This window comes from Mucilaginibacter litoreus, from assembly GCF_042676805.1.
In the GTDB taxonomy this organism is placed as follows: Bacteria; Bacteroidota; Bacteroidia; order Sphingobacteriales; family Sphingobacteriaceae; genus Mucilaginibacter; species Mucilaginibacter litoreus.
In genome coordinates this window covers 228,222-343,564 of record NZ_JBHTHZ010000003.1, presented here as the reverse complement: position 1 = coordinate 343,564, position 115,343 = coordinate 228,222, and the positions used below count along the sequence as shown (strand labels likewise).

Genomic DNA, 115,343 nt, shown 5'->3' with positions numbered 1-115,343 from the left:
AGCTGATCTCGTTATGTGAAGATGTCAATATTAAAGTCGAAGATTGGTCTACCATAAGAATACTCTGTAAACAATGCAGTGAGAGTTTGCCGCATAAAGAACATGATAATTATCTACAGGAAATCAATTCAAACAGTCGATATATATATTGGCTTTGCTAGCATAAATAAAAGTGAAATTGAAGCAGCACTTGAAACCTGGAGTACTATAAAACATTGGGTAGTTATACAAAATTAGTATTAGAACTTGAGTAATCTAGAATCATATCCAAATCTGAAACCTAATGAGGTAACGCTATCCAGAGCGGAATTTAATACCGGTATAGTACTGGATGAAAACGAAGTAAGGGCGGTGTCTAAAAGGCAGAAAGTTTTTACAGTTTGCAAAAATGAAGTTGAAAGAATAAGATTAGCTGTATCTATCGTAACTGCGAAACCTGAAATAGAATGTTGGATAAGCAATGCTGAAAAGACCTCACTACATTATATAAACCGAGATAGCGTAAAAGATTATAAACGAAAGTTATAGACTAACTCAGATGAAGATACTGAAACATACGGGAGTAGTGCCTTTAGCTAGTTTAGTCTGGGCATTCTTGATTTTTAACGGTTGCACTCATCGTTCAAAACAAATCAAATTTAACAGGGAGCAATGGGATGATGGAGATATAGAAATTTACCCTTATCGTGATGCTATGCTTAATGATCTTTTGACCAGTTATCATTTAAAAGGAATGAATTATAGGCAAATGACTAAATTATTGGGAGAGCCGAGCCGTTGGGAGGATGTCAATATTGATAGTCCGTATTACACAATCAATACAGATTACGGCCATGATATTGATCCTGTTTATACTAAAACATTGACTATCTATTTAAATAAGAATTCAATAATTACAAATTACAAGGTGAAGGAATGGCGGAAGAAAGATTAAATCAGCTTTAGAAATATTACAAATGGATTGGCGCTACAATACGATATGGTTTGAGCAAATCGAATCGAACAACTATTTCAACCACGATTTCAAGAACGAGAAAACGATTGATAAGGGTTTTACAAAGGTAGAATATGCAATATTATGGCATTTAAAAAGCGGAGTTGATGCTTTTCAAAATCTGCCGTCATCTGATAAACTGCTTTATCTTGAACTTAACTGTGCCAATGCCAAAGACCTGAAAGGAGTAACTAGATTTAAAAATCTTAAACGGCTTGAACTTCATTACTGTACGAAATTGGAAGAAGATACAGGGATAGCCCAATTAAGTGATAGCCTTCAATATCTTCATATTAATCAATCGAAGAAATTTAAGTTCACCGATGAATTACTGAGCCTTACCAACTTAAGAGTATTGTGTTTAAACACATGTAGCCCAATTGACAGCCTATCTTTTCTAAGCAATTTTCCTAATCTGATAGATTTTAGATTTATAGATACTAATATCCTCGATGGCGATTTAAATCCGTTAATTGAGCATCCAACAATTAGAACTGTGGGATTTTTAAACAAACGACATTACAATATAAAGGACAGTCAACTCAAGAATGAACTGCTTCTTAAATCGAACACTGAATATAGATATTTTGCTAACAAAGGAGAATATCGAACAACACGTTATGATTATTAAATAATTATCAACAAGACTTCTCATCCATGAATCTATTTAAACGATTATTCAAGCAAAGCAGTTCACAACCCGAGGATCAATATATTGTTACGGTAACAGAAGAAACTATAAGCGTTTATCATCCAAAATGGTCAAATGAATCGGTTAATTGGAAGGAAGTACATACTATATTATTAGTTAACACTAATGAGGGGCCTTGGTTGCCTGACGTCTGGTTAACGCTAATTGACAACAATGGAAAATGCATGATTCCACAGGGAGCAAAAGGATTTCAGCAGGTTTATGATATTGTCTCTAAATATGATGGATTTAATTTTGAAAATGCAATTAAGTCCATGAGTTGTACTGATAACTCTCAGTTTCTGCTGTGGACAAATAAGGAGCAACTCAAATGAAGAAGATATGTAATTGGCTTTGGATTGCTTTTGGCTTCGGCATCATTTTGTGTGCTATTTATAAGATTGCACTAAACTCTTTCACAGATCATTTTCTTGGAGATCATCCGGTTCAAACTAAAGCCATGATTATCAATGAAAAGAATTACATGGGCAATCAACCTGTTAAGCCAGAATTCTCTTATTCTTATTTATTCGAAGTCAATGGTGTAAAATACAAAGGCAACGCTCATAATAATTCGTTGAATATCGGGGACACCGTTTATGTCATTTATAACCGTGAACACCCTGCTATCAATAAACCTTTAAATCCGACACAATAATGCACCCACATAACCCCAAGCGAAAGAAAATCAGAGGATGGAAGCGTCGTATCCGGCAAGTGGAACGTTGGGGTGAACGTATTGAACAACCTTATCTTAGTCATTTACTATCAGACAGAGGTCGCCATACCTATGAGCGGTGTTATCTGTCTCCCTTTTATAGATTAGATAAACGTCAACCCCCATTGTGGTTTTATAAAATCATTATTGCGCAGTTTATTAAAGCCTTTCAATCATGGGAAGCGGTGTTTAAAGAGATAGGTCAGCCTCATGATCTGCAATTATGGCTTTATGACCCTGCTTATATTAGCTCCGAAATTATCTGCTATAAGATGCAGCAAGCTGGAGATGTAAAGCGCTTTAGCTGGGAATCTGATTTTACAAAACCATTTCCCTATGAAAAGTTTAGTTCGCCTGGATATGACCTCACGCAATTCGATTGGATTCTTTCAGATGATGCTTATGTTCATTTTGAAGACGATTTGGATTATGCAGAATTCACTGAAGCTGACTTGTTTGCTGATGGATATATAAGGAAAGTGCAAGATGATGGGAATGTTTACTTCACCAAACGGATAGGTGATATTTGGATAGGCAGACGAAAAGGAATATTAGATAACAATGTAAATGTTATTAAACAAGGATATTATCCCCCGCCACGATGATTAAAAGTCTATCTCGCTTTAGTCTGTTTGTTCTGTTATTAACCGGATGTGGTTATAAATCAGACCACAATGATACCAAACTTATTGACTTTGGGTATTTCACCATTAATGTTCCTAAAGAATGGGAGCAAATTAAGCTTAGAGGCGAGGACTCTTATGTAGGGGAGATCAAAATTGACTCTGATAAAGTAGTTTACTTCGATTTAGGCTGGTACTCCAATTCTCTAAATGAGGACGATGATCAGGAAGATTATATGATTGAAAAAGGAAATATCTATTTAAGAGATACTCCCAAGGTTGTTAAAGGCAAGCAAGTTTATAACTATAAATACCTTGATACCGCTACAGAGACAAACCTTCAAAAAGTAAGGCAAAATAAAGTCGACCGGATAAATATCGATGGGTATAAAACTAAATTAGTCTTATCTAAACAGACAAGCAACGGAGTAACCGGGGTATACATCGACAGTTTATGGAAAGCTGGTGATAGTAAAGATAGGTTTATGATGAGTGCGTATCGATTAACAGAAGTGCAACGCGCTGAATTGCTAGAGGCGTTTAAATCGCTAAAGTTTTATCAAGCTCCTAAACGTAAATGAGTCTCAAATTATAACAATATTCGTATTGGTGGTTTGTGTGACCATTCTTTCAATAGCTCAGATCAATTTCAGATTCGTTCGGGAATTTTTTCCTCTGCCCAGACTCATCACATTACCGCATAAACAACCGAAGCTCAAAACAGGAAAACTGTCAAGGGCCGCGGAGATTAGCCGCGGTTTATTATACCCTTGACTATTTTCCTATGTCGCTAACTTTGTGATTGCGGTGTTGTGTTTTTTTTTAAGGTGCGGCTGGAAGACAGGCGTGTATGAGGAACGAGTACTTGCCTTTGTGCGGCAGCGAGGCTGGCTGCGAAATGAAACCCAGCGCGTAACGCGTGGTGCCATCCAGCAACCTGCCACAACTGCATGGCCTGTCCATTATAATTACATTACTTATTTGCCTTCAACTTTTCCAGCTTTTGCTTAGCCTCCTTTTGATCCTTTTCCGCCTGCGCTGCTACCGCTTCAGCAGCAATGATCGCCTGCTGTTTGGCGATTGCTTTTTAGCCTTGTCAATAAAGCCCTTGGGGTCTTCCGTTAACTTCGTTTCAATTGTCTTCGCTACCTCAGGATACAGGGGCCCTAACCAGCCAGAAATTATAAGCTTCACGATTTAAGCGGTCATTTTGATGAAAGAAATATAATGCTGTGCCGACTGATCCGGCTGTTATTATAAAACAAGCTAAAAGGCCAATAATCAAATTTTTTGACCAGGCACCTAAATGATGACTGTTTTTCACGCGAATAACTTTCGGTACTGTTGCTACAACATCTTTTAATTCATCCAACTGCTGTTGTATTTTTTGATCGTCATACCGCTTATTAGCCGTTTCAATTCGTACCGCAATTGTTTCCAATGTGCTCCGGTATTCTTCCTTAAAGCTTTTTAGGAACCCGGCCATACTGGTTTCGATCACACTGATCCTGCGGCAAAACTCTGGATCAGTTCTTCCATAATATTTACCTTCTCTTCTAATTCTTGGTTTTGCATAACAACTCATTTTAAGGTTAATCCTAATTTTTAATTTATTTACCTGCTTATACCCTGTGATTGGGAATGCTCCGTTTCGTGCTTCTTCCGTTTTCTGCGGGCGATATCTGCGTCACTCATTGGATCAGGTGGCCCGGCGACAAATTGTGGTTTCAGCAATACTTCCAATATCCCTTTACCTACACTGGGATTATGGATGTATTCCGCCTGAACGCTCTGTCGGATTGATTCACGCAGTTGGTTAGCAACAAAAGGTTGATTTGCTTCCCTTGCCGCATGATACTGCTGTACCTGCTGGTTGCGGTTTAAAGTCGCATCTATGCGGGCAAAGCTTAAACTCCGGTCAATCGCGGAACCTTTCATTTTGATATTGTCTTTTGCAAAGGATATGCCCTGTACTTCATTGGTACCGCTGCGGAATTTATAAGCAATGGTAATTCCCTGTCTGGCAAGCTGGGCTTCAAGCTGTTTCCAAGTCGTTGCTGTTTTCATGCCTGCTTTAATAGCATCATACAATTCATACCGGGTCTTTTCTTTGCCTTTTAGTACCTGGCGGTTCACTAGATCTTTTCCTTCACCTATATGATAGCCGTACTTCCGGGTGATCTCCTTACAGGCTTTGACATTTTTAGCGAAGTTATTTTTATCGCTAATCGTTTTGCCGTTATTATCTACCCGGTTGTAGACCAAGTGAAGATGTGGATGAGCGCGGTCGCTGTGGCGAAAGATTACATACTGTGTATCTCGGACACCTACTTTTTCCATATACTCTTTCGCCCGCTCCACCATGATGTCATCACTTAATTTGCGCAAGTCTTCTTTGCTCCAGTTGAGTACCAGGTGTCCAACTGCTTTCCCCAACTCAGGCCACATTTTCCGTTGCAGGTTAAAGTCCTGAATGATAGCAGCTGCGTTCTGCATTCGTACGCCCTCGACAGATAATATTTTAGATTCCGGCTTATTCACCACATAGCGAATACAGCCGCCAAAGCTTCTCCCGGTGATCGGCTTACCCATCATGGCTGCTAAGTTTTATAATTAATTCTTCTACTTGTTTGAGTATAGTCTGGATTTCATAGCAAGTGTAAACAGACCTTTTATATGTGACAGGTGGGTAAGCTGGTTGAGGTTGTTAGCTATCCCCGCCAGCATCCTGAACCAGCTGGTTTCCTCTACGGTAAAACGTGGAAACACCTTGGTACTTTTAGCGGCCTTTCGAAACCACTCACTGGGTTTCAGCCCGGCATTTTTAGCTCTACCCTCGATCAAAATCCTTTCTGTGAGGGTTAGGCGTACCATTAAAAAGTCACTCCGTTTGATCGTCTTTTTTGGTCTGCCGGGTGTCCGCACTTTTGTTATTGTTTTATTTTCAGTGGTTGCAGTCATGTGTTCATATCGTTTTTTAATGCTTTAAAAACCGACCAACGGGAGCGAGTTCCGAATTAGCCCAGCGGGGTGGGTTCGGGTTTTTGTGTAGCAAAAACATTAACTCGCTCCTCACAATTCGAAAAATGGTCCGGTCATATATCCAACTATCTACATATATGTCGCATACGGCAAAGCTGTGTCCGCAGCCACGTTCCCAAATTGGCTTAGCGCCCAATTCCCCTGCTTATTTCATTCGGCGCTTTGCGCCGGATCTGCGGTTGCAAAGAAGCTTGTTTTTGTGCAGCCAGATATTCTTTAATGTCGTTAAAGCCTTTGTAAAAACCTGATGCATCGGTGAACCCGATACCCGCCGGCTGCAACTTTTCCGCAGCTGTGATCCCGGCTTTGTCATGGTTGAGCATCAGGAAAACTTCCGGGTAGTTCTTCAAAATGGGCACCGCTCTTTCGGCCAGCGCAACGGAATTCAGGATGATAAAATCCGACTGAGATTGACGTTCCTTCAGTTGCAAGAGAGAAAGGAAATCCGTAAAGCCCTCCAACACAATGGCGGCTTTATGACCGTCATCAATAACGGTGATGTCCTTAGGAGACGATGCCCCTTTGAACCAATTATTCCTTAGTTCGTAACCGCCCGAACGGTTGGCAAAGCCAATAGCGAAATAAGCTTTGTTGCCGATGGTAAAGCTGACCTCTTTACAATATTGGTTTGCGATTGCCGGATCAATCCCGCGCGATTCCAGGTAAGTGATCAGGGTCGGGTGACTAAGCGTTTTCACGCCGGTAATAATCACCGGGTTCTCGGGCTGGGAATCTGTCTTTAGTGCCGTTTGTTGATGAAAAGAGAAACTATGATCGCCATATTCAAACGCTCCAGAAACTCCTCTACCGAACAATTGTGCATGCGTATTCCCAGGTCAATTAAATTACCGCCAGTACCTTCGCCAAAATCCATCCAGGCATTCAGCTTAACACTAACTTTGAATGAAGCGGTCTTTTCTCACGCAGTGGTGATAAGTACCAGTAGTTATGATCTTTGATCCTTTGCGGGTGAATGCTGCATTGCTCCAGGTAATCTACAATAGAAAGTTCTTTTGCTGTTTTACAGTTATATCGTGTCATGTTGTAAAATCTAAAGGGTTGTAATTAAATGATGCAGGTGCCAAACCATACGGAAGGGCTACCCTTACTTTTATGATGAATGATGAGCTATCCCAGTAACTATTTATAAATAAATTATTTATACCCTCATCATCGCCTCATCATAGTTTTCTGCTTTGATGAGTTTGCTCATCGTGCTCATCATTGCTCATCGTGCCTCATCAAACGATGATGAGCGTGTAATGCGCTGACAAACAATTTGATAAATATGAACTTAGCCCGACTCATCAAACTTTTGCCTGCGCCACTCTTCCGTAATGGTATAATACCTGCCTGTTTTTGCGACTGTTACCAATTCGTTGAGGTTATTATAGCAATAGGTCGAATAGCTTAAACTGTTCGGCACCGGCACAAGGCCCCATTCCTGTTGCATCAGCTGCGATACATCTTGCCGTGTCAGGCGCGGCATACTCTTTTTAAGCAGGTCCAGAATGTCCTTATTGGTAAAGCACATTTTTTGGCCGGGGTTATGCTCCTGGATTTCCTTGAGTAATAACAGCAGTTCTGTTTCAAGCCGGTTACGGTATTGCGCATCACGCGTAATAAAGCATCTGTTCGGATCTGCTGCTCAGAAAACCACATCCGGGTATTACCAACCGGCACCTATAAAGGCCGCTCCAATAAATGGAAAAGGAATGCAGGAATTTCGTCGGTCATTTGTTCCAGAAGCCGAACATTCTCTTTTTCAAATACCGGTACTTTTCTTACCCAATACCGCGTCTCCGTCGGTTCGATAACAATAAAATTGTACTCGTTATTGGAACACAGGATGAACTTGCCAAAGAATTCCGTCTCCCGCTTATCCTTGCTTCTGGCTTCCACCTTGGATACTTTAGCGGTGCTCAGGTTCTTGATCTTTTCCGAATCCTCCTTCTTGTCCAGCAGTACTTCCTCCACGGCAATGATCAGCGTATTCATCCAGTCGGAATTGAACTGTGAGCGAAAATCATGATTCCCGTTGAAAGTCATGTTATTGCCGAAGATGACTTTTAGCAGGTCCAGGAAAGTTGTTTACCTGTTTTGCGTTCCTTGGATACCAGGCAAAGAATAGGCAGCTTGATCACCGGCCTTATATACAGCAGGGCAATGTAATCCAGCCCCAGCTCATACTGCTCGCCAAAGATGTGATGCAAAAAGCCCAAAATGGTTTCGCAGGAACCTGCTCCGGTTTGGATTCCAAAGGATCGTTAGCTGCTTCATCCCAAGCTTGACGAAATAGTTGAACAGCCTGCTCAGGATTGCCAGTTGCTTCCATATACATACCTTGCATACAAAGCTGTATAATGCTATTATTTTGGTTAAATTTCATAGTTATTCTCTCAGGGAATATCAATTTATACTCTAAAATAAAAAGCAGCAACTGTAAAGCGTCAGGATTTACAGTATAATTTTTCAGACGCACTATGGCATTAATTGATGCGTTATAGTTACAACAGATCAGCCGGGACGCCTACAAAGTAACGGCCAAAGAGCATAACTTAAATACTAAATTTATTAGTAAAATCTTTAGCTTTTTGCTATTTATTTCTCAACTTTACTTACATGAGAGAAGTAAAGGCTTGGCTGAAACGGCAAAGGATACAGACGAGGTATTAAGGATTGTTAAAAATACTGAAGGCAGGGTTATGGCTTTTGCACTTTTCAGAGCGTATGATATAGGCGCTCCATCACTTGGAAGGATTCTTTTTGATGAGAATGGCTATTGGATTTATGACGGGGAAGATCTGTCAATAAACGAGCAGGAACAGATGGCAGGATTTATACTAAAGACTTTTTATAATCCAGGTAATGTTATTGAAGCTCCGTGAGCCGTTTGATTTACCCGTAACTTTCCATGGAAGAAGCTTAAATTAAAAACGCGTTTTTGAGAGCCGGAGATTAAGCGTAAAATCACTGTATTGATTGGTTAGCATACTTGTTGTTTAAACAGTACTGAGAAGGCGGCTAAGGTATTAATAATATGGTATACACTTATACATTGGCTAATGGCATCAATCTTGCAAAATGATTCAAAAAGACAGAGCATCCTTTAGCTATGAATGAAATGCAACCTCCCAAAGCCAGCGCCAGCGACCATTTAGCCAATGAACGCACCTTTCTGGCCTGGATACGCACAAGCATCGCTCTTATGGGTTTTGGGTTTGTAGTGGTCAAGTTCTCTTTGTTTGTTAAACAACTATCATTAGCAGTAACAGGCCAAGTTGCACCGACACCTGTCAAAGGCTTTTCGGGTGTTATAGGCATGTGTCTTGTTGCAATAGGTGCACTTACCGCCTTGATCGGGTACCTGCGTTACAAACGGATCGAAAAACAGCTGCTTAACGCACATTTTTATCCTCAATCAAGGCTTTTACTGGTGCTCACGGGTAGTGTGGTTATTGGCAGCTTCCTGTTACTTTATTACTTGCTTCCAAACCTGTGATCCGCCAAAGGGCTACATCAGAAAGTTAATTATAGGGTTATTCTACAAATTACTAAAATCAGATAAGGGAGAAGAATCAAACCGACTCCAAGTATCGGGTACTGCGCAGAAGACAAATCAGATCTTTTGCAACATTTGCGTTACATCGCGGATTCAAGCAGAACTCTTGTCATTTTTGTGGTGTGAATAGGCGTAAACTAATAAGGCTCATGATGATCATAGCAGCTTGTTTGCTTGTTGCAAAACCATTTATAGGGTTTTCGCGATGTTCACGCCTGCTGATTAAAAATGAACCTCTTACAATTCTTATAAAAAGTTTTTCCAAATATCGTCTTGACCAGTTAGAAGATACAGAGTTTTGTAAGGATGTATCAGGAGAACTTTATCCTCAACCCCTTTTGCCGCTAATTATTGGCATTGCGGGTTTTTTCGGCTTGCTTTATTTAAATTTTAAAGAACTAAAGATACAAACGCAGGCTTTCATCAAAGGATCAAATCGGCAAATAATCACCACTGAGCCAACGTATATTGCCCTACACCGGCTAATCATTTGAATATGAATTGAAACACTGCATATCGCAGTAATGCCCTCGTCATTGTCTGGGTAACAAAATAGTTTCATCATTCATATAAATTTACAATGTTCATAATAAAAAAATGCTGGCTGATGGCTTTATTGCTATTGCCAAACATTAGTAACGCGCAGAATCAAAAAAGCGTGAGCCTAAACTTTTTGCTTGAAAAGGTTGCCGCAAATGCTCCCGCACTAACAGCTGATGCAGCTGCCATACAAATCAAACAGGCGCAGGCCAGCGAAGTAAGAAGCAATTGGCTGCCTTCACTTAAATTAAACTACCAGGCTGATGTAGGCACCAACAATAATACGGCGGGACCCTATTTCGGCTTCGGCATAGTACCATCGAATTCTCGTGGCGTTCGCACGGAAAGCAATACGTCGGCCACACTAACCAACTTGGGCATTGCTGCGCTTGATTGGGAAATTTACAACTTTGGCGCCTATGGCGCCGCCAACAAAGCCGCTGCTGCTGATATTGACGTAGAACAAAAGCAATTTGAGCAATCAAAGTATTCCGTTACGGCAGCAACCATAGATGATTACCTGCAATTAGGACTTTTGCAGGGCCTGATAACTATCCAAACACGAAATATTGAACGGACTAAAGAAATCAGGCGATCAATACAAGCGCTTGCACGTAGCGGAATACGCGCAGGTGTAGACACCAGCATTGCCGAGGCCGAAATATCAAAAGCGCGGTTAACCTATATCGATCTGACTAATCAGGCACAGCAATTACAGATCAGGCTTGCTGCTTTAAGCGGCCTGCCACCCTCGGATATCGTAGCAGATACCACGACACAGCAGACTTTAGCCAGGAATGCTGCCGAATTCAGTCTGTTCAATGCCGACACGTTGAATCATCCAGTAATTAATTACTATACATCCGTATACAACAGCAGCCTGCGACGCGAAGACCTGATAAAAAAAAGTTATGCGCCTAAAATATTGCTGGAAGCCGCGGCCTGGGGCCGTGGCTCAAGTATTACCGGCGATGACCGTTACAAGCCACTTAACGCCGGTTGGGGTTTTGACAGAGGTAATTACCTTGTAGGGGTTGGTATCAGCTATAACTTATTTGACGTTAACAAAAGGCGGTTACGGTTAAACACGCAAAAGGCGGCAAGTTATTATGCACAGAAAAGGTTGAACGAACAAAAGGCGGTTATCTCCGCAGGCAGCAGGCAGGCAGATGCTAACATTGCATCTGCGTTAGCCCGGTTACAGGAGATACCCAAACAACTCACTGCTGCTAATGCTGCCTATCGTCAAAAATTTGCTTTATACAAGAACGGGCTCACCGATATTATTGAGCTGAATGCCGCTATGAACCTGCTCTATCGTGCCGAAACCGATTACAATTCGGCCAAATACAGCTACTGCAGGGCTTTATTTCAAAAAGCTGTGATTGAAAACCAGGTAAGTGCCATCTTAAATCTTTTAAAATAATAAGTATAAAAATATGTCAATGGTTACATCAGCACTTAAGCGGCCGGTTACCACGGTAATTATCGTGGTGAGCCTGCTGATATTTTCGGTGCTAAGTGCAATAAAAATCCCAATAGATATTTTCCCTCAGCTGAACATGCCGACAATGTATGTCATAGAATCATACGGAGGGATGTCGCCCCAGCAGATGGAAGGTTTCTTTTCTACCCGCATGCAGGACCAATTCCTGTACGTAAACGGTATAAAAAGTATCACCAGTAAAAACATACAAGGTTTAACGCTGCTTAAACTCAGCTTTTATGAAGGCACCGACATGTCCGAAGCCTCTGCCCAGGTGGCTTTGCAGGTAAACCGGGTAATGAAATTTTTCCCGCCAGGTGCATTGCCGCCACAAGTACTGCGTTTTGACGCTTCCTCATTACCGGTTGGCCAATTAGTGCTGGCTTCAAAAACAAGAAGCCTGAAAGAAATATATGATTTGGCCACCACACGGGTCAGGCCAACATTCTCTTCAGTTGCCGGCCTTTCGGCACCACCACCTTTCGGTGCTAACTCACGTTCGGTTATCATTAATGTCGATCCGAATAAGCTACGCAGTTATTCCTTAACACCCGATGAAGTTGTAGCCGCCATGGCCAAATACAACGTGATGTCGCCATCCGGTAATCTGCGGATGAACAATACCATGTTTGTGACCACCATGAACACGCTTATTAAAAACGTGGAAGATTTTGGCAACATCCCTGTAGTGACTAAAAATGGCACACCGGTATTTATCAAAGATGTGGCCCGTGTTACAGATGGTGCAGACGTAACCGTAAGTTATGCATTAATCAACGGCAAGCGTTCAGTGTACATTCCGGTAGTAAAAACTGCGGATGCCTCTACCTGGTCGGTAGTGCAGGCACTCAAAGCTAAACTGCCGGATATACAAAGTTTATTACCCGAAGATGTAAAGGTATCTTATGAGTTCGATCAATCAATTTTCGTTATAAACGCAGTAAAAAGTTTGATGACAGAGGGTGGGCTCGGTGCTATACTTACCGGCTTAATGGTGCTCCTCTTCCTGCGCGACTGGCGTAGTAGTTTGATTGTAGTGATCACCATACCGGTATCTATACTTATAGGTGTTATGCTACTGGGTATGTTTCACCAAACCATTAATATCATGACGTTGAGCGGCCTGGCGTTAGCTATTGGTATCCTGGTAGACCAGGCGACGGTGACAATAGAGAACATTCACCAACACCTGGAAATGGGGAAATCAAAACGGCTGGCCATATATGATGGCTGTGAGGAAATATCTTTTCCGTTGTTACTTATTCTGCTTTGTATCCTGGCAGTATTTGCGCCATCATTTATGATGAATGGTGTGCCAAAGGCCATGTTCCTGCCGCTTTCATTATCTATAGGTTTAACCATGATCGTATCTTACATCATTGCCCAAACCTTAGTGCCGATACTAAGCAACTGGATGATAAAAGCGGAACAGTATCAGCATTACCATCACGAAGAAGTACATGCACACGCTGGTGAAGGACTGGATTATGCAGAGCGTGAACAGATTAATGCACATACCAGAGAAGAACAGAAACATCCGGAAAAGAATGATGTGTTCGAACGCGTTAAAATGCGCTTCATGCACATCATTAGTAAATGGATGCCGCGAAAGAAAGCCATTGTTCCGCTGTATTTGGTAGCGGTTTTGATACTGGCTGGCGTCTGTTATGCAGTGATAGGTAAAGATATGATGCCGAAGTTAAACAACGGGCAGTTCCAGATCAGGATAAAAGAACCGGATGGCACCCGCCTTGAGCGCACAGAAGCTAAATTTAAGCAGGTACTAAGCATTATTGATAGTACATCAAACCATCACGTGGCCATCAGTTCGGGCTTTGTGGGCCTGATACCGAGTAGCTACGGCGTGAGTAACCTTTACGTGTTCAATACCGGTACACATGAGGCCGTGATACAAGTTAATCTGGATGAAGATTACCATGTAAATATGGATGACTTTAAAGAAGCGCTGCGCAAAAATATCACCTACTCGCTGCCCGAAATGCGCATCACCTTTGAACCGATAGACATGACAGAGAAAATCATGAGCCAGGGTGCATCAACACCTATTGAGGTGATAGTTGCAGGTAAAGATATAAGCCAGATACGGGCTTACAGCACCAAACTGCTTGATAAGTTAAAGCGGGTAAATTACCTGCGCGATGTACAGATCAACCAGCCGTTGCACTTTCCTGTTATCTCCATAAAGCTCGATCGTTTGAAAATAGCCCAAATGGGGTTAAACATCACAGAAATTGCCCGTTCAGTTACTGCCAGCACATCATCAAGCCGTTTTACCGAGAAAAACCAATGGTTGGACGAAAAAGCCGCCAACACCTACCAGGTGCAGGTGCAGGTGCCCGAGTTTGTAATGAACACTATGGATGAGCTGCGCGAAATACCGCTGGTACGCGGGCAAAGCAGCCCGGTTTTAGGGGATGTAGCCGAGTTTAAAACCAACTACGTTCCGGGCGAGTATGACCGCCGCGGGCCTCGCCGCTACTTAACCGTAAGCGCCAACATCAATCATAAGGATTTAGGTACCGCAACCAGTGTTGTGCAAAAAGCCATTGATGAAATGGGTACCCCGCCTAAAGGCGTGGTGGTACGTATGGAAGGGATGTCCAATCTTTTAACTGAAACGTTAACAAGTTTGCAAAATGGATTACTGTTTGCCGTATTGGTGATCTTCCTGTTGCTTGCTGCAAACTATCAATCGCTTAAATTATCGCTTACGGTACTGTCAACAGTACCTGCGGTGATACTTGGGTCCCTGCTGATGCTGCTTTTAACCGGCTCAACGCTTAACCTGCAATCTTATATGGGCATGATCATGTCTACAGGGGTATCAGTAGCCAATGCAATCCTGATTGTAACCAATGCAGAAAAACTAAGGTTAGATTACCGGGATGCTACACGCGCCTCTATTACCAGTGCGTCTATCCGTTTAAGGCCGATATTGATGACCAGTTTTGCCATGATCGCCGGGATGATCCCCATGGCGTCAGGCCTGGGTGAGGCAGGCGAACAGTCTGCACCGCTTGGCCGTGCAGTTATCGGTGGGCTGATAGCATCTACTATCGCAGCCTTGTTTATCCTTCCGCTGGTATTTGCCTGGGTGCAAAATAAAACTACTTATACTTCGCCATCGCTTATGCCTGACGAAATTCCAAACACAATTCAAATTAACGAACCACAATACAATGAAATATAAGATAATACAATTAGCTGTCATTGCAACTCTGGCAGCCGGATGCGGCGGTGCACAAAAGCCGGTTGACATTACCAAAGCCGAAAGTAAAGAAGACAGTAACACAAGCAAATTTGAAACAGGCACAGTTGTAGAAAAACCTCTATCAAGCTATGTGCGCCTACCCGGGCAATTGAAGCCTTTTAACGAGGTAAATATTTTTGCTAAAATAAACAGCTTTGTTAAAAAAATTTACGTTGATCGTGGCTCCGTAGTTCATAAAGGACAGCTTATGGCCGTTTTGGAAGCGCCGGAAATGGTATCACAGTTACAGGCTGCAAACGCCCGCTACCTCCAGGCACAGGAGAGTGCCAGTGCCAGCAGGGTAAAATACCGCCGGCTAAAAGAAGCTTCAAAAGAAGCAGGCGCGGTTTCACCGTTGGACCTGGATAACGCCCTGGCTAAAATGAAAGCTGATGAGGCGGTTGCCCTTTCAGAAAAATCAAACGTCACCTCAATGAAAGATGTGCAGGATTACCTCAACATCCGCGCACCATTTGCTGGCACTATTGTACAACGTAACGTATCGGCCGGCGCGCTGGTTGGCCCCGGAAAGGCCGGCGACCAACCCATGCTGATTTTGCAGGATAACCAAAAGCTGCGTTTAGAGGTGATGATACCGGAGAATTATGTAGATAAGGTAGACCTTAAACAAAAAGTAAGTTTTGTTTTCAATGCCATTCCGGGTAAGCAAAACAGCGCCTATATCAGCAGATCTGCAGATGCATTGGGTGCGATGCGTTCTGAAGCTATTGAGATAGACGTGCAGAATAAAAACGGCATATTAAAACCGGGCATGTACAGTGAGGTGAAGGTTCCGTTACGCTCTGGTGCAAAATCGTTACTGGTACCAAGCAGCGCCATTGTACAATCAACTGAAAGGCAATATGTAGTGCGTGTGAAAGATGGCAAAGCCGTTTTCTCTGATATTAAAGAAGGCATCAGCACAGGCGACTCCACAGAGGTGTTTGGCAACGTTAAAGCCGGTGAAAAAGTGATTCTGCATGCGGGTGACGAGCTAAAAGAAGGCACACCGATTAAGTAAAACAAATTCGCATGGCTGTAATTTAATGGCCATGCGATTTAAATTGATCGCCGTGTTAAACTTTTCAAAGGGTTCAGAGCTACCAGCCCTTATCATGCAATTCTCGCAAGGTATCTGCCCAAACTTCCGTTGATTAGTAAGTTCAAAATAATGTTACTCATCCACACCCAAATAGACATGCGATAACTTGCAATTTAATTATTCATACTCCGCTTCTTCTTGATATATAACTCCTGAACTAAAACCATGACTATAAGTACTAAAGGGGTGGCCAGAATGATCCCAAGGTAGCCCGTCAGCGAACCTACGATCAACTGCCCTGCAATGATCATAGCGGGGGGAATACTGACCAACTTGTTTTGAACCAAGGGGGTAATGAAATTACTTTCAATCACCTGTATAAGGATATAGAGTCCAACAATAAGTAATGCGGTGTCAGTGCCCTGCGAAAGGCCGATCAGAACGGCTGGCACCATTGCCATTATGGGGCCGAAATTAGGAATGAAGTTGAGTACCCCTGCTATAAGCGCCAATGCAAATATCATGGGCACCCCTACAATAGCCAGGCTAATTGCGGTGAGTACAGCAACTACAGCCATAGCGAAGATTTTGCCCTTCAGCCAGTTCTTTAACTTATTACCCAATTTATCTAAAATGTCTTCTGCAGCGGTCTCGCTATCTGCAGGCACCAGCGCGATGATCCCTTTTTTATAAATTCCGGGAGATGCTGTAAAAAATATCCCGAGAAACAGGATCACATAGAGGTCACCAAGGACGCCGAAGGTAGAGCTGAAAAATTGCCGAGCAGGGCCGGCTACCTTTTTAGCGTTGTCGCCCGAAAATTGCTCCAATACCTTTCGCCCTACGGCCGACTCATTTAGCCGTCCTTTAGCCTCTTCCACCATTGACGGGAAATTTGAGCTGAGCTGTTCTACCTGCGACTGTACTTTGCTACCCACAAGAAACATGAGGGCAAGCAGCAGGAGGAAACTCCCGGCAATGGAGATGGTCATGCTCCATCGTTGCCCAAGCTTAGTTTTTCTTTCGATCAAATCTGCAAGTCCATGGAAATACAAGGCAATAAGCGATGCCGCAAGCATCATCATAAACACATTAAACGTAGCTCTTACAAGCAATAGCACAACCACAAGCAGGGCGGTTAGGCCCAGCTTCTTTCCGAATGATGATGGTACTTGCTTATTGTCCTGATTCTGTTGTGTGTTTTTCATAATCATCTTAACCTTTCATTTATCAACAACTCCACCGGTTGTGCTGTACGATGAATAGAAATTTACTGATTTCACCACGGGCGATGAGCATAAGTTAATGAAAAGCCCAAAACGGCAGGAATATTGATTTTTGGATGCAGACCGCGAGTAACTGCTATTTATACAACAAGCCCGAATAATAATTGTTCAATAAAGATTAATTTACAACCTGCAGACTATGGAAAAGATATTTTTTGACAACTGGGATAGTATTAGCAGAACGCTTATTATCGGGGCAATTGCTTACCTGGCTTTGATATTTATGCTCAGGATATCAGGAAAGCGAACACTTTCACAAATGAAAGAATTCGATTTTATTGTGACAGTGGCTCTTGGTTCTACACTGGCTACTGTTTTGCTGAGTAAAGATGTTACGCTGGCTTCGGGCGTGGCTGCGTTAGCATTGCTGATTTCTCTTCAATACATTTTGGCCTACTGCTCAGTCAGATCACAGCGTTTCTCAAAATTGATCAGTTCCGAACCGACTTTAATTTTCTATAAAGGCGACTTTTTAACTAAAGCGCTAAAAAAAGAAAGAGTAACCGAGGCGGAAGTTCGTTCGGTGCTGAGGAGCCAGCAGGTTGTTGATCTTAGTGAGGTGCAAGCCGTTGTTATGGAGTCAAACGGCCAGTTCAGCGTTGTAAAGAATGGTTCAATTGATGATCCTACATCCCCATTATTCCAGGTTAAACGCATTACTGATCAGATTCGCTGAATGCAATAAACTATAGGTACTATTGAAAAGCTGAAACCAAAGCCGTTTATTTTCCTTTATATAATAGTTAAGTGCGTGTTGATTGCGGGCTTTTACAATAAAACAAAATATATGGATACGACTGACACTTCAACACAAACCCTTACAGCTAACAATGGCAACAAGCGCCCGGTATTGATTACGATCATGATCGCCCTGGTTTTGATAGGAGCGTTATGGGTATGGAAATCGATCGAGATCAAAAATCTCAAAGAAAAGGCGGCTACCGAAAACCAGGCGCTAAAAAAAGCAGCCGACGAAAAAATAATGCAGGTGCATAACGACCATCTTAAGTTGTTGGCCAAGCCCTTTGTATGGGCGTTAAGAACCGAGATGCTGCAAGGCAATCTTAATCAGGTAAACTTGTATATGAGCGATCTGGTGAAGGAACGAAATATCCAACGGATAGTGATAGCTAATACTAAAGGCACCATCGTCGCATCTACTAATAAGAAAGACGAAGGGCAACCGTTTTCAACAGTTGGCAAAGCGGTCGCAACTGCTACAGATGAAACCAGTGTTGAATCTGAAGGCCATGTATTGACGATGACCAGCCCCATAATGGGATTTAATAACCGGCTCGGAACATTGCTGATCAGGTATGCAGTTCCTGCCACTGCGCTAAACTAAGAGGACTGTGATCGGCTATCGCAACACAGGGCCGTTTGCGGGTGGTATCCCTATTGCCGCCGGGAGGTATGCATATGCAAAAAATTACACTAAAAAATACCTGGGAATTATTTAAAGATACGGGGAAAGGTTTTGTAGATAATAAAGTGACTAAGCTAAGCGCTTCACTGGCATACTATACTATTTTTTCGCTGGGCCCTATGCTGATGGTTATTATTTTCCTGTCTAATCTGCTATGGCGGGAGCAGGCGATGGAAGGATTAATTTATGGTCAGATTAAAGACCTTGTTGGCAATAATGCAGCACTTCAGATACAGGAGATTATCAAGAACGCTGCGATAAGCGGAAACAATACCTTTGCAGCCATAGTTGGCTTTGTTACCCTGCTAATAGGTGCAACAACCGTTTTTGCCGAGATACAGGATTCCATTAATGCCATTTGGCGACTGAAGGTAAAAACTGACAGAGGTTGGCTGATGCTGCTTAAAAACCGCCTGTTATCATTTTCGCTTGTGGTCAGCATGGCTTTTTTATTACTGGTCTCCCTGATCATAAATGGACTCCTCGAGGGGTTCATGGACAAGTTAAACGGTCTGTTTCCACACGCAGCGGTTGTTTTGATATATATCGTCAACCTGGTGATTTCATTGATAATTACCGCATCACTTTTCGCTATCATTTTTAAGTTACTACCGGACGCAGTGATCAGATGGAAAGATGTAATTGTTGGCGCCCTGTTCACGGCATCTTTATTTATGCTTGGCCGCTTTGCCATTGCGTTTTATATCGGGAACAGCCATCCGGGTAGCGCATACGGCACCGCGGGTTCTATTATCGTCCTGTTGCTTTGGATCTATTTTTCTGCTATCATTTTGTATTTCGGTGCCGTATTCACAAAATGCTATGCAATCAGGTTCGGTGGAGAGATCACGCCTGATCAATACGCGGTAACCACACGCGTTTCACTGGTAGAAAGCGAAAAACGCACGCTGCAGGAAAATGAACAAAGCGATGACGGTGCAGGCGGTGATTGATCTTTGCTTGGCCTTCAAGAGCTCAGATCAGGCAGTACTAAAGCTGGCAGGGGTATATAGCTATTGTGGTTAGTTATTCTTCTCATCACTTTCTGATCGGTATTGCGGGGGTATGGTAACGGTATTTCCGTCTCGCAGCGCTTTGTAATGCGGCGACATAATTTCCACACCCGCCTTGTTAAAATGATCTTGGATGTTAGCATGTAATGATGAATATATAGCGGCCTGTTTATTAGGCAGCCGTGTGTAAGCATTAACGTTGTAACTTACATAATAATCATCAAGGCTTGTTTGTAACACGTATGGAGAAGGCTCTTTTTCTATCATAGCAGTATCCAGCGCTGCAGCAATGAGTAACTCATGCACCTGTTGCCATGGCACATCGTAGCCAATGGTAACCGTGGTATTGATGATAAGGCCGCCGGTTAATGCTTCGCTGCTGTAATTGGTGGTATGATTGCTCATTACAGCAGAATTAGGAATAGAAACAATTTCGTTGTGGATAGTGCGTACGCGTGTAACTAATATAGTTTTTTCTACCACATCGCCGGTCACTTCCCCAATTTTTACCCGGTCGCCAATTTTAAATGCCCGCATATAGGTAAGCACCAGGCCGGCAACAACATTGCTGAGCGCACCTGCTGAACCGAATGTGAATAAGACACCCATAAAAACGGAAACACCTTTGAAAATCGGAGAATTTGATCCAGGCAAATAAGGGAAAAGTACAATGAGCATAAAGGCCAGCACCAGGATGCGAATGATCTGATAAGTAGGGTTTGCCCAGTCCGCATAAAATCCGGGAATATTTAACTGGCCCCTTTCAATCTCTGTTTTGATATAGCGCAGCAACCGGATCACATAACGGAATACGACAACAAGGACAATGATAGTTATCAGGTTTGGAATGTAGTTCCATATAGCAAGCATAATCTTGCGTAGCGGGCTTAGGATGTAATCCAGCAGCCGGCTGGAAAGATCACGCGTAAACGGAAATATGCCGAATAAAACGGGCAATGCCAGGTATAAAATAAGGAGGACGACTAACCATTTCAGCAAAGTAAGCGCAGCGTTAATTACACCCAGTTGCTGGGTAGCATTAAACACTTCATAGTTTTTTATTTTAAATCCCTTAATTTGAGACCCTTGTGCAGATGCCACTTTACGTAAGAGCCACTTAAACAATTTATTTATTCCGTAAATGATTAACCCTACTACACCGATGACTAATAAAGCGAGAAGCGTTTCCTTGAGAATAGTTTGCCAACTGGTTTGTTCCTGATACCTTGCTACCGCATTTTTAATTATAGATTTCAGTTGATTGGCAAGCTGATTGCGGCCGGTGTTCTGCCACAACGCATCCTGGTCAGATATGGACATCAGCAAGGTACTCTCATACATGATATCTGTAGTCACTTCGCTCTGGCTCAGCTGTAAAGAATCTTTCTGAAAATTATATGATGAACCAAGGGCTTTTAGCCGGGAACTGATGGCCGCTGCACGATCTTGAGCGGTGAAACTCCCCTGTCTTACAAAAACATAGAACAGTGTATCCTGCATCAGGGTAACCGGAAAACCTTTAACAAATTTCCTGAGCGAGTCTACTTCGTGTTTCTGGCGTATTAATCGCATAGAGTCGCGTTGACGAAGTTGAGTAAGCTGATCAATCAATGCTGCCTTCCTGATGTTATCAACACTGCTTAATTGAGCTACCCGGCTCTCAAGTTCAGCTCTTTTCATCGAATCAGACAGGCGTTCAGCGGCCAGTTGGTTTACCCGGATAAGCTGCTTATCCAGCTTGGCATTATGTAAGGAATCCTCCTGCTGTTTCAGGCTGTCCTGCTGTGCAAAAATTGGCTTAGCCGCCAAACACATCAGCATCATCAGTACCAGGTAAAATTTACTCATTAGTGTAAATGTAAAATTTATCGATAAATATTTGGCAGCAATTCTCAAATCCTATAAAGCGTCGGGGTCGTAAATACGGAAAGAGAGCAGACGTTAAACTCTTATAGGAAAACATTATGCCCTTTTCATTCCTTATTTAATTAGCCTATTTATAATTATGGATATTGACAAAGCATATAAACTGATTAGCCAAAAAATAGTTACCTGGTTGCATGATCTGATAAGGTTGCTTCCCAACTTTGTGCTTGCTGCCGTAGTTCTGGCAATCGGCATCTTTATAGCAGGGCAGATCCGAAAGGTAGCAGCTAAAGTTGTAAAAAGGTTTTCGAGCCATACATCGCTCAATAACCTGTTAACCTCCATAATTTACATCCTCTTTATAGGGATCACACTTTTTACCGTGCTATCCATCCTGCAGCTGGACAAAGCGGTTACCTCTATTCTGGCCGGAGCAGGTATCGTAGGCTTAGCCCTCGCTTTTGCATTTCAGGACATGGCGGCAAACTTTATCTCAGGTATCTTTATTTCCTTTCGTAGTCCTTTCAAAACAGGGGATATCGTCAAGATCAGTGATTATATGGGCAAGGTGGAAGAAGTAAATTTAAGAGATACCGTACTGCGCACATTTCAGGGGCAGATGGTCATTGTCCCGAATAAGAACGTTTTTCAAAATCCGATCGAAAACTTCTCTATGCTGGGTAAAAGACGGTTCGACTTATCTGTTGGAATTTCTTACGGCGACGACCTCGAGCATGTAAAAGCGGTCACGCTTAACGCAGTGAAAAATTTGCCCGGGCTTTGCCCCGAAAATGAAACAACCATGTTTTTTCAGGAATTTGGTGACAGCTCTATCAATTTCATCATCCGGTTATGGGTTGATTCCCCCGAACAGCCAGCTTTTTTGCAGGTTGGAAGTGACGCTATTATGCGCATCAAAAAAGCTTATGACGAGCAAGATATCATGATACCGTTCCCCATCAGAACATTGGATTTCGGCATCAAAGGAGGTGTATCGCTGAGCGAAATGAGTCAGGTTTTAAAATAAATTTGGTTTTCCGGTCGTTTTTTTGTATATTAAGCTTACTTCAGCGGGTTGTTCCTCAACAGCCGGATTGTTAAACCATTAATTTATTGTTATGAAAACCAACATCAAAAATATTTTGATCCCTATAGATTTTTCCGAAACTTCACTGAACGCACTAAACACGTCTATACAGATGGCGAAGCGACATGGTGCAGCCCTGCACCTGTTATACGTACAGGACATCACGAACTATAACCCGGAATTGGGACAACTCGTTACTATTGATCCCATGGTGGATGAAGCCTTTGAAAAGGAAAAATATCTTCTTGAACAAACTGCCAGTTCCATTTCATTGGAACACCTGGTAATTTGTCACCTCCATTTTGCAAAAGGTATTCTCCATACGGTTATTGCGCAGTATGCAACTGAATTATCGGCCGATATCCTGGTGATCGGCACAGATCCGGGTATTAGTAAGAAGTCTTATCTGGAGGATAGCCTGGTATATAAGGTGCTGAAAAAAACAACATGCCATGTGCTTACTGTACCAGCTCGGAAAGAAATCAATCACTTCCGGCAGATCATATTTCCGGTATTGAGCGATGAGAAACCACTGGCAAAGTTGCAACTGGCACGTAGCATCATCGAAAAAAACAATGCTGCTGTGTATGTTGTTGGAATTGTCAAGAAACATGAGCTGAACATCCTGAAACCCTTGAGGGAACTATCGGACCGTATCCGAATGAGGCTGAACCGATTTGCCGGTAAGGCGACTAAAGGATCAATTTACTCTGTTAGCCCTGCAAAGGATATCAACGCGATCTCCAGGAAAGAAAATGCGCAGTTAATTGTAATTGAAGGCAGAACAAAAAGAACTTTGAAGGAATTCTTCTTCGGAAATTTTACACAGCGAATGATCCGCAACACCCGGGCAGCGGTACTGATGGTGAAACCTGATGTAAATACTAATCATAAAGGTTCGGCTCAAAATGCGCCTGTACGATCACTTCAGTTACAATATTAAGGGAAGTATATGACGTTTACACCTGCAAAAACATTTAAGTTTTTCATTATCTCTTTAGGGGCGCTACTGGCGACAACCAAGGTTTTCGCACAATCGGTTCCTGCGAGGGAACAGATCTGTGGAAAATGGGAGAATGAAGATAAATCCTTACGCATACAGATCTTTATGCAGAACAACGACTTTTTAGCCAAAATCATTTGGTTCAGTGACACGGAAGGGAAACCAATGAGCTACTGGAAGGACAAGCGGAACCCCGATCCGGCATTACGCAACAGAACGATATTGGGGATGAACATACTAAGCGGCCTAAAATACGACGCTAAAAAGAATACCTGGGAAGACGGAAAAGTTTATGACTCCAGGCATGGGAAAACCTGGAACGCTTCAGCGAAGATCACTCCTAAGGGGCTGTTAAAAGTACGGGGATACTGGCATTTTAAATGGATAGGAAAGACGATAACCTTTCACAGGATCCCGTAATAACCCGGGCTGTCATTAAGTTGCAGTTTAAAAAAGATTTGAATCAAGGAAACCTGCTTATTCTTTGCATTGTATCCCCATGGTTAATATTAAAGTTTTTAAATAGTATAATTAGGCACCTAATGACAAGTTTACCAGCACCTTGGATCCGTCAGGCATCACACAAGCTATTCGCACAGTGCCACGTACGGCGCTCATTAGTGCAATATTGAGTTCATAGGGTGTGTTGGTTTGTCGGCCATTGATGCTTACGATGATTGAACCGGGGAGTATACCGATCTGCTCAAAAAAGCCTCCCCTCAATGTAGCGGTTACCATCATACCTGAATTCACCTGGTATCGTTGTTTCAGCCGATCGTCCAACGGTGCAAATTTTGCGCCCAGTTTATTATAAATATCTTCAATAGATGGCCGGCTCCCGTCTGCCAAATCCTCATTAGCCTGTGCTTTGAGGGTAACGGTTGTATTGCCCTGTTTTCCATTACGCTGAAAGGTTATTGGTACCTTGTCATTGGGATGGTGGCGGGCAATGCGTTCAGAAAGTTCAACAGATGAGTTCACTATATTTGAATCAATGCTTTTAATGATATCGCCTTCCTGCAACCCCGCAGCCGCAGCAGCACTGCCCGGCTGAACACCAGTGATATAAACCCCTTTAACCTTACCCGGATCGATGCCGCGCTGTCTTAGCACCTGTTCCTCGGTAGAGGGCGAAGGGAAGCTTACACCCAATAGTCCACGTTTAACAGCTCCAAACTGCCTCAGATCATTCACAATTTTTTTTACCAGGTTAACCGGAATAGCAAAACCATAGCCTGCATAACTGCCGGTTTGAGAAGCTATCGCAGCATTGATACCGATTAGTTCCCCATTTGTATTGATGAGCGCACCACCACTGTTACCCGGATTTATTGCAGCATCTGTTTGTATAAATGCCTCTACTGCAGAACCGCTATTTTGTCCTTCAGACTCGCGTTCCTTATTTCCTATAATCCCTATGCTTCTTTCTTTCGCACTCACAATGCCTGCCGTTACGGTGGTGTTTAATGAAAAGGGGTAGCCTATGGCCAGTACCCATTGCCCCACCCGCACATCATCGGAATTGCCGAACCTTGCAGCACTTAAGCCGGACGCTTCAATCTTGATGAGCGCCAGATCAGTGTTCGGATCACGACCAATCAATTTGGCTGCAAAGGTCCGCTTATCGGTTAGCACAACCTTAATAGCAGAAGCATCTTCTACAACATGGTTGTTGGTTACAATAAAACCGTCTTCACTGATCAGGACACCAGAGCCGGAAGCCATGGCTACCCGCTGCGATGGTGGATATCCGGTATTTGTATGACCGGCTGTTAATTGTACTTTGATGTGTACCACCTGTGGCGTCGATCTTTCTGCTGCTTGGGTAAAGTCAGGGTAATCAATCGCGGCGTCATCGTTTTCAGTGCGGAATGATGCGAAATGCACCGGTGATTTGGCGTTGCGCCCTGCTCGGCGCTGCAAACTATTATCTTCCATCAACTTTACAGTCGCAAAGCTAACACCTGCTGCAATCACAACCGTAAGTGCAATTATTCCTAATATTTTCATACTATTAATTACTTCAGTGGTAAGAACTACTTGGGGTGGTACATAAAGGCAACCGACCAGTTTTCAAATTGTTTTTCTACGATCTGAAACCGACTGTATTACTTATCTTCTCTGGCATCAGTTAACCGAATATGAAAACTGTTTAACAAATTTGCATGCTGACCATTACGATCCAATTGTTTGAGTTGATGAAGCATGTGTAGCAGCGCATCCCGGATATAGCGGTCATCTTTGCCATAAGCCCATATAGGAAACATACAATCTTCAAACAACTCCTTAAATGTCGGCACCAATTGTCTGATAAGAATATCCTCTTGCTCATTTCTAATCACATCAGACAGGCAGTTATGTAGGCGATAGGCAAATAAATCAGTTAATGCGTTGATGCTTAAAACAGCGGTGGCCGGATCATTTATGCCTGGGCTGAGGGCCTTGATGGCTACTTCCGACAATTGCCTGAAACCATATTCTGGGTTTTGATCGATCGGCTGACCGCTAAAAAAATCTACGCTGAGATAAATGTCTTTCCTTAATTCGTCAGTTAATTCTGCGTTACCGTATACGTTTATAAAATCTGTACCTTTAACAAGGTAAGTGCCTTTGGATGGGAGGATATGGAAACGCAACTTTCGGCTTTCTGCCAGATCGCTTAACTTTTCTTTATTGAAGCCCTGGTAGTAACCAGATTCGTTTGCCGGCAGTGTAATAAAATGCCCTTGGCTATCTTTTGTTGAGGCTGAAGTTTCAGGACAAAAGTGTTTTTTCATCGCCGCGAGTGTCTGCTGTTGCACCCTACTTATTACTGTCTCGAATTTTACAGTTTGGGTTACATAATCTAAAAAGTAGATAAACAAGAAAATGTCGACAATAGTTAACAGGATAAGGAGGTAAATACTAATAGCCGGCACATAAATACCACTGCTGATATCACGTATGGTGCTGAGCAAAAAAAGCGAATAAACGATTGTGCCGATATAAAAACCCAGCACAATTTGCTGAAAACGGTTCTCGATCATGCTACTCAGTATACGGTTGCTCATTTGTGATGCTGCCTGGTTAAGCACGATCATGACCATAGAAAAGCTAAAAACTGTTAAAGAGATAATGCCTCCGGCAACTGTAGTAAGGATAGATCGGGCGGTACTTGCATCTTTCAGGCTAAGCCAGCTTAATTGCTGTTTGAACTGTTTGCCTGCATCTGAAAAGTCTACCTGCAGCATGAATATAGACAGCAGGAGAAAAAAAACGGCTATAATAGCCGGATAGAAAGCGATGCTGCTTACTACTTTTGTGTAATGTTTGCGCACCCACTTCAACAATGTTTTCATAATATCTCGTCTTATACTACAGATCAAACAAATGTGAAGCCAGCTTTTCTAAGGCTATAGAAGTCTTGCCCTGAAATTTAAGTTAACCAATTTATCTACCTATGAAATTAAGCAGGTAATAAAAACACACCCAGGTTGATAAGCTTTAACCGGTACTCCCTCTGTCCGATGCAATAGCTTACGCTATCTTGTCCGGTGTCTATTCAGGTAAATCCTCCAACAGCTTTTCGTCCAATGCGGACGGATCGCCAACCTGTATGCAAACCATGGCTTAATGCCTGCTTATTCCTTTTAATAATTACTTGCAGAAAATGTCATGCAGAATATACTGCATTTGTTTAACGAAAATGAATTTTACACGGCTAAAAAGAAGCCCAATATTTATCATCTAAATTTAACGGGCAGACAACCGCTTACCCGCATTTCGCAGCAGGAGTGTACCCGTTGTTCCTGCAATTAAAGATGCGATCAAAATTCCATATTTAGCCTGCTCTACCATCTTTGAATCACTGAAAGCTAATGACGAAACAAATAAGGACATGGTAAAGCCAATACCTGCCAAAGCAGAAATGCCAATGATGTGGCGCCAGGTTGCGCGCTCGGGCAATTCTGCAAGTTTAGATTTAACAAGCAGCCAGGTAAACAACAATACACCAGTGAATTTGCCAATTACTAAACCAACTGTCACACCAATGCTTACAGGGTTGGCCAGATTTTTCAAGAAGTCACCTTCTATAATAATACCCGAATTGGCAAGGGCAAAAACCGGCATAATAACAAAAGCTACCCAGGGGTGCAGGGCCGATTCAATTTTTTGGAGTGGCGTTTGGGCTGCAATGCTCAGGCTCTTAATGTTTTCTATGATATCGTGTTGCTTTGGTGTAGTCAGGGTGCTACAGTTAGGTATCTCCTGGTCAAATTCATCAGAAAGCTCACGTAATTTTAAAGAATAGCGCCTTTCATCAATTTTTCTGTGCGCAGGGATAGTAAATGCCACAAGTACTCCCGCTATGGTGGCATGAACCCCCGAAAGCAAAAACCCGATCCACACCCCGAACCCTATAATGAGATAAAATGCGGTATGCCTTATGCCGATAGCATTACCAATGACCAGTACAAGCAGGAAAATACCACCTATCATTAGTGGTGTAAATTGAAGCTGGGTGCTGTAAAAGACAGCGATAACCAACACGGCGCCAAGGTCGTCGGCTACAGCAAGGGCTGAAAGAAAGACCTTGACAGAGGTTGGAATATGCTTGCCTGCCATTGATAATAAAGCCAGTGCAAATGCAATATCAGTCGCCATCGGTATGCCCCAGCCATGTGCACCATCTTTTCCGTAATTAACCAGGCTATAAATCGCTGCAGGCATCAGCATCCCTCCAAGTGCAGCAGCCATTGGCAATGCCGCTTTTTTTACAGACGATAGCTCACCTGCTATAAATTCGCGTTTAAGCTCAAGGCCAATCACAAAAAAGAAAATAGCCATAAGGCCGTCGTTTATCCACAAATGCAGGGGGTGCCTTAGTACATTGGAATCGAACCCTATACCAAATTCAATTTCCCATATATGATGATAGGCATCTTTAAAAGGAGAATTCACCCAAATGATGGCAAGCAGCACACCAATAAATAACACTATTCCACTGGTATATTCCAAATGGATAAACTTACTGACTGGTTTGATGATATGGTCTATCGGTGATTTCTTCATGTTTAGCTAATGGTAAAGGTATTAAAAATTCAAACTGCGTTACTTCGTGTTTGAAGTTGTTATTTACAGCTACTTGATTAAAAAATTATCGGCAGCCTTATTGCACAACCAGCTTTATATTAGTTTTATATCTTACCTGCAGCCATTGTTCAAGCTTAACCCGGTCCACCGGCCTGATGGTTGAACGAAAATTAGCTAATGCTACGTTTAAAGTATCAGGTTTAGGGTTACCTGCGGAATATAGCACCATAGAATTGATTCCAAATGAACGTATTGCAGGATAAAGAACCTTTAATTCTGCTAATACGCTGCTGTCGGCAACCGCCGGTACTGAAGCACGGTCTTCCACCGTATCAATGCGTTGTTGCTGGCTGAATACATCTTCAAGGATGCTGGCTTTTATTTGAGAAAAGTCAATTTCCTGCTTGGCATTAAGGCCCTGTCTGATGTTCAGCTTGACGCCCCTTAACTTGTAATCGTTGAGATGCAACCGCAAGGAATCCATCTCCTGCCGGCTAAGCTCATTACCGATAAGGAGAAGGTCGATCTCCTTATCGTTATGGCTATATTTGTAAGACTTTGACACCACCTGCGTATTATGAAAGTGAAACTGTTCATCTACAAACTTTCTGGCGCTGGTTTCAAAAATGCTCTTATCTACAATACGGTAAGCCATCACAACACTGGGAATAATCGTGATCAGCACAACAATTACCATATAGCGGGTAACCTTCTTTTCAATTCCAGGGTCTTCAAAATGCTTTCGCTTCATTTTTATATAGCGGGCAATCAGGAAAGTAGCTATCGCAATGAATACACTGTTGATAAAGTACAGGTATAGGGCACCCAATGCATACATCCAGTTACCGGTTGCCAAGCCAAAGCCGGTGGTACATAAGGGTGGCATCAGGGCGGTGGCAATGGCTACTCCTGGGATAACATTGCTGCGCTGGTTGCGGGATGCCGCGACCATACCGGCCAGGCCGCCAAAAAAGGCGATAAAAACGTCCCAGATAGATGGTGAGGTGCGTGCCAGCAATTCGGACTGTGCTTCATGCAATGGCGTTATATAAAAATATAGTGTCGAGGTCAGTATACCGAACAGCGTAGCCACCAGGAGGTTTTTACCGCCTTTTTTAACCAGTTCCAGATCATTAATACCAATGCCGAGCCCCACGCCCATCACCGGCCCCATGATCGGCGAGATCAGCATCGCACCTATGATGACCGCTGTGGAATTGACGTTCAGGCCAATAGAGGCAATAAATATAGCAAAGATCAACGCCCACAGATTGGCGCCTTTAAAATCAACATTTTTTTTAATGGAGTCAATAATAACCGGCTCCTCAGCCTTATCTTCCAACAGGCTGAAACGGTGTTCAATGAAATTTTTTACCGCTTTTGTGACTTCTCCCATATCCGTGTTTTTACCTTTGCAGCCGTGCCGCCAGCTTACCAATGGTCAATCCCTGTACCAAAATAGAAAAAACAACGATCACATAAGTAATCAGGACGAATTCATCCCGGTACATGTCATTGCTTAAGGAAAGTGCCAATGCCACAGAAATGCCCCCTCGTAAACCTCCCCATGTTAATATGGTCACCGCATGCGGCTCAAACTTCACCCTGCGCCTTAACAGGCTGACCGGCACGGCAACGGACAGAAACCGCGCAAGTAAAACGATCAGAATAGCTATTGCGCCTATAATTAGTATTGTTGAATTGATTTTTATGACCAGTACTTCAAGCCCTATCAGCAAGAAAAGGATTGCATTCAATATTTCATCGATCAGTTCCCAGAATTTACCCAGGTAATCGCGTGTGATATCAGACATGCCTTCAGATTTCGATTTGTTCCCGGTAATGATCCCCGCAACCACCATTGCAAGAGGACCTGAAACATGCAGGTGCCCTGCGGCATAATAGCCACCCATAACAATAGCCAGCGTGATCAGCACTTCTACTTTATATTCATCAATAGAGCGCAGTGCCAAAAAGCCGATATAGCCAACCAGCGCACCAAACACCAGGCCGCCTAAGGCTTCCTGTAAAAAAAGCTTGGATACATCAAGAAAAGAAATGTCCGCACCGCCCGAACGCGCGATCTCCGCTATTGTAATAAAGATCACCACGGCAACGCCATCGTTGAAAAGGGATTCACCGGATATCTTGAGCTCCAGCGACTCGGGGATACGTGCTGCCTTTAATAAGCCAAGTACAGCTATAGGGTCTGTAGGCGATATCAGCGAACCAAAAAGCAGGCAATATATAAATGGAATATGAAGCCCAAACCAGTCGGATAAGAGCCACATCAGGCTGCCAACAATGAAAGTGGATAGTAAAATGCCAACTGTGGCCAGCACCAGCACAGGCAATGCCTGTTCGCGCAGCTTCTGCGCGTTAATATGGATAGCACCGGCAAAAAGCAGGAAGCTTAGCATAAAGTTCATCAGTACTTCCTGAAAGTCAATAGATGAAACCAGCTGAACAGCCTTCTCTGATAACAGCGAATGCGAACTACCCAGCGTGGCCAGCAAAAGAGAGGCGGCCAATGACAGGATCATGATACCGATTGTTGGTGGCCATTTGATGTATCGATAGTTAATGTAAGCGAAAACAGCGGCCAGCACGATGGTAATGGTCAGTATTTCGTTAATGTTCATGATATAGTTAGTTTGAACGGACAATATAGGACTTTCCTGCCAAGGGTATAAAAAGAATGGCGGTACAATGTACCCCGGATGATTGCCTGTAAGAATTGCGTGTTGGAAACACTCTTGGCAGGCGGTAGTTTCTGGTCTTGCAGGTTGGCCGTAGTCAGCATATATTTATTTACCTGTTACATTATTAACCGCACGCCGCCCAACTCAGACAAGTGATAAGGAAACGTGTTTCCGGGCGAACCGATGAACATAAAGTTTTTGGGAATATTCCATTCTTTAGAAAGTTTATCGATGATCTCAGGGCCAAACCTTCCTTCTATCTCCACAAAATCGATATCAATATCGGGATAGGCCCGGTCTAAAACTTCTATATCCTTTTTTAAATTATCATTGTTGCTTTCCGGGTTTGCGATATGCACAATCTTAAGCCGCTTGGTGCTCTCGTTTTCTTCCACATAGATCATCACCCGGTTCAGGATAGCCACGTTATCACCCCTTGTAAAAAACACCAGTCCTTGCGAATTGATCTTAACCAGGGCCCTGTATGGCCGTATAGTTTCGATAATGATTTTTCGTAAAGGTTTACTTGTAAAATTGATGGCATAAATGAGCCAACGAATGATCCTGCCACGGTTCAACATTATCAATATAAATAATACCGCAGGAATCAAGTATTGGATGAATACATAAAATGAGGGCAGGTTAAGCCGCATATTGCCCAGGAATGCGGCAATTATGAAACCAACAGCCAGCACGACTGATAAGACTGTTGCCCTTTCGGGCCGAGGTAGTTTTTCGCGCTTGGCCTTTAGCAGCAGGTTACCTAAACCGAACAATCCCATTACAGTTAAAAAGGAAAAGGTATATACACCCGCAAGATTTGCCAGATCGCCTTTTGTAACCAAAAGGATAGAAAGGCACAATATGAAAAATCCAATTACGATGCGGTAATTGACACCTCTCCTATTCTTAGCCAGAAAAAAATTGGGAAGTATCCTATCAAGCGTCATTCGCTCGGCGAGCCCGGTTACCCCTACATATGAGGTCAGCACAGCGCCACTTAATACCAGTACAGCGTCTACAGATATGATATAACTAAGCCAATTGCCACCGGCTTTTTCCCCCATAAAAGACAGGAGCGATTCCTGATGATCGCCGATCTCAACCATCGGTAGTACGGCCAAAGCAAGCAATGCTATAACCGGATTAAAGAAACTAACTACCCCCCACATGTTACGGAGCGTTTTTGGAAACACTCCGGGTTTTTGTTCTTCTACAAAATTGGCTGAACTTTCGAAACCTGAAATACCCAGCATTGCTGCCGAAAAACCAAGGAACAAGGCAGTAATTACACTACCTGACCGGACAGGCATTCGCCAGTTTGCCATGAATATCTCTGTTCCGTGATGCAGTACATACCAGCCCCCGGCCAAAACGAGGAGCAACAGGGAGGTAATATGCATGATGAAAATAATAACCGCAACAAATGCTGATTCACCTATGCCAATAATGGTCAGCATCATAAAGATCAGCAGCAGCAATATGGTTGCAGGAATAAGAGGGAGGTTATGCGCTATGTCATGAAAGTAAAACATGGCCTCATAAGCTGAGATGACAGCTGTTGCCATATAGGATAAAATGGTAAGGCAGGCAGCAAATGAGGCGGTACGTTTTGAGGCCGTATTTAAAAGCACATTATATGCCCCCCCGTTCAGCGGCATGGCGCCTACCACCTCTCCGTAGATCTTTCTGAAAAGAAACAGAACTGTTGCTACAATCAAAAGTGATATCCAGGCATACTGGCCCGCGTAGCTAATAGTAATAGCAGATACATAAAGGCAGGAAGAGCTGATATCATTGCCGGATATAGCAGTTGCCTGGAGTTCATTTAATTTGTGCAGTGTAACGTTTTTACCACTCATCGTCTTTTTGTTGCTGATTGGCTGACAACCTTACAAGGTATAAACCTACTAATTGTTTGATGCGTGCTTTTAAGAATGGCAACACATTGTATCAAAATAATTATTTACTCATGGCCCGGTTTAACAATACATTGCGTCATCATAAATTTTCTCAGACAACTCTAATTGATCAAAACAGGTCTTTTATTACATCCCTTTATACAGCAAACTAAAATTAAGCTGCAGAAAGCTTAGACAGTAAAAATGCTGTCAAAAAGCCTACAACAGTAATCACGCCAATTACGTTATGCCCTTTTTCAAATGCTTCAGGTATCATAGTATCTGATAACATTGTAAGGATGGCTCCCGCAGCAATGGCGATGGTAGCCGCCATTATAGCGGGCGAAAGATGACTGAATACCGTGTAACCGGCTATAGAAGCCAATCCGGTCAGGATCGCAATTCCTCCCCATATTCCAAAAACAAACAATTTGGAGCGGCCGGCATTACGCATACCTGCCGAACTGGACAAGCCTTCCGGAATATTTGAAACAAAGATCGCAATAACAGTGGCTATACTTACTGCACCTCCCTGGATCATGCTGATCCCGATAGCTATAGCCTCCGGAATCCCATCCAGTAATGCACCCAGTGCAATGGCCAATCCGCTTCCGCCCTGATCACTCTCGGATGGCTGCTGATCTTCAGAACGTTTTCGATGCTTTGCCCCATACAAGGAAAGCAGATAGTTAGCTCCGGCATAAATTAAAGCGCCGGCCAAAAAGCCCGTTGCTGTTGCTGTAAAACCACCTTGCTGGTAAGCCTCATCCATCAATTCGAACGATAAGGCAGAGATGAGTACACCAGCACCAAAGCCCATGATAATGGCTACCGTTTTTTGCGATATCTTTAAAAAATAACCGGCCAATGCACCCACAACCAGGGCTGAGCCTGATACCACTCCCCACAAGCCTGCGATCATCCATTTATTCATTACTTTACAACACCTGATGCAGCGGGTAGTTTACGAAAAGTGGTTTTAGTGGATGTTCGCGCAACAAAATGTTTACATATGCATAGCACCCTGTCTTTTTCCCAAAAAAAAGTAGATCAATGAAGCAGGCATAAAAACAATATTGAGTATCGTTTTGTAATTCCAGGCAAAAACCTGGTGCGCCTGAACGCTTACCTGGTTATGATTTTTGGGGATCCAACCTACGATGCTAAAGCCAAGGTCTACCAGTAAAGCCGAAAATATAATACTTACACTCAGTAACAATAGCAATACCAGCATGGGTTTATTACCAAAATAGCTGCGGTATACCGCCAGCATGGGTATAGTTACCAAATCAGCTAATATATAAGCGATCACACCGCCGAATGATATGCCACCATGCCACAAAGCCGCCGCCATCACAATATTGCCTACCGAGCATACAAAACTGATAATGGCAACTATAATGCCAACCAATATATTTAAGATCAGAACTATAAAATGAGGCAGGGTATGATTATCGGTTAAAAATAAAGCATTCCAAAAATCCCGGGGCACTACCACCATGATAACAGAAGCGATAACAACCCCGATCAAAACATCTTTGCCCACCATGATCACATCCATATAGAAATGACTACTGGCAAGGAGCATTTTTTCTTTAAATCCTTTGTGCGTTTGGGACTCCCTGGCGTCGTGTTGATGCATATCCTTATGGTTGGGGTCATGCAGGTGCATGTGTCCCGCGTGCATGGTGTGCTCATCTTCCGCCTGGTGCAAATGCGCGTTTGCGCCCTCTTTTAATTTTGCAGGATAAAAACGCGAGATCAATATAGCGGAAATTACAATGAACAGCAGACCGCCAAATACTTCGCCGCCAAAAAATGGCCAGCCAAGTACACTAACAATCACAATAAATATTTCGAAAACCAGATTAGTACTGGCTACCATGAAAGCAACAGCATTTGACCAGGTAGCTCCCTTGATCAACAATGTCCTCGCCATTGAAGCCGCAGCGTATGAACAGGAGGAGGATATTGCGCCAAAGAACGATGATAGTACCAGGGCCTTGGTGCTGTTATTTCCCAGCCGCGAGCTAATTGCACTTGTAGGTATGAAAGCTCTTATAACAGATGAAAGCATAAAGCCAAAGGCCAGCCCCCAGTAGATCTCCCAAATCATGGATACCAGTTCAATTCCTATCTGTTTCAATTGATTCATAGTTGAAAATTTTGCAGTTAATTCCTGAAGCAGTCCAATCAATATAATGTTCAGTTTCTTTATTAACTGATCATCTTAAAATGGTGATTTTTTGTTTATATCATGACCTCTGCAACCAAGAGATGATCTTTTTAGCGATATCATCTGGTGAAAGAATGTAATCGGGGTGATCATTAGCGATCAGCCCACTTGGCATTAACGGGAAAGCTGCCGTTTCAGGGTCCTGAACGATAATTAAGCCATTTTGATCTTCGATGTTTTTAGCACCTTTTATACCATCATGCCCCGCACCCGATAAAATGACTCCCAGGCTCCTTTCTTTTGCATCTGCAGCAAGTGATTCAAAAAACACATCGATTGTTTTATTGATTTTATCATCAGGATTTCTTTCTCTGACGTGAAGGAACCCGTCTTTGAGCACCATCTCTTTACCAACCGACAATACATATATGCGGCCACATTCCACGTATTCAATGGTTGACACCGGTATAACCTTAAGGTCGGTTTTTTTTGCAAGAATTTGGTCCAGGTTACTGTTATTATTGATAGGCAAGTGCGAAAGAATAACCAATGCTCCTTTAAAGTCTGCAGGTAGCTTAGTTACAATCTCCAACAATGGCGTTAGCCCACCGGCCGATAAGCCAATTCCAACAACATCAAAAGTATAATTATGGGTCATAGTATGCATAATCCTCTATACATAACTATAAGCGCCTAACATAGTTTCAGGAGTTTTTCAATGATATTATCATTTTAAGGCATTTGTCACCTCATTTGGCTTTAATAGGGTCAATTTCATCCAAACTGGTGTATAAGGGTTGCCATTTTTATCAACGTTTACTGCCGTAATTTTGTCTATAAGGTCCATACCCTTTACAATTTCACCAAACACAGTATAGTGCTGGTCAAGGAAAGGTGTACCACCTGAGTTCATGTATACCTCTCGTTGTGGCTTACTGAATTTTACTTTATATTTTACCTCAATGGTATCCAATTGTGCGCTCGTCCAGGTTTTTCCGTCAACAATATAAAACTGGGTAGTAAAAGATGATTCGGTTGGATTCGGGTCCCGGCCCATAGCCACAGCTCCGCGTTTATGGTATAAAGCCGTATTAAACTCCGGCGCAAGCCATTTTTGTTCAGGCTTAAGCACATGCGGCTTTTCATACAGCGAATCCTGGTCGCCGCCCTGTATCACAAAGTTCTTAAGTATTCGGTTAAAAGTTGTTTGATTAAAATATCCGCTTTTAACAAGCTTTATAAAGTTGTCGCGATGCACAGGTGTTTCGTCATACAACTTGATTATGCACCAGCCTTGCGGAGTCTCAATTTTTACATACTGATTATGCGGTTGAGAAAATGCGTTTGATTGTAGGAACAACACACCAGCGATTATTAAACAAAGTATATTTTTCATCAGGAAAATTAAAATGTTATCTGCTAATAATAAAGATACTTTAATTAATATTACGAAGTACTCATAACCCATAACAAAACATATATATTCGAATACTTAAACCCTCATGCATGAAAAGAAAATTACTTATTGTTACAGTTTTAGTTACCATATGCCGTTTCTCAGCCTTAGCACAGGATAAACGCACATCCGTTTATGGCGTTGAAAGAAGAACAAACTCATTTGAAATTGGAGCGGAATATTTGATGGGGCAAGGAGATTTTGGAAAGATTTATAAAAATGGATTTGGCGGCGCTATCAGGTACCGTTTTGCAATCACAGAATTTAAAAGCTTACTTGCCAGTATTGGATATACCAATTTTAACGGCAAAGTTATTTTGCCTGGAAATCCGGAAGTTGATGTTTCCGCAGGTTTTATACCAGTAAAAATTGGAATGAAATTCCGCTTCCTCAAACAGGTATATTTTGCATGGGAGTTGGGCCCTACAATAGCATTAGGTGTAAATGGCACCGATAAAATTAACCCTTATGTAGCTGCGGATTACAAAATCAATGGTGTTCTGTTTAATTTTGCACCAACATTAGGAGTTCAGATACCTACCACAAACAAAAATTATATTGATTTAGGTTTTAGATATGAGGGCATGGTACTAAAGTCAGACCCTAAATTTTTTACAGGGATAAGAGCAGCCTATGCCTTCGATGTTGCAAGGTGAGGTTGTAAAACTAATTATTTTATAAAACAAACAGCCCGGCGAGCCGGGCTGTTCTTTTATAGTTTACGCTAAACGGTAAGCTTTTTATATTTAATACGCTTAGGTGTCAGGTCGCCAACGCGCTTTTTGTGATTCTCTTCATATTCGCTGTAGTTTCCTTCGAAAAAGTAAACCTGCGAGTTACCTTCAAACGCTAAAATGTGGGTACAAACCCTGTCCAGGAACCAACGGTCGTGGCTGATGATTACTGCGCATCCGCCAAAATTCTCTAAAGCTTCCTCTAAAGACCGCAATGTATTCACGTCGATATCGTTGGTAGGCTCATCCAGTAACAATACGTTCGATCCTTTTTTCAGCGTGATAGCCAGATGCACCCGGTTACGTTCACCGCCTGAAAGCACACCAACTTTTTTCTGCTGATCCGCTCCGTTAAAATTAAACTTGGATACATATGCCCGCGAGTTAAGCGGTCGGTTACCTACCATTATATTGTCCAGTCCGTCGGTTACGTTTTCCCAAACAGATTTATTAGGGTCAAGGTCGTCATGCATCTGGTCGACATAACCCAACGCTACTGTATCGCCCACACGGAATGTACCTGCATCGGGTTGGTCTTGCCCGGTTATCAACCGAAACAAAGTAGTTTTACCTGCGCCGTTTGGACCAATGATACCAACAATGCCCGCCGGCGGCAACGAGAAGCTTAAATTTTCAAATAACACCTTATCGCCATAGGCCTTTGTAACGTTATTGGCTTCTATAACAATATTACCTAAACGCGGGCCCGGCGGTATAAACAGCTCCAGCTTTTCTTCGCGCTCTTTAGTTTCTTCAGACGCCAGTTTATCATAATTTGATAAACGTGCTTTAGATTTGGCATGGCGTCCCTTAGCGCCCATGCGTACCCATTCCAGTTCGCGTTCAAGGGTTTTCTGGCGCTTGCTTTCACTTTTTTCTTCCTGTGCAAGTCTTTTAGCTTTTTGGTCAAGCCATGATGAGTAGTTGCCTTTCCATGGTATGCCCTCTCCCCTGTCAAGTTCCAGTATCCAGCCGGCAACATTATCCAGGAAGTAGCGATCGTGCGTTACGGCTATAACAGTGCCTTTATACTGCTGCAAGTGCTGCTCCAGCCAATCTATCGACTCGGCGTCCAGGTGGTTGGTAGGTTCATCCAGCAATAAAACATCCGGCTCCTGCAGTAACAACCGGCATAAGGCCACCCTGCGGCGCTCGCCTCCGGATAACACAGCAATTTTAGTATCCGGCTCGGGGCAACGCAATGCATCCATGGCACGCTCCAGTTTGGTATCCAACTCCCAGGCGTTGGTGGCATCTATTTTATCCTGCAGTTCGCCCTGGCGGTTCATTAGCTTGTCCATTTTATCCGGATCGCTGTAATACTCTTCCAGTCCAAACTTTTCATTTATCTCTTCATACTCTTTTAACAAAGCAGTAGTTTCGGCAACGCCTTCTTCTACCACCTCGCGTACGGTTTTTTCAGGATCAAGTTCTGGCTCTTGGCTAAGATACCCTACACTGTATCCGGGCGAAAAAACGACTTCTCCTATATTCGTTTTATCAATGCCGGCAATAATTTTTAATAGTGATGATTTGCCGGAACCGTTTAAGCCTATAACACCTATTTTGGCCCCGTAAAAGAAAGACAGGTATATATTTTTAAGTACTGTTTTTTGCGGAGGGTAAACTTTGCTTACTCCCGCCATAGAAAATATGATCTTTTCGTCAGCCATAAAGTTTTCTGATTTTTATTAGGGATAGCAAATATAAAATTGAAATGTGGAATGGTGGATAAATTTCACCACAAATTCATGTTATAATTTGTATCTTTCATTGTAAATCATTTGGTTTGCTACCAGCGTTCGTTTATACGGCAAATACATGTTGCAACTTATGCCGTATTGTCATAAAGCATGACTAAATGCCCCGATTTATTAAATAGTTTATTTAGCAGTAGCTTAAACCATTTAACCGGGGTTGCATCAAACTAATAAAGTAATTGATTTTTATAGCAGTTACCAAGCCAACCAACTGGTATTTACAAACAATAAGGGTTAAAACCTATTTAAAATAAACAGGGATAGTATCATTAAATTGTCTGTTTACACTAAAGCCAAAAACTTGGCAATATTGTTGATAAAACTAAAAAGAATCGGCTTGATTGATAAAAACAAATTTATAGATTAGGACGATCATAATCAGAAAGGTATATATGGAAGCTAAATTTTCGCCACGGGTAAAAGATGTGATACAGTACAGCAGGGAAGAGGCGCTGCGCCTTGGACATGATTATATTGGCACTGAGCACCTTTTGCTTGGCCTTATTCGCGATGGCGACGGCGTGGCAATCAAACTATTAAAAGGGCTGACCGTTGATACCGCTAAACTACGCCGTGCAGTTGAGGATGCTGTAAAAGGAACAATTGGCACAAATGTACATATAGGCAGTATCCCGTTAACCAAACAAGCCGAAAAGGTTTTAAAAATAACTTACCTTGAAGCTAAGATTTTCAAGAGCGATGTAATAGGGACCGAGCACCTGCTACTTTCTATTCTTCGTGATGAGGACAATATTGCTTCGCAAATACTGATGCAGTTTAATGTAAACTACGAAGTATTTAAAAGCGAAGTTGAATCAAACAAAAATGATGTTACCGACGAAATGCCGGGGTCATCTACAGGCGGTGATGATGATTTTAAAGAAGATGATTCATTCACCCAGCCTAAAAAGGTATCTGATATAAAATCAAAAACCCCGGTATTAGATAATTTCGGACGTGATTTGACTAAAGCCGCCGAAGAAGGTCGCCTTGATCCTATTGTAGGCCGCGAAAAAGAAATTGAACGTGTTTCGCAAATATTATCGCGCCGTAAAAAAAATAACCCGATTTTAATTGGCGAGCCGGGTGTTGGTAAAAGCGCCATTGCCGAGGGGCTTGCATTACGTATAGTACAGCGTAAAGTATCACGTGTATTATTTAATAAACGTGTGGTTACCTTAGACCTTGCTTCGTTAGTAGCAGGTACAAAATATCGCGGACAGTTTGAGGAGCGTATGAAAGCGGTAATGAATGAACTCGAGAAATCTCCGGATGTTATCCTGTTCATCGACGAGATACACACTATTGTTGGTGCAGGCGGCGCTTCGGGCTCGCTTGATGCCTCAAATATGTTCAAACCAGCATTGGCAAGGGGCGAAATACAATGCATTGGCGCAACCACGCTTGATGAGTATCGCCAGTATATTGAAAAAGACGGCGCCCTTGACCGTCGTTTCCAGAAAGTAATGGTTGAGCCGGCTACACCGGATGAAACTGTTGAGATACTTAACCGTATCAAAGAGAAATACGAGGAACACCATGGCGTTACCTTTACAGACGAAGCGATCAATGCCTGCGTTACCCTAACTACACGCTACATTACAGACCGCTTTTTACCAGATAAAGCTATCGACGCCCTGGACGAATCTGGCTCACGTGTACACCTGACCAATATTCACGTTCCACAGGAAATTTTGGATATAGAGCAGAAGATTGAGCAGATAAAAATCGAAAAGAACAAAGTTGTACGCAGCCAAAAATATGAGGAAGCGGCCAAACTTCGTGACACTGAAAAACATTTGCTTGATGAGCTTGACCAGGCTAAAGCCGCATGGGAAGCAGAAACTAAATCGAAACGTTATACCGTTACAGAAGATAACGTTGCCGAGGTAGTAAGTATGATGACCGGTATACCGGTACAGCGTGTTGGACAGGCGGACAGTGCCAAACTACTGGCTATGTCAGAAACCATCAGCGGCAAAATTATTGGGCAGGATGATGCTATTAAAAAGCTTACCCGTGCTATTCAACGTACACGTGCCGGTTTAAAAGACCCTAAGAAACCAATTGGTTCATTTATATTCTTAGGCCCAACCGGTGTTGGTAAAACCGAACTGGCTAAAGAGCTTGCCCGCTTTATGTTTGACACCGAGGACGCGTTGATCCAGATAGACATGAGCGAGTACATGGAAAAATTTGCTGTGTCTCGTTTAGTAGGAGCACCTCCGGGATATGTGGGTTATGAAGAAGGCGGGCAGCTTACCGAAAAGGTTCGCCGCAAGCCATACGCAGTAGTATTGCTGGATGAGATAGAAAAAGCTCACCCTGATGTATTCAACATACTGTTGCAGGTATTGGACGAAGGCCAGCTTACCGACTCTTTAGGCCGTAAAGTTGACTTTAGGAACACCATCATCATCATGACCTCTAACATTGGCGCACGCCAATTAAAAGATTTCGGTCAGGGTGTTGGTTTTAGCACCAGCGCGAAAACCACTCAGGCAGATGCTCACTCCCGCGGTGTGATCGAGAACGCCTTGAAACGTGCTTTTGCTCCTGAATTCCTGAACCGTATTGATGATGTTATCGTGTTCAACTCATTAGGCAAAGAAGAGATCTTCAAGATCATCGATATCGAGCTTGCTGCATTGTTTGGCAGGGTAAATACTTTGGGATATAAGATTGAGCTTACGCTTGATGCCAAAGAGTTTATTGCCGAAAAAGGTTACGACTCTCAGTTTGGTGCAAGGCCGCTCAAACGTGCCATCCAGAAATACCTGGAAGACCCTATTGCAGAGGAGATACTTAAAGGCGAACTTAACGAAGGGGATACCTTATTAGTTGACTACGACAAAGAAGCTAACGAAATAAAGGTGACCGACCGCAAAGGCGAAGACAAAAAGCCTGAAGAGGAAGAGCAAAAGTAATAACAATTAACACAATGAAGCCCGCTTGAAAATCAAGCGGGCTTTTTATTTTAATAGCGGATAGTAATCAACCGGCAGCAACTAGGCTACCCTGTTTTTGCCCCACTCACCTTCAAAGGTTACGCCTGATGGATTAAGAATAATGCCATTCGTATCAAACAGGCCATAGTTTTCTGATACAGTTACTATAGTTATTTCATAATTCGGTATTTTGTCTGGATGATAAACTCCTATTGCCGGTTGCTTTGTCTTTCGCTTAGTATACATAATGTACAAGCTATTTGGAAAACTAAGTGCAAACAAACCCCGAACATCTGTGAGCTTTGCAAATTCGTTACTCTGTAAAGGTGAATCTATAAGCGTTTGAATATATTTATTGTTGCCAGTGCCGCTATACATGGGATTCTCTTTACGAATCAAACGTAAAACTTTAAATCCGTTTACTTCTGCCTGGTCTGTCACTATTGATCTTAAAAAGTGCATTGATGAGCCTTCATAAACCTTAGCCCGATTTTTACGCCATCTCTTTTGTAAGCCATCATCGCCTGCCATGGGTTCAAATAATGCAGAGCCTTCAACATAGAAATAGCCTTCCTTATAGTCACGGGTAAATTTGTTGATCAGGTATTTAATCTTGTAACCAAGGGCACGATTCTCAATCTCGAGAAACTCATCAGAAGAGCCTGTCAGCGTTCTGTATTTACTGCTGTATGTAAGGTAAACCGCGTCAGGATTTAGTATCCGGCATTCTTTGGCATTATTGGATAAACCCAAAAATTCATCCTTAAAAAGCTTATAATTACGCAACCAATTATCATGCGGTTGGATTTTTACTTCTTTCAGCTCGGTAGTTTTTGCAGTAAGCATAATGTCAGCCAAATGCATATTATCAGAGCCTGCCAAAACATTTTGCCGATACGTAGCGTATCCTAATACAGTTACCACTAACTCATACTGTCCCGGCCTTACATTAAGCAATTTAAAGCTGCCATCAGCGCCTGACTTCCCGCCTACTGTTGCATTGCTTAAAAATATGCTGGCGTCTGCAACCGGTTGCCTGCTTTTTGCATCTATTAGTTTACCGGTGATGTTGATTTGCGCAAGGCAAACAACCGGAAAAAGTAAAAGCGTTAAGAAAAGGCATCTCATAAAGATAAAGTTAACTAATTTATTAGTTAATTAAACCTTTTCTCTTTTATTTGTTCTTATAAGTGTAGTAGCAATCCGGTAGGATAGCAAAAATTAAATTATTAATCATTTTATCAATTCGGAAACATCGTATGTTTCCAATCAAAACAAATTATCACATGAGAAAACTATTATCTATCCTATGTGTGGCCATTCTTTTGTTCACGGCATCATCATGTAAAAAAGAAACGTATGTAACGCCTGGTGCTCAAACTATTTTCACAGACACAAAGAGTTGGATAACTGATGACGGAGGCATCACTTACACTACAGATATTCCAGTTCCCGACATTGACAGTTATTTCGATTCGAGTGGCGCAGTGTTAGTATATAACGACCTTGGTGGCGGTGAATTTGAACAATTGCCATCGGTTTATGGTGGAATAACTTACCGATTTACATATACAGACGGACATGTTTACATAGATGCTCAAAATGCTGATGGCGATTCTATCACTCCTATGCCCCCCAAACTTAACTTAAAAATAGTTTTAGTTGATTAAAAGTTAATCATAAATAACAAAGGCGAGCTTTGCAGCTCGCCTTTGTTATTTATGATAGGTTATCTTACTATTTCTCCATTTGTTCAATAACGGCCTGGGTAACACCGGTGAATGAAAATCCGCCGTCATGAAACAGGTTTTGCATGGTAACCATGCGGGTAAGGTCGCTAAACAGGCTTACGCAATAGTCGGCACACTGGTTGGCATCAGCATTACCAAGCGGACTCATTTTTTCAGCGTAATTAATAAAGCCATCGAAACCTTTTACACCGCTGCCTGCAGTAGTACGGGTTGGTGATTGTGATATGGTATTGATACGCACTTTCTTTTTAACACCATATTGATAGCCAAAGTTACGTGCTATGCTTTCCAGGTAAGCTTTGTTGTCAGCCATGTCGTTATAGTCTGGAAATACACGTTGTGCAGCTATATAGGTAAGTGCTAATACTGACCCCCACTCATTGATAGCATCCATTTTCATGGCAGTTTGCAGCACCCGGTGAAAGCTTAAAGCTGATATATCAAGGCCTTTATGAGTAAATTCGTAATTGTTATCTGTATAGGCAATTCCTTTACGCACATTAAGGCTCATGCCTATAGAGTGCAATATAAAATCTACACCGCCGCCAAAATGCTCCAGGCTTTTAGTGAACAGGTTATTAATATCGTCTGTGCTGGTAACATCTGCAGGAATTACCGGGGCATTGCATTCTTCAGCAAGCTTATTCAGTTCGCCCATGCGCAAAGCAAGGGGTGAGTTAGTTAAAACTATTTCAGCACCTTCTTCATGGCAGCGCTGCGCTACTTTCCACGCGATCGACTGCTCGTTAAGCGCGCCAAATATGATACCTTTTTTGCCCTTTAATAAATTGTAAGCCATCTATTTTAAGTTTGGTTTTAAGCTGTAAAGTTATAAAATTAGTTTGCAGTTTACAGTGGGTAGTTTGCAGTTACAAAACTGACCCGATTTTCATGCTGAACTTGTCTAACCATTTAACATGTGCATAGGTCTTAGATAAGCTTATACCAACACTTCTTACGTGCCCACTGCAAACTTAAAACTGCTAACTACAGCGAAAGCAACTCCCTCGCATTTTGTAACGCGCTTTCGCCGGGCTTGTCGCCGCTTAGCATTTTGGCTATCTCTAATACGCGCTCCTCGTTGCTCAGCTTTTTAATTCGGGTGTAGGTAGTTGCAGCATCATCATCCTTATAAACAAAGTAATGGCTGCTGCCTTTACCAGCTATCTGCGGTAAATGGGTTATGGTAATAACCTGCAGGTTTTGTGATAAGCGTTCCATCACCTGCCCTACCTTGTTTGCTACCTCCCCGCTGACGCCGGTATCAATCTCATCAAATATTATTGTTGGCAAAGCGGTGTACTCTGCAATAAGCGACTTAATGCTAAGCATCAACCGGCTTAATTCGCCCCCTGATGCAACTTTACTCATATCTGCCAGCGCATGACCTTTATTGGCCGAAAACATAAACCGGATAGTATCAATACCATTTTTTGTAAGATGGTCGGTAAGTCCGAAAGTCGGTAAGCCCGTAGAAGAATTTTTCTTTCTCACTTCTTCATTTTCATGCTTGCTGACGATCTGCTCAATTTCTAATGCAGAATTACCCATGCCCATTTCAGTTAAGGTAGAAAGAACCTTTTGCTGTATCACGGGAATGGCCTTTTTACGGTTTGCAGATAACTCTGCGGCCATTTGCTCAAGTTCCTGCTGTGCTGCAGCTATTTGCCTCTGTAGTTTTTCAACCGCTTCATCGCCAAAAACGGCTTGCTGTATTTTATCAGAAAGATCATTCTGAATAGCAATCAACTCCTGGTTGGTGCTTACACGATGTTTTTTCTGCAAATTAAATATCAAACTTAATCTCGTATTTAATTCTTCGGCGCGGGCTTCATCAGTAAACGTACGTTGCTCAATGTTTTCAATTTCCGCAGCAATATCCTTCAGCTCAATCAATGTACTTTTAAGGCGCACATGCAGTTCTTCCACATCGGTATTATATTTCTCAATACCGGATAACTGCTGACCTGCTTCGCGCAACTGAATGATGGCCGATGTTTCACCCTCATGCATCAGGTAATGCGCACCCATCAGGCTGCGTTTAATTTCTTCAGCGTTATTTAAGGTAGCAAGTTCCTTTTCCAGATGTTCCTGCTCATCTGCCGATAAGGCAGCTTTTTCCAGCTCATCAAACTGAAACTGGTAATAATCAAGGTCGGTTTTTGCTTTATCGTTTGCCTCAATCAACTCTTTTAGCTGGGTAACCAACTTTTTATAAGCCCGGTATTTGCTTTGGTAAGTATCCAACAGGCCCTGATGCCCAGCAACGCCATCTACAACCAGTAATTGAAATTCGGGGTCGTTAATCTCGCGGGTAGCATGTTGCGAATGTATATCTATCAGCCTTTCTCCAAGCTGTTTTAAAGTGTTCAGATTTACGGGCGTATCATTAATAAAAGCTCTTGATTTGCCATCGGCGGATATTTCGCGACGTAAAACGGTTTCTCCCTCATAATCCAGGTCGTTTTCTTCAAAAAAGCCTGAAAGATGAAACCCTTCAATCCTGAATAAACCCTCAATCACACACTTCTTTTGCTGATTGAAAAAATAGCGGCTTTCTGCACGCTGCCCTAATATTAGCGACAGCGCCCCTAATATGATGGATTTACCTGCGCCTGTTTCACCGGTCAGGATGTTCAATCCTTTGTCAAAGCTTATTTCAAGACTATCAATAAGTGCGTAATTCTGAATGGTAAGCCGGTTAAGCATAAAAAAGTATCCCCGTTTATGAGGATACTAAATTACTAAAAATAATAGGAAATTGTTTTTGGGTTATCAACTATGATATCAGGTTGCGTTAATTCCTTTCAGGGTTTGCGGGCTACAAAGTATCTTTTGCCTGTTCCGCTTTTTCCCTTGCTTCTTCTATTTCGTTTTTTACAGCTTCTTTAACGGCTTTATCGGTCTTTTCTATATTGTCTTGATTGTCACCATTCCAATAATAATTAGAAGGATGAGTGGCCTTATATTCCTTCAGTTTCTTTTTAAACTCAGGCGTATTCATGTAAGCACGCATTTTTGCTGTTGCCTGCTTCATTTGTTCCTGCTCTTTTCTGATCTGATCGCTATGTGTAAACGCCCGCATTTGCTCGCCTAACTTGCGCATTTGTTCCTGTTGGGCTTTTATGTTAGGGTTGTTAAAGGCCGTGCGCATGTTTTGCCCGGCGGTACGCATTTGCTCCTGCTGTGCCTTTAACTCGGGGTTATTAGTAATATCGCGCATCTGTTTGCTCAAATCGCGCATTTGCCCGTTAAGTTGCTGCACATCAGCCGGAATCTTGGTTTTCAGTTCCGCCTGATACTTGCGGTAATTATCGTCGCTATTGTCATAATAGCTATTTTCCTTTACGCCGTACTTTTTTGCCAGGGCTGCGTTCATATCTTTAAACTCTTTAGAGTTGTAATAACTTTCCATTTGCTTACCTAACGCATCCATTTGCTTGCCAAGCTTATCCATTTGCTCGCCCTTGCCGGCCCATAATTTGTCGTATTCGGCTGCCGCTTTTTCCTGTTCAGCAGTACCCCGCTTAACCGACTCGCTTTCGTAAAAGGCGCTTATTTGCTTACCAAGTTTGTCCATCTCTGCACTGGTGGCTTTAAACTCCGGGCTTTCATAATACTTACCGATAGCTTCGCCATGTTTTTCCACCTCTTTGCTAAGGCGCTCAAGCTCCGGATCTTTAAAGCCATCCACATTATTATTATAATTAAAGTTGTAATTGAAAGCGTAGTCTTTTTCTGTTTTAGCTTTAATAACCTTTTTACCGCTTTTCGTCACTGTTTTGGTTGATTTAGAAGTTGCCTTTGCAGCTTTTTTTGCAGGCACAGTATCTGCAGCTACAAGCATTTTTTTAATGGTCGGGATAAGTGCCTTTACTGATACCTTGCCTTGTGCAATTTCTGGTTTCAGGAGCGCAAAGCTGCAAATGCTTAGCGTTAATATAAGCATAGCCACTAATGCAGGGCGTACGCTGGGTAATGTTTTTTTAGTTTTCATGATACGTTCAATTCTGTTTAATAAATGATACTTTTTGCCGGTTACAGCCGGCGCTAACTGTAACTCATTGTGGCGTTGTTGCTCCAGCTTAAATAAAGCCTTTGCATAAATAATTGGTGTTTGGGTGTTGTCTACAACCAGGTCGTCGCAGGCATTCTCACGTTCTTCACTAATTATTCTGTTGATAAGCAATACACAGGGATTAAAAAATAACAGCGTAGTAATTACCTGCTGCAGCAGGTTGATCAGGTAGTCGTTACGTTTAATGTGTGCAAGTTCGTGCATCAGGATAGCCTCAATTTCTTCGGCCTCCAGATATGTAGAAAGTGTTACGGGCAGCAGTATCACCGGCTTTATGTAGCCTGTAATGCAAGGCACATCAACCAGCTGGCTAAACCCTACCCTTACTTTTTTTGTGATGTCAAGCTTTTTTGCAAACCTGCTTATTTGCTGCTGCAGTTGTACACCAAGGCTCATAGTGCGTTTAATGAATTTTAAACCCCTGTATGCTAAAATAACCTTGGCCATATTAAGTACAAGCCCTAATGCATACACAGCGGTAACATAAGGCATGTAAGCCTCTATACTATAATAGTAGCGCAACGCGGCTTCATTAACCTGGCGCATGTTAGCCGGCAAATCCAACAGCACTGCCAAACCTGTTAATGCACTAGGCTTAGCCAGCCAGTTATAAGCCTGCACCTCGTGAAAAAGCGTAACCGCAAACCAAGCAGTAATGGCTGATAGGGCAGCGACAGCCAATAAATATTTCCTGGCAGCAGTAAGCCATGGATTGAATACCAATAAGGACACTCTTAATAAAAAGTATACCAATAAACCCTGCCATAAGGAATGGACGATGGTTATTCCTAAAACCTGACTGATGTTATAAAGTACATTTTCCATGGCTGTTTGTTAAAAATTCTAAGTTGTAAACTCTAAACCCTAAATTTTAAAATTCTAAATCCTAAATCTTAAAATTCTAAATCCTAAATTTTAAACTCTAATCTGATTGATAAGTACTTACTATTTATCCTCTCTATTCACCACTTACTATTTTCTTCCCTCAAACTCATCCAAAAAGTTTTTTATGGCATCTATCTCATCTTTTGATGCGCGGTGCTGGCCTAATGCCTGTATAACCAGATCTGCAGTTGATCCCTTAAACACCGTTGATAATATTTTATCCAATGCACCTTGTTGTGCCTGTTCGCGTGACATTAATGCACTATATATATGCGTCTTGGCATCGGTATTACGGGCAAGCAAGCCTTTATCGTGCATTATCTGCATTAATTTAAGGGTAGTAGTATAGCCCGAATCTTTTGTTTTGGCCAGTTCATCATGCACATCCCGCACGCTGCACTCGCCTTTTTTCCAAATGATCTGCAGTATCTCCAGTTCGCTTTCTGTCGGTTTCAAATCCATCTTAATCCTATTTACGAATTTCTTCGTACAAATATGTACGATAGATTTCGTATATCAAAATATTTTTTAATTTTCTTTAATTAAAAGACGAAGCGATCAGTAAAAAGTTACAGTATTATTAGGCTATTGTCATTTAAACAAGCCTTTTCGTTACCTAAACCTCAATAGGTTATATTTGCACAAAATAAGCGCATGGAAATTTTTGCATTAGGTGAAGGCTCATATTCTGTAGACAGTACAAAAAAATTCATTCCGTTTAACCCGGAAACGGATAACCGGAAAGACAGGCCTGGATCATTGTTTATTCATGTGAATCCTTTTTTGATAAAGACCAGCACCGATCTGATAGTTTTAGATGCCGGATTAGGCTATAAGGATACGCGCGATGAATTGATACTGCATCAAAACATTCGTAATGCAGGTTTCGGCCCTGAAGATGTAACGCTGGTACTGATGTCGCACCTGCATTATGACCATTCGGGCGGGCTCGTTGTTGAACGTAACGGCCAGCTACAGCCCAGTTTTCCACAGGCCAGGCATGTTATACAGCGCCAGGAGTTTGATTTTGGCCTGAGCGGTAAATCATCCTCTTACCATAAAGAGATATTTGAAGCTTTGCAGGAAAGCGCTATAATTGACTTTGTAGATGGCGATGGCGAGTACCAACCCGGTATACGCTATGAGCTTTCTGCCGGCCACAGCAAGTTTCACCAGGTGTTCTGGATGGAGTTTGAGGGTAAAAAAGTGTTTTTTGGTGGAGATGAATTACCCGAACCCGAACAGCTGATAAGGAAATTTGTAGCTAAGTATGATTATGATGGCCAGCGCTCGGCTGATTTACGCATTGAGTATGGCAAAAAAGCGGCAAGTGAAGGCGATATCTGCTTGTTTTATCATGCCAGGAATACAGCCTTAGGCACAGTAAGCTATAACGGCGAACAGTTTACGGTTACACCGGTTTAAGCGTTTACTCCAAATAGCTCCTTTATCTTTTCGACATTAAGAGGTTTTGATATAAAATCCTTTACCAGGGGGTAAGAACGGGCTTTATTAATATCATTACTAAATACCGATGAAGAAATAATGTATATTTTGCTTTTACCTAAAGGGTCGATATTTAAACGCTTATACTCATCTAAAAATTCCCAGCCATTCATGATAGGCATGTTAATATCAAGAAGGATATAATCAGGTAGTTGGTTAGGGTCTTTTTCTTGAATTTCCAGTAACTGATCGATAGCAAAACGTCCATTAAGGCAAGCCATAATTTCTGTATTGGTTAACGCTTTCTTTATCAATTTTATTGAGATAAAGTTATTTATTTCGTCATCGTCAACCAATAAAACACTTACTGTTTTGTCGTAATCAAGGCTCATATTATGTTATACGGAAATAGATAGCAAAAAGTTTTACAACGCATAGTTGTAAAGCAACAAAATACGTTTTAATAAAAATTGTTTTTTAAAGCAATATATTATAATAAGCAACAAAGCCTATTTATAGTATGAACATATACGTTTAAAAACAAAAATAGATACATTATAACCAAATTAATACATTAGCTTACAGGGATAGGAAGCCATAAATAAAGAAACCGCCCTGGTTGGGGCGGTTTCTTATTAATTGTATCATGTTCCGTATTCCGGAGTAGTTACTTCGCTTTCCTCAAATTCATAATCAGTAAGCGGAGGGCAAGAGCAGATCAGCGTACGATCTCCATAAGTATCATTCACCCTGCCAACAGAAGGCCAGAATTTATATTGGGCCACATAAGGTAGCGGAAAAGCCGCTTTTTGACGGGTATATGCATGTTCCCACTCGTTACCGGTTATAACAGCGGCAGTATGAGGCGCATTTTTAAGTGGGTTATCGGCTTTATCTGAAACGCCTTTTTCCACATCCTCAATTTCATGACGAATAGAAATCATGGCATCGCAAAAACGGTCAAGCTCATGTTTAGGTTCCGACTCGGTTGGCTCAACCATCACCGTACCCGCAACCGGGAAAGATACCGTAGGCGCATGGAAACCGTAATCCATTAAACGCTTGGCTATATCAGTAACTTCAATACCGTATTGTTTAAATGAACGGCAATCCAGTATCATCTCATGCGCGCAACGGCCATTTGTACCAGCATATAAAACTGGATAATGATTTTCTAACCTTGATTTGATATAGTTGGCATTCAATATGGCATAACGGGTTGCGTTGGTAAGCCCCTCAGTGCCCATCATTGCGATATATGCATGTGATATCAACAATATGGATGCAGAGCCCCAGGGCGCTGCCGATACCGCGTGTATAGCCTTACCATTATCTATATCAACCACAGCATGGCCGGGCAAATAAGGCACCAGGTGTTTAGCTACACCGATAGGGCCCATACCCGGGCCACCACCACCATGTGGTATACAAAATGTTTTATGCAGGTTAAGGTGGCAAACATCTGCACCGATATTAGCCGGGCTGGTTAAACCAACCTGGGCGTTCATGTTAGCGCCATCCATGTAAACCTGGCCGCCATTTTGGTGAATGATCTCGCATATCTCGATGATCGATTCCTCAAATACACCGTGAGTAGACGGATAAGTCACCATGAGACATGAAAGGTCGTTGTTGTGTTGTTCGGCTTTAGCTTTCAGATCAGCTACGTCAATGTTGCCGTTATCGTCGCACTTAACAACTACTATCTTCATTCCTGCCATAGCTGCCGAAGCAGGGTTTGTACCATGTGCAGATGCAGGTATCAACGCTACATTACGGTGCCCTTCACCCCTATCGATATGATAAGCACGAATAACCATTAAGCCGGCATATTCGCCCTGCGCACCGGCATTTGGCTGCAGGCTCATTGCTGCAAAGCCGGTAATTTCGCTCAACCACTTGTTAAGCTCATCAAACACCTGCATATAGCCGCCAACCTGGTCGGTAGGTGCAAACGGGTGCATTTTGCTGAATTCGGCCCAGGTAACCGGAACCATCTCTGTAGTGGCGTTCAGTTTCATGGTACATGAGCCAAGCGCTATCATAGAGTGGCAAAGCGACAAGTCCTTTGCCTCAAGTGATTTAATATAGCGCAGCATCTCATGCTCAGAGTGGTGCGAATTAAATAAAGCGTGAGTTAAGTATTCGGATGTACGCTGCAGATCAGTTGGAATAACACTCTCAACATTACCTTTCAGCGTATCGAAGTTTGCATCATTTAAAGTTTTGCCTTTTACTTTGGCAAAAAAACGTACTATGGTTTCGATATCTTTAACAGAAGTAGTTTCGTCAACAGAGATCGTTACTACCGAACCATTATAATGCAGGTTGGCCTCATTGTTAAGCGCTTCAGAATGTACCGGGCCAACTAACTCACCCACATCAAACTTAAGGGTATCAAAGTAAGCTTCATTTAACTGCTCGTAGCCTAACTGGTTTAAAGACGATGCTAATAACACAGTTAAGCCATGTATTCTTTCAGCGATCAGCTTTAAGCCTTTTGGCCCATGGTAAACGGCATACATACCGGCCATAATTGCCAGCAGCGCCTGTGCGGTACAAATGTTTGAAGTTGCTTTATCGCGGCGAATGTGCTGCTCGCGGGTTTGCAGCGCCATGCGTAAGGCATAGTTACCGGCACTGTCTATAGTTACACCAATGATACGGCCGGGAATAGAACGCTTGTACTCTTCTTTAGTAGCAAAGAACGCAGCATGCGGGCCACCAAAGCCCATTGGTATACCAAAGCGCTGCGATGAACCTACAACAATATCAGCACCCCACTCTCCCGGAGGGGTTAAAAGCACCAGGCTCATCAAATCGGCCACTACGGTCAGCTTGATGTTTTTCTCATGTAACGCTGATGCAAAGTCTTTATAATTATAAACTTCACCGTTGCCTGCCGGATACTGCACAATGGCACCGAACACATCGTCCGTAAGCTCTGCCGTACGGTGATCGCCTATCTGCAGTTTGATGCCGTAAGGCTCACTACGGGTGTTAAGGATATCAATAGTTTGCGGGAACAGCTCTTCGCTCACAAAAAACACATTTGCTTTCTGGTTTTTTCGCAGGCTGTATTGCATAAACATGGCTTCTGCGGCGGCGGTACCTTCGTCAAGCAACGATGCATTGGCAATTTCCATCCCCGTCAGATCAATGATCATGGTTTGAAAGTTAAGCAACGCCTGTAAACGACCCTGTGCTATCTCTGCCTGGTAAGGAGTGTATTGTGTATACCATCCGGGGTTTTCAAGTATGTTACGCTGTATAACGCCGGGAACTATTACATCATAATAACCCTGACCGATATATGATTTAAAGACCTTATTTTTTGAAGCTGTTTGTTTAAGCGTATTCAGATAATCAAACTCGCTTTTTGCGGCGGGCAAATTAAGCGGGCCTTTCAATCGTATTTTAGCCGGGATGGTTTGATCTATTAACTCATCAAGCGTATTTACGCCTACTGTTTTCAGCATTTTTTGAGTATCCGACTCGTTTGGCGCGATGTGCCTGTTTTGGAATTTCTCCTGATAATCTATATTGAGCTTCATTAAAAAAGGTGCCTTAAAATTTAGGGCAAAGGTACAATTTTACCTACTCAATAACAATCGGGTAATGTGATAGTGACAATGCCTTTACAAGTACAATATCAGCCATTGAGCAGCCTGCTATCTAAAAGATCAACTCAATTGACGTAAGTACATTTGTATGGTATTTTCCAATCCATAATACAAAGCATCGCTTATGAGTGCATGGCCTATGCTTACTTCATCAAGGGCTGGAATGTTTTGGGCAAAGTATTTCAGGTTTTCCAGATCAAGGTCATGGCCGGCGTTTATGCCAAGCCCTGCTTCATGGGCGACACGGGCGGCTTCTTTATAAGGCGCTATAGCGGCTTCTTTATTGGCAGCATAGCCATGCGCATATGCCTCTGTGTACAGTTCAATTCTATCTGTACCGGTAGTGGCGGCACCTTTTACCATCTCTACAACCGGGTCTACAAATATCGATACCCTGATGCCTGCATTTTTGAAAACAGCGATGATCTCTTTCAAATATTGCTGGTTGGCCATAGTATCCCATCCGTGGTTTGATGTGATCTGGCCCAGCGCATCAGGTACCAGCGTTACCTGCTCCGGCTTTACGGCTAAAACCAGGTCGACAAACTTTTGCTCCTGGCAGTTACCTTCTATATTGAACTCTGTAGTGACAATCTTTTTCAGCTCATAAACATCGTTATAGCGGATATGCCTTTCATCGGGCCGAGGGTGCACAGTAATGCCCTGGGCGCCAAAACGCTCACAGTCCTTAGCTACCTGGATCAAATCGGGGTTGTTGCCACCGCGTGAATTACGCAGGGTTGCTATTTTATTGATGTTTACTGATAACCTTGTCATATCGCTGAAGTTTGTGGGCAAATATCTGCATAACGCTCATAACATTAAAAAGATATTTAAGATCAGGTACGGACTATAGTGTTCACGAACACACAGATGAACACTGTGAACATCGATAAACAATTAGTTATCAGGGATATAAAAATTATGGTGACATTGTGCTGTCACCATAATTCCAGGATAAGGTAGCACTTTCATACTTGCCGACAAGTTCTTCGTGACGAATGGGTGTGCTGTATTTATATCAGTGGATGTTTTTTTTCTTTTGCCGGAAAAGAAAAAGAACGAAAAAGAGACCTCGCAGCCGCGCCAGCTTGCTTTGAAAGGCTGTGGTATAGCAGCGCCTGTGCTACCCGCAATCTGACAATGCCGCACTATTTTAAGGAGAACTATATCACATTAACCCACCCCTAACCCCGCCAAGGAGGGGAATTATAATGTTAATTATTCAGTTTCTGACATAGCAGAATATTTAATTAACCATTCTTACACTCCGGGAAGGGAGTTACAGCGCTGCCAATCAAAAAAAAGCCCCGATAATTCGGGGCTTGATATATAATAAGTACTCCTATTTAAGCGGCGGGAATTTCGCACCGTCAAATATACTGTTTTGCGCGGCCATTTTCTCCACATCCTGCCAGCTTCTTGGCGCATCAGCCGAAAGATTAGTGCCTTTGTCTTTACCAATCAGGATGTCATCCTCTATACGTACACCTATATTCCAGTATTTTTTATCGCACTTGCTGCCTGCAGGTATATATAAACCCGGCTCAACAGTTATTACCATGCCTTCTCTCAGGTCGCCCTGGTAATCACCTTTGTCATGCACATCAAGCCCAACATGGTGTGATACGCCGTGTGGATAATAGGTACGCAGTTCCTTGGCATCTTTTATTATACCCAGCTTAATTAAGCCTGCGGCTAACACTTCGCCGGTTTTTGCTTCCAGGTCGCGGTACTTAACGCCTTCCTTACACATCTTGAAAACCTCTTCCTGGGCATCATACACTATCTGATAAATGGCCTTCTGCTCCTCGCTAAACTTACCGGTAGGCGGCACCGTACGGGTAACATCGGCCGAGTAGCCATGATACTCGGAGCCTACATCCAGCAGTACCAACTGGTTATTCAATACGGTTTCGTTGTTTTCTTCATAGTGTAAAATACAAGCATTAGCGCCTACACCTACAATTGGAGGGTAACCTTCGTCCTCTGCACCGTATTTTTTATGCACATATAAAAGTATACCTTCAAGCTCGCGCTCGCTCATGCTTGGCTTAATAGCTTTCATTACCTCTGCATGCGCGATGGCAGATAGCTGAGCGGTTTTTTTCATCAACGCAATTTCTTCAGGCTGTTTTATTCCGCGGAGCGCAACGGTATAATCATTAAATGAGTTTGCTGCTCCATACTTGCTTTTGATTTTCTCTTTAACCGCTACCAGTGTTACGCTGTCGGGTTTATTTACGAGTTGCTGTACCAACTCGTTACTATTATAAACCTCAGGCTTAAGGCTCTTTTTCAGATACTCCACTATGCGGGGCAGGGTAGCCGGTGTTCCATATTTATTTATAACGTTTAAGCTATTTAATAACGCTTTATCAATCACCGGCACATTAGCTTTAGCTTTAAAAGCGCTGATTAAACCGGCCAGCTCTCCTGTTGCATCAGCCGGAAGCTCGTCATATATAACCGCACTGAATTTCTTAAAGTCGACAGGGAATTTTTCAAACTCGCTGCTGTTGTATACACGCTTAAACCCAAGCTGTGACTTACCGCCATCTACGCCCAGGCGACGGCCGGTCCATTGCTCCTGTTGCGGGTCGCGTTTGCGCACAAACAACACTTCATTGTATGACGTATCTCCGGTGCCCTGTGTTTCTTTGAATACCAGCAGGGCGGCATCAGGTTCTTTATATCCCGAAAAATAATACAGATCGGGGTTAGCATGATACACGTAGTTTACGTCGTTTGAAAAAACGCGCTCGGGGTAAGCAAATATTACAGCTACCGAGTTGGCCGGCATCAGGTTACGTAACGCCTGCCTGCGGCCTGCATGAAACTCTTTAGACAGGTAATCTTTAGGCAGGTTTTGTTGAGAATGGGCCTGCAAAATGCTAAGGCATATAGCTGTGGTAGCAAGCAGTGTTTTTTTTATTGATCTCATGATTGTGTATTGTTCAGGTGAAAAAACCGGTTCAAATTACATAATATTCGTATATAATGAGCCATTGATTATAAAAACGTTATTGTAGATTATCAATTCACATATCAGAAAGGTGATCAAAAACAATGAATAGCTTGCTGTTATAAATTGGTGCTGCCTCAGTTCAACGCGTATTGTATACTTCGATGTTTAATCTTAACATGAAGAAGTGATGAATTGAGCAATATCAATGGCTAAAGCAGATAAGAACTTTTGTTTATCGGGTTGAACATCTTTAATGTGAGGCGGTAGTTCATCCATATAGCTAAAGTGTCCGGCGTCCTCATCCAGTTTAACTTCAATCTCCATTTCCTTTGGCAGTATTTCCATCAGCGTAAGTGCCTGGGTGGGTGGGGTAACAGTATCTTTGCCGCCCACACGCAGGTGTATCCGTGCATCAACAGATTGCAATGCATACGGGTGCCTGAAAAAATCAACCGGTGGCGCCAGAAGAGCAAGCCCCTTAAATTGCCATTTTGGCCCTGATACAACCTGGCACCCGGAGAGGGTTTTGGCTTTACCTCCTGCAAGTGCAAGCAATAATACGCATCCTAAAGAGTGCCCGATGCCAATAACCGGTTCATCAAAGCGCGCATATTGTTTCGAAGCAAGTTCAAGCCGCCTGATGCGTGTATTCAGATCTTCTATTGTTGGCACTGAAGATGCCAGCATGTCAAAATGAGGTGCAATAATGGTAAAGCCACGTACGGCAATGGCCCGCAGCAGCGAAAGGTGCCTCAGTGGGCTCCCACCCCGCCCTGCTGCAAAGAAAACAATACATGTTGGCTGCCTGGCTTCTAATATCGTTACCTTAAATGCCCCGGCATTATCTTGTATATGCAATGTGTTTTCAGTGACGCTCATACTTGTTTACCTGTCTATATTCCCCCCGATTTAGTAATTTTTAAATTTAATGAAGCTTTATTTAAGCCCCTATCAATAATAGTAATTACAATTTGAGAAACTATGAAAATTTAGTTAGCCATAGGGTAATAGTAAATAAGCTGCGCATAAACGATTGTAGCCAACCGGTGATCTTTAAAAATCGTAAAACCTTCTTTAATTTACAGATATAAAAAAACGGGTTGCCTAAGCAACCCGTTCAACAACTCAATCTGATATTATTATTTAAAAACCCGGATTATTAGGTAACAGTTTCGGATTAACATCCAATTCCTGCTGTGGTACAGGGAACAGGAGGTTTTTTTCTGAGAACGTAGCATTAAACACGGTTTTATGCCCTACAAAATCGTCCCAGTTACCGGTTACATCGTTATGTACCTTTCGAGTCCGTATCATGTCAAACCACATTTTGTTTTCAAAACAAAGCTCATAGTACCGTTGCAGCCATACTTCTTTTTCAAACGCATCCTGCGACAGGCCACCTATAGGATCAAGGTCAGCCCGTTCCCTTATCATGTTAACATACATAGTAGCGTTTGAATTTGGCCCTCCCCCGGCACGGTTAGATGCTTCTGCATACATCAGCATTACATCTGCCAGGCGATAAATGGTAAAGTTCAAGTCAGATTTCACCGTGTTATTTACGGCTACTGAATCAAAAAATTTATAAATGTATGGGCTTTTAAAATTTACAATAGCACCTGTTTTCTGGTTTTTATAGCTTGAATAGAAAAATTGTTTCTCTTCTACCCTTTTATCACCCTCAGGATAAGAGGCTAAAAACTGTTTGGTTGGATAAACAGATCCATATTCATCTGAATATAAAGATATACCCGAGTAGTTTGGAATGGTTAAGGCTGTTAGCGGATTGGTTAACGGCACTGCGGCAGAAAACTGCACCTGAAAAATGAATTCCCCCTTATTTTTATTACCGGGATCAATCATATCCCTGTATTCAGGAAACAATGTGTAACCTCCTTTGGTAATAACATCAAGCGAGCGTTTTGCCGACTCTGCATAGGCCGCATCACCACCGTTTATGGCTTTGCCGGCATAGGTTAAATAAACATCAGCCAATATTGATTTTACCGCTCCCATAGATACCCTGCCTGTAGTATTTTTCCATGGCAGGGTTGATCCTTCGGCCGCTAACAGATCAGGGATAATGATTTGGTCATATATTTCCTTAGCAGCAGTACGCGGTAAGTTCAGGTCAAGGCTTGCAGGTGGCTCGGTCACCTTAGGCACAGCCCCAAACATACGTACAAGGTAAAAGTAATATAATGCCCGTAGGGTTTTGGCTTCGGCCAGCATATTGTTTTTATCCTCGTCAGAAAGGCCGGCGGCATTGATCTGCGGTATTTTTTGTATAGCCAGGTTGGTTGCCCCTATCCCCAGATAAAGCTGCCTCCACCAGGTATCAAAATAAAACGAGGTGGAATTATAAGAAAGGTTCTGGTAGTTTACAAAGCCTGTTTGGCCAAGGTCGCTGTTCGCCTTGCCTGTCATAAACTCCATCAGGTTATAGGTATTACCACCGTAAGATGATGGCTGCCCGGTAAGCAGTCCCTGTAAATTTACGTACCCGGCATCGGCAAATGCCCTTGCTGCCTTGGCGCTCGAAAGATTTGATTCCGGTGTTAGAAAGCCTGTGGGATTTTCCTCCAGGAACTTTTTGCATGAGCACGATAGCATTACAGCCAGGCCCATTAACATATATCCAATTTTTTTCATGACGTTTTCTTTAATAGTTGTATTCATCCTTCTGCAAACTTAAAATGACGCCTGTATACCAAGGTTCCATACACGCGGGCGCGGCGGCGCAAAAAAGTCTACGTTTTGCGAAAAGGCAGCATTTGAACCATAGCTTTGGTTAAAGGTATCAACCTCCGGGTCGTAACCTGTGTATTTAGTTATCAGGAACAGGTTTTGTACGCTTGCATAAACTCTGAGGCGTGTAAGGCTGAGTTTTTTAACAACATCCGGTTGGAAGGTGTAACCTAATATAAAGTTCTGCCCTCTGATGAATGAACCATCCTCTACCCACCAGGTATCAAATTTGGAGTCCTGTGCAAACTTATAGTTCCTAACTTCAGATACCATTGTATTTTGGTTAGTAGGTGTCCAGGCATTAAGTACAGTGGTAAGGCTGTTTGCCAATGTCTGGCGGTCCTCAACAGAGTGCTTAAAGTTAGCTGCAGTATTTACACCCTGTACAAAGCGGATATCGAACGAGAAATCCCAATTTTTGTAACGCATTGTACTGTTGATGTTACCGGTCCATTTAGGATAAGCCTGGCCGATAATGCTATAGTATTCACTTCCGTCCGGGTTATATTTATACTTCCTGTCTCCTGGCTTCAATCCGTGAGTTGCCGCTTCAGCAGCCTCGTCGGTACCCCAGGTGCCTAAACGGGTACGTCCGTAGAAAGAACCGATCGGCTCGCCTACCCTTATCACAAAGTTTTGTCCCAAAAAGTTAGGGCCAGGGAAAATATCAGCATTGTTATCATTCAGCTTAAGCACCTTGTTTTTGTTCGCGGTGAACAGGAAGCTGGTTGACCATTCAAAATCGGTAGTGCGGATGTTTTGCGTATTTAAGGCTAACTCGATACCGCTGTTACGTACCGAGCCTATGTTCCGGTAAACGTTGGCCTGAACCTCACCCGCCGACCAAGGGATTGGTGTTTGTAAGAGCAGGTCTTTGGTAGTACGGTTATAATAATCCGCATTCAAACTGATGCGATCACCAAATAACCCTAATTCCAGTCCGGCATCAAACTGGTCAGATCGCTCCCATTTTAAATCGCGGTTACCTAAATAATTAGGCAATATAATGGTCTGGTTTTTTCCATCCAATACAGTGTTGCTTGGCGACAACTGCAATTGTGAAAGACCGTAGCCTATTTCCTGATTACCCGAGGTACCGTAACTGGCCCTTAGTTTTAAGTTAGAAATGGTTTTATTCCCTTTCAGGAAGTCTTCTTCAGATACGCGCCATGCGGCACCTACAGAAGGGAAGAAAGCGAATCGGTTATTAGCACCAAATCTTGATGAACCGTCGTAACGACCAGTAGCGGTGAATAAGTACTTCTCATCAAGGTTATAGGTAATACGTGCGTATACTGATGCCAATGAAGAGTAATTATCCTCCGATTCATTCGCAGATCTTACCGATCCGGCGGTTTGATTATGCCATTGGAAAAAGTCGTCAACAAAGTTTTGTGTTTCAGACCGTACCCTTTCAAAACCGGTACGCTGTAAAGAAGCACCTAACAAGGCGGTAAACCTGTTGCGCTCGTTGATCTTCTTGTTCCAGGTAAGGTAGTTTTCTGTTTGCCAATGGTAGTTCTCGTAAGCGTTGATATTAGCCACACCGCCCTGGTCCTGAGAAATGTGCGGCAGGTCCATAGCAGAATAAAAGTTGTTTTTTTGCGACCCTACTGTATAACCAAAGTCAGATTTAAAATCAAGCTCTTTAGTTAAATGCAATATCGCATACACGTTTCCAAGCGCCTGCAGGGTATTATTCAGTGTATAACGGTTATTGGCAATATGAACTGGGTTCGGCGCGCCTTCTAAACCGTTAATATCAAAGTTACCGGCCCAGGTACCATCAGGATACTTAACAGGCACGATCGGCACCTCTTCGGCCACTGCACGCGGCAGGTTAAGGCTACCGTTACCGTCTGTTACCAGCCTTTGCGTACTCCGGATAACGTTGATATTTCCGCCAACCTTAAGCCAATCATTTACGTCGTTATCCATTGTCATCTTCATGGAATAACGCTTAAAGTTTGATGTTGGCGCAAGGCCATTTTCATTCAGGTAACCAAGTGATATACTGTATACTGACTTTTCGCCGCCACCCTGCACCAATAACTGGTGATTCTGAGAAAATGATGGCTTATAGGTTTCTTTTTCCCAGTTGGTATCATATATAGGGTTATCATTCTCATCAAAAAGCTTTGGGTAGTTTGCATGATTAAGCGCTGCCGGCGGGGTCCAAACGTCACCTACTGGGTCATATTTTTGTCCGTTGGCAAAGGCTTTGTTATACACATCAATAAATTCCCTGGCATTTAAGGTAGGCAGGTGCCTGTAAAGCTGGTTTACGTACAGGTTGTTTTCATAGCTAACAGTTGCGGGTCCTTTTCTTCCTCTTTTAGTAGTGATCATGATCACCCCGTTAGCACCGCGTGAACCGTAGATAGCTGTTGATGACGCGTCTTTCAACACTTCCATCGAGGCAACATCATTAGGGTTGATGGTATTGGGATCTACACCTATTACACCATCCACCACATAAAGCGGATCGATATTGGAGTTGATAGAACCTATACCCCTGATGCGGACCTTTGCACCTGCACCCGGCGCGGTACTGTTAACGCTTACATCCACACCGGCAACCTTACCCTGCAATGCCTGGGTAACGTTGGTAACCGGCCGGTCTACAAGCCTGTCTCCCTTTACGGTAGCGACAGAACCGGTAAGGTCTGATTTTTTTACGGTACCGTAGCCAATAACCACCACTTCATTCAGGGAATTTGCTTTGGCTTCCATTTGTACATTAAGCGGGCCATTGCCGGCAGGAAGCTCTTTGGTTACATAACCGGTATAAGAAAAAGCGATAATGGTTGTTGCATTGGGCGTAGATAGGGTGTAATTACCATTTTGATCGGTTACTGTACCGGTGCTTGTGCCCTTGATCTGAACTGTAACACCAATTAACGACTGGCCGTCTTTGGCGTCTGTTACCTTTCCTGTAACCTGTACCTGTGCCCAGGCCTGTACGGAAAGCATACATAAGAGTGTTAGGTAGATAATTTTTTTCATAATGAGTTTGAGGTTTGAGTTAAAGTGTTTCTGTTTAGAGAAGCAGAAAGGATTACGGTGGTATATCTACCCCGCAAGAAATTGGTTGAGTGTGCATTTTCAATTAGTTATAGATGTTTATGCCGTTACAGCATTTGCTCTTTATATACGGATAGCTGGCTACCCCTCTTTAAGCACTTGTTTTGCCCAAAGCTTTAGTATATCTATGGCATCATACAGTACACCTGCCTCGCCCCTAAAATCGCCTGATCCTTTGGGCTTACCGGTTTGTACATCATACCATTCATAAAATCCTTTATTTTCTATGGCCCTTGCAAGCATGGGTTTCAAATCCCGGTAAGCATCTGTAAGTAAGCCGTAGGGCTTTAATGCTTCGGCTATGCGGCCGCCAAACCATGTCCAGTCGCCTGCATTCTGGTACAGGTATGGTTTCATGTTAGGGAATTGCGATAATGGGTAAGGCGGGTAAACAGTTATGCCGATGGTGGCGTATTTTTCTTTAGCCGCTGCAGCGCGGAATTGCCTTAATATCTGTTTTATTTCTGCCGGGGTATTAAAGCCGGCCATTATCGCACAGATAGTTCCGCCGGTATATAAAATAGCCTTTTCATCAAAACTCCCGCTGAAAGGGCTTCCGTTAAGGTAAAGGTGGGGTATATATTTATTATTGGCAGACGACCACAGGTGCGCCCTTACCTGTTTCTTAAGTTTTGCAGCAATATCCTGCCAGTTTTTTTGAAAAGTATAACCTGCGGGTTTCATCTCTGCCAAATCGCGAAGGGCGATGGCAAACATGGCGTTGTCATAAATATCAATACTCCACTTGGTTTGTTTATTGATGGCTACGCCCCAGCCTGCTTCGGGCTGTACATCGCCCCAATCAATGGTTGTGGCGCCTTTTACAAGCTGATATCTGGCACTCCAACGGTCGGTAAGAATGTATTGCATGGCATCTTCCATTCTTCTCATTACTGTTTTGCCGTCTATCACTTCCGTAAGGATAGAGGCATCCCCAGTAACATCAATATATTTTTTTACCGCCTGCACCAAAGACGACTCCTGATCCGTTTCCACAGTATTTTTATGTGCCGCCCATGTTGGGAGCAATTTGGAGTAACGATACGCATACCCGCCATGCGCTTTAGAAGTATCAACCAGTCCGTCAACAATGTTACCGTCGTCACCCTGTATCTTGAAAAACAGGAGTAAAACATCCTTAACGGTTTGTTTATCCCTCACCTTTAAAGAACCCCTGATAAAAGTATTGAAATCACGGATCCAGACCTCATTATATGATGTGCCCGCAGAAAAACCTTTTAACAATTGGAGCGCATTACGCTGTATACTATCCAGGTTGCGATCATTCAATATCTGCCGCGCAACAGTTTTATCAGTTAACGACTGCCCCTGCACATATTTAGAACCGCACAAAGCAAACACTACTAATAGCGTAAAAAGCTTCTTCATCGGCAACTGGGTTAAGAAAAACTTAGGTTATAAAAAATTGCAACTATAAAATTACAATCATGTACAAACATAAATTCATAATATTAAAATACAAATTATTTTTAAATTTTAAGCAATTTTGCCTTATATGCAATATTTACTGGACGGCAAAAAAGAGGGAGGAATCTTTATCAGGCATTGAAAAACGTTATTTTAAGACTAATTGGTTATGATGTCGAAACCTTAAAAAAATATTATTGTTTTGATTTATTAAAAAATTTAATCAACGTGTAATTTATGCACCACACATCTGCTATTTATTAACTGAAAAACATAGATAATTTTCTTAATTAACGCTACCATATAGATCCTCAAAGAACTGAACCTTAAAAATCAGAACAGCTACAGGCGCACCTGATTACCTCGTTAATAAACTGTGATTAGTTGCTGCATACCTATTTCGTTTAAAATGTATTGCCCTTAATTTTAAAGCAATTAAAACCCTTCAAATATTTATTTTGATATGCATTTATAAATTATATGTTTGTACATTATTACAAAGCAGAACATCACTAATTTATCTTCATAAACCATTACAATTCAACTACTTTTATTTATGAGATTTTGTATTAAACTTTTTTTTGTACTCTTAACCATATGCCAGGCAACTGCTATATATGCACAAAACGTAACGCAGCATTTTACATCTGTCAGCCTGCAGCAAACTGTAGCTTTTATAAAGCAAAACGGGCAGGAACGCAGGGTAGCAAGATTAATTTTTAATAACGGTAAAAACTACTCAGACGGGCAATTAACAGTTAGTTTTAACGGCCATACCGATAAATTACAGATACCCCTGAATAAGGAAGGACAAACTGTATTCGAAGTGCCTTTGCCGGGCCCGGATATAAAAGTTTCCACACAGGCCTCCGTTACTTTGGTAAGCGGGAACCGCACCTATTCGGCGCGCTGTATTGTTGAACCAGCCCGTAATAACTGGAAAGTTTATGTACTGCCACACTCGCATGTTGATATAGGGTATACTAACACACAGGCCAAAGTGCTAAAGCTTCACATGGATAATATTGACGAGTCGATAGCCCTGGCAGAGAAAACGCAAAACTACCCTCCAGGGGCGCAATTTAAATGGACCACCGAGGCTATATGGGTTGTGGATAATTATCTTAAACTTTCAAGTGCTGAAAAACAAGCACGTTTTTGGAATGCTGTAAAAAAGGGATGGATAAACCTTGATGGCGCTTATGGCAACATCAATACCAGCCTTACCGATTCCCGGCAGCTGATGCAAATGTTTTTCCGGTCGCAGCAACTGGCTAAACAGAACGGCATAGAGATACATACCATGTTTCAGGGTGATGTACCCGGAGCCTCATGGGGGCTGGCCGCGCAATCAGAACAAACCGGCATCAAATACTTCCTATCGGGGCCTAACGCTTCTGACAGGATAGGCAACCTGGCTAAATGGCAGGATAAACCATTTTACTGGTTGTCACCATCGGGAAAAGAAAAATTGCTGTTTTGGCAGTGCCAGCCCTATTCCATAGGGTACAAACTTAAAGGCACCAAAATACCTAACTTTTTCACCATCGAGGATCCTAAACCCTATTATACAGGCAAACCATCAGAAAATTTCCTTAACCCTTACCTGTTTGAGTATCTGGGTGAACTGGAGCAGAAAGGGTTTCCGTACGACATGACCATACTGACCTGGGCTATGAGCGATAACGCCCCTATAGACCCGGAACTGCCGGATGCGGTAAAAGCATGGAATGAGCATTACTCATCACCCAAGCTTGTTATCACATCAACTGCCCAATTTTTTAACGACCTGGAAAAGAAGTATAAAGACAAACTGCCGGTTTTTTCCGGAGATTACACCGAATACTGGACCGATGGCGTATCATCTGCCGCTAAAGAAACAGCCATGAGCAGGAAGGCTTCAGACAAACTTAAACAAGCCGATGCGATATGGGCAATGCGCGGCCTGCCAAACTACCCGGCAGGTAATTTTGCGGATACCTGGAAAAACCTGCTGCTCTTCAGCGAGCATACCTGGGGTGCATATAACAGCGTGGACGAGCCGGAAAACCCAAAGGTCATCAGCGAATGGCAGGTTAAGCGCTCATTTGCAGAAACCGGTTATAAAAAGGCAGATTCGCTGTTAAAAGTGGCTGCTACTGCCAGCCAGGCCGGCAATAACCTGCTGGACGTTTATAACACGCTTGGATGGCCGCGTACCGATGTTGTATATGTTTCTGCAGCATTAAGCCGGGCAGGTGACCTGGTTAAAGATGCATCTGGTAAAAAAGCGCCTTCACAACGGTTAAGTACCGGCGATCTGGCCATTTTGGCAAATGTACCTGCGTTTGGCAAAACTACTTATACCATTAGTAAAGGAAAGGCTTTTCATAACGGGATAGCTAAAATTACCGGCAATACACTTTTTAACGGGCTATATACGGTAATTATAGATAAAGCAAACGGTAACATCAGTAAGTTAATTAAGTATGGCAGAAACTTTGTAAACGACACCGCATCACTTGATCAATACATCTACCTCCCTGGCGATACTTTAAAGTATAAGCAAACAAGCTCAAATGCCAGGATAAGCATTAAAGAAAACGGCCCACTGGTGGTAAGTTTAATTGTAACGGCTGATGCGCCCGGCACTAACAGTTTAAAAAGGGAAGTAAGACTGGTAAGCGGGGTAGATAATATAGAGATCATCAATACAATAGATAAGAAGGCTATCCGCCGCAAGGAAAGTGTTCATTTTGCCTTTCCTTTTGAAGTGCCGCAGGCCCAGGTACATTACAATATACCATGGGGAAGTATCGCTGCAGAAGCCGATCAGTTACCTTACGCCAACCACAACTGGTATACCATGCAACGCTGGTTAGATGTATCTAACGACAGTTATGGTATTACGTGGAGCAGCCCGGACGCCCCTTTGTTTGAGATCGGCAAAATAACTACGGCAAATCTGTTGGGCGGCCTTCATTTCTCCCCTTATTGGATAACATTTACTCCGCAATCGTCGCAGGTTTATTCATGGGTGATGAACAATTTATGGCATACCAATTTCAGGGCAGACCAAGATGGGGTAAGCAGCTACCGTTACTACATACAGGCACACAATAAGGGTTATGATGCATACAAAGCAAACCAGTATGGCCTTAGCAATCATCAGCCACTGGTTGCTGCACCGGGCTCTCAAAGTACTGACAACGGCTTATTTTTTAATATCGCCGCAAACAATGTTTATGTTGAAAGCCTGAAACAGGCAGATAACGGAAAAGGCGTAATTATCACGTTGGTGAACGCAGCAGATAATGGCAGCGTTATTACATTGACATCCAAGCAAAAAAAGGAATTAAAAGTTTGGGAAAGCGATTTAATGGAAACAGAGAAACGAAAGTTAAACGGCACAATCGCGATACCGGCCAAAGGGATACTTACTTTGAAAGTAGAAGAATAAATTAACACTGTGAGTCGCCCTGAAAAAGGCTGGCAGTTTCAAATGAGTGAATATTAGTCCTTGTAAGGTTATACCGGCAAGGACTTTTTTTGTGTATTACTCTTGGTGTTTGATAACTTGATGAGAGATGTGATTTTATTGTATGGTAAAGATCAACCGACTGTTTAATCATTTTTTAGACTGACTCATATTTACAGGTTAATATTCAGGTGATCGTTCCTGATGAAGCCGTTGACTCGTTCAGCTAAAGCACTATAGCACCTGCTGAACGGCTCTTAACGCTTCCTCTGCCCATTATCCAGATCCCTTTTCCACATTTTTTGTTGATACCATAAGCTTTAAATTATTTGCAGGTAAAGTAGACAAATAAGCGCTTTTTGTTTAGGCAGATAGTTATCAGCGCGTATTCAAGGCTCTCATGATGTTACGTGTCAGGCGCTGTAAAAGCGTCGCATCTTCGGTAATAATTTCGGCACTGGCCAACATACCTTCTTTTAGGTGCACCGGCCGCTTCATATCAGACATTTTTGAATTTAGCTGTACCTTTGATATAAAAATGCTGTCTTTGTAAGGTACGTCAGAGAGGTAGCTTATCTTACCCCGCATCATACCAAACTCTTCAAATGGATAGCTTTTTAATTTGACCAGCACTTCCTGGCCTTCTTTAACCTTCCCCAGGTTATCCTGCGGAATGTTCATTTCACCAAAAAATTGATCGTTACCGGCATTTACATAAAACACATCCTGCCCAGCAGTAATTATCTGGTTTTGCTGAATGATGCCGGCAAATGCTACACGGCCGGTTTGCGAAGCTGTTAATACGTATTTGGTTTTCCAGTCTTCAGCCTGGCTGATAAGGCTGTTTAGCGCCTGTGCAAATTTCGACCGCTCTTCAAGCACCTGGTTATCCAGTTCCATAATCTCTTTTTGCTTAGCCAAAAGATTTGTGTTGGCGGTGATCAAAGAAGCGTCGGTTTGCAATAGGGGCGACTTGCGTGCTATATATTTACTTTCCTGCTGACGCAGTTCGGCAGGGGTCTCTACTTTTTGCTGCGCAAGTTTTTTGTGCATATCATATTCCTCCTGAGCCAGCTTAAAATCTCGCTGTTGCAATTCACGTTCGGCCTTTAATTGCGAAATTTGCTGATTAAGGGATTCATTATCTTTTTGTAGATATATCCTTTTTTTTACTAAAAAACCATTTTCTATTGTAGAGTTATAAGTAATATATGATTGGGTGAATGATTGGTAAGCCGGCTGTAATTCACCCAGTTCTCCATTACCCGCCAATGCAAATACACTTTTATCCAAGGGCTGGCCATTGTTCAGCTGTTTTTGCACCAGTTGCAGTTTGGCTATAAGCGTTAAAACCGCCTGATGGTTCGCAGTACTTTCAATAAAAGCCAGCGGTTGATTTTCCTGCACCAACTGGTTATTGCTCACCATTATTTTCACCAGCTTACCGGCAACTTTGGCCACAACCTGTTTGGGTTTATCAGGCGATGTTATTTTTAGTTGTGTTTTAACAATATCCGGATATTTAATGAGTGCCGACAAGCTTAAAATAAGTACAAGCACGCAAAAGAACAGCGTGATACCCCAGCGCAGCAACCATGATGGTACCGCTGTAATGATATCCTGCACATCGTCTGAGTGCCTTACCTGGGTATTGGTATCAGTAGAAAAAATTGGCATAACTATTAGTTTACATTCCTAACTCCAACTGGTTTTTTACCAGATTATAATACTCGCCCCTTGCGGTCGTCAGTTCGTGATGGGTACCTTGCTCTGTAATATGACCATGGTTCAGCACAATGATATTATCAGCATTGCTTACTGTACTTAGCCGGTGTGCCACAACAACCACTGTGCGCCCATTAAAAAACTCCTTTAAATTTTGCATGATAACACGCTCGTTATTGGCATCAAGCGCGTTAGTCGCCTCGTCAAAAAAGATGTATTCCGGATCCTTGTATACGGCGCGGGCGATGAGCAGGCGTTGACGCTGGCCCTGGCTGATGCCGTTGCCCTCTGCTCCGATCTTGGTATTTAATCCCAATGGCAGGCCATCGATCAAATCCTGAATATTAGCAACTTTTATGGCATGCTTAAGCTTTTGCTTGTCTGGGTATTCGTCGCCAACGGCAATATTGCGTTCTATGGTGTCAGAAAATATAAAGCCATCCTGCATCACAACGCCGCAGCTGCCCCGCCAGGTTTTAAAACTTATGTTACCAAGTGCTTGTTCGCCTACTTTTATATCGCCCTGCTGCGGCTCATAAAACCTGAGCAGCAGTTTTAAAATAGTTGTTTTACCGCTACCGCTCATACCTACAATGGCCGTTGTCTTTCCTTGTGGTATCTTAAGATCAATATTTTGTAAAACCGGCTCGTTACCTGCCCCCGGGTACCTGAAAGTAAGATTATTAAGGCTGATGCCGAGGTTTTGCGGTAGCTCATGACTAAACTCTTTCTCTGCCGGCTCTTCGTCGTCCATTTCATGTATTTCATTCAATCTCTCCAAACTGATCTTGGCATCCTGAAAGCCCTGAATGAAGGATAAAAACATTTGTATAGGGCTATTTAGCTGGCCAATGATATACTGTACAGCCATCATAGCGCCCAATGTTAAATTACCTTCTATAACAGCCTTGGCACTCAAAAATGTAATAAGCAGATTGGTCGACTCATTAATAAACGTTGAGCCCCCTTGCTGGTACTGGCTCAAAGCCAGGTTTTTCACGTTAAACTTAAATAATCTTGCCTGCAAATGTTCCCATTCCCACCGTTTTTGCTGTTCGCAGTTATTTAGTTTAATTTCCTGCATCCCACTTACTAATTGTACAATACTACTTTGGTTTTTTGAAGATATTTCAAAACTTTTATAGTTGATCTCGCGGCGGCGTTTAAGAAAGGCTAATATCCATCCAACATAAAGAATGCTGCTTAGCAGATAAACAAAAAATATAGTGGTATTGTAATACGCAAGAACAACTGAAAATACCACCAGGTTAAACATGGAAAAAAGGGTGCTTAATGTTGAACCCGTCAAAAAAGTTTCGATACGCCGCTGATCATTCATGCGCTGCATGATATCGCCGGTCATTTTGGTATCAAAAAAGCTAATAGGCAACTTCATCAGCTTGATCAGGAAATCTGTAAGGATAGAAATATTTACCCTTGTGCTGATATGCAGCAATATCCACGAGCGGATAAACTCAACGCTCACCCTGCCAACGATCAGCATTGCCTGAGCAATAATCACCAGGTAAACGAAGTTCAGGTTACGGGTGTTAATACCGATATCAACTACAGATTGTGTTAAGAACGGCGTAACCAGTTGTAACAATGTGCCAATGCCCAAACCAAACAGAAGTTGCAAAACCAATTGCCGGTACGTTACCAGGTAGCGCAGCAAAAACCCCCAACTAACCTTATCTTGTTTCTCATCATCCTGCTCATAAAAATAAGGTGTAGGTGCAAGTAGCAGGGCAATCCCCTCGTTATTATCTTTATCTGACAGCCAGGCTGCGGCAAAATCGGCTTCGCTCAAAGTAACCAGGCCACTACCGGGATCAGCGATGTAATACCTCCCTTTCTTTATTTTGTATAAAACTACAAAGTGGTTTTGTCGCCAGTGTAAGATGCAGGGCAGTTCGGCTTCCTTTAGGTCGGCCAGGTTAAGCCTGGCGCCCAACGATCTGAATCCCAACTTTTCGGAAGCATCACTGATACCCAATAAAGAAACACCTTCGCGGTTTATCTCGCAAAGCTGCCTTAATTTTTGTATTTTAATGTTGCGGCCGTAATGTTTCGAGATCATGCGCAAACAGGAAGGGCCGCAGTCCATCTGGTCGGGTTGTTTGTAAAAGGGGAATGGCATCAGGTAGTTTGTATCAATGTAAGTTAGTAAATAGATTTAACATACACCAAGAGTGAAGCACCGACAAATTTTACTTAAAAATCTCATCCAGTTTTTTATAAAGATCAGTTCCCCGAAGATTTTTAGCTACTACCTTTCCGGTACTATCAATAAGAAAGTTTGCCGGCAATGCAAGTATTTGATAATCTCTTAAATATTTACTTTTGGTTCCTGCAGGATCGTTTACATGATAGAAATTAGATGTCTTATCAAAATGTATGGCTTTCAACCATAAACTTTTATCAGTATCAACTGAAACCGCAAGTACTTTAAAGCCTTTAGATTCAAATTTATCCATTGCGCCGACCAAATTTGGCGATTCCTCCCTGCAGGGCTTACACCAACTTGCCCAAAAATCAATAAGCATAAATTTGAAATTAGATTTCATATAATCCTTTTGTACATCTCCCGTATCCTTCAAACTAATGTTGAAAGCTATTGAATTTAACTTCAAACCTTGTCCCGTTGATTCGTTGCTGCTGCCAGTCAAAGCCGCTATACTTTTATCATTTGGAAACCTTACCTGCAATTGTTGAATCAATTGCAATTTTTCGTCATCTGATATTAAATTGCTGCTTCTTAAAACTGCTAACATTAATCTTCCGTTAAAGGAGCTTTTAGTTGTATCAAATACCAGTTTTGCAATATCATTTGCCTTTTTTTCATTGCTGTTGATTTGGGACCGTCTGCTTGCCAATTGTGTACTATCAAAATTTTTAAGGCTGGAAATTGAATCGATCTCTTTCCTCATATTACTAATGTTCAGTTTATAACCATACATCTCTTTTAGTGCGGTTATCCTTTCTGAACTTGTGGGGGATCCGCTAACTTTTATCCACAAATTTTTATCGGCAGTTGCAATGTCATAGCTAAAAACAACATGTTCACCTGGCATTACAACGAACTGATTTAATACATAAGGTCCTTTCTTCTGATAAAATATGTTAAAATAAGATTCATCTTTTATATCAGCTTTTAAATCGAAGATTGCGTGGTTCTTATCAATTTTGGCTGAATCAACAGTTTTGTTGAATGAGTTAATAAGATAAACCCGTTGGGTTGGAGAATTTAAAATTGTTCCAGAAAACGTTACCTGCGAAAATCCTGCAGTTGTATAAAAAAAAGAAACAATTACAAACACTAATTTTTTCATGTATCAGTTTTAATATCCCGAAGCATCAGTATTGATACTTCGGGGCGTTTTAATGGTTAACTTGCATAAGGAATTTCACTACAACCCCATCCTGATGGGCTACCATATGTTCCCGGATGATTTAAAATGTTGGTCGTAAGATTATCTTGAGCATTTTGAAAATCTGTTCCACAGGATGGGCCGCTTATGGTTGATCCGTTAGAGTAACTAATAGTGCAAGTGTAGCATCCTCCACCTGCAGGCGGCTGAACCAATCCCCCCATTACAAATTTCATCTCAGTTCTGCTGAGTTTGTTAAATTTTGACATAAAACAAAGTCCTAAGGTTAAGATTTAAATAAAATTTCTTTTTTGATCTTACCATTTACTACTACAACATCACTATCATTCAATTTTTTCGAGCGCCTCTTTGAACTGCGGATCAGATGGCCTTATACCGTCAAGTTTTAAAAGCCGATGCTTTCTATCATAAAGCAAATAATATGGCAAAGATGAAATTTGATAAAAGCGCGCAAAAGCCGATGTGAAATTTTCCGACATCAAATAGTTTGTTTCAATCAACTTTAAAGATTTTGATTTACTTTGCCATGCATTCTTATTTTTGTCAAAAGATAGGTAAACAAAATCTACTTTATCTTTGAGCTGCCTTTGAAGCTGTTTTTCGTAAGGCATTTCTTCAATGCATGGAACGCACCAACTCGCCCAACAAATTATTAGAACCGGTTTTGAGTTAAATAGCCCTTTCACAGTAATTGATTGACCATTAAGACTCATTATCTTAGACAATATCGCGTCATCAACACTATACTTTTTTAAGATTTGACTTTTTTTTGTAGAGTATGAAGAATCTATAAAGCGTCTATATAATTGATTATGACATACTGATTTATAATCAGTTAATAAAGAATCAAATGATGGATATATTATTTGGGGGTTACTTAAAAAAAAGGACAGATGCTGTGTGAGTAAATGATCCTTTATGGTATCAGTAAATTTTTTTTTGATAAGGTTGTAAATTGAAATAAAGTCCGCATTACTATATGGTTCGTCTTTTGATTTTTGCCGAGAAATACAGGATGCATAAGTGTATGCTATAGAGCTATAATCACTTGTTTTAAAATATACCAAAGGATCGTTAAAATTGGCTTTTACAATTGATAGTTTATAACTTTCCGGATATGTTTCTAATCGGATGCCTTTACCAAGTGGTTTAAGCAGATCATCAATATATACTGCATATATTTCTGCTTTAGCCAGTTGCGCGTACACATCTGATATATGATACTTTTGGATGTAATTATCCAAATACTTTAATCGTGCGAAATAATTATTGCTTACCAGCGTGCAAAAGTCACTTAGATTTTCTGTTTTTTTGTATGGCGTACCACTGCTCCAGCCTAATGCTCCATACTTATTAGCCAATGAATCAAAAAGTGAATAAATAAATTGATTTTTACCTTGTATAGTTAGATCATTAAACCAAGGCCGAGCATATTTATCATGTAATTTTACTGTGGGTTTTGAATGGCTAACAATATTTACAATAATACTGTCGCCAGGTATTACAAACGTTTTGTAGCCAAAACCTGAACTCAAATAGCCACATGAAATAGAAGGTATATCAAATTGGCACTTTGTTTCTATAAAGCCGTTTTGACGATTTACCGATACAATTTTTCCATTGTAGCTAACTTCCTCCCCAAAAACTCGTAGGTCAAATGGTTTTTTTACCGACAAATAAAAGGAATCTTTTTTAAGAGAATCCAGTTCATATCTAAATATGACGGTTGTTTTCTTTTGAGCAATCGTCTGAAACATTAAATGACATAGTGCAAAAAGTATCAAACTAAGTTTTTTCATGAGGTCTGAAGAAATAATTAATATAAGCTAAGAGAGCCCGGTAATAGGTATGCTATACTTTCTCAGCTAAGCATTAAACAATACCGGGCTCCTGAATTTTAACGACAGTCTACGTCTGAACAACAATCATTCGAATTGCAGTTGTTATCTGCTCCGGCTTGGCAATTTTCTGGTGTATCGGCGCACGATGTTTTGGTTGAACCAGAAACACAATCCGATCCTCCAGACCAAGTCCAAGTGCATGTTACCCCTGGTAAAGGTGCATATCCCCCCATTACAAATTTCATCTCAGCTCTGCTGAGTTTGTTAAATTTTGACATAAAAACAAAGAATTAATAATTAACTATCTTTGCCGTAACCACGCCCCGGCAATTTGGCGGCATGCAGGTAAAGTGCATGCTCCTTTACTTTCGCGAGAAGTATCTTTTGCTGTTATTCCAGCATATATTTTATATCACTTAAACGATATGCATCTGGTAAGCGGTAACCGTTTACCAGCAGGGTGGGCGTGGCTTTTACTTCAGCCAGTTGGCACCAGGCTTTCTGGCTATCCAGTTTTTTAAAGTCCTCTTCGTTTAATTTTACCGGATATTCTTTGGCCCAGTCGTCATAATTCTTTTGTTTTTGATTATACCAGTCGTGCAGAGCGCGTTGTATCAGGTTTTTGTCGCCCAGTTGGTAAAGCGCCATCAGGTGGCGTGTAACAGGGGTTTTAATATCTTTGTCATTGTTATCGGCTGTGAACACAATACGGGCCTGTATGCCGGTGTTACGGCTTAGCCATTCATCTAAAATATTATGGGTTTTGGCACAGGGTGGGCAGTAGGGGTTGCTTACCATGGTGATAATGTTTGGCGCTTCTACGTTACCTAATACAATGCTCCAATCATCATCTGGCTGCGCATATTTAGGCTGATTTTTTAATGTAGCGTTAAAGGTTTCCGTATTATATTTAAAATTTTGCAATTGACTTTTAAGCGGTTTTAACTGCTGTGCCTGTAACAATATCGGTTTTAGCAGCAGCCACAAAGCTACGGGCACTAAAAGCCCAATAATCACTAACAGAATTTGCTGAAATGATGGCCATATTAGTGGCTGGTTAAGTATACTAACCAGCGGCATAAACTCCAGCCATAGCAAGGCCTGTACAGCACAACAAAACAAACACCATTGTTTCGCTATGCGTGCCTGATAATAAATTGAGTATATGGTATAAGGTAAACAACAAATATTTAAAACGGCTAATAGCTGCAGTATGGGAAGACTTCCGCCACTGATCAGCAACGTAAGCCAAGTGCCCGAAAAATAAAAAAAACCTACCTCGCTCCAGCTAAGGCCTTCAAATATTTTAGCCGCTTTTGAGGATAATATGGCGTTACAATTGGTTTTGCCGCCCCCGCCGCAAAGCGTTTGCACCAGCGGGTTGTTTTTATCAATACTTTGTATAAGTAACAATATAGCTACCGCCAGGCCGGTGGTTTTGAAAAAGGTAAGCGTAACGCCTTGCCAGTAGCTTAGCAAGCTATAGTTTAAAGCCAGTACACTTGTAAAAATTAAAGCCAATATGCATACGGCAAGCCAAATTGCTGCATTATCTTTTAATGATCTGTTTATGTATTTAACAGTTTTAACGTCGTCGGGCACTAATACTACCCCGTCAAAAATCTGCTTAAACTCATTAAGGGATAAAGTATAGTCGCCCTTGTTGCTGCTAAGCAAAGTTACCGCATCGTTAGTCAACTTTTTAACAAGCATAAACTCGTACCCAGTTTTTTTGGTATGCGCAATAAAAGGGCATGGCACATCGGCCAATTCATCAGGCATTATACGGTAGGCCCCTGAGGTGATGCCAAAGTTGTTCAGCACATCATTTAAAGCAAGCAAATTAGGATAATCAGGGTGAATACTCAGCTCATCAGTAATTTGTGATTGAGTAACGGAAGGTTTAATAGCTTGTATAATTTTAACTAATACTAAATCAGCATTAAGCAATTGGTTAATTAAAGGCATAGGAGATTTACTGTTAAGTAAACTTATGCTATTGCTCACAATTAATCAAGCAATATTTATTTTTTGCGGAAAATTACGTGTCCTCATTTCAAGACGGTTATTTTTAAAGACTTAAATTTATTTATTAAGAAAATTAAACCTGAAGATTTTTTGCATACTTGATTTTATGGTTGTGATATGGGTTTACGAGTAGATAAGTTTGCAAATTTGAAATAACAATAGGAGTTAACTTCCAGAGCTGGTCTCATCAATTTGACACAATCGCTTCAGATGTATTTTGGAAGATTTACTTGATTAGCTTAAAAAGAACAAAGCCTTTCAGCGTAGCCTCTTAAGGCTATTAATAACTGAACATCTAAACTATTTATAACTTATATCCTTTGCCATGTATATTAACAACGCGTACAGTTGGATCGCTTTCTAATTTTTTCCTAAGTTTTGAAATAAACATATCTAAACTTCGAGCAACGATCACACCTTCATCTTCCCAAACTTTTTGAAGAACACCTCTTTCTACAAGTTCATTTTGTTTTGTTGCAAGAATATTTAAGAGTTTTGCTTCCTTGTCAGAAAGCTCAACTTTTTCTTCCTTACATTCCAGATATTGATCATCAGTGTGAAACTTATACCGCCATATAGTAACCACTTTTGGCGTAGCTGCAAGAGTATTCTCCACGCTGATAAGTGATTTTTTACCTTTAATAGTTATTCTTAACCCCGAAAAAATCAGCATAAAGGCTATTAAACCTCCACCGGTTGCTACAACATATTTTGTGTTCAGCGCATTAAACATCGTGTCCCTGAAAGCAATATTGACAGAATAGTAAGCTTTAGGCTGTTTCCGACCCTTGCAAGGTACCAGGTTAGTCTGCTCTGTTTTGAGAATGGCGAATCCGAATATGACCTGATTGGATTGACATTCCACTACATTTACGATGTAATCTGCGGGTAAATGGTTTTTTTCAATATTCTGCCGGATAATGCTGACGACAGAATCCGGCGAAAATTTAAAAGTGCTTTCAAAGCGAATATGATATTGACCATCATTTGTTTGATATACCGGCAACACCCTCGAACTGCTATCACCAGAACTTAGTAAAATTTTATGCCCTATTGTCCGCATAACAATTATTTCTCTGGCCAACGCAAATCCATTATCGTCTGGCTTAAAGCATACGCTTAAAGAAATAACCATAAGAAGTAAAGCAGCGATAAAAAGAGGCCGGATCTTAGAAGATAACAAAGGAAATATTTGGTTTGGCGCTATGGACGGAGTCTATAGGTACAATGGACATATTATCACTAAGTTTTGAGGGCTAAGAACGGCTATAGAAATATTCACTTGGTTTAGTTGCCGATAACCTGTAAGTGGTTAAAATTTTTACTGTTTAGGGCTACCGTTTGCAGGAGCCCTACAAGATCGAACCACCAAAATGAGTTTTACATTCTCGCTAAACTATTTGATTAACAACAAGTAATGTATAAAAACAAGGGCAAGCGACCGTAACGTGATCTCCCTTTGTAACTCCTGATAAGTTTCCGCATCATAGAGCTGGTTATGATGACGAATTATTTGTGAAAAGATCTGTCACAATGCCACAACTCACCGAAAGCGTTAGTCACTTCACCTTTTTACAGATGATTTGTTGGTCACCCTTGCGAAATGACAAGGATATCACCGCCCCGGCACTGTCCCGCTGAAAGGCAACTGGCAGCTGGTCCCTTCCGTTATCCAGCAGGAAATGGTCCTTTTGCTGACAATACATTTCCTGCGTAGTGCCGGTTGTGGCCAGCAGGCGGCCCTTGTGCGTTTTTATTTCGATGAACTCACCGGGACGCAGCTCATATTTTCCCGTGTAACCGTTCAAGGTTGCCTCATCCAGCGTGGCTTTGTTTTGCGCCGGGAACTGGTATGGCCGGCCGTTCACGATCGCCAGAATCTTGAACGTTATCGCATGCAGCTCCAGGTCTTCAGCATTACTCAGCATGACCACGCAGATATCGTCTTCCGGTACCCGTGCGAATTCCGCTTTGAAACCCCAGATGTCGCCGCTGTGCGAAACCACCTTTTTATGATCTGCCGAATCGATGATCCACCCATAGCCGTAATTTAACGCCACCGGTGTATAGGCCTGCTTTAGTAAGGCTGTAGACACCAGTTGTCCGGTTTGCAGCGCCCGGTGAAATCTATACAGATCGTCGACTGTTGAATAAATCGCCCCTGCAGCCTTGGGCTGGTCGTAATTGATGAGCTTGGCCGGTTCTGCAGACGCATCTTCCGGAAACACCCAGTAACCCGTCGCCTTATGCGGGCTCTTTAGCGCCGCAAAGTCAAACGCGCTTTCCCGCATACCCGCTGGTTCGAATATATATTTCCGGATGGCGTCATAGTAGCTCATCCCGCTCACCTTTTCCAGAATATGACCCAAAACAATATAGCCGGAATTGCTGTAGCGCCAGTCGGTGCCCGGAGCGAAATCCAGTGGTCGGGCTTTAAGCCGTTCAATATCCGTTTTATCTTTAGCGGTGCTGTCGGCTTCATGATCAGATATACCGGAGGTGTGGCTTAACAGGTGCCTGATAGTTATACTGTCACCTTTTGGAAAACCGGTGAAGAACTTACTGAGAGGATCTGTGAGCTTCAGTTTTTTCAATTCGATCATTTTCAGGGCCAGCGTTGAAGTGAAGCACTTAGTCACGGATGCGATCTGGTAAACCGTATGGGCGCTGTTCGGCTCTCTGGTCTTTACATCTTGGTAACCATAGCCCTTCTTAAGCAATATCCTGCCTTTCTGGGTGACCAGTACCGTGCCATTAAATTTTTGCAGTTTGAAATAAGTGCCTATTAAATGGTCAAGTTGCTGCGAACGATCTTGCCCTTCAGTAACGAGGCTGACGCAGGTCAGTAAGCATAAAAAGAAAATGTTTTTCATTGGTTATGGTTTACAGTTTTCGCGCCTAAGTAGATCGCGGTTTCTAAGGCCATAGCGGCGTTTTTTTAAGGGCAATTGTCCGGTTCCGGCTTAAAGGTAGACGCTTGGTACGGCTAAAAGTTACCAAGCTTGTAGCTTTTTTTTCTCTTAACTTCCTGGCCCATACATTTCTCACGGTGCTTTCGCTGGATCAAAAGGCAGGAGTCGATATCCGCATCTGCCATCAAGCTGGAGGTAATGAATGTAAAAACAAAAAAGCCTTTCAAGCTATGCTGAAGGGCTTTTATTTATACTCCCCACACTGGACAGAATTTGAACCAACTACTTGAAAATTTGAAAGTATAATGTAAATCTAAATCATTCTGTTCTGTATATCCACAGGCTTGGATTCACCTTTATGAACAACAAATAACAATTTTAGAATCATAGAGTTAAAGCAAACATTCGTTTCCTTTAACTCTTCTTTACAACCTCTAAGCTGGCTAATACTTTAGCTTTTGCCTTTCTTTACCGCCTATTATACCATATACAACATGTATCCTCGATATGGGGACAACGTTAAAGGCTTTTTAACTGCTTAATCCTTCTGAAGCATTTCACCACATATTTAAAGCATTTTGCCACATTAAATATTAATTAATTATATAGTTGCCTTTCTTTGATGCTATGAAAATGCTGATCAAGAAAATCACAACCTGTTGGTTCATTCATTTATTGATAGTATGGTTTGTTACTGTAAGTTATGTTGTTATAAGCTACGTTTATGAAGTGAGCCTCCATGGTAATTATCACTTTAATCAAGATGGATCGCCGGTAAGTGCATGGCAGTACTTTTTGAACCACACATTTCGGTACGACATGTTGGTTTTGGCCTTCGCCCTCCTGCTAGCCGAAATCAACTACCAAATTTTGTTTAAGATGTTAAAATGGGCATTATTTATTTTAAGCTGTTTAATATTTGCTTTTGTGGCATTTGTAATCCTCGCATTAGGGCATCCGCGCACTATAGAAGTTTTTGGGTTACTGTCAGGTGCAGGACCTATACTTTTTATGGCTTTATATGCCTTGGTCTATGCGCTGGTACGCGATTACTTCTACCAATACAACCGCAAAAAAGACCTTGATCTCCAACACTCGCAAAATGAACTCGACGCACTAAAAGCACAATTAAACCCCCATTTTTTATTCAACAGCCTAAATTACCTATATGGCACCGCCCTTAAGGAAAATGCCATGCAAACAGCCGACGGTGTCGATAAACTCTCTGATCTTTTACGCTACACCGTTAACGGGATGCAGCATAACGAGGTAGCGTTAACTGATGAAATACATTTTATTAAGAACTATCTCTCGCTGCAAAAAGCCCGGATCCCACAAAAGAAAAGTATTAAAGTTAGTGTAGAAATTAACGTAGCTGAGGAGGGTTTTAAGATTGCTCCCCTGTTATTACTTACTTTCATAGAAAACGCCTTTAAGCACGGAATTAGCATGGATGAAGAATGCTTTGTTGATTTGTGTATTCATGTGAAAAATGGTTGGCTTAATTTACAAATTGTCAACAGCATTGTAAAGACTAGCAGCCAGCTGAAACACAGTAATACAGGCTTGGCCACCACTCAAAAAAGGCTCGAGTTGCTTTATCCCGACAATTACAGCCTCAAACTGGATGATAACCACACCAGCTATTCAGCTTCTCTTAAGATCAAATTAAACATATAAAACTAAGACTCATTATGAAAAAACACTTGTGTTGGCTGCTATTTACACTGCTGCCTGGCCTGGCAATTGCCCAAAAAGTGACCGATAGTACGTTCACTCTCCTTGTAGAGTTTAAGAGCACCATAAAGCAGCCTAAGCTCTTTTTGGCCTACCAAATAGATGGCAAAAAAATCATTGATTCGGCTGCATACGCACCCTCTAAGGGGGGCTATACGTTTAAAGGATTTACCAAACGACCAATCCATGCTACACTGGTCGCCGATCAGGACAATGTCGGTCTGCTTGGATTAATGCGTCAATCTACCATAAGTACCCATGTCGATCTGATCAAACTCTATCTACATCCGGGTACCATAGGCTTTAACACTACCGATAGTGTGGCCCGGGGCACCTTTTCAGGTTCGCCTATCAATACAGATGAGCAAAAACTTCAGAAAACGACCAAGCGGATAGACGATGAAAGTCTTGCCGTAAGTATGCAGTTTCGCGCTGCTAAAGATCCCAAAGTACAAAGATCGCTTGGCATCAAATTAGATAGCCTTTCTGCTGCACGTAAGCCGTATTTAAAAAAGTTTTATGAAGAAAACCTTCAAAGCTACATTGGATTGGTAGCCCTGCTGGAATATGCCGGTTCGCATCCTAAATTAGCTGTTTTTGAGCCAATGTTTAATAAGCTCGATGCCAAAGTGCGCAATACCCCACTGGGACGCGAGTTTATTAAACACATGACCGACCTCATCACGCTCAAACCCGGCGTACCAGCCCCCGACTTTGTACAGAAAGATACCGCAGGCAAACCAGTTAGCTTATCATCCTTTAAAGGCAAATATGTTTTACTTGATTTTTGGGCATCATGGTGTGGCCCGTGCAGGCAGCAAAACCCTAAGATTAGTGCTATTTATAGCGATTTTAAGAATCGGAATTTTACTATCTTGGGCATATCGCTCGATGGTGCTGATGGCAGACAGGCTTGGTTAAAAGCAATAAAAGACGACAACCTGCCCTGGACGCAACTATCAGACCTGAAGCATTGGGATAACGAGGTTTCCAAACTATACAGTGTATCGTCTATACCCGAGAACTACCTGATCGGTCCTGATGGTTTGATTATAGCCAAGAACTTAAGCCCCGAGCAATTAAGAAGCAAATTAACTGAAGTGCTGCCTGCTAAATGATAAATGCAATTGCCATAGATGATGAACCGGTTGCGCTGGATATAATAGCTGCCCATGCGCAAAAAATCCCTGGCCTTAACTTACAAGCTGCTTTTTCGAGCGCAACCGAGGCTTTGACATATTTTGATACCAACACCGTCGATCTCATCTTTTTAGACATAAACATACCTGGCCTAACAGGATTGGAATTTGCAGAAATAGTGCGTGATCGGGCGCAGATCATTTTTACCACAGCCTATGCCGATCACGCCCTTAAAGGGTTCGATCTGGCAGCAACTGACTATTTGCTAAAACCCATCAACTTTACGCGTTTCTTACAGGCTTATAAGCAATCTGAATTGCGTTTGAGACAGCCGGATAGTAAGCCTGCAGCCTATGTAGAGACGTTATTGATTAAAGACGGCAGTATTTGGGTACAGATTCCCTTAAGCGGCATTTTGTACATAGAGGCCGAAGATAATTACGTAAGCATTGTAGAAAACAATAAGCGCACCTTAACCCGCATAACCCTCAACGAGCTGCAACAGAAACTTCCGCAGGGTGGTTTTCTGCGCATTCATAAATCGTTTATAGTCCCGTTATCTAAAATCGAAAAAATAGAACGCCATCAGGTTACAATCAGTTCAATGAGGATTCCGCTCTCTCGCTCATATCGGGACGAATTGTTCAGGCGCTTAAAAGTCACTTAGTAAATTAAATATTATTAGTTAAGCAAACGACTATTTAATTACATTACAGCATCGTCACAACAATGAACTTTAGGCTCCATTAATTCCTTATAGCAGCAATGAAAACGTTGGATTTCATTTACTGTACCAACTGATCTAAGATTGATTTGTTACTGTAAGTTAAAGTTACGAGTCACGTTAGAAAATCATAGTAAGTTGGTAGAGCAAAAACGAGTTTGTTTACTATGGCGTTACAGTAATAATTCCCTCTTACGCGCCGGCTACACTAAAGACATAACTAAGATGGGCTCGAACCAAAAAACTCCATACTTTTCAAATAATAAAAATGTAAGCTTTAATTGATTGCTTCAATTACCACTTTAAATAAAAATGCCATCAATTTTTAAATTGATGGCATTTGCTCCAGAGGATGAACTTTCTCTAAAACAATTGTATCAAGATTTGAAGACAATCGCAAATCTTGGAGAGGACATACCGCTCAAATGGGCTTGAAAAGGAAATAGCTCGAAACATATAACTGTCAAAATTCGTAATACTTGAAAAGTAAAAACTATCAGACTATTTCTGAATGTTATATGGATTGGGGGATGCCGCGATAACTTTTTATAAGTTCTTCCGATTCGCTTTTCATTTTATTATAAAGTCCAGCAAACGCGTCACATCGCTCTTTTGCAAGTGGGTTGCTTTTTTTTACAAAGCCAGCTTGTTTACCTAAAAACTCATACTTGTCATTATAGTCCCAACATAAGTCCCAGGAACAACCTTCAACTTGTGGCAACGCAACTTGTAGAAAAGCATATTCTTGTGTTTTAAATGTAGCTCGCCCAATTTTTATTTTTCTCAATTTTTTTAAGTTTAATATTGGTAAAAAAGCAGGGAACTCCATTTTACTGGTTACAAAACCCAATGAGAATACCTCGAGATTTGGCAACCCCGTTAGAAAAGCAAAACTCTCAATGGGTTGATTCCAATCCAACGTTCCATCAATATGTAAATACCTTAAACTATTGATACCTTTAAGACTATCAAAATTTGAAACCCTACGCAAGTTTTCAAGATGCAAGGACCGCAATTTTGTTAGTTTTTGTAACGGCGACAAATCTGAAAACCCCGATACATATTCAAGGATGACTTCTTCCAAATTGTATAAACTTCCAATACATTCAATATTGTTCGCCCGAAAAAAAGTCACTCTTAATCTTTTTAGTGATTGCAATTGTTGAATCTCTTCAACTTGTTCTTTACTCGGGTTGTGTAATGTTAGTTCTTCAATATTTGGGCAGTCAAAAATTTGTTTCCAATTTGAATGATTTTTACTAATTGTTAGAATTTTTATTGCTGCTTTATCGACAATTTCATTGTCAGCCGCATAGGCATACCGTTCTCTGTTTGGGACTATCGTCCAATAACCCTCTGTCCTATCTAAAAAATCGCCAAAGTGATGCTTCATTTAAATTTTATTATAATGACTATTGAATAAATGTACTAATAATCGTTCGGCAAAGGGCGAGTCTATAAATTGTTTTGCCAAATCCCATAGCAAATGTAATTAACGACTTGACATGGTATATCAATATATAAATGCAGCATATGAAACCGAAATTAAATATCCCTAAACGATCAATTAAATCAAACCAGGTTATCAAGAATTTTAGAAAAATAGGAATTGAAATTTCAGACTTAGAGGCTGAAGAATATCTGGACTTGTTGTATTTCCTGGCTAAACTAGTAGTAAAACAAAATTTTCTATTCCCAAAACGTGAGCAAAAGAGTGCAAGCAAACTGGGTTACACAAGTCTTAAAAATACAAAAGCCGAATCAAGGTGACTCGGCTTCTAAAAAAACAATGTTCAATTCTTTTAACACTATAATAGTATAGTGTTATTTTGCTCCTGAGGCTGAACTTTCACTAAAACAATTGTATCAAGATTTGAAGACAATCGCAAATCTTGGGGAGAACACAATGCTTAAATGGCAAAAAGAACTGTGATAGCTCGAAACATACTCCCGCGAATTTTTAAATATTTATATAGCTACCTCTTTTTTGTTGTCGAAGCAAACTCCATTAACTTATTTTTTAGCGCATACTCGTGTTGCTTTTTTGTCAAATAAATTATCGCATCGTCATATTTTAACTGGTAAAAATTACCGGCCAGGTTATTTTCAAGGCTTAAATTGTTCATAAACGCCGGAAATTTGACGTCCATCCATCCATATGTTGTAGGGAAGGTATAAGAATGAATTTTACCTTTTGACACATATTGTAGTTTTATACCGTGAGCTTTTTTAATTTGGATCGCTTTGGTAGGAGTAAATTCGCCATGCGTGATTTTAGCGAGATGATTTAATAGGTTGATATAAGCTAGCTGGGGGCCGCCGTTTAGCGCGTCATGTAGATTATAAATTACGTCTGGAAAATTTGATAATAAGATACTGGTCGAAAATGGATCAGCAGCCTGGGCATCGCCAAGCGCTTTACTAAAATCCGTTTCTGAAAGGTGTGCAAAAAGCCCCATCCTTTTCCAACCGGACATGGTACTGTCTATCTTTGTCGAAGTTAAATTGCTATCATAATCATCCATACTTACCATCATATAAGACATCACCGGATCTTTCATAAACACATCACCTTGCTCGTTTTTTAGCGCGATAAGGGCACAGCGCCTTATATCTTCGCTGTTCATGGTATAGCTAAACATAATACCGTGTAAGCGGTATGGCGACTGCTGATCTGTCAAAATCTTGTTGAAGATGCGATAAAAATCCTCAGTAAAAATATCTTCAGGAGAAATTTTACCTTTTGGGTTTTTATAATTACTAATTGGAAGGCTGATATGTTTGTAGATTCGTCCATTGCATTTTAAACTAACCTTAAACCGTACCCCGGGTATGGAAAATGAAGTGTCCGGTATCTCAGTATAGCTAAAGTCAGTAAAATCAAGGCCTGGTAGTATTGAAGCTATATCCCGGTGCATTTGCTCCAGCCAAACATTCGGGTCATCGGGATACTTCGCCATATCAAAAACCCGGTCGTATTTGCAATAGTTATTAAGTTCGAACGCAGACTCAAGTTTGCCATTGTTAATGTCATTCTTCAATCGCAAAAAAGATGAATCGCTTACAATACCGTACTTGTGCAACTGTGCTGCAACCGGCAGCAACCTGCTTGGAGCCAGCCACTCCAGACGCGAACTCATTTCGGTTAAACTGCCTATTAATTGAAAATTAAGAACGTAATCACCGCTTTCGATGCCTTTTTGCGCGTAAGAATAAACCCTTTGAGACAACAAGCCCGATTTTTTTATTTTCTCCAACAGTTGCTGGAGCGAGATATTAGTACTATCCTGACTCGCCTTATCAAGGTGCTCATTACGATAAGAAAAAGACCATCCAGTTGTGCGAGGATTTACGTGAAATCTTTTTTGAAGAATGATATTTTCCAACCCACCAAGAATCGCAATACGATAATTAGCCCGACTTGTACCTCTGATATATTTGACTTCTTTCTCCAACGCCGGGCGCTCTTTGGCATTTATAACCCGAAATTTAATAAGACTGTCAATAGCTTCGGACGGTAGCTGTCCATAAGACCAATTAAAAAAACAGGATAGAATAACGATGATAAGGCAACTTTTCATTTTGTTAGGTGTTGATGTTCATCACTACTAAACTATAAACATTTAGTAAACAGATAGAATATAAAGTAATAAAAAAAGCCGCATCAAATTGACGCGGCTTCTATAAAATAATTTTTGAATAATTTTAACACTACTATAACACAGTGTTATTTCGCTCCTGAGGCTGGGCTCGAACCAGCGACCCTCTGATTAACAGTCAGATGCTCTAACCGGCTGAGCTACTCAGGAGTGTTTTCCGGTTTGGAGAGTGCAAAAGTATGTTTTCTGATGTAATTTCACAATATTTGCACAAAAAAATTTTAAAAATATTTTACATGAGTTTGTTAGTCATTGGTACTGTGGCGTTTGATGCAATTGAAACCCCTTTTGGTAAAACCGATAAAATTGTTGGAGGCGCTGCTACCTACGCAAGTTTGGCCGCTTCGTACTTTTATGATAAAATAAAAATTGTTGCCGTAGTGGGCGACGACTTCCCCCAGGAGGATATAAAAGACTTTAACGACCATCATATCGACACTGAAGGCCTGCAGATCAAAGCCGGAGAAAAATCGTTCTTCTGGAGCGGCCGATACCATAATGACATGAACAGCCGCGATACTCTGGCTACCGAGCTGAATGTACTGGCCGACTTTGATCCTATCATCCCTGAAAGCTACCAGGACTGCGAATACCTGATGCTGGGCAACCTTACCCCACAGGTACAGCAAACGGTTATTAAACGCCTTAAAAACCGGCCTAAGCTAATTGTAATGGACACCATGAATTTTTGGATGGACATTGCTATGGACGACCTGCTGGATACCATTAAAATGGTTGATGTACTCACCATAAACGATGCTGAAGCCCGCCAGTTATCCGGCGAATACTCTTTAGTAAAAGCCGCTAAAAAAATATTAACCATGGGTCCAAAATACCTCATCATAAAAAAGGGGGAGCATGGAGCCTTGCTTTTCCACGAAGATCATGTATTTTCGGCACCGGCATTACCATTGGCTGAGGTTTTTGACCCAACCGGCGCCGGCGATACGTTTGCAGGTGGCTTTATTGGTTACATGGCTAAAGTAGGCACCATCAATTTCAATAACATGAAAAATGCTATCATCTTCGGCTCGGCGCTGGCATCTTTCTGCGTAGAGGAATTCGGCACCGAAAAAATAAAGAATCTTTCGGCTGAAGAAGTGAATGCACGCGTGCAGCAGTTTGTAAAATTGTCTTCTTTCGAAATAAAATAACGCCCAGCCCTTTCTAAACGGTAATGCTAACTATAGTTCACTTCAAGCTTCGCCTTTTAAGGAAGATTGAAGTGGGCTATATTCAAGCCATCTCTTTATTTTAAGGCCGATTATATCGCCAACCGTATATTTATCCGGCTCATTGTTCACAGTCCTGAGTATAACACCAGAATTTTCCAGGATCAAATCTTCATACTGCCCTTTAAACAGTACCTCTATTACTGTCCATTGGCTGGTTTTTAAAACATTAGCTATACGTATCCACTCCGGATAGATCACTACTATTGCTTTATCTGTTTGTATACCGCATACTTTTGCATCATTTGCATTAAGTATATTGCAATTAGTAAGCAGCTCGGCAGTATATAAATTGCCCGGTGTATGGTACAAAGTTTTGGGGTGCCCCGTTTCAACAATTTCACCGTCTTTTAACACCACCAGCTCATCGGCCATAGAAAGCACCTCTGCCGGGTCGTGCGATACCATTACAACCGTAAGGCCGGTTTCTCTTACTATCTGCCTGATATCATGCTGCAACCCTTCCCTGAAAGATGTGTCAACCTGGTTAAAGGGTTCATCAAGCAGCAAAACACCCGGCCGGGTAATAATTGCGCGGGCAATGGCAACACGTTGTTTTTCGCCTCCACTCAAATCGGCTACGCGTTTAAGGGCCAGGTGCATCATATTAAGCTGGCGAAGTACCTGCTCTGTTTTTTCTTCCTTAAGTTTCACATTGGTACTGGGCAGCATTGCAGCCACGTTATCCCACACGCGGGCAAACAGGTTCAGGTCGTCGGTGTGCTGGGTAACCATCTTCATGGCATCGTGGCCGGGTATAAGCTTTTCTTCAGGGCCCCAGATACGCTCGCCTTTAAAACTTATCAAACCTTCGTCGGGTGTTAGCAATCCATATAACAACCGCAGCAGCGTACTTTTTCCGCTGCCGCTTTGCCCTATTATAGCTGTAATTTTACCGGGCGTAATATCAAGCGTTATATTTTTCACGCCCGATGCAACCGCGCCGCCATAAGATTTAGTAACTGCTTTAGCCCGTAACAAAGATTGATCATTCATCAGGGCCAAATATAGGACAGGATTACAGGATTTAGCGAATGACAGGATTATAAGATTATCATCCCGCAATCTTTAAATCCTGTCAGTGTTTTTACCAACCCACGCTCATACCAAAGTTGAACTGCCTTAAGCCATCCTGGGCCGGGCTATCCTCAAACATATCGTTCAGGTAATATTTGGCAAACACCCCAATCGCACCGTAACCAACACGTAAGGATGCGCCGTACCTGAATTTAGCGAAGTGGTAATTACCGGATAATTTAGTATCGCCCTGCTTGCTTTCCTGTTTAAGGCTGCTGCTGATGCGTATGCCCAAATCAGGGCCGGCAACAAAATGAAACCTGCGGCCATCGGCATCATCGTGTGTCCTGTAATCAAAAGAGATAGGTACCCGTATATAAGTGGCCGATAGCCTGTTTTTAGTGTACGATATATCATCCTCCGTATAGGTTAACGTAGGTTGATTACGCTGAATAGTGATGTTTCTGCGAAGGCGCAGGTTTGTCCAGTCGAAACCGCCTGCCGCATATATCCTGAATGAGCTGCTGAAACGGTAACCTAACTGCAATATATCAAAGCCAATATTACTGCTGCGCCATGAGCGGTAGTTCAGAAACTGGTTTTGTGGCGAAAGCTTAAAGCTGCCGTTATCATTAAGTGTTGTCAGCCCGATATCAAAACGGGTAAAAGTAAGCCCGAAAGAAAAGCCGGGCGCTTTAGAAACTTCTGTAATCGTATCATTGATACCTACCTGGGTAGCATCGCCGCCAAAGCCGAGCTTGATACGTGTACGGCGGGTTTTGGTTGAATCGCCGGTAGTTTTGGTGCTATCCGGATAAGTTTTTGCAGAATCGGTTGTAGTAGTTTGTGCAAATAATGCCACCGAAGCAAAAGATATAAGTGTTGTAAATAAAAGTCGTTTCATATCAAGGTGTAAATATATCAATCTTGTTTTTTTATTTTAAGAAAGCCGAGGTTGATACCGGTGATATTCGGCTCGTCTTCATCTTTATCAGAAAATTCGATCAGTTTATCTTTTCGTTTATCAATTTTACGTACTACTGCATTCAGCAGATCGCCAATGCCACGTATGCGGTGCTTCTTAACCGGGGCAGCCGCTATTGTCTTTGCCACAGGTTGCTCTTGCGCTGCCACAGGCATTAATGACGTACTGAATTTTATATCTTCGGGCGCTTCCATCCTTGCAATTAATGGCGTTTCCTTATCAGGCACTACATATTTTATGCTTCCTGTATCAGGCTTAGGTGTGTTTTGCGCAATTTGCGATGCAGGCAATACGGGCTCAATGTTAGCTGTGTTTTGTGCCGGTACTGGTTTCTTAACTTTTACTTTCCTGAAAGCTTTTACAGATGCCACCTGCACATCCTGATGTATCTCATTTTCAGGCTGCGCAGGCAACTTTACGGCTAATTGTTGCTTTGCCGGTTCTGCTTCAGGCTTTGCCTCATTCTTCTTTACGTTTACCCGGGCAATGTTTGTCCTGTTTTTAACCGGTGGTTTGGTATCTGTAATAAAATACCAGCCTGCAGAGAGTATGATTAGCAAACTTGCAGCAATGCCCATATACCTTAAAAAAGGGCGTTTGGTTGTTTGCGAGCCCAGTTCTGCCGAGATGTTCTTCCATACCTCCGGCGATGGCGCGGCTTCAAAATGTTCAAGCTCCGACCTGAATAACCGGTCAATTTCTTTATCCTGCATATTCATATCTTTTATTGTCCATTTTCTGTATCTGTTCTTTCAAAATGGCCCTTGCCCTTGACAACTGCGATTTAGAGGCCCCTTCTGTGATACCCATTATTCCCGCTATTTCTTTATGCGAGTAACCATCAATAGCATAAAGGTTAAATACCATACGGTAACCTGGCGCAAGTTCCTTGATAAGGTTCAGCAGATCTTTGGCTTGCAGGCTGCTGGCTGCTGATGCATCTACCACCGGTTCATGCCCTGCCTCATCAATGTCAACCACCTGCATCATTTTATGATTACGCCGGTAATACTCTATCGAGCTATGCACCATTATGCGCCTCACCCAACCTTCAAAAGAGCCATCCCCACGGTAATCTTCTATTTTCTGAAAAACCCTCATAAAACCATTCTGCAACATATCCTCTGCCTCCATACGGTGCGTAGCGTACCGCATACATACACCGAGCATTTTTGAGGCGAGCTGCTTATACAGCAATTCCTGCGCCTTACGCTGCCCGGCCTTGCAGCGTTTCACCAGTTCATCAATAGTAGGTTTGGGTTCCAGAAACATCATTTAAAGGTAAGATGTATTGCCGCATCAATTGGTTGCATGGCTTATAATTTTTTTTAAGGTTATTAAACGTTCCGTATGCGTGCAAATCACCCTGTTCTCTTATGCAGATTTTTAATACTTTTAAAGCAGTAAAACCTAACCTTATTACAACAGCAAATGAAAAATAGCAAGCTATTTATCCAATCTCCGTTTCCTTATTTTCCGGGAACCAATTTATCAGCCCACATCAAAAAAGCCGGTACCGCCATTTTACTCTGCGCCTTACTGAGCGCCCCGGGTTTAAGTTTAGCCCAAAAAGAGCCTGAAGTTACCCTTGCTCCTGACGTTGTGAGTTTTCAGGTAGATCAGCTCAACGATTTTCATGAGGGCTACGCCATTATTAAACGCGGTACGGCGTCTTCACTTATCGATGCCAAAGGAAATACCATCATACCGTTTGGAAAGTACCAGTTAGAAAGCACAGATCTGACAGAAGGCTTCCTGAATGGATATTGCATTGTGAGGGATGCTAAAACAGGTTTGGCCGGGTATGTAAACAACACAGGTAAACTGGTAGTTAACTGCCTGTATGGTTCGGCAACGCCATTTGATAAAGAAGGTTATGCTGTAGTAAGCGATAAAAACAATGCTAATTTATTCTTCATTAGTCGCGATGGTAAAACAACCCCATTCCCTAAAGTATTCTTTTATACCAAAAAGGCAATTGCACCAACTGTAGCTTTAACCGAGGCCAATGGTGTAACCAAAAGCCTTTTTAAAGCAAAGGACCCGCGGGATGGTATGCCATCTATTCTGCCGGATTTTAGCGAGGGCATGGCTGCCGGTAAAGAGGATGATCAGTTCGGATATTACAACCGGCTTGGTAAAAAAATAATTGCCAATAAATATGAAAACGCACAGCCATTTTCTGACGGGCTTGCAGCCGTGGCTTACAAAAACCAGTATGGCGAAGTTAAATGGGGATTTATTGATAAAGCCGGGAACCCGGTTGTAGATTACAAATACAGCCTGCAGCCCGGCGATTTCCATAACGGCTTTGCTGTGGTTTATCCGGCCGATAAAACACAGTTCCAGTATGCGTTCATCAACAAAAAGGGCGATGTATTTTACCAGGTGAAAGATAAAGGCAAAAATGATCATAAGGATTTTCAGGAAGGGTTTGCTTTTGTGGCCAATAAAGGCAACCTGGACTTGCTGGATGCGTCCGGAATGTTGAATGAGCTTACGATTAATACCAATACTACCGATAAGAAAGGGAACCCAGTATTGATCAAATCTTTTGATTATGCCAACATCATCGATAATGGGAATATTATGGTCAGCAAAAGCGGCAAACATGGCATCATCAATACAAAAGGCAATATCGTTATACCCATCGAGTTCGAAAGCCTGTCATACTATGATCCGGTTGCCAAACTGGCAAAAGCAACTTATAAGGTAAAGGCTAAAAAAGGCACGGAGATTATTGAAGGATATGTAAACGCAAGCGGCACCTTTATTATGGTGCGGCAGGTTACCAAATCGCAATGGTAAATATTACCACGGGAGCGGCTGTAGTATATAAAGTATTACAGCCGTTACTTTTTCAATCTGAAATACTTATAGATCTTGACCGCCGACATGAGTATCATACTGAAGGCTATGATACTGATAACGCCGAATATCCAGTTGATGGCACTTTTTAACACTACCAGGAAAACAATAGCAAACAGGATAACCGTTGCCAGCTCGTTCCAAAGCCGTAACTGTGTAGATGTCCATTTGAAAACGCCCCCTGCCATTTGTTTCATTTTTTGCTGACAGATGAAATGGTAAGCAATCAGCCCTATAACAAACAGCAATTTTACATGTAGCCATGGTTGCTTTAAAAGCGGCGGATTAATGGTAACCATGGTAATGCCTGCGGCTAAAACCAAGTACATGCTGGGCGTTGTAATGATCCACCATAGCTTGCGCTCCATTATTTCAAACTGTTCTGCAAGGATAGCGCGCGCTGGTTCGGGCTTTTGCTGCGCCTCAGTATGATAAATAAAAAGGCGCACCATGTAAAACAGCCCCGCCATCCAGCAGACTACAAAAATAATATGTATGGCTAAAACGTATTGGTACATACCTTTTTTTAAATGTCATTGCGACACGCCGAATGGCGGAGAAGCAATATGATAGGGCAAGCGTATATGCTGAGATTGCCGCGCTATCGCTTGCATTGACATAGCTCAATCAATTAATATCTAAACTCTTTTATAACCTCTACTGCGTACTTCACGTTATCAAACGGAATATCAGGCATAATGCCGTGGCCAAGGTTAAAGATAAACCCATCTTCGCCGCGCATACGCTCAAACAGGCGATGGATGCGTTCTTTGATTACTTTCTTGTCAGCATACAAAATATGCGGATCAAGGTTACCCTGCACAGCAATGCCCTGCGGTAAGCGCTTTTTCATATCCAGTAAGTCAACGTTCCAGTCGATAGATATCACATCCGGCCTGGCCTCTGCCATCAGCGGCGCAAAAACAGAACTGCCTTTGCAAAAAGATATTACCGGTATATCCTTGCGGTTTAACTTACTGATGATCTCTGTAATATAACGGTGAGAAAATTCAGTATAATCATCCCATGATAACGCCTGCGCCCAGCTGTCAAATATTTGGACAGCATTAACACCGGCTTCGATCTGCAGGTTCAGGTAGTTAGCAGTAACTGTTGCAATTTTTGATAGCAACTGATGAGCCATTTCCGGCTCGTTATGCAGCATCAGCTTGGTAAGCTTAAAATCTTTAGATGAACCGCCTTCAACCAGGTAGCTCATTACAGTAAACGGCGCACCGGCAAAACCTATAAGCGGTATGCTGCTATTAAGGCGCTGCTGTATAACTTTTATGGCATCAGCAACATATTGCAGCCTGTCGCCCACATTGGTTTCCAGGGCGTCAATATCTGCCTGTGTGCGTACAGGGTTGGCAAATTTAGGGCCTACGCCTGCAGTAAAGCTCAGGTCGCCGCCCATAGCCTCGCCGGTAACCAAAATATCAGAGAACAAAATAGCGGCATCTATACCCAGCAGATCAACCGGAAGCATGGTAACATCAGCGGCTATCTCCGGGGTTTTGCACATCTCCAAAAAAGAATATTTGTTTTTGATATCCCAATACTCTTTCATGAACCTGCCTGCCTGGCGCATCATCCAAACCGGCGGGCGTTCTGTTTTCTCTGAAAATGCGGCTTTTATAAATAAAGAATCTTTCATTTGTTTGGATAAAAGACACCATGATAAAAGAGCAATGAGTTTGTCCTTACTCTTTTATCTTAATGTCTTTGTTCTTTCTTAGTGCTTTTGTATTTCCTGCCTTACCTTCCAGATTACGTCTTTCATTTTGGCAGATATATTGTCTTTATGCTTTTCGGTTAGTTGAAGGTAAGCCCTGGCTTTTTCGTAGTTGCCTTTACGCACATTAATATTAGCCACGTGTACCAGTGCGGCCACGTGGTCGTTAGCGTTACGCAAGGGATACAAAGCTGCCAGTTCATAATGCTGTTCGGCCTCGTCATAAGCCTGTTTTTGCAGGCACACGCCACCGTAAATAAACTCGTAAAACCCCCTGCGGCTTTTGGCAAGCATATCCGGCTTGGCTACCTGCCTTAATAACTGTTCGGCACGGCCATAATCCTTTTGATGGAAAGCCTTTGCCGCTAGTACTATGGTGCCTTGTTTAAAGTATCCGTAAATCAGCAATATAATAAACATCAAGGCTATAGCTGCTAACTGATAAACCTTGTAGTGCGCGGCAACAGCCATCAGTATCACAAAAAGCCCCGCCACCAGTATTCGCGCCCTGTTTGTAAACATGCTTAATGAGTATCGGTAAACTTATAACCTACACCACGAATGGAGTGAAAATAAATCGGATTTTTAGGATCTGGTTCAAAGTACTTACGGAAGGTAAGTATAAAGTTATCGATAGTACGTGTTGATGGATAAACATCGTAGTTCCACACTGTTTCAAGAATCTGCTCGCGCGATACAGCTTCGTTTCGGCGCTCTATCAGCAGTTTTAACAGCATGGTTTCTTTTTTGGTAAGTGCGGTGATGCTGCCATCCTCATTGATCAGCTCGAACGAGTTGAAGTGTATGGTTTTATCGCCGATATGATAGCTGTTAAATTCTTTCAGATCATCCCCTTTAAGGCTGCGTTTAACCAGGTTGTTAACACGCAATATCAGCTCTTCCAGATTGAATGGCTTGGTCAGGTAATCATCAGCGCCCTTCTTCAGGCCTGATATTTTATCCTCATTAGTATTTTTAGCGGTGAGGAACATAATTGGCACCTCAGAGTTCTCCAGCCTGATGGTCTCGGCAACTACAAAACCGTCAATCTCGGGCATCATAACATCTAATATCACCAGGTTAAAACGCTCTTCTTTAAATATCTGAAGGGCCTTTTTACCGTTGTTAGCTGTAGAAACTTTATAACCTTCCAGCTCAAGGTTCAGTTTAATGGCTTCCAACAAATGTTCTTCGTCTTCGGCCAACAATATTCTTTTTTTGTTGGGCATCATTTTTTTTAAGATTAGGTTAATGCAAAAACAACTTCAAAAACACTACCGGCAGGGCGGTTATCTTTTACTTTTATACTGGCCTGGTGCTTATCCAACACCTCTTTAACTATATATAAGCCTAAACCGGTACCTTTTGTATTGCGCGTATCCTCGCTGCCCACCCGATAGAATTTATCAAATATGCGACTTTTCTCGTTATCCGCTATACCAATGCCATGATCAGCCACCTGAAATATAATCCTTCCCTCTTTTTCAAACAGCTTAACATGCACTGTTTCGCAGGGACTTGAATATTTTACCGCATTTTCTATCAGGTTTGTAATTACTGATGTAAGTGCAAATTTATCGCCGGTTATCTCAATTTTTGGCTCTATCTGTGCAGCAATTATCTGCTGGTTACAATCGCATTTGCTTATCTGCAGGCGGTTAACTACGCTATCTACCAATACTGATAAGTTAAATTTTGCTTTAGGAAAGCTGTAGGAGCGGTTATCTATTTTTGATGCCAGCAACATATTTTCAACCATATCGTCAAGCCGTTCCACATCCAGTAACGACTTATCTATAAAGTTTAAAATCTGCGCGCGGTTCAGATCCCGCTTTTGAATAGTTTGCAACAATACTTTGATAGATGCCAGCGGCGATTTAAGCTCATGTGTTACCGATAGCAAAAAGTTTTTTTGTTGCTCGCGCAGGCGTGTTTCTTTGTTAAGCGATTTATGTAAAAAGTAGGCGCCTACTAAAAACACCATAACGAACATCATTCCCTCACCAAAAATCATGCCCCGGCGGCTTGGATTGAGGTTAACCAACATATACCCCCACCATACCAGTTCGGCAACAGCATAGATAATGATAGCGTAAAATATTACAAGTGTCTTTTTCATTTGAGCCTTAAGTTTACAGTCATCAGTTTACAGTTGGCAGTTGACGATTAGCATAACTGCACACCGCCAACCGGCAGCTATTTTCCGAACACGATATCCAGACTATCAAATATAGCTGTTTTTGTTATTTCCAAGTCTTCCTGTGTATGGGCCGATGATATAAAACCAACTTCGTACCCTGACGGCCCCATGTAAATCCCCCTGTTAAGCAATTCGCGGTGCATTTCCTTGAATTTAACCATGCTTGCCGGGTCTATCTGCTCGGCTGTGCTGATCCTTTCCTGCTCGGTAAAGGCAAACCAGAATATAGAGCCGATAGTAAATAGTTTAACAGGATAGCCACGCTCATTTACAAACTGCTGAACCTCGTTTACAAAACGAGCTGTTTTTGAGTGAAGATCGTCATAAAAACCCGGTTTAAGTAATTCGCTCAACTGCGCAATTCCTGCAGCCATAGCTACCGGGTTTCCTGATAAAGTACCCGCCTGGTAAACAGAACCTATAGGTGATATATGATCCATCACTTCTGCCGATGCGCCATAAGCGCCAACCGGCAAACCGCCGCCAATAATTTTACCATAGGTAATGATATTCGGCTGAATGCCATAGTAAGCAGCAGCACCCTCAAAGCCCACACGGAAACCTGATATCACTTCGTCAAATATCAGCATGGTGCCGTTTTGCGTACAAATATCACGCAGGTACTGTAAGTACGCTTTATCCTGTAACAACAAGCCGTTATTAGCCGGGACAGGCTCTATGATAACAGCGGCTATTTCCCCTTTGAACTCGGCAAATGCGCCATCCAGGGCTTTGGTATCATCTAAAGACACTACAATAGTTTCATCGGCAAATGCTTTGGGTACACCGGCTGAAGATGTTTCACCAAAGGTTACCAACCCAGACCCAGCCTTAACCAGCAAACTATCTGAATGCCCATGGTAACAGCCTTCAAACTTTAATATTTTGTCGCGTTTGGTATAGCCCCTTGCCAGCCTGATGGCCGACATGACCGCCTCTGTACCCGAGCTTACAAAACGTATTTTTTCGATGTATTTGTTATTGTTCAGTATCAGTTCCGCCAGCTCGTTCTCTAAAGCGGTAGGCGCGCCAAAGGACATGCCCTTCTGCATTACTTCAGTAACTTTTTCGCGCACTGCCGGATGGTTGTGGCCCAAAATGAGCGGCCCCCATGAGCAGCAAAAATCAATAAACTCGTTACCGTCGGCATCCCATATATGACTGCCGTCGCCTTTTTCTATAAACAGCGGCGTACCGTAAACAGATTTAAACGCCCGTACCGGCGAGTTTACACCCCCCGGGAAATAGGTTTTCGCTTTTTCGTACAGTTCTGCAGATTTTGTTCTGCTGATATCAGGTTTGCTCATTTTATCATTAGCCCCCTCTAAATCTCCCCCAATAGGGAAGACTTATTAGTTTAATATATTTGTTATAAGCCCTCCCTTTCGGCGAGGGTTTGGGTGGGACTTACAGCCACTTATTTTCCAACACTTCTTTCGCGTGATAAGTTAGTATCGCGCTGGCACCCGCCCTGCGGAAGCTGGTTAAAACTTCCGTTATAGCACGTTGCTCATTTAGCCAACCGTTTCTGATGGCCGCTTTGATCATGGCGTATTCGCCACTTACATTGTAGGCCGCTATAGGCAGTTCGGTGCTGTCTTTTAAAAGTTTAATTACATCCAAATAGGGTAGCCCTGGTTTTACCATCAGGAAGTCGGCCCCTTCAGCTTCATCCAAACGGGCTTCTATCAAAGCTTCGCGCTGGTTGGCCGGGTTCATCTGGTATGTTTTCTTATCGCCAAATTTAGGGGCCGAATTCAACGCATCCCTGAACGGGCCATAAAAGGCGCTGGCATATTTTGCCGAATACGACATGATAGATACACCTGTAAAGCCATTTTCGTCCAATACGTTGCGTATATAACCCACCCGGCCATCCATCATATCCGAAGGTGCGATGATATCAGCACCGCTGCGCGCGTGTGCCAGGGCCATCTTACCTAAAACCTCAAGGGTTTCATCGTTAAGTATCTCGCCGTTCTCTACAATACCATCATGGCCATCGCTGCTGTATGGGTCCATCGCTACGTCCGTTATAACGCAAGCTTCCGGAAACTCCTTTTTAACGGCACGTATGGCACGCAGGTAAAGGCTTTCATCACGATGACTCTCGGTTGCATATTTATCTTTAAGCGCCTCGTCGATATTCGGGAAGAGATCGAAAGACTTTAAACCTAAATTAAGGCAGCTTTCCACCTCGCGCAGCAGGTTATCTATGGAGTACCTGAAGATGCCCGGCATGGATGATACCTCTGTTTTTTGGTTATCACCTTCAACAATAAATAACGGGAATATTAAATTGGCCGCACTTACATGAGTTTCCTGTACCATCTGGCGGATAACTTCACTCTTGCGGTTTCTTCTTGGTCGTTGTAACATTTCTTTGTTCATTAGTAAAATGGTTCATTTGTTAATTAGTGAATAGCCGGTTAGTATGTAAACAATAAACTAATGAGCCAATGAACCAGTGAACGTTTTATATTCCAAACACAGCCTCTGCGAGGCCTACTTCGTCGGGCGAAAAGGGCAATACATATTTAACACCCATTTCGTCAAACTTTTTACCGGTTGATTTACCTATGGCAATTACTTTTTGGCCGGGTTCCAACAGGTTATCAGCAAAGTACGCTTCTACGTTACTTGGGCTGGTAAACACCATTATATCTGCACCGCTTGGTTCTACATTCTCTTCCAAAACAGTTTCATAAACAGGCAGGTCGATGATCTTTGTATCGGCCGACAAACCCTGGTGTATGCTTCTCATGGGGTTGTCTGCACCCGGGAACAATACCGAAGTACCGTTTGCCAATGCGGCAAAATCAGCGGCTACATCAGCGGTATCAGTGCTTTCGCCCACAAAATTGGCAAAGTGGCCATTGCGGCGAAGCATATCTTCGCTACCTGCACCCATTACCCCAAACTTTACTTTTTTAGGGAACTGAGGCGATAACCTGAAGAAATATTCAACTGCATTTTTACTGGTAAAAAACACCCAGTCGATATTGCGTAATATATATGAATCGAAACGCGTAATAACCGGAACGGTACGTATCAACGAGCGGGCCTCTATCTCAATTTTATGTTTTGATACAGCCCTGTGGAAGTAGCTGGTAGCAGCAACATCCCTTGTGATAAACACTTTCGAAGGAAATTTCCTGTCTTTAGCAAATTTGCTTAATATCTTATCTGCTACGCCATCAAGGGTTGAGCTTTCGATAAAAAGCCTGTCGGGGAACTCATCTTCTTCATCTGCCTTTGAGGTGAACACCTGGAACATATTATCGTCCTTGCGGCAGTAAACACCTAAAGGCAAGTGGCAACCGCCGCCAAACTGTTTAAGTACACCACGCTCCAAAGCCAGTTGCTCGGCTACTTCCGGGTGATGCAGCTCCTGCAGGGCCTCGTGTAGTAACCTGTCGTTCTCACGTATCTGTATAGCCAGCACGCCTTGTGCAGGCGCAGGTATAAACTCTGTTGGCGTTAATTCTTCTACATGAAATTCGCTCAGATCGATACCTAAACGGCTAACGCCTGCTTTAGCCAGCATGATGGCGTCGTATTTTTCATCGCGTAGTTTACCAATGCGGGTAGGCACATTGCCACGCAGGTCTTGTATCTCCAGGTCAGGGCGCAGGGCAAGCAATTGTGCCTTACGGCGATTGGATGAGGTACCTACAATGCCCCCATATTTTACGGAAAGTTTTTGGCGTACATCCACGCAATCCTTCAATATCAGCAACAGTTCAGCCGGGTCCTCCCGTTCTGAAACTGCTGCGATGATGAGTCCCGGAGGGTTTTCTGTAGGCAGGTCCTTGTGCGAATGCACTGCTATATCTATTGTACCGGCTAAAAGTTCTTCTTCTAATTCTTTTGTAAAAAAGCCTTTGCCTTCCAGCTTATCAAAGCTCAGGTTAAGTATGCGATCGCCCTGTGTTTTGATGATCTTTAATTCGGCGGGAATATGAATAGCGGCAAGCTGGTCTTTAACAAAATTTGCCTGCCATAAAGCAAGTTCGCTTCCGCGAGTTCCAATAATTACTGTTCTGTCCAAAAGGTTAAATTTTTACGTTACAAATTTAATTTTTTAAGGGCAGTAATTTAATATTAATTAAGGATATGAGAGTGGGCTGACGGAGAAGGGATTGAGGCTTAGCTGTTGGATTGCTATCGCGAGTTTAGCGAGGCCTAACTCGTTACGTAGCATGAAAGAAGCTTCAGCTTTATTTTATTGTAAGCTTAAAGTTTACCATTATGCATTACCGCGAGTTACACTACGTTAAACTCGCGGTAGCTGATAGCCTAATTTTTAGCCGTCGCGAGTTTAGCGAAGCCTAACTCGTGACATAGCATGAAAAAAGCTTTCAGCTTTTATTCCAATTTAAGATGAAGCTTTATTATTAACTTAACAGCGTGAGTAGCAATTACAAATTTCGCAATCCCGAGGGCTTATACTTCGTTACCTTTTCAGTTGTTAGATGGATAGACGTATTTACAAGAACAGCATATAAAGATATCCTTGTAGATAGTTTAAAGTATTGCATAAAAAATAAAGGACTTGAACTTTATGCATGGGTTATAATGAGCAATCATGTTCACTTGATTATCAGATCAGATGATAAACCTCTACAAGACATTCTTAGAGATATTAAACGTCATACCTCAAAAACAATAATTAAAGCTATAGAACAGAATTTACAGGAAAGCCGGCGAGAATGGCTATTATGGTTTTTTGAACGTGAAGGAAAAGGTAATCCAAATAACGAAAAATATCAGTTTTGGCGACAGGGCAATCACCCTATCGAGCTGTTCACCAATGAAGTGATGGATCAGAAGCTTGATTACTTACATAATAATCCTGTGAAGGCAGGATGGGTAGACAAGGCGGAATATTACCTGTATAGCAGTGCAAGAGACTATGCAGGTGAAAAAGGACTGATCGATGTTATTTTAATTTGAGCTAAAAGCTTAAATTGTGCAAGTCGCGAGTTAGGCTGCGCTAAACTCGCCATAGCTATTAAATTTATTGGAAAAAATTAAGTGGCTGCTTAATTATTATTGATCAATATATCCTTGGCCATTACCATAGGCACACTGATATATTTTTTCTCCATGTAGTTGATCACCTTTTCCAGTATCTCGCGCGATTCTTTATCAAGGCTTTGTACCTCATCGGCAAATACGGTATTTACGGCGTTATTACGAATCTCCTTGATCTTCTCAGGCACCTGGCGCATAGCCAGCTCAACTTTGCGCTGCTTAAGCATCACAAAAAATTCGGTGATATTTTGTTCGATGATAGCCTCGGCATGTACCAGCTCCTGGTAACGTTCCTGCAGGTTCTTTTTGGCTACCTCGTTAAGGGAATGAACTTCTATGAAATTAACCTCGAATTGCTCCAGCACTTCCGGCGCCGTATCATTAGGGATAGCAAGGTCAACAATTGTTTTTTTGCCTGTTTCGCCATTCAGCAATGATAAATACACTTCCGGCGTAATAATGGGCTCAACAGCTGAAGTACAGGTAATAATGGCATCAAACCCTTTTTTATAATTAGCCAGATCTGCAATTTCATAAGCTTCGCCGTTCAAGTCGGCAGCTAACTGTTCTGCTTTAGCTAAAGTACGGTTGAAAACCGCAAAGTTAGAAAACTTATGTTTTTGCAGGTATTTAGAAATATTGCGGTTTGTTTCGCCCGCACCAATAATCAATATCCGGGCGTTTGAGCAAAGTTTCAGATCTTTTAGCTTACGGTAAGCTAATGAAACTACCGAAATCGGGTTCTTAGAAATATTGGTATTGGTATAAACCTCTTTCGCGGTTTTAACAACACACTCCATTACCAGGCGTAATTTATCAGCTGTAAGGCCGGCCTCGCGGCAATCATCATAAGCTTTGCGCAGCTGTGCCAAAATTTCTTTTTCGCCAACCACAAGGCTCTCTAATGAGCATGAAGTACGTAATAAGTGGTTCAATGCTTCCTGTCCGCTGTAAATAGATGCAGCATCTAAAAATGTTTTTGTAGAGTGCGGGCACAGGCCAATATTCATAGAAGCAATAAAAGCTTCGGCAAATTCCCGGTCTACTTTCTGAGAAGTAGATAGCACGAACTCTACACGGTTACAGGTTGAGAGATAAAAAATCTCGTCGATAGCAAAATGCTCTTTAACTGCCCGAAGTTTTTCAGTAAGGTTTTCCTGGCAGATAACCAACTTTCCCAGTTCCTTCAGCTCGATCTGTTTATGTGTAAAAGCAATTACCTTTAGATACTTCAAAGCAGTTTTATTTTGACCCAACAAAAGTACTATACGCTATTTGATGCAATGTCAATAATTTGTCAAACACGTGCATTTAGAATGATTATAAATAATGTGTTTTACGTAAAAAATCAACGTATTTTTATAAATAAATTTAATTAATCAATCGATTGAACAACTATAAATGCAAATATTAAAAAAAATCAGTCTGGTAATTTTGGTCATTGGTTACCTAATTGCCGGTGCTAATCATTTTATACATCCGCAAGGCTATGTCAATATCATCCCAGCCTATTTACCTGCCCCCCATTTACTTAATTACTTAGCTGGTTCTTTTGAAATTTTGTTTTCAATATTACTGATACGGCCCAAAACACGCAAGGTTGCCTCATGGGGAATCATTTTAATGCTTTTAGCTTTTCTACCTGTTCATATAGATATGCTTGTACATGCACCGCTAAAGATAGGCAGCATTATGGTCACCCCGGTAATTGCGTGGATGAGGTTAATGTTGCAGCCTGTATTGATACTTTGGGCATGGTGGCACTCAAAAAGCTAAACACTTAACATTAACCACTCATTACTTTTAGCTTGCAACAAACATTCCATCCAATACAGGGTTAAAAAAGCATGGATATGCAAAGTATCGAACTCCGTAACCTGGATGCACAGGACTACCAGGAGTTGAAAAAATCAATGAAGTCGGCCTACCTTGATATGGACGAGGATTACTGGGATGCAGCTTCAATAAAAAAATTAATCAAACTGTTCCCGGAGGGACAAATTTGTGTGACCGTAAACGGCGAAGTGGTAGGTTGCGCGCTATCTATTATTGTCGATTATCAAAAATATGGTGATAACCATACCTATAAACAAATAACTGGCAGCGGCACCTTCAAAACACATGATGATAAGGGTGATGTTTTATACGGCATAGAAATATTTGTACATCCTAAATACCGGGGCCTGCGCCTGGCTCGCCGTTTATATGAGGCTCGCAAGGCTCTTTGCGAAAAGCTCAACCTTAAAAGCATCATCGCCGGCGGCCGGATACCCAATTATCAAAAATTTCAGAACGACCTGACGCCCCGCCAATACATTGATAAGGTAAAATATAAGGAAATTTATGATCCGACTTTGTCGTTCCAGTTATCCAACGATTTTCACGTGCGTAAGATATTGCGCAACTATCTGCCAGAGGATAACCGCTCAAAAGGGTTTGCTACCCTGATAGAGTGGAATAACGTTTACTACGAGGAAATCAGTTCTGTTATCAATCAAAAAACCGTTGTACGGATAGGTTTGGTGCAATGGCAAATGCGCTCTTACAACAACATCAGCGAGCTGTTAAAACACGCCGAATACTTTATAGATGCCGTAAGCGATTATCAATCGGATTTTATTTTGTTCCCGGAGCTGTTTAATACGCCGCTCATGGCCGAGTTTAACCACATGGATGCGGCAAAGGCCATGCGCGAGCTGGCAAAATTTACCGAACCAATTGTTGAGGCGTTTTCAAAATTCGCGGTATCGTACAATGTAAATATTGTTGCCGGAAGCATGCCAAAGGTAGATAATGACCATCTGTACAATGTATCCTACTTGTTTAAACGTAACGGGCAGATGGAAGAAAGCGTTAAGATACACCCTACCCCATCTGAAATAAGCTCGTGGGGTATGCGCGGTGGCGATGAACTAAAAGTTTTTGAAACTGATGCCGGTAAAATAGGTATCCTTATCTGTTATGATGTTGAGTTTCCGGAACTATCACGCATTTTGGCCAGCCAGGATATGCAGATACTGTTTGTGCCCTTCCTCACTGATACCCAAAACGGTTACAACCGTGTTAAATTTTGCGCGCAGGCACGTGCGGTGGAGAATGAATGTTATGTAGCGATAGCCGGTTGTGTGGGTAACCTGCCAAACGTAAATAACATGGATATCTCTTATGCGCAATCTGCCGTGTTTACACCATCAGACTTTGGTTTTCCTACCAATGGTATACAATCGGAGGCTACGCCAAATACAGAGATGATTGTTATAGCTGATGTCGACCTCTCGATACTTGGGGAGTTGCATGAGTATGGCAGTGTGCAGAATTTAAAAGACAGACGAACAGACTTGTACGGAATAACTTTTAACGGAAAGAAAGTGTAGTTTTATAAAAATTCGGCATATTTATGCTGTGAAATTTTATATAATTAACCCTAAGCCCTATTTCTTGCATAAAGTTCTTGCTACTCTGATAGATTATGCCATTTACTTTGTGGTATACTATGTTTATATATATGTATTTAACGAAAGCACGGAACCAGGTAAAATGATTGTTAATAATTTAATGGTATTACCACTTATACTGTTTTGGTTTATATATTTTGTTGTACTTGAAGCTGCTAATAGTTGCACACCAGGCCATGATATATTAAAATTGAAGGTTTATAAAACCGATGGCGGGAAACCTTCGTTTAGTGATGTTTTAAAACGACGATTACTTGATCCAATTGATATCTTTATGTATGGTATACCTGCATTTATAAGTATTTCCAAAACAGACAAGCATCAGCGGCTTGGAGATTTGTGGGCAGATACAGTTGTTATTAAACCGGCTGATATTACTGTTAAAGAAGTAACTTTCTGATATGATAGTCAACGAGCAATATACCATACCCGGCGCTACCGGGAGGCCCATAACAGCCGACCTTACCTACGACGACGTGGACGCTTACGCTCCCCTGGTAATATTTGCTCATGGCATACGTGGCTTCAAGGACTGGGGCGCTCATCACCTGGTTGCAAGGCATTTTGCCAATAATGGCTTCCGCTTCCTCAAATTTAATTTTTCGCACAATGGCACCACACCGGGGCATCTTACTGAATTTGCCGACCTGATAGCCTTTGGCGATAATACCTTTTCTATTGAGTTGGATGATCTTAAGGCCGTGATAGATTTTGCCTGCAGCGGCGCTGCCATACCCGCTGCCGATGGCGTTTACCTGATAGGACACAGCATGGGTGGCGGCATCAGCATTATTAAAACAGCCGAGGATGACAGGGTAAAGAAACTGGTCACGGAGGCTGCAATCAGCAGTTTTTATAACCTTTGGCCTAAGCAGTCTGAAGACCAATGGCGCTTACAGGGCGTTATGTACATGAAAAACGCACGCACCGGTCAGGATATGCCTTATAGGGTCACTTTGCTTGAAGATCTGGAGAAGCATCCTGAACGTTTGAATATACCCCGTAAAGCGGCACAAATAAGGCAGCCCTGGCTTATTGTTCATGGCGATAAGGACACAAGTGTACCGCTTAGCCATGCCGAAGAATTGCATCAGGCACAGCCAAACGCCCAGTTTGCAGTTGTAAAAGATGCCGATCATGTGTTTAACGCAACCCACCCATACTTAAAAGATGAGCTTCCGCAGCAATTAAAAGAGTTCGCTGATATTGCTATCAAATTTTTGCATGGTGAAAGCAATTGACATTCAAAAGTAAACTTAATGCTGACTATTTTGCACAAATAGTCAAACACCTTATAATTGCTTATGAGTTTAGCCAAATCGCGCAAAAATGGCGCAAAGTTCGTCAACACTACCCCTACAACCGAAGCCGGTTTCGATAAGATGATCCCAATCTTAGGGGAATACATTCGCAACAAAGCAGAAAACACACCTAAGATACCGTTAGGCCCTTTTAAAACCAATATAAGCGTTTATGACAATGCGCCTGCAACGGGTTTGCGCGTAACCTGGGTAGGGCATTCCAGCCTGCTTATAGAAATTGATGGCATCCGTATACTTACCGACCCTGTTTGGAGTAACCGGGTATCCTTCACACAACTCTTCGGCCCCAAGCGCTTTTTTCAGCCCCCTATAGCACTGGCCGATCTGCCTAAAATAGATGTAGTCATCGTATCGCATGATCATTATGACCATCTGGATACAGCTACTATCCGGTTCTTCGCAAAAAAATCAATCCCCTTTATTACACCGTTAGGTGTAGCAAAGTATCTGGCAGCCTGGGGCATTCCCGAAGGAATGATATATGAAGTGGATTGGGCCGACAGCACTACCATTGGTGATTGTGTGATCACCGCCGCGCCTGCAAGGCATTTCTCGGGAAGGGGCATTTTACATCGTGATGAAACGCTATGGGCATCATTTATTATTAAAGGCCCGCAACACAATATTTACTTTGGAGCTGATTCCGGCTGGTCACCCGATTTTGCTCAGATCGGCGAATCCTTTGGACCTTTTGACCTCACCATGCTTGAAATTGGCGCTTACGGCAAATACTGGCCTGATATCCACATGGGGCCTGATAACGCTACCAACGCCCATCTGGCACTAAAAGGTAAGATAATGATGCCTATTCACTGGGGTACTTTTAACCTGGCACCGCATGCCTGGTACGAACCTGCAGAAAGGTTGCTGAAGTTTGCAAAAGAAAAAAATATTGAGTTATTTTTACCTGAACCCGGCCAGCCTACCGAAGTTGAGGGCGCTTATAACTCCAACTGGTGGAAGCGTTTCATGAGTACTACAGGCAGTTAACCTAAATTTTGCGATATGAAGAAACCTGTATTGTTAACCGTTACCATTAGCTGGATGACATTGCTTTGCGCTATCACCTCACACGCGCAAACCGTTATACCACTTTGGAAAAACGGGGCACCTGGTTTTGAGGCTCGCAGGAACGAACCCGAGGTAGCTAAGGATTATTACGTACGTAATATTCATAATCCATCGCTTACTGTATTCCTACCACCTGCGGATAAAGCCAATGGGGCTGCAGTGATAGTATGTCCCGGCGGCGGACATCGCCTCCTGGTTTACAATTCTGAAGGCGTAGAGCCGGCTAAGTTTTATAACAGTTTAGGCATAACTGTTTTTGTTTTGAAGTACCGTTTAGGGCGGGATACGCTTTCACCCTACAACGTGGACATTCATCCCAGGCAAGATGCTTTAAGGGCGATGCGCCTGGTGCGCAGCAAGGCGGCAAAATATCATTTAGATACCGCCCGCATTGGCATTATGGGCTTCTCTGCCGGTGGCGAGGTGGTGGATATGGTGGCATTTAACAACAATGCTGCAAACCCTGCTGCAAAAGATCCGGTTGACCGGCTTAGCGCCAAACCCGATTTTATAGTACAGGTGTATCCCGGACCAGGATATGTCCCTGAAACTATCCCTGCCAATGCGCCTCCGGCTTTTTTGGTAGCTGCTAATGATGATGCCTGCTGCTCGTTACCTATCATTAAACTATTACAGGCTTATCGCGAAGCTAAAGTCCCCGTAGAGATGCACATGTACGCTAAAGGCGACCATGCCTTTAACATGGGTAAAAACCGGAATTTGGTGTCTATCAACAATTGGCCGCAGCGCCTGGCCGACTGGCTGCAGGACAGCCATATTTTGCAACCTGAAACAAAAAAGGTAATGCACTAATGGTTGCAAACGTATTTCACTTTTATTGGTTATCACTTAAAAAGTAAATATCATGGCTAACTTTCAGGATATAATAGCGTCAGAAAAACCGGTACTCATTGATTTTTCTGCAGAGTGGTGCGGCCCTTGCCAAATGATGCCGCCGATATTAAAACAGGTAAAAGATGCCCTTGGTGATAAGGTAACTATCATTAAGATAGATATCGACAAAAACCCGGCTGCTGCAAGCGCTTATCATGTTCAAAGTGTACCTACGCTGATGATCTTTCAGAAAGGGCAAAGCAAGTGGCGCCAAAGCGGCGTTGTACAGGCCCGGCAGTTACAGCAGGTAATTGAGCAGTATATTTGATTGGTTACAAATAGCTTAGCCACCATTGCAGGTGTGTTTTTTTATAGTTGGAAAAACATTTGCAAGGGTAGTAAAGCAGCAGTATGATCATCAGCCAAAATATATAAACATATCCAAGATCAAAACCCACTCCCGGTGGCGTAAACAGGAAAGGATCATTCGGTGTGATGATATCAGATGCACCGAAACCCTGTACAAAAAATATTATCACGCTGATTAACCTTATCAGATAGAAATGCAGCACATAATAAAAGAAGGGCACGCTGCCATATACCTTAAAAAAGGCAGCCAGTTTGCCCGTGGCATTTTCAGTCAGCGCCAGCACCATTAATGCCGCCGAAAGGGTGATGCAGCAGTACATTAAAGAGGGCGGATATTTGCTGACATTCAAAAACGACATGAATGTAAATATGCCATTTTTTTGTACTGCCCATGGCGCCGGGTCGCCATAACCGTTTACAAACCGCAGCACCAGGAATATGGCAAACAAAGCAACTGAACTATATAACAAAAAGCTTTTTCGTTTAGCCGCATTATAACCGGCTTCATAAATTGAGCCAAGGGCGTATCCCAGCATCATTACACCTGTCCAGGGGAGTATGGCATAAAGTGCAAACACTACATGCATCTTATCTAAAAAGAACAAAGAGCCCCGGGCTGTAAAAAGCAACTTCATCAACACATCCTCAGCGCTATTCTCAGGCAGCCTGATGAAATTGAGAGCATCATGCCCAAGCACCAGCACAATCCCTATAAAACCAATAATTTTCAGCGGTACCCATATTAAAAGGCCCAGTATAATCATACTTATACCTATTACCCATATTACCTGCAGGGCAACGGCATTGTATAAAGGATTAAGCGTAAATGCCAGTGTCATAACCACTATCTCTATAAACACAAGCCACAACCCTCTTTTAATTAAAAAGCTGCTTAACCCCTTCTTTGATTTTCGCGTGCCTGCAAGGTAAACAGATACACCGCTAAGGAACACAAATACAGGTGCGCAGAAGTGTGTTATCCAGCGTGTGAAGAAAAGCATGGGAGTAGTGGTCCTCAGGTCTGTAGGATCAGACATTATACCGCCATGATGCAAAAACTCGCGTGTATGGTCGAGTGCCATAATCAGCATAATAGCCCCTCTGAGGATATCAATAGATTGTATCCTTGCTTTAATGGGTAAGGCGGTTGTCATGATTCAGGTTTTTATTACCTGAATATACAAATTATTTAGTTTCTGCAACAGGAGCTTCCTGTTTATCAGCGGGTTTACGAAGATAGAGCCAGGATAACAGGTACAGATAAAGTATACCAAGCATAAAGCCACCTAAAACATCAGTAAACCAATGCGCCCCCATATAAATCCTGGAGATGGGTATGCTCAATATTAAAAACAACGAGATAAAAAGAACCGGGTATTTAATCCATTTGCTGATTCCTTCCAGTTGTAGCATTAAAACAATCAACAGTCCGAAGAAAGCAACGTAAAATAACACATGCCCGCTCGGAAAGCTTTGCTGGGTGGTTTTAAGAATAACACGCACCAGACCATCAGATGGGCGCGGCCGGTTAATCAGGGCTTTAACAATCGTACTAATCAAACCTGAAACTCCGGTAAGTAATATAAAGCCGGCGGCTTTTTTATATTTAAACAAAAAAAATAGCAGCGCCGTAACTGGTACTATAATTACTGATTCGGGCATATAGCCCGGCGTACTAATCAGCAGCATTACCCCATCTATAAACGGATTTTGATGCTGTTGTATATCTTTTGATAATCTGATATCCAAAGCCATTTCCGGATAAGCAATCACCAACACCGATAAGGCCACAAAGCCAGCTATAATTAAAATTAATACTAACAGCATTATCCGCTGCCGCCGTTTATTCATTGGTATTGATTTAGCCGTTATACATTAATGCTGATAGATTTAAATAATGCCTCAGCCTAATAGTAACTCTATTTACCTAAAGTAGTTTTATAGGGTTTGCTATAACCGCTATAAAAGCGTAAAGCCCCGGTTATTTCCCGGGGCTTTACGCTTTTGAGTAGTAATATCAATTACTCGCCTTTTTCTGCATTTTCTTCCTTTTCTGGTGATGCAGGAGCTTCGGTAGCCGGAGCTTCTTCTTCTACTGCTGGTGCAGCTTCAGCTACGGGAGCAACTTCTTCTGCTGCAGCAGGTGCAACTTCAGTTTGCGCAGCAGCAGCTTTACCTTTACCAGAACCACCACGGCGACGTGATTTTTTCTCGGTTTTAGCAGCTACATCTTTACCGTAAACAGTGTTGTAGTCAACCAGCTCGATGATCGCCATTTCAGCGTTGTCACCTAAACGGTTTTCTAACTTAACTATACGAGTGTAACCACCCGGGCGGTTAGCAATTTTTTCGGCAACTTCACGGAACAGGATGTTCACAGTGTCTTTGTCCTGCAGATAGCTAAACACAGTACGGCGAGAGTGAGTAGTATCGTTTTTTGATTTTGTTAACAAAGGCTCAACATACACGCGTAAAGCTTTCGCTTTAGCTAAAGTAGTAGTGATACGTTTGTGCTGAATTAGTGATGATGCCATGTTAGACATCATTGCTTTGCGGTGGCTGTCGGTGCGGCCTAAGTGATTAACTTTTTTTCCGTGTCTCATTTGTTTGTTTGTTGTGGCACGTGCATACCGTCGGGCGGCGGTTCTTCGTCAAGCCCTCGGAATTATGCCGGGTTTGTATATAGATTCAAGAGTTAAGAAACAAGATTCAAGATGGCCTTGCTTCCTGATTCTTAACTCTTATATCTTTTTGATTATTCTTCGTCTAACTTAAATTTAGACAGGTTCATGCCAAAAGATAAACCCTTTGATTTAACCAGGTCCTGAATTTCAGTTAATGATTTTTTACCGAAGTTTCTGAATTTTAACATATCAGCAACATCGTAAGAAACTAAGTCTGCAAGGCTGCGGATATCGGCAGCTTTCAAGCAGTTAAGCGCACGTACAGAAAGATCAAGGTCAACCAGTTCGGTTTTCAGGATCTTACGCATGTGCAGGATCTCCTCATCAACTTCTTTAGTTTCTTCTTTAGCCTGCGCCTCAAGCATCATGTTCTCGTCAGAGAACAGCATAAAGTGCTGGATCAGGATCTTAGCAGCTTGTTTCAATGCATCCTCAGGGTGGATTGAACCATCTGTAGAAATATCAAGGATAAGTTTCTCGTAGTCGGTCTTTTGTTCTACACGATAGTTTTCTAAAGTGTATTTTACGTTTTTAATAGGTGTAAAGATAGAGTCGATAGCTATCACACCTACTGCAGCGTCAGGATTTTTGTTTTCCTCGCTTGATATATAACCACGGCCTTTGGCAACAGTTAACTCAACTTCAAGCGTTACTGATGAATCCATGTTGCAGATTACAAGCTCTGGGTTCAAAACAGCAAAGTTGTTTGAGAACTTAGTGATATCACCTGCTGTGAAAGCATCCTGACCGTTAATGATCACAAATATTTTCTCATTATCGCCCGATTCACCTGTTTTTTTGAAACGAACCTGTTTCAGGTTAAGGATGATCTCGGTTACGTCTTCAACCACACCTTTAACGGTTGAAAACTCATGCGTTACACCTGATATACGTACAGATGTAATAGCATAACCTTCTAATGAAGAAAGTAAGATACGACGCAGAGCATTACCAATGGTTACACCGAAGCCTGGTTCTAACGGGCGGAATTCAAATGTGCCGTCAAAATCGTTCGATTTCTGCATGATAACCTTGTCTGGTTTTTGAAATGCTAAAATTGCCATTTATATCTTTGGTTTATTGTTACTTGGTAATAGATTTGAGATATGAGACACGAGATTTGAGACCTGTTATGCTCTTTTCTTATCTATATCTAAAACCGTTAAATTTTATATATACATGAAACAGATATGAGATTTGGACCTTGTGTCGCAAATCTCATATCTAAATTCTTATATCTTATTTAGAGTACAACTCAACGATAAGGTTCTCTTTGATGTTTTCAGGAATCTCATCGCGGTTTGGATAGTTAAGGAATTTGCCTGTTAACTCGGCAGCATCCCACTCTAACCAGCTGTATTTATTGATCTTGCGGCCTGCTACTGAATTAGTAATGGCTTCAAGAGATTTTGATTTTTCGCGCACTGCGATAACGTCACCTGCTTTTAACTGATAAGAAGCAATATTTACAACGCTACCGTTTACAGTGATGTGTTTGTGGCCAACCAACTGGCGGGCTGCAGAACGAGTAGAAGCAATACCTAAACGGTAAACTGCGTTATCTAAACGGGCTTCCAGGAATTTTAACAAATTCTCGCCGGTGATACCTTCTTTAGCAGATGCAGTATGAAACAAGTTTTCGAACTGACGCTCTAACACACCGTAAGTGTATTTAACTTTTTGTTTTTCCTGTAACTGTACAGCGTACTCAGACTGCTTGCCTCTTCTTTTAGAAGCACCGTGCATGCCGGGACCGTAGTTTTTTCTTTCCAATGCCTTATCCGGACCAAAAATTGGTTCACGGAAACGACGAGCGATTTTTGATTTGGGGCCTGTATATCTTGCCATTATAGTGTGTTTTAAAGTATCAAACAGCCCGCAGCTGTTGAATCTTAGCTTTAAAAATTTAGTGAATTAAACTCTTCTGCGTTTTGATGGACGGCAACCATTGTGTGGAAGCGGGGTAATGTCCTTAATGGTAGTTACCTCAATACCGGTTGTTTGCAGCGTACGGATAGCCGACTCGCGACCAGAACCCGGGCCTTTAACAAACACCTCTACTTTACGCAAACCTAAGTCATAAGCAACTTTACCGCAGTCGGCAGCAGCTTGTGATGCAGCGTAAGGGGTGTTCTTTTTTGAACCTTTAAAACCCATTTTACCTGCTGAAGACCATGATACGGCCTGGCCGTTTTTGTTGGTAAGGGTAATGATGATGTTGTTAAAGGTAGCGTTGATATGCGCTTCGCCAACAGGCTCAACAACAACGATACGTTTTTTGGTAACTTTTTTACTTTTAGCCATTGCTTGGTTAATTGTTGATTTAGTGGATTACTGAATTAGCAAATAATTCGGACCCATTAATCATTTAATTTTTAAATATATTCCTAATGATCTTTAAGTACCTATAAACGCTACTCTCCAATCATTAATCACTTATTATTTAGTAGCTTTTTTCTTGTTTGCAACTGTTTTACGTTTTCCTTTACGGGTACGTGAGTTGTTTTTAGTACGCTGACCACGCAGAGGTAAACCTTTACGGTGACGGGTACCACGGTAGCAACCTATATCCATTAAACGTTTAATGTTAAGCTGAACTTCTGAACGTAAAGCACCTTCAACTTTGATCTGATCGTTAATGATGGTACGAATAGCAGTTAACTGCTCATCTGTCCAATCCTGAACTTTAGTATTGAAATCAATACCTGCCTGGGTTAAAATGTCCTGGGCGGTTGAACGGCCAATGCCGTAAATGTAGGTTAAACCTATCTCGCCTCTTTTATTTTTTGGTAAATCAATACCTGAAATCCTTGCCATATTTGTTTGTTGTTTTTAAGTACACGACCGAACGGCGGCTACCGTTGTACGAATCGTTACAATATCTTTTTTTTTAATTATCCCTGACGCTGTTTGAACTTAGGATTCTTTTTGTTGATCACGTAAAGTTTCCCGTTACGGCGAATGATTTTGCAATCAGCGCTGCGCTTTTTAATGGATGCTCTAACTTTCATCTCGTTTGCTTATTTATATCTATAGGTTATTCTACCCTTTGTTAAATCGTATGGGCTCATCTCCAGCTTTACCCTGTCGCCAGGTAATATTTTGATGTAGTGCATACGCATTTTGCCGGATATGTGTGCAATAATCTCGTGGCCGTTTTCAAGTTCAACTCTAAACATCGCATTAGATAATGCTTCGCGAATTGTACCATCTTGCTCAATCGAGGATTGTTTTGCCATATTTTACTGATTATTACTTAATTATCCACTCCCAAAGCGGGATGCAAAATTAATAAAAATATTTTATATTTTATTTTTTTCTTCTAAAACTTTATCAATGTATGAAAACGTCGATAAAATGTCTGCCTGGCCCTTTCTTACAGCTACCGTATGTTCATAGTGCGCAGATGGTTTTTTATCGATAGTAGATACTGTCCAGCCATCGTTCCAAAATTTCACACCCGCGCGGCCCGCGTTTATCATAGGTTCTATAGCGATCACCATACCTT

104 protein-coding genes and 1 tRNA gene (2 of these 105 cut by a window edge) are annotated in these 115,343 nt (G+C 42.1%); 38 read left to right on the top strand and 67 right to left on the bottom strand.

Annotated features, from left to right (window positions below; translation table 11 throughout):
* The 7 genes from ACFQZX_RS07515 to ACFQZX_RS07485 all read left to right on the top strand — a co-directional run.
* On the top strand, positions 1–161 hold the 3' portion of the coding sequence (locus ACFQZX_RS07515; RefSeq protein WP_377113272.1) for a tetratricopeptide repeat protein. Its footprint begins 619 nt before the window's first position; only the last 161 of its 780 coding nucleotides appear in the window; its start codon lies off the left edge, out of view; its stop codon occupies positions 159–161.
* A 377-nt stretch (positions 162–538) separates the two neighbouring features.
* Complete coding sequence (bamE, locus tag ACFQZX_RS07510; protein ID WP_377113270.1) at positions 539–934, top strand: outer membrane protein assembly factor BamE domain-containing protein; 396 nt, start codon at positions 539–541, stop codon at positions 932–934.
* 22 nt (positions 935–956) lie between these two features.
* Complete coding sequence (locus tag ACFQZX_RS07505) at positions 957–1,625, top strand: hypothetical protein (RefSeq protein ID WP_377113268.1); 669 nt, start codon at positions 957–959, stop codon at positions 1,623–1,625.
* Positions 1,626–1,651: 26 nt separating this feature from the next.
* Positions 1,652–2,020 carry a hypothetical protein gene (locus tag ACFQZX_RS07500; RefSeq protein WP_377113266.1) on the top strand — a complete coding sequence of 123 codons (369 nt, stop codon included), beginning with the start codon at positions 1,652–1,654 and terminating at the stop codon, positions 2,018–2,020.
* Positions 2,017–2,343 (top strand): hypothetical protein, encoded by a 327-nt coding sequence (locus ACFQZX_RS07495; protein ID WP_377113264.1) that lies wholly within the window; start codon positions 2,017–2,019, stop codon positions 2,341–2,343. The genes ACFQZX_RS07500 and ACFQZX_RS07495 overlap by 4 nt, the downstream gene beginning before the upstream one ends.
* A complete protein-coding gene (locus ACFQZX_RS07490; protein WP_377113262.1) occupies positions 2,343–3,008 on the top strand; it encodes a hypothetical protein in 666 nt (221 codons plus the stop codon). The genes ACFQZX_RS07495 and ACFQZX_RS07490 overlap by 1 nt, the downstream gene beginning before the upstream one ends.
* Positions 3,005–3,607, top strand: a complete 603-nt coding sequence (locus tag ACFQZX_RS07485) for a hypothetical protein (RefSeq protein ID WP_377113259.1) — start codon at positions 3,005–3,007, stop codon at positions 3,605–3,607. Before ACFQZX_RS07490 ends, ACFQZX_RS07485 begins: the two co-directional genes overlap by 4 nt.
* A gap of 569 nt (positions 3,608–4,176) precedes the next feature.
* Here the strand turns inward: ACFQZX_RS07485 and ACFQZX_RS07480 are convergent.
* The 8 genes from ACFQZX_RS07480 to ACFQZX_RS07445 form a co-directional block, all read right to left on the bottom strand.
* Positions 4,177–4,611: a hypothetical protein gene (locus ACFQZX_RS07480; RefSeq protein ID WP_377113257.1), complete on the bottom strand. Its 435-nt coding sequence runs from the start codon at positions 4,609–4,611 to the stop codon at positions 4,177–4,179.
* 29 nt (positions 4,612–4,640) lie between these two features.
* Positions 4,641–5,621 carry a relaxase/mobilization nuclease domain-containing protein gene (locus ACFQZX_RS07475; RefSeq protein ID WP_377113255.1) on the bottom strand — a complete coding sequence of 327 codons (981 nt, stop codon included), beginning with the start codon at positions 5,619–5,621 and terminating at the stop codon, positions 4,641–4,643.
* A 27-nt stretch (positions 5,622–5,648) separates the two neighbouring features.
* Positions 5,649–5,987: a plasmid mobilization protein gene (locus ACFQZX_RS07470; protein WP_377113252.1), complete on the bottom strand. Its 339-nt coding sequence runs from the start codon at positions 5,985–5,987 to the stop codon at positions 5,649–5,651.
* A gap of 206 nt (positions 5,988–6,193) precedes the next feature.
* Positions 6,194–6,883: a toprim domain-containing protein gene (locus ACFQZX_RS07465; RefSeq protein WP_377113249.1), complete on the bottom strand. Its 690-nt coding sequence runs from the start codon at positions 6,881–6,883 to the stop codon at positions 6,194–6,196.
* 67 nt (positions 6,884–6,950) lie between these two features.
* Complete coding sequence (locus ACFQZX_RS07460; RefSeq protein WP_377113247.1) at positions 6,951–7,109, bottom strand: hypothetical protein; 159 nt, start codon at positions 7,107–7,109, stop codon at positions 6,951–6,953.
* A 253-nt stretch (positions 7,110–7,362) separates the two neighbouring features.
* A complete protein-coding gene (locus ACFQZX_RS07455) occupies positions 7,363–7,602 on the bottom strand; it encodes a hypothetical protein (RefSeq protein ID WP_377113245.1) in 240 nt (79 codons plus the stop codon).
* A 149-nt stretch (positions 7,603–7,751) separates the two neighbouring features.
* Positions 7,752–8,150, bottom strand: coding sequence for a primase-helicase family protein (locus ACFQZX_RS07450; RefSeq protein WP_377113477.1), 399 nt, complete (start codon positions 8,148–8,150; stop codon positions 7,752–7,754).
* Between the two features lie 67 nt (positions 8,151–8,217).
* Entirely contained in the window at positions 8,218–8,457 is a 240-nt protein-coding gene (locus ACFQZX_RS07445) for a hypothetical protein (protein WP_377113242.1), read from the bottom strand.
* 205 nt (positions 8,458–8,662) lie between these two features.
* Between ACFQZX_RS07445 and ACFQZX_RS07440 the strand changes: the two genes are divergently transcribed.
* The 6 genes from ACFQZX_RS07440 (at position 8,663) to ACFQZX_RS07415 (ending at position 15,948) form a co-directional block, all read left to right on the top strand.
* A complete protein-coding gene (locus tag ACFQZX_RS07440; RefSeq protein ID WP_377113240.1) occupies positions 8,663–8,956 on the top strand; it encodes a hypothetical protein in 294 nt (97 codons plus the stop codon).
* Positions 8,957–9,192: 236 nt separating this feature from the next.
* Positions 9,193–9,570: a YidH family protein gene (locus ACFQZX_RS07435; RefSeq protein WP_377113237.1), complete on the top strand. Its 378-nt coding sequence runs from the start codon at positions 9,193–9,195 to the stop codon at positions 9,568–9,570.
* Between the two features lie 209 nt (positions 9,571–9,779).
* Complete coding sequence (locus ACFQZX_RS07430) at positions 9,780–10,124, top strand: hypothetical protein (protein WP_377113235.1); 345 nt, start codon at positions 9,780–9,782, stop codon at positions 10,122–10,124.
* Positions 10,125–10,210: 86 nt separating this feature from the next.
* Positions 10,211–11,596 carry a TolC family protein gene (locus ACFQZX_RS07425; RefSeq protein WP_377113233.1) on the top strand — a complete coding sequence of 462 codons (1,386 nt, stop codon included), beginning with the start codon at positions 10,211–10,213 and terminating at the stop codon, positions 11,594–11,596.
* A 19-nt stretch (positions 11,597–11,615) separates the two neighbouring features.
* A complete protein-coding gene (locus tag ACFQZX_RS07420; protein WP_377113231.1) occupies positions 11,616–14,867 on the top strand; it encodes an efflux RND transporter permease subunit in 3,252 nt (1,083 codons plus the stop codon).
* Complete coding sequence (locus ACFQZX_RS07415; protein WP_377113228.1) at positions 14,857–15,948, top strand: efflux RND transporter periplasmic adaptor subunit; 1,092 nt, start codon at positions 14,857–14,859, stop codon at positions 15,946–15,948. Before ACFQZX_RS07420 ends, ACFQZX_RS07415 begins: the two co-directional genes overlap by 11 nt.
* 194 nt (positions 15,949–16,142) lie before the next feature.
* Here ACFQZX_RS07415 and ACFQZX_RS07410 read toward each other — a convergent pair whose 3' ends face one another.
* Complete coding sequence (locus ACFQZX_RS07410; protein ID WP_377113226.1) at positions 16,143–17,177, bottom strand: AI-2E family transporter; 1,035 nt, start codon at positions 17,175–17,177, stop codon at positions 16,143–16,145.
* A 217-nt stretch (positions 17,178–17,394) separates the two neighbouring features.
* Between ACFQZX_RS07410 and ACFQZX_RS07405 the strand changes: the two genes are divergently transcribed.
* The 3 genes from ACFQZX_RS07405 to ACFQZX_RS07395 all read left to right on the top strand — a co-directional run bounded on the left by ACFQZX_RS07405 (position 17,395) and on the right by ACFQZX_RS07395 (position 19,634).
* Entirely contained in the window at positions 17,395–17,931 is a 537-nt protein-coding gene (locus tag ACFQZX_RS07405) for a DUF421 domain-containing protein (RefSeq protein ID WP_377113223.1), read from the top strand.
* Between the two features lie 111 nt (positions 17,932–18,042).
* Entirely contained in the window at positions 18,043–18,600 is a 558-nt protein-coding gene (locus ACFQZX_RS07400) for a hypothetical protein (RefSeq protein ID WP_377113220.1), read from the top strand.
* Between the two features lie 68 nt (positions 18,601–18,668).
* Positions 18,669–19,634 carry a YihY/virulence factor BrkB family protein gene (locus tag ACFQZX_RS07395; RefSeq protein WP_377113217.1) on the top strand — a complete coding sequence of 322 codons (966 nt, stop codon included), beginning with the start codon at positions 18,669–18,671 and terminating at the stop codon, positions 19,632–19,634.
* Between the two features lie 69 nt (positions 19,635–19,703).
* Here ACFQZX_RS07395 and ACFQZX_RS07390 read toward each other — a convergent pair whose 3' ends face one another.
* A complete protein-coding gene (locus ACFQZX_RS07390; RefSeq protein WP_377113215.1) occupies positions 19,704–21,542 on the bottom strand; it encodes a mechanosensitive ion channel family protein in 1,839 nt (612 codons plus the stop codon).
* 157 nt (positions 21,543–21,699) lie between these two features.
* On the opposite strand from ACFQZX_RS07390, the gene ACFQZX_RS07385 reads away from it, so the two are divergent.
* The 3 genes from ACFQZX_RS07385 (at position 21,700) to ACFQZX_RS07375 (ending at position 24,070) form a co-directional block, all read left to right on the top strand.
* Positions 21,700–22,587 (top strand): mechanosensitive ion channel family protein, encoded by an 888-nt coding sequence (locus ACFQZX_RS07385; protein WP_377113213.1) that lies wholly within the window; start codon positions 21,700–21,702, stop codon positions 22,585–22,587.
* 91 nt (positions 22,588–22,678) lie between these two features.
* A complete protein-coding gene (locus tag ACFQZX_RS07380) occupies positions 22,679–23,590 on the top strand; it encodes a universal stress protein (RefSeq protein WP_377113211.1) in 912 nt (303 codons plus the stop codon).
* 9 nt (positions 23,591–23,599) lie between these two features.
* Positions 23,600–24,070, top strand: a complete 471-nt coding sequence (locus ACFQZX_RS07375) for a DUF2147 domain-containing protein (RefSeq protein ID WP_377113209.1) — start codon at positions 23,600–23,602, stop codon at positions 24,068–24,070.
* A gap of 111 nt (positions 24,071–24,181) precedes the next feature.
* On the opposite strand, the gene ACFQZX_RS07370 is transcribed toward ACFQZX_RS07375, so the two are convergent.
* The 10 genes from ACFQZX_RS07370 to ACFQZX_RS07325 all read right to left on the bottom strand — a co-directional run bounded on the left by ACFQZX_RS07370 (position 24,182) and on the right by ACFQZX_RS07325 (position 36,898).
* Positions 24,182–25,660: a trypsin-like peptidase domain-containing protein gene (locus tag ACFQZX_RS07370; RefSeq protein WP_377113207.1), complete on the bottom strand. Its 1,479-nt coding sequence runs from the start codon at positions 25,658–25,660 to the stop codon at positions 24,182–24,184.
* 98 nt (positions 25,661–25,758) lie between these two features.
* Complete coding sequence (locus tag ACFQZX_RS07365; RefSeq protein ID WP_377113204.1) at positions 25,759–26,988, bottom strand: DUF2254 domain-containing protein; 1,230 nt, start codon at positions 26,986–26,988, stop codon at positions 25,759–25,761.
* Between the two features lie 394 nt (positions 26,989–27,382).
* A complete protein-coding gene (nhaA, locus tag ACFQZX_RS07360) occupies positions 27,383–28,702 on the bottom strand; it encodes a Na+/H+ antiporter NhaA (RefSeq protein WP_377113202.1) in 1,320 nt (439 codons plus the stop codon).
* A 97-nt stretch (positions 28,703–28,799) separates the two neighbouring features.
* On the bottom strand, positions 28,800–30,119 hold the full coding sequence (locus tag ACFQZX_RS07355) for a TIGR00341 family protein (protein WP_377113200.1): 1,320 nt from the start codon (positions 30,117–30,119) through the stop codon (positions 28,800–28,802).
* A 10-nt stretch (positions 30,120–30,129) separates the two neighbouring features.
* Entirely contained in the window at positions 30,130–31,365 is a 1,236-nt protein-coding gene (locus ACFQZX_RS07350) for a cation:proton antiporter (protein WP_377113197.1), read from the bottom strand.
* 176 nt (positions 31,366–31,541) lie between these two features.
* Positions 31,542–33,287 (bottom strand): APC family permease, encoded by a 1,746-nt coding sequence (locus tag ACFQZX_RS07345; RefSeq protein WP_377113195.1) that lies wholly within the window; start codon positions 33,285–33,287, stop codon positions 31,542–31,544.
* Positions 33,288–33,501: 214 nt separating this feature from the next.
* Positions 33,502–34,260, bottom strand: a complete 759-nt coding sequence (locus ACFQZX_RS07340) for a ZIP family metal transporter (protein ID WP_377113192.1) — start codon at positions 34,258–34,260, stop codon at positions 33,502–33,504.
* A gap of 72 nt (positions 34,261–34,332) precedes the next feature.
* The gene (locus ACFQZX_RS07335) at positions 34,333–35,481 is read right to left on the bottom strand and encodes a permease (protein ID WP_377113190.1); all 1,149 of its coding nucleotides are present in this window, start codon (positions 35,479–35,481) and stop codon (positions 34,333–34,335) included.
* Between the two features lie 100 nt (positions 35,482–35,581).
* A complete protein-coding gene (locus ACFQZX_RS07330; RefSeq protein WP_377113187.1) occupies positions 35,582–36,160 on the bottom strand; it encodes a chemotaxis protein CheB in 579 nt (192 codons plus the stop codon).
* Between the two features lie 69 nt (positions 36,161–36,229).
* Positions 36,230–36,898 (bottom strand): peptidylprolyl isomerase, encoded by a 669-nt coding sequence (locus ACFQZX_RS07325; protein WP_377113185.1) that lies wholly within the window; start codon positions 36,896–36,898, stop codon positions 36,230–36,232.
* Between the two features lie 110 nt (positions 36,899–37,008).
* Between ACFQZX_RS07325 and ACFQZX_RS07320 the strand changes: the two genes are divergently transcribed.
* Complete coding sequence (locus tag ACFQZX_RS07320; RefSeq protein ID WP_377113182.1) at positions 37,009–37,614, top strand: hypothetical protein; 606 nt, start codon at positions 37,009–37,011, stop codon at positions 37,612–37,614.
* Between the two features lie 68 nt (positions 37,615–37,682).
* Here ACFQZX_RS07320 and ettA read toward each other — a convergent pair whose 3' ends face one another.
* Positions 37,683–39,365, bottom strand: coding sequence for an energy-dependent translational throttle protein EttA (gene ettA, locus ACFQZX_RS07315; RefSeq protein ID WP_377113179.1), 1,683 nt, complete (start codon positions 39,363–39,365; stop codon positions 37,683–37,685).
* 479 nt (positions 39,366–39,844) lie between these two features.
* On the opposite strand from ettA, the gene ACFQZX_RS07310 reads away from it, so the two are divergent.
* The gene (locus ACFQZX_RS07310; protein WP_377113177.1) at positions 39,845–42,379 is read left to right on the top strand and encodes an ATP-dependent Clp protease ATP-binding subunit; all 2,535 of its coding nucleotides are present in this window, start codon (positions 39,845–39,847) and stop codon (positions 42,377–42,379) included.
* Positions 42,380–42,460: 81 nt separating this feature from the next.
* On the opposite strand, the gene ACFQZX_RS07305 is transcribed toward ACFQZX_RS07310, so the two are convergent.
* On the bottom strand, positions 42,461–43,528 hold the full coding sequence (locus tag ACFQZX_RS07305; protein ID WP_377113175.1) for a carboxypeptidase-like regulatory domain-containing protein: 1,068 nt from the start codon (positions 43,526–43,528) through the stop codon (positions 42,461–42,463).
* 158 nt (positions 43,529–43,686) lie between these two features.
* On the opposite strand from ACFQZX_RS07305, the gene ACFQZX_RS07300 reads away from it, so the two are divergent.
* The gene (locus ACFQZX_RS07300; RefSeq protein ID WP_377113173.1) at positions 43,687–44,070 is read left to right on the top strand and encodes a hypothetical protein; all 384 of its coding nucleotides are present in this window, start codon (positions 43,687–43,689) and stop codon (positions 44,068–44,070) included.
* A gap of 67 nt (positions 44,071–44,137) precedes the next feature.
* Here the strand turns inward: ACFQZX_RS07300 and ACFQZX_RS07295 are convergent, their stop codons facing one another.
* The 4 genes from ACFQZX_RS07295 to ACFQZX_RS07280 all read right to left on the bottom strand — a co-directional run bounded on the left by ACFQZX_RS07295 (position 44,138) and on the right by ACFQZX_RS07280 (position 49,576).
* The gene (locus ACFQZX_RS07295) at positions 44,138–44,950 is read right to left on the bottom strand and encodes an enoyl-ACP reductase FabI (protein ID WP_377113171.1); all 813 of its coding nucleotides are present in this window, start codon (positions 44,948–44,950) and stop codon (positions 44,138–44,140) included.
* A gap of 188 nt (positions 44,951–45,138) precedes the next feature.
* Positions 45,139–46,860, bottom strand: coding sequence for a DNA repair protein RecN (gene recN, locus ACFQZX_RS07290; protein WP_377113168.1), 1,722 nt, complete (start codon positions 46,858–46,860; stop codon positions 45,139–45,141).
* Between the two features lie 112 nt (positions 46,861–46,972).
* The gene (locus ACFQZX_RS07285) at positions 46,973–49,054 is read right to left on the bottom strand and encodes a M56 family metallopeptidase (RefSeq protein WP_377113166.1); all 2,082 of its coding nucleotides are present in this window, start codon (positions 49,052–49,054) and stop codon (positions 46,973–46,975) included.
* A gap of 147 nt (positions 49,055–49,201) precedes the next feature.
* Positions 49,202–49,576 (bottom strand): BlaI/MecI/CopY family transcriptional regulator, encoded by a 375-nt coding sequence (locus ACFQZX_RS07280; RefSeq protein ID WP_377113163.1) that lies wholly within the window; start codon positions 49,574–49,576, stop codon positions 49,202–49,204.
* A 192-nt stretch (positions 49,577–49,768) separates the two neighbouring features.
* Between ACFQZX_RS07280 and ACFQZX_RS07275 the strand changes: the two genes are divergently transcribed.
* Positions 49,769–50,539: an MBL fold metallo-hydrolase gene (locus ACFQZX_RS07275; RefSeq protein WP_377113161.1), complete on the top strand. Its 771-nt coding sequence runs from the start codon at positions 49,769–49,771 to the stop codon at positions 50,537–50,539.
* Here the strand turns inward: ACFQZX_RS07275 and ACFQZX_RS07270 are convergent.
* The 8 genes from ACFQZX_RS07270 to ACFQZX_RS07235 all read right to left on the bottom strand — a co-directional run bounded on the left by ACFQZX_RS07270 (position 50,536) and on the right by ACFQZX_RS07235 (position 64,372).
* On the bottom strand, positions 50,536–50,952 hold the full coding sequence (locus tag ACFQZX_RS07270) for a response regulator (protein WP_377113158.1): 417 nt from the start codon (positions 50,950–50,952) through the stop codon (positions 50,536–50,538). The genes ACFQZX_RS07275 and ACFQZX_RS07270 overlap by 4 nt on opposite strands.
* Positions 50,953–51,204: 252 nt before the next feature.
* Positions 51,205–54,114: an aminomethyl-transferring glycine dehydrogenase gene (gene gcvP, locus ACFQZX_RS07265; RefSeq protein ID WP_377113155.1), complete on the bottom strand. Its 2,910-nt coding sequence runs from the start codon at positions 54,112–54,114 to the stop codon at positions 51,205–51,207.
* 129 nt (positions 54,115–54,243) lie between these two features.
* Positions 54,244–54,960, bottom strand: coding sequence for a pyridoxine 5'-phosphate synthase (locus ACFQZX_RS07260; protein ID WP_377113153.1), 717 nt, complete (start codon positions 54,958–54,960; stop codon positions 54,244–54,246).
* A gap of 568 nt (positions 54,961–55,528) precedes the next feature.
* Positions 55,529–57,127 (bottom strand): aminopeptidase P family protein, encoded by a 1,599-nt coding sequence (locus tag ACFQZX_RS07255; RefSeq protein ID WP_377113151.1) that lies wholly within the window; start codon positions 57,125–57,127, stop codon positions 55,529–55,531.
* A 195-nt stretch (positions 57,128–57,322) separates the two neighbouring features.
* Positions 57,323–58,030 (bottom strand): alpha/beta hydrolase, encoded by a 708-nt coding sequence (locus ACFQZX_RS07250; protein ID WP_377113149.1) that lies wholly within the window; start codon positions 58,028–58,030, stop codon positions 57,323–57,325.
* A 264-nt stretch (positions 58,031–58,294) separates the two neighbouring features.
* Entirely contained in the window at positions 58,295–59,803 is a 1,509-nt protein-coding gene (locus ACFQZX_RS07245) for a RagB/SusD family nutrient uptake outer membrane protein (protein ID WP_377113146.1), read from the bottom strand.
* Positions 59,804–59,842: 39 nt separating this feature from the next.
* A complete protein-coding gene (locus tag ACFQZX_RS07240) occupies positions 59,843–62,905 on the bottom strand; it encodes a SusC/RagA family TonB-linked outer membrane protein (RefSeq protein WP_377113143.1) in 3,063 nt (1,020 codons plus the stop codon).
* A 159-nt stretch (positions 62,906–63,064) separates the two neighbouring features.
* Positions 63,065–64,372, bottom strand: a complete 1,308-nt coding sequence (locus ACFQZX_RS07235; protein WP_377113141.1) for a hypothetical protein — start codon at positions 64,370–64,372, stop codon at positions 63,065–63,067.
* Between the two features lie 595 nt (positions 64,373–64,967).
* Between ACFQZX_RS07235 and ACFQZX_RS07230 the strand changes: the two genes are divergently transcribed.
* Entirely contained in the window at positions 64,968–67,850 is a 2,883-nt protein-coding gene (locus ACFQZX_RS07230; RefSeq protein WP_377113139.1) for a glycoside hydrolase family 38 N-terminal domain-containing protein, read from the top strand.
* A 396-nt stretch (positions 67,851–68,246) separates the two neighbouring features.
* Here the strand turns inward: ACFQZX_RS07230 and ACFQZX_RS07225 are convergent, their stop codons facing one another.
* The 7 genes from ACFQZX_RS07225 to ACFQZX_RS07195 form a co-directional block, all read right to left on the bottom strand.
* Positions 68,247–69,545: an HlyD family secretion protein gene (locus ACFQZX_RS07225; protein ID WP_377113137.1), complete on the bottom strand. Its 1,299-nt coding sequence runs from the start codon at positions 69,543–69,545 to the stop codon at positions 68,247–68,249.
* 10 nt (positions 69,546–69,555) lie between these two features.
* The gene (locus ACFQZX_RS07220; RefSeq protein WP_377113135.1) at positions 69,556–71,733 is read right to left on the bottom strand and encodes a peptidase domain-containing ABC transporter; all 2,178 of its coding nucleotides are present in this window, start codon (positions 71,731–71,733) and stop codon (positions 69,556–69,558) included.
* A gap of 70 nt (positions 71,734–71,803) precedes the next feature.
* Positions 71,804–72,925: a TlpA family protein disulfide reductase gene (locus ACFQZX_RS07215; RefSeq protein ID WP_377113132.1), complete on the bottom strand. Its 1,122-nt coding sequence runs from the start codon at positions 72,923–72,925 to the stop codon at positions 71,804–71,806.
* A gap of 383 nt (positions 72,926–73,308) precedes the next feature.
* Positions 73,309–74,784 carry a TlpA family protein disulfide reductase gene (locus tag ACFQZX_RS07210; protein WP_377113129.1) on the bottom strand — a complete coding sequence of 492 codons (1,476 nt, stop codon included), beginning with the start codon at positions 74,782–74,784 and terminating at the stop codon, positions 73,309–73,311.
* Positions 74,785–75,216: 432 nt separating this feature from the next.
* Positions 75,217–76,794 carry a cysteine peptidase family C39 domain-containing protein gene (locus ACFQZX_RS07205; RefSeq protein ID WP_377113127.1) on the bottom strand — a complete coding sequence of 526 codons (1,578 nt, stop codon included), beginning with the start codon at positions 76,792–76,794 and terminating at the stop codon, positions 75,217–75,219.
* 364 nt (positions 76,795–77,158) lie between these two features.
* Complete coding sequence (locus tag ACFQZX_RS07200; protein WP_377113124.1) at positions 77,159–77,989, bottom strand: helix-turn-helix domain-containing protein; 831 nt, start codon at positions 77,987–77,989, stop codon at positions 77,159–77,161.
* A gap of 424 nt (positions 77,990–78,413) precedes the next feature.
* Positions 78,414–79,727: a serine hydrolase domain-containing protein gene (locus ACFQZX_RS07195; protein ID WP_377113121.1), complete on the bottom strand. Its 1,314-nt coding sequence runs from the start codon at positions 79,725–79,727 to the stop codon at positions 78,414–78,416.
* A gap of 666 nt (positions 79,728–80,393) precedes the next feature.
* Here ACFQZX_RS07195 and ACFQZX_RS07190 point away from each other — a divergent pair.
* The 3 genes from ACFQZX_RS07190 to ACFQZX_RS07180 are packed head-to-tail and all read left to right on the top strand — an operon-like array spanning position 80,394 to position 83,310.
* Positions 80,394–81,446, top strand: coding sequence for a sensor histidine kinase (locus ACFQZX_RS07190; RefSeq protein ID WP_377113118.1), 1,053 nt, complete (start codon positions 80,394–80,396; stop codon positions 81,444–81,446).
* A 14-nt stretch (positions 81,447–81,460) separates the two neighbouring features.
* On the top strand, positions 81,461–82,621 hold the full coding sequence (locus tag ACFQZX_RS07185; protein WP_377113115.1) for a redoxin domain-containing protein: 1,161 nt from the start codon (positions 81,461–81,463) through the stop codon (positions 82,619–82,621).
* Positions 82,618–83,310, top strand: coding sequence for a LytR/AlgR family response regulator transcription factor (locus ACFQZX_RS07180; protein WP_377113113.1), 693 nt, complete (start codon positions 82,618–82,620; stop codon positions 83,308–83,310). Before ACFQZX_RS07185 ends, ACFQZX_RS07180 begins: the two co-directional genes overlap by 4 nt.
* A gap of 571 nt (positions 83,311–83,881) precedes the next feature.
* On the opposite strand, the gene ACFQZX_RS07175 is transcribed toward ACFQZX_RS07180, so the two are convergent.
* On the bottom strand, positions 83,882–84,760 hold the full coding sequence (locus ACFQZX_RS07175) for a hypothetical protein (RefSeq protein WP_377113110.1): 879 nt from the start codon (positions 84,758–84,760) through the stop codon (positions 83,882–83,884).
* 140 nt (positions 84,761–84,900) lie between these two features.
* Between ACFQZX_RS07175 and ACFQZX_RS07170 the strand changes: the two genes are divergently transcribed.
* The gene (locus ACFQZX_RS07170; RefSeq protein WP_377113108.1) at positions 84,901–85,137 is read left to right on the top strand and encodes a hypothetical protein; all 237 of its coding nucleotides are present in this window, start codon (positions 84,901–84,903) and stop codon (positions 85,135–85,137) included.
* A 206-nt stretch (positions 85,138–85,343) separates the two neighbouring features.
* Here the strand turns inward: ACFQZX_RS07170 and ACFQZX_RS07165 are convergent, their stop codons facing one another.
* Together ACFQZX_RS07165 and ACFQZX_RS07160 are read right to left on the bottom strand one after the other, a co-directional pair.
* A complete protein-coding gene (locus tag ACFQZX_RS07165) occupies positions 85,344–86,948 on the bottom strand; it encodes a hypothetical protein (RefSeq protein ID WP_377113106.1) in 1,605 nt (534 codons plus the stop codon).
* 154 nt (positions 86,949–87,102) lie between these two features.
* Positions 87,103–87,176, bottom strand: a tRNA-Asn gene (locus ACFQZX_RS07160).
* 86 nt (positions 87,177–87,262) lie between these two features.
* Here ACFQZX_RS07160 and ACFQZX_RS07155 point away from each other — a divergent pair.
* Positions 87,263–88,180, top strand: coding sequence for a PfkB family carbohydrate kinase (locus ACFQZX_RS07155; protein ID WP_377113104.1), 918 nt, complete (start codon positions 87,263–87,265; stop codon positions 88,178–88,180).
* A gap of 42 nt (positions 88,181–88,222) precedes the next feature.
* Here ACFQZX_RS07155 and ACFQZX_RS07150 read toward each other — a convergent pair whose 3' ends face one another.
* From ACFQZX_RS07150 to ACFQZX_RS07135, 4 genes are all read right to left on the bottom strand, one after another.
* Complete coding sequence (locus ACFQZX_RS07150) at positions 88,223–89,254, bottom strand: ABC transporter ATP-binding protein (protein ID WP_377113101.1); 1,032 nt, start codon at positions 89,252–89,254, stop codon at positions 88,223–88,225.
* Between the two features lie 91 nt (positions 89,255–89,345).
* Positions 89,346–90,179 carry an outer membrane beta-barrel protein gene (locus tag ACFQZX_RS07145; RefSeq protein WP_377113098.1) on the bottom strand — a complete coding sequence of 278 codons (834 nt, stop codon included), beginning with the start codon at positions 90,177–90,179 and terminating at the stop codon, positions 89,346–89,348.
* A 17-nt stretch (positions 90,180–90,196) separates the two neighbouring features.
* Positions 90,197–90,979, bottom strand: a complete 783-nt coding sequence (locus ACFQZX_RS07140) for a hypothetical protein (protein WP_377113096.1) — start codon at positions 90,977–90,979, stop codon at positions 90,197–90,199.
* Positions 90,963–91,535: an RNA polymerase sigma factor gene (locus ACFQZX_RS07135; RefSeq protein ID WP_377113093.1), complete on the bottom strand. Its 573-nt coding sequence runs from the start codon at positions 91,533–91,535 to the stop codon at positions 90,963–90,965. The genes ACFQZX_RS07140 and ACFQZX_RS07135 overlap by 17 nt, the downstream gene beginning before the upstream one ends.
* Positions 91,536–91,691: 156 nt before the next feature.
* Between ACFQZX_RS07135 and ACFQZX_RS07130 the strand changes: the two genes are divergently transcribed.
* Positions 91,692–93,068, top strand: coding sequence for a WG repeat-containing protein (locus tag ACFQZX_RS07130; RefSeq protein WP_377113091.1), 1,377 nt, complete (start codon positions 91,692–91,694; stop codon positions 93,066–93,068).
* Between the two features lie 44 nt (positions 93,069–93,112).
* Here ACFQZX_RS07130 and hemJ read toward each other — a convergent pair whose 3' ends face one another.
* The 8 genes from hemJ to hemC form a co-directional block, all read right to left on the bottom strand.
* Positions 93,113–93,646, bottom strand: a complete 534-nt coding sequence (gene hemJ, locus ACFQZX_RS07125; RefSeq protein ID WP_377113088.1) for a protoporphyrinogen oxidase HemJ — start codon at positions 93,644–93,646, stop codon at positions 93,113–93,115.
* A 113-nt stretch (positions 93,647–93,759) separates the two neighbouring features.
* On the bottom strand, positions 93,760–94,785 hold the full coding sequence (hemE, locus tag ACFQZX_RS07120) for a uroporphyrinogen decarboxylase (RefSeq protein ID WP_377113086.1): 1,026 nt from the start codon (positions 94,783–94,785) through the stop codon (positions 93,760–93,762).
* Between the two features lie 78 nt (positions 94,786–94,863).
* Positions 94,864–95,385: a tetratricopeptide repeat protein gene (locus ACFQZX_RS07115; RefSeq protein WP_377113083.1), complete on the bottom strand. Its 522-nt coding sequence runs from the start codon at positions 95,383–95,385 to the stop codon at positions 94,864–94,866.
* Positions 95,386–95,387: 2 nt separating this feature from the next.
* Positions 95,388–96,092, bottom strand: a complete 705-nt coding sequence (locus tag ACFQZX_RS07110) for a response regulator transcription factor (protein WP_377113474.1) — start codon at positions 96,090–96,092, stop codon at positions 95,388–95,390.
* Between the two features lie 14 nt (positions 96,093–96,106).
* Entirely contained in the window at positions 96,107–96,982 is an 876-nt protein-coding gene (locus tag ACFQZX_RS07105; protein WP_377113080.1) for a sensor histidine kinase, read from the bottom strand.
* A 77-nt stretch (positions 96,983–97,059) separates the two neighbouring features.
* Complete coding sequence (hemL, locus tag ACFQZX_RS07100; RefSeq protein WP_377113078.1) at positions 97,060–98,370, bottom strand: glutamate-1-semialdehyde 2,1-aminomutase; 1,311 nt, start codon at positions 98,368–98,370, stop codon at positions 97,060–97,062.
* Between the two features lie 100 nt (positions 98,371–98,470).
* Entirely contained in the window at positions 98,471–99,442 is a 972-nt protein-coding gene (gene hemB, locus ACFQZX_RS07095; RefSeq protein WP_377113075.1) for a porphobilinogen synthase, read from the bottom strand.
* A 97-nt stretch (positions 99,443–99,539) separates the two neighbouring features.
* Complete coding sequence (gene hemC / locus ACFQZX_RS07090) at positions 99,540–101,114, bottom strand: hydroxymethylbilane synthase (RefSeq protein ID WP_377113073.1); 1,575 nt, start codon at positions 101,112–101,114, stop codon at positions 99,540–99,542.
* Between the two features lie 359 nt (positions 101,115–101,473).
* On the opposite strand from hemC, the gene ACFQZX_RS07085 reads away from it, so the two are divergent.
* Entirely contained in the window at positions 101,474–102,019 is a 546-nt protein-coding gene (locus ACFQZX_RS07085) for an REP-associated tyrosine transposase (protein ID WP_377113070.1), read from the top strand.
* 89 nt (positions 102,020–102,108) lie between these two features.
* Here the strand turns inward: ACFQZX_RS07085 and hemA are convergent, their stop codons facing one another.
* Positions 102,109–103,335, bottom strand: coding sequence for a glutamyl-tRNA reductase (hemA, locus tag ACFQZX_RS07080; protein ID WP_377113068.1), 1,227 nt, complete (start codon positions 103,333–103,335; stop codon positions 102,109–102,111).
* Between the two features lie 166 nt (positions 103,336–103,501).
* Here hemA and ACFQZX_RS07075 point away from each other — a divergent pair, with 166 nt between their 5' ends.
* The 7 genes from ACFQZX_RS07075 to trxA all read left to right on the top strand — a co-directional run bounded on the left by ACFQZX_RS07075 (position 103,502) and on the right by trxA (position 109,110).
* The gene (locus ACFQZX_RS07075; RefSeq protein ID WP_377113066.1) at positions 103,502–103,876 is read left to right on the top strand and encodes a DoxX family protein; all 375 of its coding nucleotides are present in this window, start codon (positions 103,502–103,504) and stop codon (positions 103,874–103,876) included.
* 71 nt (positions 103,877–103,947) lie between these two features.
* Positions 103,948–105,474 carry a GNAT family N-acetyltransferase gene (locus ACFQZX_RS07070; RefSeq protein ID WP_377113063.1) on the top strand — a complete coding sequence of 509 codons (1,527 nt, stop codon included), beginning with the start codon at positions 103,948–103,950 and terminating at the stop codon, positions 105,472–105,474.
* Positions 105,475–105,502: 28 nt separating this feature from the next.
* Entirely contained in the window at positions 105,503–105,955 is a 453-nt protein-coding gene (locus tag ACFQZX_RS07065) for an RDD family protein (protein WP_377113061.1), read from the top strand.
* 1 nt (position 105,956) lies between these two features.
* Complete coding sequence (locus tag ACFQZX_RS07060; RefSeq protein ID WP_377113059.1) at positions 105,957–106,796, top strand: alpha/beta hydrolase family protein; 840 nt, start codon at positions 105,957–105,959, stop codon at positions 106,794–106,796.
* A gap of 63 nt (positions 106,797–106,859) precedes the next feature.
* Positions 106,860–107,867: an MBL fold metallo-hydrolase gene (locus ACFQZX_RS07055; RefSeq protein ID WP_377113056.1), complete on the top strand. Its 1,008-nt coding sequence runs from the start codon at positions 106,860–106,862 to the stop codon at positions 107,865–107,867.
* Between the two features lie 15 nt (positions 107,868–107,882).
* Positions 107,883–108,761 (top strand): alpha/beta hydrolase, encoded by an 879-nt coding sequence (locus ACFQZX_RS07050; protein WP_377113054.1) that lies wholly within the window; start codon positions 107,883–107,885, stop codon positions 108,759–108,761.
* Positions 108,762–108,813: 52 nt separating this feature from the next.
* Positions 108,814–109,110, top strand: a complete 297-nt coding sequence (gene trxA / locus ACFQZX_RS07045) for a thioredoxin (protein WP_377113052.1) — start codon at positions 108,814–108,816, stop codon at positions 109,108–109,110.
* 4 nt (positions 109,111–109,114) lie between these two features.
* On the opposite strand, the gene ACFQZX_RS07040 is transcribed toward trxA, so the two are convergent.
* From ACFQZX_RS07040 to map, 10 genes are all read right to left on the bottom strand, one after another.
* Positions 109,115–110,305 carry a DUF1624 domain-containing protein gene (locus ACFQZX_RS07040; RefSeq protein ID WP_377113049.1) on the bottom strand — a complete coding sequence of 397 codons (1,191 nt, stop codon included), beginning with the start codon at positions 110,303–110,305 and terminating at the stop codon, positions 109,115–109,117.
* 31 nt (positions 110,306–110,336) lie between these two features.
* Entirely contained in the window at positions 110,337–110,978 is a 642-nt protein-coding gene (locus tag ACFQZX_RS07035; RefSeq protein WP_377113047.1) for a phosphatase PAP2 family protein, read from the bottom strand.
* Between the two features lie 194 nt (positions 110,979–111,172).
* Entirely contained in the window at positions 111,173–111,754 is a 582-nt protein-coding gene (gene rplQ / locus ACFQZX_RS07030) for a 50S ribosomal protein L17 (RefSeq protein ID WP_377113045.1), read from the bottom strand.
* Between the two features lie 152 nt (positions 111,755–111,906).
* Entirely contained in the window at positions 111,907–112,899 is a 993-nt protein-coding gene (locus ACFQZX_RS07025) for a DNA-directed RNA polymerase subunit alpha (RefSeq protein WP_377113043.1), read from the bottom strand.
* Between the two features lie 175 nt (positions 112,900–113,074).
* Positions 113,075–113,683: a 30S ribosomal protein S4 gene (gene rpsD / locus ACFQZX_RS07020; RefSeq protein WP_377113041.1), complete on the bottom strand. Its 609-nt coding sequence runs from the start codon at positions 113,681–113,683 to the stop codon at positions 113,075–113,077.
* Between the two features lie 66 nt (positions 113,684–113,749).
* Positions 113,750–114,139 carry a 30S ribosomal protein S11 gene (gene rpsK / locus ACFQZX_RS07015; RefSeq protein ID WP_377113038.1) on the bottom strand — a complete coding sequence of 130 codons (390 nt, stop codon included), beginning with the start codon at positions 114,137–114,139 and terminating at the stop codon, positions 113,750–113,752.
* Between the two features lie 135 nt (positions 114,140–114,274).
* A complete protein-coding gene (gene rpsM, locus ACFQZX_RS07010; RefSeq protein ID WP_377113036.1) occupies positions 114,275–114,652 on the bottom strand; it encodes a 30S ribosomal protein S13 in 378 nt (125 codons plus the stop codon).
* 77 nt (positions 114,653–114,729) lie between these two features.
* Positions 114,730–114,846 carry a type B 50S ribosomal protein L36 gene (gene ykgO, locus ACFQZX_RS07005; RefSeq protein WP_022833269.1) on the bottom strand — a complete coding sequence of 39 codons (117 nt, stop codon included), beginning with the start codon at positions 114,844–114,846 and terminating at the stop codon, positions 114,730–114,732.
* A gap of 9 nt (positions 114,847–114,855) precedes the next feature.
* Positions 114,856–115,074, bottom strand: a complete 219-nt coding sequence (infA, locus tag ACFQZX_RS07000; protein WP_022833270.1) for a translation initiation factor IF-1 — start codon at positions 115,072–115,074, stop codon at positions 114,856–114,858.
* Between the two features lie 63 nt (positions 115,075–115,137).
* Positions 115,138–115,343, bottom strand: partial view of a type I methionyl aminopeptidase gene (map, locus tag ACFQZX_RS06995; protein ID WP_377113034.1) — the final stretch only. Its footprint extends 586 nt past the window's final position; only the last 206 of its 792 coding nucleotides appear in the window; its start codon lies off the right edge, out of view — the gene reads right to left on this strand; the stop codon is at positions 115,138–115,140.

Bases quoted from the DNA above. Each gene is read 5' to 3' on its own strand.
- bamE (WP_377113270.1), top strand. From the start codon at position 539: ATGAAGATACTGAAACATACGGGAGTAGTGCCTTTAGCTAGTTTAGTC.
- ACFQZX_RS07505 (WP_377113268.1), top strand. From the start codon at position 957: ATGGATTGGCGCTACAATACGATATGGTTTGAGCAAATCGAATCGAAC.
- ACFQZX_RS07500 (WP_377113266.1), top strand. From the start codon at position 1,652: ATGAATCTATTTAAACGATTATTCAAGCAAAGCAGTTCACAACCCGAG.
- ACFQZX_RS07495 (WP_377113264.1), top strand. From the start codon at position 2,017: ATGAAGAAGATATGTAATTGGCTTTGGATTGCTTTTGGCTTCGGCATC.
- ACFQZX_RS07490 (WP_377113262.1), top strand. From the start codon at position 2,343: ATGCACCCACATAACCCCAAGCGAAAGAAAATCAGAGGATGGAAGCGT.
- ACFQZX_RS07485 (WP_377113259.1), top strand. From the start codon at position 3,005: ATGATTAAAAGTCTATCTCGCTTTAGTCTGTTTGTTCTGTTATTAACC.
- ACFQZX_RS07480 (WP_377113257.1), bottom strand. From the start codon at position 4,611: ATGAGTTGTTATGCAAAACCAAGAATTAGAAGAGAAGGTAAATATTAT.
- ACFQZX_RS07475 (WP_377113255.1), bottom strand. From the start codon at position 5,621: ATGATGGGTAAGCCGATCACCGGGAGAAGCTTTGGCGGCTGTATTCGC.
- ACFQZX_RS07470 (WP_377113252.1), bottom strand. From the start codon at position 5,987: ATGACTGCAACCACTGAAAATAAAACAATAACAAAAGTGCGGACACCC.
- ACFQZX_RS07460 (WP_377113247.1), bottom strand. From the start codon at position 7,109: ATGACACGATATAACTGTAAAACAGCAAAAGAACTTTCTATTGTAGAT.
- ACFQZX_RS07455 (WP_377113245.1), bottom strand. From the start codon at position 7,602: ATGTGCTTTACCAATAAGGACATTCTGGACCTGCTTAAAAAGAGTATG.
- ACFQZX_RS07445 (WP_377113242.1), bottom strand. From the start codon at position 8,457: ATGAAATTTAACCAAAATAATAGCATTATACAGCTTTGTATGCAAGGT.
- ACFQZX_RS07435 (WP_377113237.1), top strand. From the start codon at position 9,193: ATGCAACCTCCCAAAGCCAGCGCCAGCGACCATTTAGCCAATGAACGC.
- ACFQZX_RS07430 (WP_377113235.1), top strand. From the start codon at position 9,780: ATGATGATCATAGCAGCTTGTTTGCTTGTTGCAAAACCATTTATAGGG.
- ACFQZX_RS07425 (WP_377113233.1), top strand. From the start codon at position 10,211: ATGTTCATAATAAAAAAATGCTGGCTGATGGCTTTATTGCTATTGCCA.
- ACFQZX_RS07420 (WP_377113231.1), top strand. From the start codon at position 11,616: ATGGTTACATCAGCACTTAAGCGGCCGGTTACCACGGTAATTATCGTG.
- ACFQZX_RS07415 (WP_377113228.1), top strand. From the start codon at position 14,857: ATGAAATATAAGATAATACAATTAGCTGTCATTGCAACTCTGGCAGCC.
- ACFQZX_RS07410 (WP_377113226.1), bottom strand. From the start codon at position 17,177: ATGAAAAACACACAACAGAATCAGGACAATAAGCAAGTACCATCATCA.
- ACFQZX_RS07405 (WP_377113223.1), top strand. From the start codon at position 17,395: ATGGAAAAGATATTTTTTGACAACTGGGATAGTATTAGCAGAACGCTT.
- ACFQZX_RS07400 (WP_377113220.1), top strand. From the start codon at position 18,043: ATGGATACGACTGACACTTCAACACAAACCCTTACAGCTAACAATGGC.
- ACFQZX_RS07395 (WP_377113217.1), top strand. From the start codon at position 18,669: ATGCATATGCAAAAAATTACACTAAAAAATACCTGGGAATTATTTAAA.
- ACFQZX_RS07390 (WP_377113215.1), bottom strand. From the start codon at position 21,542: ATGAGTAAATTTTACCTGGTACTGATGATGCTGATGTGTTTGGCGGCT.
- ACFQZX_RS07385 (WP_377113213.1), top strand. From the start codon at position 21,700: ATGGATATTGACAAAGCATATAAACTGATTAGCCAAAAAATAGTTACC.
- ACFQZX_RS07380 (WP_377113211.1), top strand. From the start codon at position 22,679: ATGAAAACCAACATCAAAAATATTTTGATCCCTATAGATTTTTCCGAA.
- ACFQZX_RS07375 (WP_377113209.1), top strand. From the start codon at position 23,600: ATGACGTTTACACCTGCAAAAACATTTAAGTTTTTCATTATCTCTTTA.
- ACFQZX_RS07370 (WP_377113207.1), bottom strand. From the start codon at position 25,660: ATGAAAATATTAGGAATAATTGCACTTACGGTTGTGATTGCAGCAGGT.
- ACFQZX_RS07365 (WP_377113204.1), bottom strand. From the start codon at position 26,988: ATGAAAACATTGTTGAAGTGGGTGCGCAAACATTACACAAAAGTAGTA.
- nhaA (WP_377113202.1), bottom strand. From the start codon at position 28,702: ATGAAGAAATCACCGATAGACCATATCATCAAACCAGTCAGTAAGTTT.
- ACFQZX_RS07355 (WP_377113200.1), bottom strand. From the start codon at position 30,119: ATGGGAGAAGTCACAAAAGCGGTAAAAAATTTCATTGAACACCGTTTC.
- ACFQZX_RS07350 (WP_377113197.1), bottom strand. From the start codon at position 31,365: ATGAACATTAACGAAATACTGACCATTACCATCGTGCTGGCCGCTGTT.
- ACFQZX_RS07345 (WP_377113195.1), bottom strand. From the start codon at position 33,287: ATGAGTGGTAAAAACGTTACACTGCACAAATTAAATGAACTCCAGGCA.
- ACFQZX_RS07340 (WP_377113192.1), bottom strand. From the start codon at position 34,260: ATGAATAAATGGATGATCGCAGGCTTGTGGGGAGTGGTATCAGGCTCA.
- ACFQZX_RS07335 (WP_377113190.1), bottom strand. From the start codon at position 35,481: ATGAATCAATTGAAACAGATAGGAATTGAACTGGTATCCATGATTTGG.
- ACFQZX_RS07330 (WP_377113187.1), bottom strand. From the start codon at position 36,160: ATGACCCATAATTATACTTTTGATGTTGTTGGAATTGGCTTATCGGCC.
- ACFQZX_RS07325 (WP_377113185.1), bottom strand. From the start codon at position 36,898: ATGAAAAATATACTTTGTTTAATAATCGCTGGTGTGTTGTTCCTACAA.
- ACFQZX_RS07320 (WP_377113182.1), top strand. From the start codon at position 37,009: ATGAAAAGAAAATTACTTATTGTTACAGTTTTAGTTACCATATGCCGT.
- ettA (WP_377113179.1), bottom strand. From the start codon at position 39,365: ATGGCTGACGAAAAGATCATATTTTCTATGGCGGGAGTAAGCAAAGTT.
- ACFQZX_RS07310 (WP_377113177.1), top strand. From the start codon at position 39,845: ATGGAAGCTAAATTTTCGCCACGGGTAAAAGATGTGATACAGTACAGC.
- ACFQZX_RS07305 (WP_377113175.1), bottom strand. From the start codon at position 43,528: ATGAGATGCCTTTTCTTAACGCTTTTACTTTTTCCGGTTGTTTGCCTT.
- ACFQZX_RS07300 (WP_377113173.1), top strand. From the start codon at position 43,687: ATGAGAAAACTATTATCTATCCTATGTGTGGCCATTCTTTTGTTCACG.
- ACFQZX_RS07295 (WP_377113171.1), bottom strand. From the start codon at position 44,950: ATGGCTTACAATTTATTAAAGGGCAAAAAAGGTATCATATTTGGCGCG.
- recN (WP_377113168.1), bottom strand. From the start codon at position 46,860: ATGCTTAACCGGCTTACCATTCAGAATTACGCACTTATTGATAGTCTT.
- ACFQZX_RS07285 (WP_377113166.1), bottom strand. From the start codon at position 49,054: ATGGAAAATGTACTTTATAACATCAGTCAGGTTTTAGGAATAACCATC.
- ACFQZX_RS07280 (WP_377113163.1), bottom strand. From the start codon at position 49,576: ATGGATTTGAAACCGACAGAAAGCGAACTGGAGATACTGCAGATCATT.
- ACFQZX_RS07275 (WP_377113161.1), top strand. From the start codon at position 49,769: ATGGAAATTTTTGCATTAGGTGAAGGCTCATATTCTGTAGACAGTACA.
- ACFQZX_RS07270 (WP_377113158.1), bottom strand. From the start codon at position 50,952: ATGAGCCTTGATTACGACAAAACAGTAAGTGTTTTATTGGTTGACGAT.
- gcvP (WP_377113155.1), bottom strand. From the start codon at position 54,114: ATGAAGCTCAATATAGATTATCAGGAGAAATTCCAAAACAGGCACATC.
- ACFQZX_RS07260 (WP_377113153.1), bottom strand. From the start codon at position 54,960: ATGACAAGGTTATCAGTAAACATCAATAAAATAGCAACCCTGCGTAAT.
- ACFQZX_RS07255 (WP_377113151.1), bottom strand. From the start codon at position 57,127: ATGAGATCAATAAAAAAAACACTGCTTGCTACCACAGCTATATGCCTT.
- ACFQZX_RS07250 (WP_377113149.1), bottom strand. From the start codon at position 58,030: ATGAGCGTCACTGAAAACACATTGCATATACAAGATAATGCCGGGGCA.
- ACFQZX_RS07245 (WP_377113146.1), bottom strand. From the start codon at position 59,803: ATGAAAAAAATTGGATATATGTTAATGGGCCTGGCTGTAATGCTATCG.
- ACFQZX_RS07240 (WP_377113143.1), bottom strand. From the start codon at position 62,905: ATGAAAAAAATTATCTACCTAACACTCTTATGTATGCTTTCCGTACAG.
- ACFQZX_RS07235 (WP_377113141.1), bottom strand. From the start codon at position 64,372: ATGAAGAAGCTTTTTACGCTATTAGTAGTGTTTGCTTTGTGCGGTTCT.
- ACFQZX_RS07230 (WP_377113139.1), top strand. From the start codon at position 64,968: ATGAGATTTTGTATTAAACTTTTTTTTGTACTCTTAACCATATGCCAG.
- ACFQZX_RS07225 (WP_377113137.1), bottom strand. From the start codon at position 69,545: ATGCCAATTTTTTCTACTGATACCAATACCCAGGTAAGGCACTCAGAC.
- ACFQZX_RS07220 (WP_377113135.1), bottom strand. From the start codon at position 71,733: ATGCCATTCCCCTTTTACAAACAACCCGACCAGATGGACTGCGGCCCT.
- ACFQZX_RS07215 (WP_377113132.1), bottom strand. From the start codon at position 72,925: ATGAAAAAATTAGTGTTTGTAATTGTTTCTTTTTTTTATACAACTGCA.
- ACFQZX_RS07210 (WP_377113129.1), bottom strand. From the start codon at position 74,784: ATGAAAAAACTTAGTTTGATACTTTTTGCACTATGTCATTTAATGTTT.
- ACFQZX_RS07205 (WP_377113127.1), bottom strand. From the start codon at position 76,794: ATGCCTTTAATTAACCAATTGCTTAATGCTGATTTAGTATTAGTTAAA.
- ACFQZX_RS07200 (WP_377113124.1), bottom strand. From the start codon at position 77,989: ATGGTTATTTCTTTAAGCGTATGCTTTAAGCCAGACGATAATGGATTT.
- ACFQZX_RS07195 (WP_377113121.1), bottom strand. From the start codon at position 79,727: ATGAAAAACATTTTCTTTTTATGCTTACTGACCTGCGTCAGCCTCGTT.
- ACFQZX_RS07190 (WP_377113118.1), top strand. From the start codon at position 80,394: ATGAAAATGCTGATCAAGAAAATCACAACCTGTTGGTTCATTCATTTA.
- ACFQZX_RS07185 (WP_377113115.1), top strand. From the start codon at position 81,461: ATGAAAAAACACTTGTGTTGGCTGCTATTTACACTGCTGCCTGGCCTG.
- ACFQZX_RS07180 (WP_377113113.1), top strand. From the start codon at position 82,618: ATGATAAATGCAATTGCCATAGATGATGAACCGGTTGCGCTGGATATA.
- ACFQZX_RS07175 (WP_377113110.1), bottom strand. From the start codon at position 84,760: ATGAAGCATCACTTTGGCGATTTTTTAGATAGGACAGAGGGTTATTGG.
- ACFQZX_RS07170 (WP_377113108.1), top strand. From the start codon at position 84,901: ATGAAACCGAAATTAAATATCCCTAAACGATCAATTAAATCAAACCAG.
- ACFQZX_RS07165 (WP_377113106.1), bottom strand. From the start codon at position 86,948: ATGAAAAGTTGCCTTATCATCGTTATTCTATCCTGTTTTTTTAATTGG.
- ACFQZX_RS07155 (WP_377113104.1), top strand. From the start codon at position 87,263: ATGAGTTTGTTAGTCATTGGTACTGTGGCGTTTGATGCAATTGAAACC.
- ACFQZX_RS07150 (WP_377113101.1), bottom strand. From the start codon at position 89,254: ATGAATGATCAATCTTTGTTACGGGCTAAAGCAGTTACTAAATCTTAT.
- ACFQZX_RS07145 (WP_377113098.1), bottom strand. From the start codon at position 90,179: ATGAAACGACTTTTATTTACAACACTTATATCTTTTGCTTCGGTGGCA.
- ACFQZX_RS07140 (WP_377113096.1), bottom strand. From the start codon at position 90,979: ATGAATATGCAGGATAAAGAAATTGACCGGTTATTCAGGTCGGAGCTT.
- ACFQZX_RS07135 (WP_377113093.1), bottom strand. From the start codon at position 91,535: ATGATGTTTCTGGAACCCAAACCTACTATTGATGAACTGGTGAAACGC.
- ACFQZX_RS07130 (WP_377113091.1), top strand. From the start codon at position 91,692: ATGAAAAATAGCAAGCTATTTATCCAATCTCCGTTTCCTTATTTTCCG.
- hemJ (WP_377113088.1), bottom strand. From the start codon at position 93,646: ATGTACCAATACGTTTTAGCCATACATATTATTTTTGTAGTCTGCTGG.
- hemE (WP_377113086.1), bottom strand. From the start codon at position 94,785: ATGAAAGATTCTTTATTTATAAAAGCCGCATTTTCAGAGAAAACAGAA.
- ACFQZX_RS07115 (WP_377113083.1), bottom strand. From the start codon at position 95,385: ATGTTTACAAACAGGGCGCGAATACTGGTGGCGGGGCTTTTTGTGATA.
- ACFQZX_RS07110 (WP_377113474.1), bottom strand. From the start codon at position 96,092: ATGCCCAACAAAAAAAGAATATTGTTGGCCGAAGACGAAGAACATTTG.
- ACFQZX_RS07105 (WP_377113080.1), bottom strand. From the start codon at position 96,982: ATGAAAAAGACACTTGTAATATTTTACGCTATCATTATCTATGCTGTT.
- hemL (WP_377113078.1), bottom strand. From the start codon at position 98,370: ATGAGCAAACCTGATATCAGCAGAACAAAATCTGCAGAACTGTACGAA.
- hemB (WP_377113075.1), bottom strand. From the start codon at position 99,442: ATGTTACAACGACCAAGAAGAAACCGCAAGAGTGAAGTTATCCGCCAG.
- ACFQZX_RS07075 (WP_377113066.1), top strand. From the start codon at position 103,502: ATGCAAATATTAAAAAAAATCAGTCTGGTAATTTTGGTCATTGGTTAC.
- ACFQZX_RS07070 (WP_377113063.1), top strand. From the start codon at position 103,948: ATGGATATGCAAAGTATCGAACTCCGTAACCTGGATGCACAGGACTAC.
- ACFQZX_RS07060 (WP_377113059.1), top strand. From the start codon at position 105,957: ATGATAGTCAACGAGCAATATACCATACCCGGCGCTACCGGGAGGCCC.
- ACFQZX_RS07055 (WP_377113056.1), top strand. From the start codon at position 106,860: ATGAGTTTAGCCAAATCGCGCAAAAATGGCGCAAAGTTCGTCAACACT.
- ACFQZX_RS07050 (WP_377113054.1), top strand. From the start codon at position 107,883: ATGAAGAAACCTGTATTGTTAACCGTTACCATTAGCTGGATGACATTG.
- trxA (WP_377113052.1), top strand. From the start codon at position 108,814: ATGGCTAACTTTCAGGATATAATAGCGTCAGAAAAACCGGTACTCATT.
- ACFQZX_RS07040 (WP_377113049.1), bottom strand. From the start codon at position 110,305: ATGACAACCGCCTTACCCATTAAAGCAAGGATACAATCTATTGATATC.
- ACFQZX_RS07035 (WP_377113047.1), bottom strand. From the start codon at position 110,978: ATGCTGTTAGTATTAATTTTAATTATAGCTGGCTTTGTGGCCTTATCG.
- rplQ (WP_377113045.1), bottom strand. From the start codon at position 111,754: ATGAGACACGGAAAAAAAGTTAATCACTTAGGCCGCACCGACAGCCAC.
- ACFQZX_RS07025 (WP_377113043.1), bottom strand. From the start codon at position 112,899: ATGGCAATTTTAGCATTTCAAAAACCAGACAAGGTTATCATGCAGAAA.
- rpsD (WP_377113041.1), bottom strand. From the start codon at position 113,683: ATGGCAAGATATACAGGCCCCAAATCAAAAATCGCTCGTCGTTTCCGT.
- rpsK (WP_377113038.1), bottom strand. From the start codon at position 114,139: ATGGCTAAAAGTAAAAAAGTTACCAAAAAACGTATCGTTGTTGTTGAG.
- rpsM (WP_377113036.1), bottom strand. From the start codon at position 114,652: ATGGCAAGGATTTCAGGTATTGATTTACCAAAAAATAAAAGAGGCGAG.
- ykgO (WP_022833269.1), bottom strand. From the start codon at position 114,846: ATGAAAGTTAGAGCATCCATTAAAAAGCGCAGCGCTGATTGCAAAATC.
- infA (WP_022833270.1), bottom strand. From the start codon at position 115,074: ATGGCAAAACAATCCTCGATTGAGCAAGATGGTACAATTCGCGAAGCA.